This window comes from Vibrio sp. PNB23_22_6 (genome assembly GCF_052877535.1).
In genome coordinates, this window is sequence record NZ_JBNFXP010000003.1 from 114,663 (window position 1) to 230,005 (window position 115,343).

Below are 115,343 nucleotides of genomic sequence, written 5' to 3' on the forward strand. Positions count from 1 at the left end.
GAAGTGGAAATTGAACAACACACTGAGACAGAAACAGAACTGGAAACCGAAGCGGGTGCACAGTTACCCAATACTTGGAAAAGTACGCAGCGAAGCGCTGACTTTCAAGTGCTGTACTTTGATGTGAATGGCGTTACATTTGCCGTTCCATTGGATGAGTTGGGTGGTATTCACAATATTACAGAGCTGAACCACTTGATTGGTCGCCCTGCTTGGTACTTAGGTTTACAAACCAGTCGCGAGCAGCAGTTTGATGTTGTTGATACTGCAAAGTGGGTGATGGCTGATAAGCTTCGCAATGACGAATACAAAGATAAATATCAATATGTTGTTATGCTTGGCGATAGCATGTGGGGGCTAGCAAGTAACCAGTTAATGGGCACTGAAACTCTCAATGCTGATAAAGTCCGCTGGCGAGAACAGGCCGCCAAACGCCCGTGGCTCGCTGGAATGGTGAAAGAAAAAATGTGTGCTTTAATTCATGTCCAAGCACTTATAGGCATGCTAAACGACGGTTTAGATGTAAAATCAATGAATTAGATTTGGTCGGGAACGACATTAATGAGGATTAATTATGTCTCAAGCTTTTGAAGTTGAAGTGAAGAAAGATACATCGAATGACGAAGTTCTTCAGTGGGTGACGTTCCAATTAGAAGAAGAGACGTATGGCATCAACGTGATGCAAGTTCGTGAAGTCCTTCGCTATACAGAAATCGCTCCAGTCCCAGGCGCGCCAGATTACGTGTTAGGTATTATCAACCTACGTGGTAACGTTGTTACGGTTATTGATACACGCTCTCGTTTTGGCTTGATGGAAGGCGAAGTAACGGACAACACTCGCATAATCGTAATCGAGTCTGAACGTCAAGTGATCGGTATTCTTGTCGACAGTGTGGCGGAAGTGGTTTACTTACGTTCTTCTGAAATTGATACAACACCGTCTGTTGGTACCGATGAGAGTGCGAAGTTCATCCAAGGCGTAAGCAATCGTGACGGTAAACTGCTTATCCTTGTGGATTTGAACAAGTTACTTTCCGATGATGAATGGGATGAGATGGCTTACCTGTAACTGGTTGAAGAATCATGGCTGAAGAAACCTTTTTATCTTTGCCACTCTTAGTCGGTGGTGCGGCTTTTGTTATCCTAGCTTTGCTTTTGGTGCCGTTACGTATACGTGCAGGCTTAAGCAAGCAAATGGATCACCAGCGTGCGCAAGCTCGAAATGCCGAAAAAGAACGACAAAAGTTAAATAAGCAATTATTGGAAGTTCGCTCGGTGGTTGTTGGCTTAGGTCAGAAAGTCACTGAGCAAGAAGATGTTATTCGACATTTAAATGAGCGTGTTCGTGAGCTTGAACATGCTGATACAGACGGTCGCATGTACAGTCGCGCTTCAAAAATGGTTCAACTTGGTGCTGATATTAATGAGCTGATTGAAGAGTGTGAATTGCCAAAAGCTGAAGCAGAATTAATGCTTTCTTTGCAGAAAAAACTGGCTGGCAAAGAGAAGATCCCACCGTTGAGTAGTCAACCCTCTGATGAGCCGAGCTATCCACCGTTTGGAAGGCATCGATAAATGTATAAAAAAAGAAGCTACGGCTTCTTTTTTTATTTTTAAAATAAAAGCTTATAACCAAATATGATTAATTTCATTAAAGTGTGACTACAAGTTAACAAAAACTCACGAACTTACATACATCATCGCTTTCTTATCCTGTTTTGTCATATCTAAGCTGTGGTAATATAGCGACTCATTCATAATTTAGTTGAAGCTCTATGTTAGAAGTCTCTAACCTAACAGCGATCCGTGATGAGAGGATCCTGTTTGAAAACCTGCAGTTTGAAATTAAGCCTGGTGAATTAGTTCAAATAGAAGGGCGCAATGGTACAGGCAAAACGACATTGTTGCGTATTGTGACTGGGTTAGGCGACAGAGAAGAAGGTATCATCAAATGGAAAGGCGAGGTGATTGAGAAGTCTCGTGATCTTTTCCACCAAGATTTGCTTTTTTTAGGGCACCAAACTGGCGTGAAGAGAGAACTCACCGCGCTAGAGAACCTACGTTTTTATCAGTCTATTCATAATAATCGTTCCTCCGATGAAGAAATCTTTGCTGCTTTGACTCAAGTGGGCCTGGCTGGCAGAGAAGATGTGCCTGTAGCACAGCTTTCTGCGGGGCAGCAACGCCGAGTTGCGTTAGCAAGACTTTGGTTGAGTAACCAAATTTTATGGATTTTGGATGAGCCTTTAACAGCCATTGATAAACAAGGTATTAAAGTGCTTGAGTCACTGTTTGCGCGCCATACAGAGAATGGTGGCATTGTGATGTTAACCACACACCAAGATATGTTTGCAGATAGCACGAAACTTAGAAAAATTAAGTTGGGTGATTGAGATGATCTCTTCAATGACAACCATTATCCGTCGTGAGCTATTGATCGCATTTCGTCGTCAGGCCGATATTTTAAACCCACTGTGGTTCTTTATTATTGTAATCACTTTGTTCCCGTTGAGTATTGGACCTGAGCCAAATTTGTTAGCACGTATTGCTGCAGGCATTGTTTGGGTTGCTGCATTACTCTCTGCGTTATTATCATTGGAACGTCTATTTCGTGATGATTTTCAAGACGGTGCACTTGAGCAAATGATGCTAATGCCGATTCCTTTGCAACTTGTTGTTCTTTCAAAGGTGATGGCTCATTGGTTGTTAACGGGGTTACCTCTGATTTTGATCAGCCCACTGTTGGCCGTTTTGCTTTCTCTCGATTTTAACACCTGGTTGTCTGTGGTTCTGACACTGGTTATCGGTACGCCAGCGCTTAGCTTTATTGGTGCAATTGGCGTGGCATTAACCGTTGGGTTGCAAAAGGGTGGCGTACTTTTGAGTTTGCTGATTCTTCCGCTCTATATTCCAATTTTGATTTTTGCGACATCTGCAATTGATGCCGCTGCACTTGGTATGGCGTATAACGGTCAGTTGGCAATTTTAGGCGCGATGTTGATGGGGGCAATGACGTTAACCCCATTTGCGATAAGTGCGGCATTAAGAGTTAGTGTTAATTAACTCAATAAAGAGCGTCCTACTCGACGTTTGATCAAAGAATTATTTTTAAAGCACTGCTACGGTCTCGGCCCTCTGGATAGTGTCCCTGAAGTAAGAGCGAGAATTAAACATGTGGAAATGGCTCCATCCTTATGCCAAGCCAGAAACAGCTTATCATCTGAGTGGTAAGTTTCTCCCTTGGTTTTCTGTATTGGCCTTAGTCTGCTTATCGGTAGGTACGATTTGGGGGCTTGCGTTTGCTCCATCGGATTACCAACAAGGTGACAGTTTCCGAATTATTTATATTCACGTCCCTTCCGCCATTTGGTCGATGGGCGTTTATATGTCGATGGCGATTGCTGCATTTATTGGTCTAGTATGGCAGGTTCGGCTTTCTAACATGGCTGCTTTGGCAATGGCGCCGATTGGGGCGGTGTTTACCTTTATTGCCTTATTAACAGGAGCAGTCTGGGGAAAACCAATGTGGGGCACTTGGTGGGTGTGGGATGCACGCTTAACGTCTGAACTGATTCTTCTATTTTTATACCTGGGTGTGATTGCGCTTTACCACGCCTTTGATGATCAAAAAACAGCGGCAAAAGCGGCGGGTATTTTGGCGATCGTTGGTGTGGTTAATCTTCCTATTATTCACTTCTCTGTGGAGTGGTGGAACACGCTTCACCAAGGGGCAACGATTACAAAATTTGAAAAACCATCTATTTCGGCAAATATGCTTTGGCCGTTGCTATTGAATATTTTTGGCTTTGCGTTTTTCTTCGGTGCAGTGACGATGGTGCGTTTTAGAAACGAAATTATCAGCAAAGAGAGTCACCGACCTTGGGTGCGCAAGCTTGCTGCTGACAAAGCGCAGTGAGGGAATTGAATTATGCATTTTGAAACTCTAAGCGATTTATTTGCCATGGGTGGCTACGCGGCATACGTGTGGAGCGCATTTGGTATTACCTTTTTATCTATGATCATTTTGTTGGTTTCAAGTCTTCGTCGAGGGGATGCGTTATTGAAAGAAGTACAGGCAAAAATTGATCGTCAAACGCGCGTTGACGCGGCGAAAAATATGGAGAACACCTTATGAACCCGAGACGTAAAAAGAGGCTAGGCATTATTTTAGCCATTTTTATCGGTATCAGTGCCACGGTTGGTTTGATGCTTTATGCACTCAACCAAAACATGGATCTCTTCTATACGCCGACAGAGCTAGTTAACGGTAAGCCTGATGGCAGTAAGCCAGAGGTGGGTCAGCGTCTACGTATTGGCGGTATGGTTGTAGAGGGGTCTGTTCGTCGTGATCCTGAGTCTTTAAAAGTGAGTTTTGATCTGCACGATGTCGGCCCAAAAGTGACCATCGTTTACGAAGGTATTCTTCCGGACTTGTTCCGTGAAGGGCAGGGCATTGTTGCTCAAGGTATTCTAGAGAATGCAACAACAGTAAAAGCGTTCGAAGTTCTTGCGAAACACGACGAAGAGTACATGCCTCCAGAGATCGCGGAAGCCATGAAGAAAACGCATGAACCTTTGCAATATACTACCGAACAGAAACAAGGAAGCGGCCAATGATTGCTGAAATCGGTCACTTTGCTCTCATTCTATCGCTTGCGATGGCGGTGCTGTTAAGCATTCTGCCATTATGGGGCGCATCAAACAACAACACTATGCTGATGAATACAGCACGGCCGTTATCATGGTCGATGTTCATCATGCTGTTTTTCTCATTTATTATCTTGTGTTGGGGTTTTTATACTAACGACTTCACGCTGCAATATGTTGCGAGCAATTCAAACAGCCAACTTCCTTGGTACTACCGTTTAACTGCGGTTTGGGGCGCGCACGAAGGTTCACTATTGCTTTGGGTTCTGATTCAAGCAGCGTGGACGGTGGCGGTTGCAACCTTCAGCCGTGGTATGCCACAAGAATCGGTTGCTCGTGTACTTACTGTAATGGGTATGATCTCAGTGGGTTTCCTACTGTTCATTATTCTGACGTCAAACCCATTCCTACGTACGTTGCCATTCTTCCCGGTAGACGGTCGTGACTTGAACCCATTGCTGCAAGACCCGGGTTTGATCGTTCACCCACCAATGCTCTACATGGGTTATGTTGGCTTCTCGGTTGCTTTCTCGTTTGCGATTGCGTCTCTAATGACAGGCCGTCTTGATACGGCTTGGGCCCGTTGGTCTCGTCCTTGGACAACAGCAGCATGGGTATTCTTAACACTGGGTATCGCACTAGGTTCTTGGTGGGCTTACTACGAACTTGGCTGGGGTGGTTGGTGGTTCTGGGATCCAGTAGAAAACGCATCATTCATGCCTTGGCTAGCGGGTACGGCACTCATGCACTCTCTAGCAGTAACGGAAAAACGTGGCACGTTTAAAGCGTGGACAGTACTACTGGCGATCTCTGCATTCTCACTGAGCCTACTTGGTACTTTCTTGGTGCGCTCTGGTATTTTGGTATCAGTGCATGCGTTTGCGTCTGATCCATCCCGCGGTATGTTCATCCTAGGCTTTCTAGTGTTTGTCATCGGCGGTTCGCTATTACTGTTTGCTGTAAAAGGCGCTGCCGTCCGTGTTCGCGGCAACTTTGATTTGGTATCGCGTGAAAACGCACTACTATCAAATAACATCATTATTATAGCTGCGCTTGTGGTTGTGCTTGTCGGTACACTACTGCCATTGGTTCATAAGCAAATTGGCCTTGGTTCGGTTTCTATTGGTGCGCCATTCTTTGACATGTTGTTTGCTTGGCTGATGATGCCATTCTCGTTCTTGCTAGGCATTGGTCCACTGATCCGTTGGAAGCGTGACAATTTATCTAAGCTTGTTAAGCCAATGATTATCTCTGGCATCTTGTCTTTCGGCCTAGCCGCTGTGTGTGTTTACTTGTTTGCAGATTTCTTCTCAGTCATGGCTTACATTGGTTGGGTAATGGCAATCTGGATCATCTCGATGCACGGTTTTGAGCTATATGAACGCGCAACGCACCGTCATAGCTTTGTTGAGGGCGTACGTAAACTACAACGCAGCCACTGGGCGATGATGCTAGGCCATATTGGCCTTGCTGTTACCATTATCGGTATTGCGATGGTGCAAAACTACAGCATCGAGCGTGATGTTCGCTTGGCCCCTGGTGAGCACTTCAAGATTTATGGTTACGATTTTTACTTCTCTGGTTTGCGTGATAAAGATGGTCCGAACTATGACGGCTACATCGCAGACTTTGAAATCACTAACGATGGTAAATATGTTAATACGCTGCATGCGGAGAAGCGTTTTTACCGTACTGCGAAGTCAATGATGACAGAAGCGGCAATCGACCGAGGCATCACTCGCGACTTATACATTGCGATGGGTGAGCGTTTAGATGACAACCGTTCTTGGGCTGTACGTATTTACTACAAACCATTCGTTCGTTGGATTTGGGCTGGTTCTTTGATCATGTCTTTAGGTGGTATGTTAGCGATCTCTGATAGACGTTACCGCTTTCGTAAAACAACGAAGAAAGACGGGCAATCCAAGCTAGCGGAGAAGGAGGCATAATATGAATAAGAAAGTCTTATTTATCCCGTTGATTGCTTTCATGATTTTAGCGGGTATCTTTGCCACTCAGTTGGTGCGTAACCAAGGTGGCGATGATCCAACCAAGCTTGAGTCTGTATTGGTTGGTAAACCAGTACCTAAGTTTGATTTAGAGGACTTGGCGGAACCAGGCAAGCAATACGACCAGTCGATTTTTAAGGGTGAACCTTTGCTACTCAATGTTTGGGCAACGTGGTGCCCAACTTGTTACGCAGAGCACAAATACCTGAACGAATTGGCGGGCAAGGGCGTTAAGATCATCGGTATGAACTATAAAGATGATCGTAATAAAGCCATTGGTTGGTTGAACGACCTTGGCAACCCTTACCTCATTAGTCTATTTGATGGTAGTGGCATGCTAGGGTTAGATCTTGGCGTATACGGTGCACCAGAAACGTTTATTATTGATGCAAATGGTGTGATTCGTTACCGCCACGTTGGTGATGTGAACCCACGAAACTGGGCAGATACGCTAGAGCCGCTGTACAACAAGTTAGTTGAGGAGGCGAAGCAATGAAAAAGTTTATCTTAGCCGCTTTCGCCGCAATGACATTTTCGATTGCCGCTCATGCTGCGATCGAGGTGTATGAGTTCGACAACCTACAGCAAGAGCAGCAGTTCAAAGAGCTTGGGCACACCTTGCGCTGTCCTAAATGCCAGAACAACACCATTTCAGACTCTAACGCTGAACTCGCGCAAGACTTACGTAATAAGGTTTATGAAATGACCAAAGAGGGTAAGTCTAAAGACGAGATTGTCGATTACATGATTGCTCGCTACGGCAACTTTGTGACTTACAATCCTCCGTTTACTATGGCGACTGCCATTTTGTGGCTTGGGCCATTTGTGGTTGTTTTAGGTGGCTTTGGCTTGATCGTACTGCGTAGCCGAAAGTCCAAAACGCAGGCTGCACAAGATAGTGAAGAAGAATGGGACGCAGAAAAAGAAGCACGCCTAAAATCACTACTTGAAGAAGAGAATAACGGAGATAAAAAGTAATGACTCTATTTTGGATTGCTACCGTTGTTCTTACACTTGTCGCATGTGCACTGATTGCATTCCCGATCCTCAAGCAAAAAGCCAACAACGATGAAGTATTGCGTGATGAGCTAAACAAAGCGTTTTATAAAGACCGTCTTTCAGAGCTTGAAGAAGAAACCGACGAAGGTTTGGTTGAGAGCCAAGAGGATCTTATTTCTGATCTAAAGCAATCGCTATTGGACGACATTCCGGGTGAGAGTTCGCATAAAGAGACAACAGTTTCTCCGATGGCGGTTTTGATACCATCCGTGATTCTTACCGTGGTGATGAGCTATGGTCTGTACTACAAGTTTGGTGCATCTCAGGATGTGGTGCAGTGGCAGGAGGTGACATCAAACTTACCAGAACTCTCTAAGAAGCTGATGTCTGCATCATCGGAACCACTTAGTGAAGATGAAATGGCGGATCTCACGCTTGCATTGCGCACACGCCTGCATTACCAGCCAGAAGATTCCACGGGGTGGTTATTGCTAGGTCGTATTGCACTCGCAAATCGTGATGTGACAACAGCCATTGATGCAATGGAAAAGTCCTACAAGTTAGAACCGAAAAATCCAGATGTTCAGCTTGGCTATGCACAAGCATTGATGCTATCTCAGGATGATATGGAGCAAGCAACAGCACGTTCACTTCTCGGCAAATTGATGCAACAAGATTACGTCGATCTACGTGTGTTTTCTTTGCTTGCATTTGATGCTTTTGAGCGCCAGGATTTCCCGGCAGCAATTAAATACTGGGGCATCATGCAGCAGATGATTGGTCCAGAAGACAGCCGTTATGAAATGCTTGATCGAAGTATTGAAAGTGCTCGTAAACAAATGGGCGAGGCCGTTTCACCAGATAAGAGCGTTGCGGTAACCATTAATGTTGCGCCAGAGGTTCAACTTGATCCGAATGCGGTAGTGATTGTTTCAATCCACCGTGCTGATGGCTCTCCAATGCCAGTAGCCGCTGCTCGTTACCCTCTGGGGACTTTCCCTCGCACGGTAGTTCTAGATGACGGTAATGCGATGATGGAAGGCCAAAAACTGTCTTCTCTAGAGAAGTTGATCGTTCGTGTTCGCATTGACTCTGATGGCAACGTCGCAACACGTGACCAAGACTGGCACGGTGAGAGTGAAGTAGTGACATTTGGTCAGCCAGTGGAAGTCCTTATTGATAAACAGTATCAATAATACACAAGCGCTTCTGATATATGATACTCTGTGATTATCAAGGCAGATTTGTGGTATGACTACAAATGTTCGAGTAGAATGACGGAGGCCAGCATTAGCTGGCCTTTATTTTAATCGTCGTAATGGAACGCAGAATGTATAACAAGGGTAAATCTATCTTCTTGTTGCTGTTTGCAGTTGGACTGGTTGGTTGTTCAACGGCACCTGAACACGCAGTCACTGAAGAAAATGAAACGAATCAAACGACTTCTGATGTTTACGATCCGTTAGAAGGTTTTAACCGCGCGATGTGGGAAATCAATTACGAATACCTTGATCCGTATTTGGTTCGCCCAATTTCTCTTGCATATGTAGACTATACTCCTGTCCCTATTCGTTCCGGGATCGCTAACTTTTTGGCCAACTTAGACGAGCCAGCAAGCGTGGTCAATAACCTGATTATGGGGAACGGCACCAAAGCGGTGGATCACTTTAACCGCTTTTGGATTAACTCTACCTTCGGTGTTTTAGGGGTGTTCGATATTGCTACCGCCGCCGGTATCACCAAGTACGACAACAAAGCATTTAGCGACGCGGTTGGTCATTATGGTGTAGGTAATGGCCCATACTTTATGGTTCCGGGCTATGGCCCTTATACCCTGCGCGAAGTGACGGATACCGTTGATGGTATGTATGTGCCTTTGTCATACCTTAACTTTTGGGCTGGCCTCGGTAAGTGGGCACTAGAAGGGATGGAAAAACGCGCTTTGGTCGTTCCACAAGAAGCCCAACTTGAAGCATCGCCAGATCCATATGTGTTAACCCGTGATGTTTATCTGCAGCGCCAAGATTTTAAAGCGGAAATCACTACCACCGATGAAGTGGACGAAGACGAAGAAGCGTACTTGGATGAGTATCTAGAAGAAGATTTCTAAATGATTAACGCAGACAAACAAAAAAGGCTTAGCAAATGCTAAGCCTTTCTTTTATTGGTTGAAAATGTTCGAATTAGAACTTGTAGTTCGCTTGAACACCGATTAGCCATACGTTACCAGTTACTTCACCTTCAAATTTACCGCCGAATGCAGCGGCTTCTTTATCAGATTCATCGCGAGGCTCGCTGATTGGGGCATCTTTAGCAAAAATGTAAGTAAAACCAGCGTCTAGAGTTAGGTTATTAGACCATTCGTAGCCTGCGCCAACACTTAGCCATACGCGGTCCGTCTCTGGAATCGTTGTAGTACGGTATTTATCATCAACGGCTGACATATCGTAAGCAACACCTGAGCGCAGCGTCCATTTTTGGTCAAGTTGGTAGGTTGAACCAACAGCAAAACGGTAGTTGTCTTTCCAGTTTTCAGTTTTGATTAGGTTTGATTCTTCGCCAGGGAAGTCGGCAACAAGCTCTTTAAAGCTGCTCCAATTAGTCCAGTTGATGCTTGTATGAACAGCTAGTTGATCATTTAGTTGGTGGAAGCTTGCTAGCTCGGCGGTTGCAGGAAGTGTTAGGTCCATTGAGCCTGCTTTTTTCGCATAAGGTTTCGCAGGGTTGAATGCCATGCCATTTGCATGACCTTGAAGCGTCAGATCGACCGCTGATTTATATGCAAAACCAATGCGGTTGTTATCATTGATTTGCCATGCAGTACCCACTTGCCAACCCCAAGCTGTATCATCACCTTCCATGTATTTAAGTGGAAGACCTGCTAACTGGTTCATCTGTGGAGGCATAATCGCGCCAATGCTGCCGTCCGCCATGATGTAGCGGATTCCGCCACCAATGCTTAGCTGTTCGTTCAGTTTGTAGGCTGCATTTAGGTTTGCTTCCATCGAGAACACGCTCGCTTGGTTACCAAAGTTTGCTGCAGCAAAATCTTTACCTAGGTTAGCTTCCATGCCGTAGTTGGTGCCAAGTGCAAAACCAACTGCTAGCTTGTCATTGTATTGGTGAGAAAGGTAAAAGTTTGGAATGATGGCATCATGAGCAAAATCATGAGAGCTCGCGTTGTGTAGGCCATCGATGTAAGTCGATGTACCATCCACATCAATATTTGGGTTTACATAAATCGCACCAACAGACACCTGTGTACCTTCTAGGTAAGTCAGCATTGCCGGGTTGCGCCATTGTGAGCTTGCATTATCTGCCATTGCTGCTTCACCTGCGTACGCGCGGCCTAGACCTGTAGCAGAATATTCTGCAAGTTGGAAACCCGCCGCATTGGCGATGCCAGAGGTACTAAATAGGCTGAATGCCACTGCTGTTGATAGGAGAGTCTTGTTGGTTTTCATTGTAATGTTCGCTGAGTTATTGATAACGTGGGGCGAAAGTTTACGCCTAGAGTGTTTACTTTAAAAATGAGATTCCGTAAATGGTTGTTTTTCGAAATATAAAACCATAAAAACTTAATTAACTAAGATATAAAACCAATAGTGAAGGGTGTGTGAATAAACTTCAGCGAACAGTTGTGAGGCATAAAGGTGGTTTTTGATTACACCTGTACGCTTAAATTGAGTGAATAGAAAGTGATAGATATGAAAAAAAGACTGGAATTCCAGCCTTTTATATAGAGAGTGCTAATATTAGCTATCAGCGCTGTGCTTAGAAACTGCGGCTGTATTGTAAGCCGAATAGAATCGCGTCAGCGTGAGTCGTTGCAGAAATACTACTTACTGCGATACCAGCAACGTTAGTATCTTCATTTACTGACACGTCATCACCCATTAGGTAGGTGAAACCAAAGTCAACGTTAGATTTAGTGTCGATATGGTAAGTAAAGCCCGCTGATAGCCATTGACGATCTGAGTCAGGTACAGAAATTGACGTCACTTGATCCTGTGCACTGGTGTCGTACATGTAACCCGCACGCAGCGTCCAATCGTTGTTTAGGTAGTAAGTACCGCCGATCGCGTAGTGCCAGCCGTCTTGCCATTGGTAATCTTTGTTATAACTACCTGTAAGAAGTGAGTCTTTAAGGTTTTTAAACTCGATTTGGTCAAATGCACCCCAACCAATGTATTGGATCGAGTAGTGAACTGCGAATTTGGTGTCTTCAATTTTGTGGTAACCAGAGAACTCCGCCATATCTGGCAGAGGCAGAACGATTTTTTGACCTTTATCGTCTTTCGCTTCAAATTCAGGGCTGTAGCGGTAAGACAAACCAAAACGGTTATTTTCGTTTAGCTCGAATACAGTTCCCACATTAAAGCCAACAGCAAAACCGTCTGCTTTATCGACGTTTAATAACGTTGCCCCAGGTTTAACGCCCATTTCCGGAAGTGAGGGGAAACCCTGACCAGCGATGCGTTTCATTGTGCCTTGACCATAGATTAGATCTAACCCAGCGCCGAAGCTCCATTGCTCGTTTAGGCGGTATGAACCAGCAACACCAAAGTTAAAGCTCTTAACGTCTGTTAGACCACCATATTCAGATGCCACATAGCTGTCAGAGAATTCGGTTTTTGTACCAAAGTTGGAATACGCATTGACACCCCAAGCAAACTTGTCATTAACAGGAACAATGAGGTGAATGTTTGGTGCGATTGATGTCCCGCCTACGTCATCAGTGTTAGCGATATCTTGAGGAGGGAACATATTTGGAGCGACTTGGCAACCAACTCCACAGTATTTAGCATCTTTAACTTCTATCATTGAAGTAATGCTTTCAAAACCAAGAGATAGCTCCATTTTATCAAATAGCGCCATTGCTGCAGGGTTACGTGCCATTACCGCTGCATTGTCTGCGATTACCGCATCACCGGCGAATGCACGACCGACACCAGTCGCTGATTGTGCGTTTAGCTGGAAACCAGCCGCCATTGCTTGACTTGATGCCATTGCAACCGTCACTGCTAGGAGAGTCTTTTTAAACAGACGCGTATTCTGAGTCATTTTTTATTCCTTATAAGTTTCGTCTCTTTGGACGATAAGTTGAGCTTTTGCTCAGTGGCGCAGATAGTAGTATTAAGAGTGGACCATACAAATCCGACCATTGGATGAATTTGAATAAAAATTGCAGAAATGATGTCTAAATGTCGGGAAATTGCACCTAAAGTTCATAATTTAGAGTTATAACTCTAGGCTTGAGCTGTGTTGTGAATAGCGAGGTGGTAACTAATAATCAAAATGCCGCTAAATTTGTTGATTTAGCGGCATTTGCATGGGTATTGGTGCTTTATCGTCGAAGTTACTATATAGGTTGGAACCGTGGGGCAAGTTGGTTGGCAATAGCCTCGATGTCTTCACCCTTTTCACCGACGAGTATCATGCTTGCTTTACCAACCGGTTTCACAACGCCACTCATACCATCTTGATTAAAGTCCGTTGACTGTTCACTAGCAATGCCAGTAACAAATAAGGTGACTTTGCCGATTGCACCTTGGAATACCATGTGTAACGCATTGGATTCACCAAAACCACAGTGATTTAAGTAGTAGACGTGGTATGGGAACCCATCAGTAAACTGATAGTCAAATGGAGACATTTTGGCGTTAATTTGTGAGTTCGGGACATTTTCATTCAAGTGACGTATGAATGCCTCTTCGTGAGCCACGTGTTTCATGGCTGTCTCGGCCAAACTTGCTTGCGCGGGGGGGGCAATGATGTTGCCCCAGTTGAGCTGACCAATCAATAAGCCCGCAGTAAACGCGACAGAGGCCGCTAATGCCAAGGCTTTGCGTGCTAAGGTAGGCCTTATAACATTTTCATTACCAAGTGCGGTTGACGTTTGGCTAAACAAAATTTTGTCAGCCAAATCTTCTGGCACGTTGACATTCATTGCCTGTTTAATTTTTAGGTCGAGATCCAAAACGTCATCAACAAACTTACTGTTAGCATCATTCCTAGCTAAAGTTTGCAGAATCTCTTCATCTTTGTGTTTTGGATCCGACAAAATACGACGACGGAATTCTAAATCATCCATTTTTTTGCCCTCTTTGAGTATCTTGAGAATCCAACATCTCTTTAAGTTGATTGCGTGCGCGGAACAGTCGAGTCATCACCGTGTTCTTGTTGAGTTCTAGGATGTCACCGATCTCTTCGCCGCTGAAGCCACCAACAACCTGAAGGAACAGGGGTTCCCGATACTCGACATCCAGCTTCATGATTTGAGCTTGTAACCATTCCTGCTGATGATGAGGCTCATCGCTGACTTTGGCATCGTTGCCGTAGTCGTCGATATTCACTAAATCAAACTGTTTGCGCTCAAAGCGGCGCGCATTCTCTCGTCTTAATATCGTTATGAGCCAAGATTTAGCTGCCTTTTCATCTTGAAGACTATCGAGTGACTTCCACGCACGCAAACAGGTTTCTTGAACCAAATCTTCTGCAATCGCCTTATCTCTGCACAACCAGTAAGCGTAGCGGTACAAGTCCCTGTGATAGCCCCGAACAAGAGCTTCGTATTTTCTTTGTCTGTCCATATCAGAGTTGACCGGACTGTCGGAATTTTTCTTCCGGAATATTTTAAAAAGTGCCACAGGAGCCTCCATTTTGCTCTGTGAGGTCTAAAACACTGACTGTGACATGGATACACTGTCATTATCATTAGGTCCCTTGACCTTGACGGTTTGATAGTTTTGAAAATGGCATAATCGCTATAAAATTGATCTACTTCAAAATCTCACACAGCGAAGGCGCTATAGTACATCTTGTCATCTCGTTAGTCTTTGACGGCTAACATGTTGAGCAAGATGACACTTCCTTTTGAAGGCTGACTTTACTTTCTCCTAATCAGGAAACTGATTAATTTTACAATTGGCGTAGGTTAATTGTTTTATAGATATTCCGACCACACAACTTTGTGTGGTTTTTTTTTGCCTCAATTTCACGATTGTCCTCCCTCCTAGCCATCGCTTATCTATTTCAAATACGGAGGTGTTGGTGGTCATGCCCAAGCCCAAGCCACATCGCCCTTTGAGCGTTGGTATATACAAATAACGTCAAGTCGCAGAAGAATAGAACTACTTGCTTCACGTTTATTTAAACGTACGTTTGATAATTTTAACAACCTGATTACAATGATTCAGGTCAGACCTCTTGTATTTAAGGAGAAACAATGGGCAAGCAGGAAGTGAAAACACGCCATGGTGAACGTGTTGCTATTGTCGCAGGGCTTCGAACCCCTTTTGCTCGTCAAAGCACGGATTTTGGCCAGGTACCAGCGGTCGATCTAGGCAAAATGGTAGTGAGCGAAATGCTTGCTCGAACCGATATCGATCCAAAGCTAATTGAACAAGTTGTATTTGGCCAGGTGGTTCAAATGCCTGAAGCACCAAACATTGCACGTGAAATCGTTTTAGGGACTGGTATGCATGTCCATACCGATGCGTACAGTGTGACCCGCGCGTGCGCGACCAGTTTCCAAGCAGCGGTAAACGTTGCAGAAAGCATTATGGCTGGCAGCATTGATGTTGGTATTGCTGGTGGTGCGGACTCTTCTTCTGTTCTACCCATTGGCGTCTCAAAGAAACTTGCCGCTAACTTACTTGCGTTAAGTAAAACCAAAACGCTGGGTCAAAAATTCAACATTCTTAAAACGCTGAGTTTGAAAGATTTAATGCCGGTTCCTCCTGCGGTTGCGGAATACTCGACTGGTTTGTCGATGGGGCAAACCGCAGAGCAAATGGCCAAATCGCACGGCATCACACGTGCAGAACAAGATGCATTGGCACACCGTTCTCACTCATTAGCGTCTCAAGCATGGAAAGAAGGCAAGATTCAAGATGAGGTGATGACCGCTTTCCCAGAACCGTACAAAAAGTGGATCTCTGAAGATAACAATATTCGCCATGACTCTACTCTCGAAGGTTACGCGAAACTGCGTCCGGCTTTCGATCGCCAATATGGTAGCGTAACTGCAGCAAACAGTACGCCTCTAACCGATGGCGGTGCCGCTGTGATGCTCATGCGTGAAGGCAAAGCAAAAGAGCTTGGTATGGAGATTCTTGGCTATATTCGAGGTTATGCGTTTTCTGCTATCGGGGTCGAGATGGATATGCTGATGGGGCCATCTTATGCGACCGCTAAAGTGCTCGAAAACACGGGATTAGAACTTTCTGACCTCACACTCATTGATATGCATGAAGCATTTGCCGCTCAAGCGTTGGCCAACGTAAAAATGTTTGCTTCTGATAAGTTTGCTCAAGAAAACCTCGGACGTTCAAAAGCGATTGGTGAAATCGATATGGATAAGTTCAATGTGCTTGGTGGATCGATTGCGTATGGTCACCCATTTGCCGCAACAGGAGCGCGCATGATGACTCAAACTCTGCGTGAATTGAAACGTCGCGGTGGTGGGTTAGCATTGAATACGGCTTGTGCTGCTGGTGGTCTTGGCGCAGCAATGATTTTGGAGGTTGAGTAATGAGCGAGCAAAAAGCATTTAGTCTAAAGATTGATGAGCAGAACGTTGCTTGGTTAGCCATCGATGTTCCAAATGAAAAAATGAATACGCTTCAAGCCGCTTTCGCTGATGAAATGAAGGAAATCTTTGCCGAGTTAAAAGATACTAGCGGCATTAAAGGGATGATTGTTCATTCTCTTAAACCAGATAACTTCGTTGCGGGTGCAGATGTACGTATGCTGGAAGCATGTACCACCGCAGGAGAAGCGGAAGCGTTAGCAAAACAAGGTCAAGACTTATTCCAGCAGCTGTCTGATTTGCCTTATCCTGTCGTTGCTGCGATACATGGCCCTTGTTTAGGTGGCGGACTGGAACTGGCACTGGCGTGTGATTATCGAGTTTGTACTGATTCAAATGTAACCAAATTAGGTCTGCCAGAAGTTCAGTTAGGTTTATTGCCTGGCTCCGGTGGTACTCAGCGTCTTCCTCGCCTTATTGGTTTGTTGCCATCACTGGATTTGATTCTTACGGGTAAACAGCTACGTGCCAAGAAAGCGAAAAAACTGGGTGTGGTCGATGCATGTGTGCCGGAGACGATTTTGCTTGATGTAGCGAAGCAATTGCTCGAAAAAGGCAAAGTTAAGGGCAATAAAAAACAGTCAATCAAAGAGAAATTGGTGTCTGGCAGTGGATTAGGCCGTAAGTTTGTCTTTGAACAAGCCGCTAAGAAGGCCAACGAAAAAACGCGTGGTAACTACCCTGCGATGACCGCGATCCTTGAGGTCATTCAACATGGTTTAGAAAAAGACTTTGCTCAAGGTCAAGAGCTGGAAGCGAAGCGTTTTGGTGAGCTTGTGATGAGCTCCGAGTCTAAAGCCTTACGTTCGATCTTCTTCGCAACGACGGAGATGAAGAAAGAAAATGGCACCGATGCCGAGCCAGCGCAGGTGAAAAAAGTTGGCGTTCTCGGTGGCGGCCTAATGGGGGCAGGTATTAGCCATGTCACGGTGACAAAAGCAAAAACGCCAGTGCGTATCAAAGATGTTAGCAATGATGGCGTACTGAATGCTTTGAACTACAACTACAAATTGTTTGAAAAGCAGCGAAAACGCCGCATTCTAAGCAAAGCGGGTCTGCAAGCGAAAATGCTGCAACTTTCAGGCGGTATCGATTTTACGAGTTACAACCGTATTGACGTGGTCATTGAGGCGGTATTTGAAGATCTCGACTTGAAGCAAAAAATGGTGGCGGATATTGAAACCAACGCCAAACCAAGCACCATTTTTGCTACCAATACCTCGTCTCTGCCAATTCATAAAATTGCAGAAAAAGCACAGCGTCCAGAAAACATTGTTGGCTTGCATTACTTCAGTCCAGTTGAAAAAATGCCTTTAGTGGAAGTCATTCCGCATGAAACCACGTCAGATGAAACGATTTCAACGGTGGTAGCGCTGGCTAAGAAGCAAGGAAAAACGCCAATCGTGGTCAAAGACAAAGCGGGCTTTTATGTAAACCGCATTCTTGCACCTTACATGAATGAAGCGGCACACATCCTGTTGGAAAATGAACCCATTGAGCAGTTAGACGGTGCTTTGCTTAATTTCGGTTTCCCTGTGGGTCCAATCACGCTGCTTGATGAAGTAGGCGTAGACATTGGCGCGAAGATCATGCCGATCTTGGTTAATGAGTTAGGTGAGCGATTCAAAGGTCCAGACGTATTCGACACATTACTGAACGACGGCCGCAAAGGTCGTAAGAGTGGTAAAGGCTTTTATACCTATAAAGATAAGAAGAAAGAAGTCGATAAGTCGGTTTACAAGCTACTTAAGCTAACCCCAGAATCGAAACTGAGCGATAAAGACATTGCTTTGCGTTGTTTATTGCCAATGCTCAATGAAGCGGTACGTTGTCTTGATGAAGGCATCATTCGTTCGCCGCGCGACGGTGATATTGGGGCACTCTTCGGCATTGGTTTCCCTCCATTCTTGGGTGGGCCATTCCGTTACATGGATCAATTTGGTTTGAAGGAACTGGTTGAGAAGATGAACGAATTTGCAGCGAAATATGGCGATCGTTACGCACCTTGTGATGGTCTTCTGACTCGCGCTGGTGAAGGAAAAACGTTTTACTAGCAAAGATTGCCACCATTAATAAAAAGGCTTGCGTGATGCAAGCCTTTCTTTTTTCTTTCTCTTTTAAATGCGCCTTTCGGCAAACTAGCGTTTATTTCTTTTTGTCTTTCTTGCTTTTGTCATGGCCTTTGCCTGGATTGTCATCGCCATGAATGCTTGAGTTGCCTTTGTCACCCTTATTGCCTTTATTATTCTTGCCTGATGAACAGTCGTCTGACTTAATCGATACATTGTCACCATTAAGGCGCAAGCAATCTTCGCTTAATTCAAAATCATCGCCTTTGATGGTGATGTTTGCGTAAGCTGGGGCAAGTGGCATTAAAACAGCAGTAAGTAATAGTAGCTTTGTCATATTGTCCTCATGTATGAGTATGTATTTTTGAACAAGGTAATTGCAACATAAACGTCATTGCGATGTTTACCGTTTTGCACTACTTGGGCTATCCGAGACCACAATCCTTAGGGCGTAGCTGAAACTCTTCAATGGAACCAATTTCTTTTCCAAGATGAATATGTGGCGCATCAGCATGAGCTTTGCCCTGAGAATGCATCACTAATCGGTTTGCTGTGCGCGGCTTCAACTCATTGATAACAAAACGAATCATGTCGGTTCGCGTTAAGCCTTTTAATTCTTGTAACACTTTTTCACGCTGGTTGAACTCAGCGTCTTTATTGCCTATGGCAACCCATAGACGCTGCGCACGACCACGTAACGTGGTATCCGGTGCTGCTATCTGATTCCATAGCCCCCGCTTACTGCTGTGCCATTGATACTCGTTAAGCTCTAACAGCACCATATAAAAGGCATTCAAAAACTCATCTATTGAAGTGACAAGCTCTGCAGGCGCGGCGTGCGGAGATTGCACATACAGCACAATCCCCGGATGACGATTGAGTGGCATGTTACCCGTTCCAACCATATAGCCAAGTTGTTGCTTAGTGCGAATTTCATGGAAGAACGTCGCTGACATCAGATGGTTGGCCAAAGAATAGAGTGCGATACTACGAGCTGTGGTATCTGTACATTGGTGGTATATCACGACCGCTGAATCTTGCTGATTACAGTACACTTCACGCTGAAAACTACCGCGGCCTCCCAACATGACCAATGGACGAAGTGCCTCTTCGTAGCGTTGTTCCTTCACACGTAACGCATTTTTTAGGGTGGTTGCCATGTCATGAGCTTGTTGACGTTGCCAATCGCCGTAAACGAACATTTCAACGTGCAATTCGGAAAGAATCGATTCAACGAATACTGAAAGCTCGTCGACCTCAATCTCTTCTAATGCTTCGACCAAGGTGGCATAAGGGGGATTGTTTGGCTGAAGCAAACCAGTTAATGCATTGAAGAGCTGTGAAATTGGACGATCTTGAGACGAATTTCGCCAATTACGTAATAGTTGTTGTTTAATGGTTTCGAAGCGAATCGGATTGAAATCTCGTGCGGCGAAACGGAGTAGGATCATCTCTAACAGTTGTGGCAGTTTTTGGCTAAAGCCCGATAGCGTAAGTGTCACGCCGCCTTGGTGTGCATACATGTTGTAGCCCATGCCAGCGATCTCAGCTTGATAGGTTTCTTGAGCCAGAGAGTCGAGGAACATTTCCACACATAAACGGGTTTTGACAATATTTTTGGGAGATGCAACCGCATGAGAGCTATCTATCGCAACATAGACCACTCCCTTGGGAACTCGAAACTCATCATCTTGAAGATGCCAAAGTCGGAAACCCTCTAAATCTTCAACCAATTCTGGCAACGATCCGCCATTTTCAAATGGGCGAGGATCCAACTCATAACAAATGTATGGGTTCTTTTCGGGTAAGACGAATTGCCAGCTTGGATCGATTTGATGGTAGAAGCGACGCTGCTCATCACGGAATTTTGTGACAGAGTAAGGGGTAAAATACCATTCGGCCGTGCGGTTGTACTCTAACCCTTTTGCGATCAATGTGATACGGACATTATCTATAACGAGATATTGTAGTAGAGATAGTTGTAACTGCTCATCATAGCCAGACATTTTATAATCACCATAGATGATATCTTCTGGCTGATAGTGCTGCATGTTGATGACGAGATGGCTGACGAGATCGAGTGGACGAGATGGCTCTTGAAAACGGAAAGCCGACTCTAGTACGGCTTGTTTCTCAAGGTAGCGCCATTCGTCCATGCCATCTTGTTTGATCATTGATAAGTACTGGAATACCGCTTGAACGATGTTATCAATATGGTTCACCCCGTCAGGAGTCAGTGTGCAACTTACGGTGAAGTCTCGGTAGTTACTGCCACTTGCTCCTCCGCCTGCAGAAAGAGAGGTTATCCAACCTCGGCTTTTGAGTTCCAGCATTAAGCTTCCTTCACCTTCATAACCTAGCAAGTGGGCAAGGTAGGAGAGGGGTTTCACGGTGTAGTATTGATCCATGCCGGGCATTGGGAAGGTGAGTATCAACTTGCGAAATTCTTTAATAGGTTCTACCTGAACCAAAATACCCGTGCTGTCTTCACCGCTAATTGGTACATCAATAGACTTGCCGACCAGTTGGTGATTTGGGATATCGGCAAACATGGTTTCGACCCATGCCTGTTGCTCGTCAAGCGATTGCGGACCAAACAAGGTTAATGTCATTAGATCTGCGGAGTATTCGGAGTGGTGGAAGAGGACGATTTCATCACGAATCGACTTTCCGTTTCTGTCGCCTAACGTTTCTAAGTTACCGACTGAGAATTTTGAAAAAGGATGCTCGGGATTAATGATCTCTTTATTCACTTGATACAGACGACGTGAATCATCATTGAGTTTGAGCTTATACTCTGATTCGACCGCTTGACGTTCTTTATCTAGTGCTTCTTCATTAAACAATGGCGCAGTAAAAAATTGACTGAATCGGTCGAGTGCGGTTTCGAATGCATTCGGGTTCACATCAAAGAAGAAACACGAGTGTTCGGTGCCGGTCCATGCGTTATTCGTTCCGCCATGTTGACTAATATAGCTTTGAAATTCGCCTACTTTAGGGTATTTTTCTGTACCCAAAAAAAGCATGTGCTCCAAGTAGTGCGCGAGACCTTGACGATCGTCAGGATCATCAAAGTGTCCAACGTTCACTGCCAGTGCTGCTGCTGACTGTTGAGCCGTGTCAGAATGAATCAGCAACACGCGCAGTGCATTACCTAATGTAATGTAGCGGTATTGATTTGAATCGTTTGGACTTAAGTGCACGATGCGTCTCCAGATTTCGCATGACAGTCATTGGGAGCCCTAGGATGGGGCTGCGCAAACCTTGCGCGTCGACAAATGCTGTTTGCTGCGTTTTGTCTTTGGTTAGAATACTGCATAAGCCCAATAGCCAATGCTATCGAGTTCGAGCTATTTGAACCAATGTACTGAGTTCATGGCATCCTCGTATAATGTGATGAACTGAGTATATTCTTTTTAATAGATTGTTAAGAAAGTCGCTATCTTTAGCAAGCGAATTGATATAATGAACCAACAATTATATCAGTGTTTTTGTTTTGATATGACTAAAGTTAGCCCGATATCCTTATTAAAGATAGCAGTCAACCTTTTGGTAGTGATAGCTATCCCTAGGAAATAACATGAAAATTTTTATCTTGCGTCATGGTGAAGCTGAACACTTCGCGGATTCTGACGCCGAAAGACAACTGACCCAAAGAGGCAGATCAGAGTCGGAAGCCGTAGCCCGAGCTTGTAAAGACCAAGGTTTCGCCCAATTTGATAAAGTTTTGGTGAGCCCGTACATTCGAGCCCAACAGACTTGGCAAGAAATCAGCACGCATTTCTCTGCAGCGAGCATTGATACGTGTGAGGATATTACGCCTTATGGTCAGTCTGAGCAGGTCTTTGATTTCGCCAATGCACTGATCGAAGTGGAGAAGTTGGAATCGCTATTGTTTGTGTCTCACTTACCTTTGGTTGGTTATCTGACTTCTGAGTTTGTGAAAGACATGTCGCCGCCGATGTTTCCGACATCTGGATTGGTGTGTGTTGAATATGATCCACAAACACATTCAGGCGAATTGTTATGGCATATCACCCCATAGGTTAGGTGCATAACGAAAGTGAAATAAAAAGGCAGGGGTATCCTGCCTTTGTTTTCCTTACAGAGAAGGTGTTTATTTCTCTGGAATAGAGAGAAGAACGAGTAGCGCACCATCGCCACCGAACTCAAGAGGTGCTTGGTGGAATGCCATCACGTCAGGATGTTGAGCCAACCAAAGTGGCGCTTTCTGTTTTAATATGTGCTTACCGATGCCGTGTTGCACACACGCACAGTGGATCTCGTTTTTCACGCAGTAAGCGATCATCGCACCGAGCTCACGCTTGGCCTCTTGCTGTGTCATGCCATGCATGTCCAAGAAGACGTCAGGGACGTATACACCACGACGAAGACGTTTCACTTCATAAGTGGACACATCGTCGCGCGCATAACGAGTGGGACCTTCTTCATTAAGAAGCGGAACAAACTCATCAGAAAAGTAAAATTCAGCGTCACTCGCTTCACGGTTTGAGCGCTTGATTTCTTTTTGCTTAGTATTTTTTTTTGGTTGCTGGATTATGGTATCCTGTCGCAACTTTTTTACGCCCTGTACTGCATCCTTAAACAAGGCGAAATCGTCATCATGTTCGGTGTCTTTTTTGCTCATTAGGTAAACAATTTCATTTTTACAATTTATGGCAGTATTGTAGCGCTTTTCGGAGGCAATTTTGGATAAGATTTTTGTAGAAGAGGCGGTATCGGAACTGCATACCCTTCAAGATATGATTCGTTGGACGGTAAGCCGCTTTAATGCCGCTAACTTGTTTTACGGTCATGGCACTGATAATGCGTGGGATGAAGCGGTTCAGCTTATCCTGCCAACATTATACTTGCCAATTGATGTGCCTCCACATGTATTGAACTCTCGCCTTACGACAAGCGAGCGTCTGCGTATTGTTGAGCGCGTAGTAAAACGCATCAACGAGCGTACACCAACGGCATACCTAACCAACAAAGCATGGTTCTGCGGTCTTGAATTCTTCGTTGACGAGCGTGTACTTGTGCCACGTTCTCCAATCGGTGAATTGATTCAAGCGGAATTCCAACCTTGGTTGGTGGAAGAGCCAACGCGCATTATGGATCTATGTACTGGTTCTGGTTGTATCGCGATTGCTTGTGCTCACGCATTCCCTGATGCAGAAGTTGACGCGATTGATATCTCTACTGATGCGCTGCAAGTGGCTGAGCAAAACGTGCAAGACCACGGCATGGAGCAACAAGTGTTCCCAATCCGTTCTGATTTGTTCCGCGACCTACCAAAAGAGAAATACAACCTGATCGTGTCTAACCCACCGTATGTGGACGAAGAAGACATGAACAGCTTACCGGAAGAGTTCACGCACGAGCCTGAGCTAGGCTTAGCAGCGGGTACTGACGGTTTGAAATTGGTTCGCCGCATTCTTGCCAACGCACCTGATTACCTAACAGACAACGGTATTCTTATTTGTGAAGTGGGTAACTCAATGGTTCACATGATGGAACAGTACCCACAGATCCCATTCACTTGGATTGAATTTGAAAACGGCGGTCACGGCGTGTTCATGCTAACGCGTGAGCAACTAGTTGAGTGTGCAGAAGAGTTTAAACTGTACATCGATTAATTGATCGTGAAATGATGATACGAAATGCCGAGCTCTGTGCTCGGCATTTTTTTATCCGCTTTGCACCGGATCGGGAAAATTAAGGCTGTGTTGTTTTTCCACTAAATCGGGCTTTACATCAAAACGTAATAACGCCACTATGATTTCACGAAGAATTGAAAGGATAGCTGCGACGAACTGAAATGTTGGCGTGGCTGACAATAATTTGAGGAAGCAATGGCAGGAAATAGCATCGGACAACATTTCCGAGTGATGACATTCGGGGAAAGTCACGGTATCGCACTAGGATGTATCGTAGACGGATGTCCTCCAGGTCTAGAAATCACGGAAGCAGATCTGCAAACGGATCTCGATCGTCGCCGCCCTGGCACATCACGCTACACCACACAACGTCGTGAACCGGACGAAGTAAAAATTCTTTCTGGCGTATTTGAAGGTAAAACCACAGGTACTTCAATTGGCCTGTTGATCGAAAACACCGATCAACGTTCTAAAGATTATTCAGATATCAAAGATAAGTTCCGACCAGGACACGCAGACTACACATACCATCAAAAATATGGTATCCGCGATTATCGTGGCGGCGGCCGTTCTTCTGCTCGTGAAACGGCAATGCGTGTGGCAGCAGGTGCGATAGCGAAAAAATATCTAAAAGATGAATTTGGCGTAGAAATTCGAGCTTACTTGTCACAAATGGGTGACGTTTCAATCGATAAAGTGGATTGGAATGAAATTGAAAATAATGCGTTCTTCTGCCCAGATGCAGGCAAAATAGACGCGTTTGACCAACTTATCCGTGATCTGAAAAAAGAAGGTGACTCAATAGGCGCTAAAATTCAGGTTGTAGCAACCAATGTACCAGTAGGTCTTGGTGAACCTGTATTCGACCGCTTAGATGCAGATATTGCCCACGCGCTAATGAGCATCAACGCAGTGAAAGGAGTGGAGATTGGTGACGGTTTTGATGTAGTTAATCAAAAAGGCAGCGAGCATCGCGATACGCTTTCTCCAGGCGGATTTGGTAGCAACCACGCGGGCGGTATTCTTGGTGGCATTTCAACTGGTCAAGACATCGTCGCGAACATTGCACTTAAGCCAACCTCAAGTATCACAGTCCCAGGTGAGACTATTACAAAAGAAGGTGAGCCAACTCAGTTGATCACTAAAGGTCGTCACGATCCATGTGTGGGTATTCGTGCCGTGCCTATCGCAGAAGCGATGCTGGCGATTGTCGTGATGGATCATGTGTTGCGTCATCGTGGTCAAAACTATGGCGTGACTACGGAAACGCCAAAGATTTAAGGTTGAATCTTATCTCGATAGACAAACAAAAGGCTGCTTAATGAGCAGCCTTGTTTAATTTTGATACAGTTAGATTCGAATGCGACTTTGGTGCCGATGATGCTAAATACGATAAGCCCTAGCGCATCCAAACGAATGAACAGGCCTTTAAGTTTGATCACCCATTTTGACAAACCAGTAGTCAGTACATCTGCGACACAGGTAATCGCTAAGAATTCAGGGGGGGGAGTTACCCATCCGAGTGGGTAGTGACCGAGTAGGATATCGCGTGCGGTTCCACCGCCAATAGCCGTTGCACTGGCTACCAACATCACGCCAAACCAATCCATTTTTCTTCAACCGGCACTCAATGCACCAGTCATGGCTTCAGCTGTTATACCAATGATATACAACACACTTAGCAGCATAGAGGACATCCAACAAAAAAGTCACTTTCAGATAAATTCAGCTAATATCCAAACTTGTTGTGTGGCTTTACGCGCTAGATAAAAACGGCGACAATACGCTCCGCATATCAATTTGAAGTACAGAATCGATGATGAACCACGAATATCAAGACCTTATCGCTATCTTCAACGACACGTTTCTTGAATCATTTAACACCAAGTTAGAGCTCGGTGGTGATGAGCCAATTTACTTACCGGCAGACCAAGAGCATCCGCATCATCGGATTATTTTTGCTCGTGGCTTTTACGCGTCTGCGCTGCACGAGATTGCTCATTGGTGTGTGGCAGGACCAGAGCGTCGTTTGCTGGAAGATTTTGGCTATTGGTACGAGCCAGATGGTCGCACAGCAGAGGTTCAAGCCGAGTTCGAAAAAGTGGAAATTCGCCCTCAAGCGTATGAGTGGATTTTAGCAAAAAGTGCTGACTTCCCTTTTAACGTCAGTTGTGACAATCTACACGGCGATTTTGAACCAGATCGTCTTGGTTTTATGCACAAAGTGCATCGCGAAGTCATGGGGATCTTTGAAATGGGTCTTCCTCCTCGCGTAAAAATGCTATCGGATGCGATGCGTGCTTTTTATGACGTCCAACCTTTGGAAAAGTCAGATTTTATTGTTAAATAACCCAGAGAAACGCCATGATTATTGAATTTGAAGAAAACCTACTAGAGCTGATCGATGCTCGAATTGAGACAGCATCGGATGATGAGTTATTTGCTGGTGGTTATTTACGTGGTCACATTTCTCTGTCGGCAGCATCTTGTGAAGATGAAGGCATTAACGACGTGACAGAGCTTAAGTCTCGTATCGAAAACAGCCTAGAAGAAGCACGCTCAGAGTTGACGCCAGCGGATCGCATTATCGTTAACGATCTATGGCAAGAGCTTCAAGCGCAAGCTTAAGCCTCGGCTCGTTCTGTAAGCTTCTCGTTAAAACAAAAAGAGTTGGAATAAACTCTTTCGAAAATTTCGAACCTCTCCTTAAAATTTTTGTGGTTGTTGACCTCAGGTTTCGGTTTATTCTTATTAGATAATAATGTAAACAAGGAACAGCAGCCATGAAAATTATCGCTTTCGGTGCTTCTACCAGCTCTACCTCCATCAATAAAACCCTAGCGACCTATGCAGCAAACTTAGTCGAAGGTGCACAAGTGCGAGTGTTGGATCTCAATAGTTACGAAGTCCCGCTGTTTAGTGAAGATAAAGAGAAAGAAATCGGTCAGGCTGAAGGTGCAAAGGCGTTTCTGAATGATATTGCAGCTGCTGACGCGATTGTGGTTTCATTCGCGGAACATAACGGCTCTTACGCAGCGGCATATAAAAACTTGTTTGATTGGTCGACTCGTATCGAGCGTAACGTATTCCAAAATAAACCGGCAGTTTATCTTGCAACCTCACCTGGCCCTAGTGGCGCACAAACGGTTTTGGCAGCAGCAACGGGGTCGGCGCCGTATTTTGGTGCGGAAGTAAAAGCGTCTCTTTCTGTACCAAGCTTTTATGACAATTTTGATTTAGAGACCGGTGAGTTTCGTAATGAAGAGATCGCCGCGCAAGTGAAATCTGCGGTGGCGACATTGGGCTAAGTATTGGCTCCTCCCCCCTCTCGAAAAGAGGGGGGAGGGCAAGACGGATTACAATTCTGTAATTGCCTTACCTTTACGCAGTTTTCTTACCCACATTCGACTTGGGTGCAGTTCAGTCAGCACATCAACAGGCAGTGGCAGTGGATCGCCACAGATTTGCGACGCTAATACTTCTGCCATCAATGGTGCTGAGCTCAAACCGCGAGAACCTAAACCTAAGAAACAGAATAGGTTAGGGAACTGGTGAATGGCTTCCACTTCCTCTTCTTTTTGAAGTTGTAGATCAGCGTATTGCGTTTTGATGGTTTCAAAGTCACCTACATTACCCACAAACGGCAGGTGATCGCGGCTAACACAACGAATGCCTTGGCGTGACATATTACCTGAGGTATCAACCTCTTTCGTCCAAGTTTGATTCGGTAGGCACTTCACCAATTTCTCCGCGTTATCCTTTTGTGCGTCTTCGTCAAACTCGTAATCTAGGTGACTGCGGTCATAGCTTGCGCCGATGCACAAGTGTTGATTATTCGGGTTAACAGGCGTCATGTAACCGTCGTAGCACAGTATCGTTTTCAGCTTAGATAGCGTTTTTGTTGCAGGTGCATGGCTGACTTGACCTTTGACTTGGCCCAATGGCAGATTAGCCGTTTGGGTTAGCGTTTGGAATTCACTGCCGTTGGCAACAACAACAGTCGAGTGCTCGAAGGTTTGACCGTTGGCCGTCAACGTCCAAAGTTGGCGTGTTTCATCCCATTCTAGCGATTCCACTTGGTGTTCGAACTTCGTTTCAAAAAGCGCTGTTTTTTCTAGTTGAGCAATCAAACCTCGGGTTAGTTCAGCAGGGCATAGCCAACCACCCAGAGGGTAGTGAACGGATGCCATGTCGATCGGTAAGCCAATTTTCTCTGCCGTCTCTTCGGCTGAAAGCTTGTGAATCAACTCTGGAGTGAAGTGACCAGCGAGCATCTTTTCCAACTTGTCTGCGGATTTGTCATCCCACATTAGTTGAGTGACACCACACCAATCGTGATCAAACTGAATGTCTTGCGCTGCTTGGTCGACAAACTGACGCGCGAACAAAAAGCCCGGGGCGAACACGCGAGACACGCCTGTGTGTGGACCATTTAGTAGCGGGTACACTGCACCTTGACGATTACCCGAAGCGCCTTCTGCTGGTTGAGCATCTTTACAGTAAAGCGTGACATTCATACCGCGACGAATGAGCGTTTTAGCCAGTGCAGCACTGGCAATGCCGCCACCAATAATGGCAATTGAATCATGCTTTGTTGCAGCGGTACGGTTGAACCAAGGCTTGTAGTTTGAATGTGCTTCGCGTTGCACCATAGAGCCTGCGATCATCTCTCGCTTAGTGCCAAAACCTTTGACTTTTTTCATCACAAAACCAGCTTCGTTTAAACCACGACGCACAAAACCCGCTGCCGTAAAGGTAGCGACACTACAGTCTTGCTTCGCTAATTTTGCCATGTTGTTGAACAGGTTTTGGTTCCACATCTCAGGGTTTTTGCTTGGTGCAAAACCGTCTAAGAACCAAGCGTCCACTAAGCCTTGTTCACTATATGGGACTTGCGGCATGCAGTCTTTAATATCACCGAACCAAAGGTCGAGCGTGATCGCGCCATCTTCTAAAACTATGCGGTGACACTCAGGGACGGCTGCTGGGTAGTGTTGTTGTAGCTTCTCAGCAAATTCTGCCAATTCAGGCCAAGATTGATGTGCTTTTTCTAAGTCAGCTTTGCTCAGTGGGTACTTCTCAAAGCTAACAAAATGCAGCTCTTTTAGTGCAGCCTCTGGATAGGCGCGACGAAATTCAGTAAACCATTGCCACACGGCTAAGAAGTTCAACCCTGTGCCAAATCCGGTTTCACCAACAACAAAACGCCTTTGGTCAAATTCCTGCCATCTTTCTGGTAGATGATTTTGTTTGAGGAACACGTAGCGTGTCTCTTCGAGACCGTTTACGTTGGAGAAATAAACATCATCAAATTGGTCAGAAACTGGAGTACCAGCTTCGTTCCAACCAAGTTCTGCGTTTTTAATCGAAGTCATAATGGTGCAAATATGTGATTTGGCGCGGTTAGAATACAGTGATTGTACGAATTTATGGGAAAGCTGACCACTTTTGTTGACTATCTTAGTTATCATCTAGCGGATTTTTGAATTATAGGAATGTCATAATGAAACGAGTCGTAATCACCGGTATGGGTATTGTTTCAAGTATCGGTAACAACGTCGAAGAAGTTCTAGCGTCTCTTAAAGCGGGTAAATCTGGCATCACTGCGTCTGAGCAGTTTAAAGAACACGGTCTGCGCTCGCAGGTTTGGGGTGATCTGAAAATCAACCCAGCAGAGCACATTGATCGTAAACAGATGCGCTTTATGGGTGATGCGGCTGCTTATGCATACCTATCAATGCAGCAGGCAATTGAAGACGCTGGTCTATCTGAAGAGCAAGTATCAAACGATCGCACAGGTATCGTTGCTGGTTCTGGTGGTGCTTCTGCATTCAACCAAACAGTTGCAACAGATACGATGCGTGCAAAAGGCGTAAAACGCGTTGGCCCTTATATGGTTCCACGTACAATGTCTTCAACCGTTTCTGCGTGTCTGGCAACACCATTTAAGATTCGTGGTGTGAACTACTCCATTAGCTCAGCATGTGCAACCTCAGCACACTGTATCGGCCATGCGATGGAGCTTATCCAACTAGGCAAACAAGACATCGTATTTGCTGGTGGTGGTGAAGAGCTAGATTGGTCACAAACCATGATGTTTGATGCGATGGGCGCACTATCAACTAAGTACAACGAGACGCCTGAAAAAGCTTCTCGTACTTACGATGCTGACCGTGATGGTTTTGTTATCTCTGGCGGTGGTGGCATGCTCGTTATCGAAGAGCTTGAACACGCACTAGCCCGTGGTGCGAAAATCTACGGTGAGATTGTAGGTTACGGCGCGACGTCTGATGGCTACGACATGGTAGCACCATCAGGTGAAGGCGCAGTTCGTTGTATGAAGATGGCAATGCAAGACGTAGATGGCATCGATTACATCAACACGCACGGCACTTCTACTCCGGTAGGTGACGTGAAAGAACTGGGTGCTATCCAAGAGCTATTTGGTGACAACAGCCCAGCAATTTCTGCAACAAAGGCGATGACTGGTCACGCACTAGGTGCTGCTGGTGTTCACGAAGCAATTTACTCAACGCTAATGCTAGACAACAATTTCATTGCGCCAAGTGTGAATATCTCTCACTTGGATGAAGCGGCACAAGGTCTAGACATCGTAACAGAAGCTCGCGAAGCTGAGTTGACGACCGTAATGTCAAATAGCTTTGGTTTTGGTGGTACAAACGCGACATTGGTAATCAAAAAGTACCAAGCGTAAGCGACCCAAAGCTAACTGAATTGGTTGGGTTTTTATTCTCAGTAATGTAAACCCTGACAAACCAGTTTCCAGACCTGACCAGCTTATCTGGTCGAACAGACGCAGACTCTGTCCCAAGGAGAGCGGGATAGGATCCTTTTGTTCTGGAACGTTGCCCGGCGATATGCCGGGCTTTTTCTTTTTTTTAATTTTGGGGCTGAACGTGCTATTTCTTGAGATTTTTTGGGAAAAGGGCACAATCACTATACTCAAGTGACCTCAAATCCTGATGTCGTTTGGGGATACCACTCTTAAAAATGGATCTTAAACGCTAGCGCTATGAAAATTCTTGTTGATGAAAACATGCCGTACGCTGAAGAGCTTTTCAGCCAACTCGGTGAAGTGATTTTAAAACCCGGTCGTACACTGACAGCCGATGATTTAGTGGATGTAGATGCACTGATGATTCGCTCGGTTACCAAAGTAAATGCGGCGCTGATCAGTAAAGCAAACAAGCTGAAGTTCGTGGGTACAGCGACGGCTGGCATGGATCATGTCGACCAAGCACTATTGCAAGAAAAAGGTATTTTCTTCACCGCTGCGCCAGGTTGCAACAAAGTTGGCGTTGCTGAGTACGCATTCAGCGTCATGATGGTGCTAGCGCAGCAGCAAGGTTTCTCTGTTTTCGACAAAACCGTTGGTATCATTGGTGCAGGTCAAGTCGGTAGTTATCTAGAGAAATGTTTGAACGGCATGGGCATTAAAGTGCTCCTCAATGATCCACTCAAGCAAGCTGAGGGGGATCCTCGCAATTTCACCCCATTAGAAGAACTGATTGAAACGTCAGACATCATCACGCTACACACACCAATCACCAAAGATGGCCCGTATCCGACGCACCACTTGATTGATGAAATCGTTTTGAATGGTCTACGTGCGGATCAAATTTTGATAAATGCAGCACGCGGCCCTGTGGTAGATAATCGAGCATTAAAGCAACGTTTGTTGAAAAATGATGGCTTCACTGCTGCATTAGATGTATTTGAGTTTGAACCAGAGGTTGATATGGAGCTTCTGCCTCTGCTAGCATTCGCCACCCCTCACGTTGCAGGCTATGGTCTGGAAGGGAAGGCTCGCGGTACGACAATGATTTTTAATAGCTACTGTGAGTTTCTAAATAACGAATTACGTGCGCATGCCAGCGATTTACTGCCAACCGCGCCTGTTCCGACTGTGGTTTTGGACAGAGCGTGGGATGAAGCAACGCTGCACAACATCACGCAGTTAATCTATGATGTGCGTAAAGATGACGCGCTTTTCCGTCGTGAAATCAGTAAGCCAGGTTCTTTTGATCTGATGCGTAAAAACTACTGGGATCGCCGTGAATACAGCGCTGTCACGCTAATGGGTAACGAAACATGCAATCTTGCTCCATTAGCAGAACTAGGTTTTCAGGTTGAGGTAAGTCAATGAGCCAGCAATACAATGTTGCCGTTTTAGGTGCGACCGGTGCGGTCGGTGAAACAATTTTGGAAGTGCTTCAAGAGCGCAAATTCCCAGTAGGCGAAATCTTCCTGCTAGCGAGTGAGCGCAGCGAAGGCAAGACTTACCGCTTCAATGGTAAAACAATTCGCGTACAAAACGTGGAAGAGTTTGATTGGTCTCAAGCGCACATCGCGCTGTTCTCAGCTGGCGGTGAACTGTCTGCTAAATGGGCGCCAATTGCCGCTGACGAAGGCGTTATCGTGATCGACAACACCTCTCACTTCCGCTACGAGTTAGACATCCCACTTGTTGTTCCTGAAGTTAACCCAGAAGCGATTGCAGAGTTCCGTAACCGTAACATCATTGCGAACCCTAACTGCTCCACCATCCAAATGTTGGTGGCATTGAAGCCTATCCACGATGCTGTGGGTATTGAACGTATCAACGTATCCACTTACCAATCCGTCTCTGGCGCAGGTAAAGCCGGTATCGATGAATTAGCTGGTCAAACGGCGAAGCTACTCAACGGCCTCCCAGCGGATAAGAAGCAATTCTCTCAGCAGATTGCGTTTAACTGTATTCCACAAATCGACCAGATGATGGAAAACGGCTACACCAAAGAAGAAATGAAAATGGTGTGGGAAACGCAAAAAATCTTTAACGATCCATCAATCACAGTAAACCCAACTTGTGTGCGCGTTCCAGTCTTCTATGGCCATGCAGAAGCGGTTCACGTTGAGACTCGTTCGCCGATTGATGCACAAGAAGTGATTAACCTTCTTGAGCAAACCGAAGGTGTAGAAGTATTCCACGGTGAAGACTTCCCGACACAAGTTCGTGATGCGGGTGGCAAAGACCACGTAATGGTAGGCCGTATTCGTAACGATATTAGCCATCACAGCGGTGTAAATCTTTGGGTTGTTGCGGATAACGTACGTAAAGGCGCAGCGACAAACGCAGTACAAATCGCGGAAGTTTTGATTCGCGATTACTACTAATTACGCTCACAATTGATTTCAAAGCCTCGCACACAGCGAGGCTTTTTTGTTCGAACGAAGTAAATTAGTGTGAGATTAGTACGAATATGGTGAGATCCACACATTTTTTTCCCTTAAAGCTATAGTTTTGCGTGTGTTATCCGATATATTTAACCGATCACCATTTCAAATCTTTACTAGCACCAAACTGAGCCTTCTATGCGTCAAAATTATAAGTGTTTGTTAGCCGCCCTTGTGTTGATGAGCACGACTCAGACATCGTCAGTGGTTCAAGCCGAAGGAATTCGTCTTGTGGGTCCTTCTGGCGAAGTGCAAGCCTCTCCGAGTTACGCTGGGGAGATTGAACGAGCGTTACCCGCTAATACTCAACCTTCGCGCTTTTTTGGCCCCACCGGTCAAAATGAAACGCTATGGTCGATTGCTTCTCAATTGCGACCTTCTCGTAATGTTTCTGTCCAACAGACGCTGCTTGCCATTTACCGAATCAACCCTCAAGCGTTTGACAATCAGAATATACATGAGTTGATCCCTGGTAGTCGTCTTCGTATTCCTTCATTAGAGCAAGTCCAAAGTGCAACCACAGCACAAGCTGTGGCGATTATGAAAGCCCATGAAGCGAGATCGAATCAGCCTAAACCACCTAAACCAGCACCGGCTAAATCTATCGTCGAGCAGCCAAAGCCAGTAGCAGAAACCACCAAGCCTAAAGTTACGTCGGAAACGGTTAAACCAGAAATGGCCAAACCTAAGCCGGTTAAATCGGTTGAGCTAACCCCATTGGTTCCTACCGTAACCACTTCTCCAGAAGGTGAGAAGCAGGTAAGTGTGCTTAAAGATAAACTTCAGATTTCTCAAGGTGAGCTTGAGTCGCTTGAAGAAAAGAATCATCGTCTTCGCTTAATGCTTTCTGATGTGCAAAACGAAGTAGAAACGCTAAAAACGGAGCTTAATGACGAAGCGCGTATCCGCACGGAAGTAGAAAAGTTACTGGCAGAAGAACGCAAGCGTCTTGATGAGCAGCAACGCATGCAACCAAGTACAATGGATAAGATTCTATCCAATGGCTGGTTAGTGGGACTTGCTGCGCTAATTCCAGGCGCATTGATCGCTTTACTTGTGGTCACGTTGTTGGGTCGCCGTGCGAAATCGGAAGAGGAACAGGCTGCGGCACAGGAGCCCCAAAGTATCGATCCATTAGCGGCGCCACTTGGATTAGCGGCCGCGGAGGAGTTAGAAGAAGAGTTAAGCTTGGATGATGACCTATTTGGTGATGATGAGAGCGCAAACCTATTCGATCAAGAAGAGAAGCCAGAAGAGGATGATGTCTTTGGCAATCTTGATGACGATGATCTCGACTTCAACCTAGAAGGTGATGACGAAGAAGACCCATTTGCAAGCATTGGTGACGATGGTGACTTAGATGTTGGTTTCTATGAGTTTGATTCTTCCAACAATGGCATCAAAGTAAACGGTGAAGAGAAGGCCCTTGGGCTAGAAGAGATGGAGCGTGCACTTGATGAGGCTTCTCCAGAGCTAGAGATCGCAGATGATGAGCAAGTAGACTTTGATCTCTCAGATGAAGAAAGTGCCAATGACCCATTTGCAGACTTACTAGCGGGTGATGAGCCGACAGAAGATCTACAAAGTGACAGCATTGATCAGGCACTGCTGGATGATTTATTTGCTGATTTTGGTAGTGATGATCTTAACCTTGATGTAGAAGACGATAAGTCATCCTCTGCGGTTTCAGAGCTGGGCTTTTCTGTCGGTGAAGCCACTGAGGATGAAATCGACAAGTTACTGGCACAATACGATCAGCCAACAACAAATAGTGTCGAAGATCTAAGCAAAGAAAGTGATGAAGCGACACCGGATGAACTTGACCCGTTGGATGAGTTAGAAAATATTGCCGGATTGAGTGATGATCCGTCGATCGAAGAAGATAGTACTGAGCTTCTGGATGAGTTGATTGGTCTTGATGATGAAGACGCTTCAGATGACTTTGACCCGCTAAATGAGCTTGAAAAATTATCGGGCTTTGACGGCATAGAAGATCTTGACGAAGATAGCGTAGATCTACTGGATGAGTTACTTGATGATAACAATACGGATGAAGAGCTAGATGAAGACAGTAAAGAGCTTGACCCATTTGATGACTTGATTCGTGAAGATGATGAGCCAACGAATTCTGATTCCTTAAGTGATGATGATTTATTAGCATCACTCGGTTTTGGTCGTTTAGAGCCAGAGGTGACAGAGGGCATTCAATCACAGCCTCAGTCAGTCGTTGAATCAAGTGAAAAGTTAGATGATGAACAGGTACTTGGTCTTGAATCTGGGCTCGATATTGATGCGTTATTGAGTGACAACCAGCCAGAAAGGGAAGTTGAATCCGAGCTTCAAACCGAACCGCTGCGCCAAGAAGCCGATCTGGAGCCAGCGCGAGAGGAACCTGTTAATACCTTTGAAGGTAATGACACTTCTGATGACCTAGATTCAATACTTAATGACGAACCACAAGTCTCTAATGAACAAGATGTGCCTTTTGAGGCTGAAACAGCCCTTGATACGCAACATGAATTGGCTGAGGAACGTACTCATTCAGAGTCAGGTGAAGATGCATCAGAGCTTCTCAATAACTATGCTAACGCTTTAGCACAACAGTCTGAGAGCGAAGTAGACGAAGCTCCTGTATTTACACCAACACCCGATACCGTTGAGAACGAATTTGGCATTCCGCAAGAGGAAGATTGGTTAGTTGATGATATTGAGTCAGAAACGAAGCTAGAACAGGAGCCTATAGCTGCACGTTCGACAGAGACGGATATTGAAGATGAAGAATCTAACTTCGATGCTCTAGAGCTACCAGAATTCAACGAAGACGATGCGCTTGCTTCTATGGCGGATGAACCTGCGTTGCCTGAATCAGAAAAGGTTGCACCAGAAGCGGCGGTAACGGAGACGGCAGAGGAAGAAGCGTTCAACTTTGACGACTTCGATCTTCCAGAATTCAACGAAGACGATGCGCTTGCTTCTATGGCGGATGAACCTGCGCAGCCTGAATCAGAAAAGGTTGCACCAGAAGCGGTGGTAACGGAGGCGGTAGAGGAAGAAGCGTTCAACCTTGACGACTTCGATCTTCCAGAATTCAACGAAGATGATGCGCTTGCATCTATGGCAGATGAACCAACCTTGTCAGAATCTGAAACGGCGGAGCTAAGCTCATCTGCGGAAATGGCAGAAGACAATGCAATGAGTTTCGATGATTTGGATCTGCCTGAGTTCGATGAAGAAGATGCATTAATGTCAATGACGGATAATGCAGAAGCTCATCAGCCAGTATTGCAGTCAGATAACGATCATGACGCACTATTTGAAGTATTCGCGCAACCAGGTGCTTTCATTGCTGATTTTGAATCAGAGAAGAATGAGGTTGAAACTGAGCTAAATGACTTCGAAGAAGCCGCAATGGCAAATTTGCTTGCGGAAAACGTTGATTCACAAGTATTTGATGGCAACTTAGACAGCGATACCGTTGCTAGCGCAGGCATGGACTTTGAAACCATGTTGGGCGTGGGTGATGATTGGAATGGTTTTAAGCTTTCCACCGAATGTACCTCTACGACAGCAGAGGTGCCAGAAGATCAGCGTGAAGTATGGGGCTCAGCAGCCGCATTGGCACAACCTGAAATCGCACCGGAGAATTGGGCGGAGCAGGATGACCTCGCAGACTTTGATCCTAAGAAGCATCAATTCATGACCATTGATGAATTAATGGCTCAAGTGGATAAAGACGGCGGTGAGTTTGAGGAGCAAGAACTAAAGCTGGATGTTGGCTTAAATGAATTCCCTGATGTAATTGGTGATATTGGCGACGTTGACGTTGATAGTAATGCAGAAGCTGCAGGTAAACTTGATTTAGCAAAAATCTATTTGGAAATGAATGATCCTCAAGGCGCGGTTAAGTTATTGGAAGAGGCCATCGTCTACGGTGAAGACGATATTCGCCGAGAGGCCAAGCATCTTATCGACGATATTCATGGTCGATAAATAAAAAGAGGCAGCAAGCGCTGCCTCTTTTTGTATCTGGAAGGCGTTGAGTATATACTTCCCGCCCCATTTTAGAGTTCGAAGGTTAAAATGAGAATCGCATTAGGTATCGAGTATAACGGTACAAACTACTTTGGTTGGCAACGCCAAAGAGAAGTGAAAAGTGTCCAAGAAGAGCTAGAAAAGTCACTATCGATTGTTGCGAATCACCCTGTGGAAGTGCAGTGCGCTGGTCGTACTGATGCCGGCGTGCATGGTACTGGTCAGGTGGTTCACTTCGACACCAACGTAAGCCGTAAAATGGTTGCTTGGACCATGGGGGCGAACGCAAACATGCCTAGTGATATTGCTGTCCGTTGGGCGGCAGAAGTTTCTGATGACTTCCATGCGCGATTCTCAGCAACAGCGCGTCGTTACCGCTATATCATCTTTAATCATGCATTGCGTCCAGGTATCTTGAGCTCAGGTGTGAGTCATTACCACGGTGATTTGGATGAAAAGAAAATGCATGAAGCGGGGCAGTACCTGTTGGGAGAAAATGATTTTACGTCATTCCGTGCAACGCACTGCCAGTCTCGCAGTCCGTTTCGTAACTTAATGCACCTTAACGTGACGCGCCATGGTGATTACGTTGTGATTGACATTAAAGCGAATGCCTTTGTTCACCACATGGTGCGGAACATCACTGGCAGCCTGATAAAAGTGGGGCGTGGTGAAGAAAAACCAGAATGGATCAAGTGGTTGTTAGAAGCAAAAGATCGCAAATTAGCCGGGGCAACTGCGAAAGCGGAAGGCTTGTATTTGGTGGATGTGGATTATCCTGAAGAGTTTGGATTACCACAAGTGCCGATCGGCCCGCTATTTTTGCCAGATAATTTGAACTAAACTGCGAACTTGTTTCAAAAAATCGGTATTTTAGGCTGGATAAACACGAAAATTGTGCGTTATTAATGATAGCAAAAATAGGTACAACCAGTTTTTTATCTACAGTCGCGGTAAGATATGTTTTAATCCATCTGTAATATTTCGAATTTATATCTTTCGCAATGACGCGGAAGAATTGAGAGAAAAGGTCTTCCATGAGTTGGCTTGAAAAGATTTTAGAAAAAAGCAACCTTGTAAGTTCACGCAAAGCTTCTATCCCAGAAGGTGTGTGGACGAAATGTACCTCTTGTGAGCAGGTTCTATACCATGCAGAGCTTGAGCGTAATTTAGAAGTTTGTCCTAAGTGTAACCACCATATGCGCATGAGAGCGCGTCGTCGTTTGGAATCGTTCTTAGACGAAGGCATCCGTGTTGAGCTTGGCACCGAGCTAGAGCCACAAGACAAACTGAAATTTAAAGATTCTAAACGTTACAAAGAGCGTATCTCTGCTGCACAAAAGAGCAGTGGTGAGAAAGACGCCTTGGTGGTTATGCAGGGTGAACTGCTAGGCATGCCACTGGTAGCGTGTGCATTTGAATTCTCCTTTATGGGGGGATCAATGGGTTCTGTGGTAGGTGCTCGCTTTGTAAAAGCGGTCGACGCTGCGATTGAAAACAACTGTGCACTTATTTGCTTTTCTGCAAGTGGCGGTGCGCGTATGCAAGAGGCATTGATGTCTCTAATGCAAATGGCGAAAACCAGTGCCGCACTTGAGCGTCTATCTGAAAAAGGCCTGCCATTCATTTCAGTGCTGACTGACCCAACAATGGGCGGAGTATCGGCGAGCTTGGCGATGCTAGGGGACATTAATATTGGTGAGCCTAAAGCACTGATTGGTTTTGCTGGTCGTCGCGTCATCGAGCAGACCGTACGTGAAGATCTCCCTGAAGGTTTCCAGCGTAGTGAGTTCCTGCTAGAACACGGTGCAATTGATATGATTGTTGACCGCCGTGAAATGCGTCAACGTGTGGGTGGGTTGATTGCCAAGCTGACTAACCACAAGTCTCCTTTGGTGGTTTCGGTTAACGAATCTCCAAATGAAGAGCCATATTCTGTACCAGAAGCGGACGAAAAAGGGTAAAGTATCACTAACACAAAAACCAAAGAAATTAATGGTTAAAGTTAGATGACCCAAAACTCTATTCCTCAAGCCACATCCTCCCTGACGGTGTGGCTTGATTATTTAACAAAACTCCATACATCAGCAATCGACCTTGGCTTAGACCGCGTTCAAGCGGTAGCGCAAAAAGCCAACCTCATTAAACCAGCTCCTACTGTGATCACCGTTGCCGGCACCAATGGCAAAGGCTCGACGTGTGCATTGATGGAAGCGATTCTACTGGACGCAGGCTACTCGGTGGGCGTTTACAGCTCTCCGCACCTGATCCGTTATAATGAACGCGTTCGTATCAACGGCGTAGATGCATCAGACAGAAAACACGGTGAAGCGTTTGACTATATTGAGAAGCAGCGCGGCGAGATCAGTCTAAGCTTGTTCGAATTCGGCACGTTAGCCGCACTTCGTATTTTCCAAGTTGAGAAAGTCGACGTTGTTCTGTTAGAAGTTGGTCTTGGCGGCCGTTTAGATGCAACCAACGTGGTTGACCACGATGTCTCGGTTATTACCAGTTTAGCAATTGACCATGTGGATTGGTTAGGTGATGACATCAATGTCATTGGCTTTGAAAAAGCAGGTATTTACCGTTCCGGAAAGCCTGCTATTTGTGGCCAACCAACCCCACCGGCTACTGTCGCGGCTCATGCTGACGATATCGGTGCAGAATTTTTCCAAGTGGGCATTCAATTCGACTACCAACTAACAGCTAAGGGCTGGAAGTGGAGTAGCGGTGCTTTTGCGCTTGAAGACCTTCCTGTTCCATCTTTACCTCTCCCTAATGCTGCAACTGCGTTAATGGCGCTTGGCGCGTCAGAATTGCAAATCACTGACATTAATATTGTTAATGGCTTGAATAATGCTCGGCTTGCTGGTCGCATGCAGGTTCTACAAACAGAGCCAGAAGTTGTTCTTGATGTGGCACATAACCCTCACTCAGCAGAGTATTTGGTTGAGAAGGTAAAAAGCCGATACAAAGGTAAGAATATCCACGTCGTTATCGCAATGCTGCATGATAAAGACATCAAAGCGACAATTGAAGCGCTAACGGTAATTGCAACACAATGGTATCCAGCATCGTTGACTGGGCCTCGTGCGGCGACAGCAGATGAATTGTGCCAATACTTGCCTGAGGGGCAGGCCCAGTTCCAAACCCCAGTAGACGCGTTTGAGAGTGCGAAAAGCAGCGTCGCAGACGATGATGTGATTCTGGTTGTTGGATCATTCCATACGGTGGGCGAAGTATTGGAACATTGGCAATCAAATAATGGGTAATCAAAGGTAATTTGATGGCAAGTAAATTCCAAAGTCGTTTAGTCGGCACCATTGTTTTAGTCGCGGTTGGGGTCATTGTGCTCCCTGACGTGTTAGATGGTAAGAAACTGCACTACAAAGAAGAATTTGCCAGTATCCCTATCAAACCTGAACTTGATAGTGATGTGGAAAACTTCGAAATTTTAGAGCCAGTAGAGGATGTTATCTCTCTGCCAGAATCGCCTGTTACTGCGACAATCAGTCAGTCAGAGGGATCCCAAGGCAGCGTTTCTGAGTCTGACGTTGTTCCTCAACCAGAAGTCGAAAAACAACCTGAGTCGGTTGAAGTGGTAGTTCGTCCAGTTGAAGAAAAAAATCAATATCAAGACTCGGCTTGGATCATTCAGTTGATGGCACTGAAGAATCATGACAATGCCGTCGCGCTTGTCGATGATTTACAGAAGCGAGGTTATCAAGCTCATGTGAAGAAAGAAAATAACTTTACCAGAGTGATTGTTGGTCCTGACGTGTCAAAAAGTAAACTTGAACGACAGGTCAAGGAATTACAAAAAATAACAGGCTCAAAAGGTCAATTGCTTAAATTTAAGCCATTAAATCCATAAGAAAACGTTTGCGTCAGCATTTTTTCTGTTAAAATGCGCGCCAACTTAAGATGAAGAAAACATGAATTGGTTAGATTTTGTCATTTTAGGTGTGATCGGATTTTCAGCTCTGATCAGTTTAGTTCGCGGTTTTGCTAAAGAAGCTTTGTCTTTGGTGATTTGGTTCGGAGCGTTTTTTATCTCCAGTAACTATTACACTAAATTAGCGGTGTACTTCACCAATATTGAAGATGAAATGTTTCGAAACGGAGCCGCAATTGCGGCGCTATTTGTCGCGACTTTAGTTGTTGGTGCGGTGGTGAATTACGTCATTGGCCAACTGGTACAAAAAACAGGACTGTCAGGTACTGACCGACTTCTCGGTGTGGTGTTTGGTGGTTTACGTGGAGTATTGATTGTTTCTGCGGTGCTGTTTTTTATGGATGCGTTTACAGCATTCCCAAGCTCGGATTGGTGGAAAGAGTCACAGTTGGTCCCAGAGTTCAGCCGTATCATCGCCCCATTTTTCGAGCACTTACAAGCAACATCAAGTTTTTTGTCTGGCACTATCTAGTAGTGCCAGCTACTGTCGCAAATCGAGGATTAGGACATGTGTGGTATTGTTGGAATCGTGGGCACAACGCCTGTAAACCAGTCTATTTATGACGCGTTAACGGTGTTACAGCATCGTGGCCAAGATGCCGCTGGTATTTGTACCATAGAAAGCAATCGTTTTCGTCTGCGCAAGGCGAACGGTTTAGTGAAGGATGTGTTTGAAGCAAAACACATGCAACGCTTGCAGGGTAATGTTGGAATCGGTCACGTACGTTACCCAACCGCTGGCAGTTCAAGTGCCTCAGAAGCGCAGCCTTTCTATGTAAACTCTCCTTTTGGTATTACACTCGCTCATAACGGCAATTTGACTAACGCTCATGAAGTTCGTCAAAAGCTGTTTGAAAAAGATCGTCGCCATATCAACACCACATCAGACTCAGAAGTGCTGCTTAACGTTCTCGCTCACGAAATTGATACCGTGAAGGGCAATGTAACGGCAGATGACGTGTTCCGAGCGGTGACGAATGTACACCGAACGATTCGTGGTGCATACGCGGTTGCAGCCATGATCATCGGCCACGGTATGATTGCATTTCGTGACCCCCATGGTATTCGTCCGCTTTGTCTTGGTAAGCGCGAAGAAAATGGGAAAATGGAATACATGGTAGCATCGGAGTCTGTTGCACTTGATGCTGTTGGTTTTGACTTTGTACGTGATGTAGCACCGGGTGAGGCGATTTACGCAACGTTTGATGGTGAGCTATTCACTAAGCAGTGCGGAGATAATCCAAAACTTAATCCATGTATTTTTGAGTTCGTTTACTTTGCTCGTCCAGATTCATTTATCGATAAGATTTCTGTGTACAGTGCCCGTGTAGAAATGGGCAAGAAGTTAGGTGACCGTATTCGTGAAGATTACGCAGATCTCGATATCGATGTGGTTATCCCAATACCAGAAACCTCCTGCGACATTGCACTGCAAATTGCTCAAGCGATTGATAAGCCATATCGCCAGGGCTTTGTGAAAAACCGTTACGTTGGTCGCACGTTTATTATGCCAGGTCAGCAGCAACGTAAGAAATCGGTACGGCGTAAGTTGAATGCCATCCGCTCTGAGTTTAAAGACAAGAATGTACTGCTTGTGGATGATTCTATCGTTCGGGGCACAACGTCTGAACAGATCATTGAGATGGCCCGCGATTCAGGCGCAAACAAGGTGTTCATGGTTTCAGCTGCGCCGGAAGTTCGTTTCCCGAATGTTTACGGTATCGATATGCCAAGTGCGACGGAGTTAATTGCTCATGGTCGTGATAATGACAGCATTTGTCAGCAGATCGGTGCTGATGCGCTGATTTATCAGCGATTGGAAGACTTGGTTGAAGCTGTTGCTTTAGGTAATCAAGACATCGCCCAGTTTGATACTTCAGTATTCAACGGTGAATACGTGACGGGTGACATTGACCAGCAGTATTTGGATTTCCTAGATGGTTTACGTAATGATGATGCGAAGGCCGAGCGCGAAATTCAGCAGGATATTGCAAATCTAGAGTTGTATAACGAAGGCGCATAATGCTGTCTTTTTAATATAAAAAACCAGAGTCTAGGCTCTGGTTTTTGTATCAGATTTCTGCGGCTATTAGTGAATGTGGTAAGCAATCACATAATCGATGAAAAGGCGTACTTTTTCTGGCAGGTGATCTTTGTGGTTGTAAAGCATGTAGATGTCACGAGGGTTTGCGCTCCAGTTTGGCAGAACGCGTACTAGATCACCGCTAGCAATAAACTCTTTGATCATCACGTCTGGCATTAGCGTAATGCGAGCCCTTCCGAACAAGAGCTGCGTACCACATTTAGCGCATCTCTTCAGCTGTTGATGTGAGTCGCTGTAATAAAGGAGAGCACTCATGATAAAAACGCTCGCCTGCTTCAGTAAGAGAAAGTTTACGCGCGTGGCGATTTAGAAGCCTCAGGTTAACAGAATCTTCAAGTGCTTGAATGCGACAGGTGATAGTAGCTACCGGAATCATGGTTTTTCGTGACGTTGCAGTGTAGCTCCCATTTTCGACAACCAATCGAAACAGGTTTAGATCATCTAGTTTTATACTTCCCAGGCACGCTACATTACAATTTAGGGTTAATGTATAAATAACTTAGAGATCAAAGTTTGCGTTAAGTCAATATTTTGCACAATTTGCACACACCAGACCTTAACGAATAAAGACCGGTTTGGCATAGAATATTTGTGCAAATGGGGTTTACAAGCTACCTTTTAATCAAGGTGGAAGGGCCTGATATCTTGCTGCATGGTGTTCTGGACGGTCTTAATATAAAGATAATAATGTATAATTTGTTTTTTGACTAAGCTTTGTGAGGTAAAAGGTATGTTTAAGACTCACAGTCAAACGGCAAAGGTCTCGGCGCAGGAAGTGGTTAATCACAAACTGATTATGTTGGTTGACGATGATCCTATATTTCGTGGAGTCACTAGTGCCTATTTGGATTGCCAAGGTTATAGGGTGATAGAAGCCGGGAATGGCTTAGAAGCGCTCAAAATGTTGAGACAGTGCCAGCCAGATCTTGTTTTGTGCGATTTGTCTATGCCTGTTCTAGATGGCATAGAATTTGTAGAAGAAGTAAGTCTTGAATATCCTTCTATGCCAATGATCGTCGTTTCTGCTACCGATGAAATGTCCGATGTTGCCAAGGCATTGCGCTTTGGAATAAAGGATTTCTTATCAAAACCGATCGCAAATTATCGATATTTATCTCAAGCAATTGATAATACGCTTGAAGATTGTGATCGCCACTTTTCCGAGCAGCGCGATTTTGCGAGTCAATGGTTTAGGGTCGATGATGGTGGCGAAATATCAGAAGAGCAAGAGCTACACTGGCATTTAGAATACTTACAGCAAAACCCCAACGCTGCACGAAACTTACTCCATGCGCTGTTGCCAGAAAAAGATACATCTCAGGGAGATTGGAAGTGTTCATATCGGTTGTTGCAATCGACGGATGTTATGCCTCTCGTTTTTGACTACCGTTGGTTGATAAATGGGCAGTTTGCTTTCTATCTTGTGGATTCAGCATCATCTGAAGATGGCGGCGTTGCGACGACATTGTTGGTTCGAGCTCTTTTTGATGATTATGTACGTAACTTAAGTAGCTTTAGCGCTGACCTTAAGGATATCGCAGAGGTTATTGAGAAAGGCATTCTCTGCTCTGAAGGGACAGGGGTTGTTAACGCAGTATTCGGAATTGCTGATCTTGCGTCTGCAACGGTATCTATTTTGCCTGCTGGCTTGGATAGCCAATGGTCAGATGGGGTCGCCAATCAACACATCGCTGCAAGTAATCGCTTGGGGGATGGCTGCATGAAAAACTTTATTACAAGTGACTTGCCAATTGACAGTAACGGGCAGTTATCGATTGGGTGTCTAGGCACTTCGAGCTTTGGTTTAAATATTACTAGACTTAATCAACGGGTTTGATTCGCTTATGAATGAATAGCAGCACGTTTGTATTGCTTTTTACTATAAGCCCGTTCGGTTTCATCTTTTGTTGCGCATATAACCTTACTCTTTGTCGGTGTTTAACGTTGGTTTATTAGGGTATATTTAACTAATGAAACAATAAGTGCTCACTTGTGTAACGTTTACTTAACGGTGTGCAATGAGAGAAGTAAACATAACTAATGAGAAGATACATCATGGCAGACAACGACGTTAAAGAGCCTTACAATATTTTTTACTTTTTAGGTTTTGTTGCAGTTCTTTTAATCCCAACGCTACCAGCAACGCTGACCTGGATTCGCGTAATGAACGGTTACGCTACTTTTTGATCGAGTAATTGTTTATTGGAGTTCACCATTCGTATTAAGCGCTATCTTTTAAATATAGTTGGTGGACTCTCTGTTTTGCTTGGCATTGCTGGGGTTGCCCTTCCTCTTTTACCTACTACGCCTTTTATGCTCCTCGCTAGTGCTTGCTTCTTACGTAGCAGTCCGCTATTTCATCAGTGGTTACACAAACACAAAACGTTCGGCCCTCTATTGACGAACTGGGATAAAAATAGAGCCGTAACCCGAGAAGTCAAAGCTCGAGGCGTAATTTTTATAGTGTTGAGTTTTGCTATTTCTATCGTTGTAGTGCCTTACATTTGGCTAAAGTTTGTACTTTTAGTGATGCTAATCGTTTTACTAGGCTGGTTTATACGACTCCCTGTGATTGAGTTGGTTGCTGACAGAGAAGAAAATCACTAAGATTGTAGGGAATAGTGTGCCCGCTCTTCGAGTGGGCGTTTGTATTTTCAACACCTGTGACTTTGTGAATATAAGCACATAGTGGTGAAAGCCTATTGTTTATTGCCCTCGTAATATTGCGATAAGAACGGCGGGTAATGAGCCAATCTAAGTAAATCGGTATTATGACTACAGAAACAATTTCTCTGATCAAATCTAGCATTAAAAGCATCGAAGATTACCCTAAGCCAGGCATCCTTTTTCGCGATGTAACGAGCCTTCTTGAAGATGCACAAGCATACCAAGCGACGATTCATCTAATGGTAGAACGTTACAAAGATATGGGCTTTACCAAAGTAGTTGGTACGGAAGCGCGCGGATTCTTATTTGGGGCACCGCTGGCGCTTGAGTTGGGTGTTGGTTTTGTTCCAGTGCGTAAGCCAGGTAAGCTACCTCGTCCTACTATTGCTCAGTCTTACGAACTGGAATATGGCGTAGATACACTAGAAATCCATGTTGACGCAATTGTAGAAGGCGACAAAGTATTGGTTGTCGATGATCTGCTTGCGACCGGTGGCACGATTGAAGCGACAACAAAACTTATCCGTCAGCTAGGCGGTGAAGTGAACCACGCTGCATTTGTTATCAATCTACCAGAAATTGGTGGTGATAAGCGCCTAGAAGGACTGGGCCTTGACGTATACAGCATTTGCGATTTTGAAGGGCACTGATACATTCAATGAGTTATTTAGCTTTAGCGCGAAAATGGCGTCCTAATAAGTTTGATCAAGTGGTAGGACAGAGTCATGTTCTTACTGCTTTAGAAAACGCATTGGCGCAAAATCGCTTACACCATGCGTACTTGTTTAGTGGTACTCGAGGCGTTGGTAAAACGTCGATTGGCCGACTGTTTGCTAAGGGCTTGAACTGTGAAACAGGTATTACTGCTAACCCATGCGGTCAGTGTGATACTTGTCGTGAGATCGATGAAGGCCGCTTTGTTGATTTATTGGAGATCGACGCCGCTTCTCGTACTAAAGTTGAAGACACTCGTGAGCTATTAGACAACGTTCAATATAAGCCTGCTCGCGGACGCTTTAAAGTGTACCTTATTGATGAGGTACACATGCTCTCGCGTCACTCTTTCAATGCGTTGCTAAAAACGTTGGAAGAGCCGCCTGAGTATGTGAAGTTCCTATTGGCAACGACGGATCCTCAGAAGCTGCCAGTGACGATTTTATCACGTTGCTTGCAGTTCCATCTAAAGCCAATCAGCGTTGATGACATTCATCAGCAACTTGATCACATTTTAGAAAAAGAGCAAGTTTCAGCAGAGGCAAGGGCTCTTGGTATGATTTCCCATGCTGCAGACGGCAGTATGCGAGATGCACTGAGCTTAACGGATCAAGCCATTGCGCTAGGAAACGGCGTTATTCAAACTGAAATCGTGAGCCATATGCTTGGTACGATTGATGCCGACCAAGCCATTCATTTACTGGAATCAATCAGTAGTAAACAACCCCAGCAAGCAATGGATAAAATCCAACAACTTGCATCAAACGGTGTAGAGTGGGATGGCTTGTTACAACAATTGGCATCGCAGTTACATCGTGTCGCTATGTATCAAGCATTGCCATCGACGTTGGATCTGGCACAACCTGATGCAGAGAAAATTGATTTATTGAGTAAAGCGCTGACGCCACAAGACGTACAGTTATACTATCAAATTGCCTTAAAAGGTCGTGAAGACCTGTCGTTGTCACCAAACGGCCGTGTGGGCATGGAAATGATAGTATTGCGCATGATGGCGTTTCGCCCATCAATAAGCAGCGGTGCTAATGTCATTACAACGACGGTACAAGCTCAAGCGGTTCCGGTACAAGCGGTGAGTCAGTCGAGAGTAGATGAAACACTGCAAGCGCCAATGAATACTCCGGTACAACCAGCACCGCAAGAGCCAGCGCAGTCTGAAGCTCAGGCAGTCGCACATACGGGTGATGCTCCTGAATATCCGCCAGAGCATCAAACCGGTGGATATGGCATGCCACCACCACAATATGATATCGCGCCACGAATGGATGAGTCTTCTGCATCACAACAACAGGCGCAAAAAGCAACTCAACCAGCACAGGAGAGCGCACCTGCACGCCCAGGCTTGGGTGGTTTACGTCATCAGCTACGTTCACAGCGCCAAGGTCAGCAACAGGCAGCCTCTAATAACGGTGGCTCAAAAAAGCCTAAGGCGACATCTGCACAAAAAGAGTCGGTCATTGACCGTCTAGCGCAATTGCATGGCAATTCCGCGCAGGTGTCGCCCGCATCTTCACCGCAAGCGGAATCGTCTACAGTTGAAGATGAAGCGTATCGCTGGCGCCCAACCAAACAGGTTGAGAAAAAAGTGAATACGCAGTTGACACCGACGCAGCTTAAGCAGGCGCTTGAGCATGAAAAAACACCAGAGATGGTGCAAAAACTGGTTGATGAATCGTTAGAGAAAAATGAGTGGGCGAAGTTAATCAGCCTAATGAATACGCCAAAATTGGTGGAACAATTGGCATTAAATTCGAACTATTACAAAGAAGGCTCAACGGTTTCGCTACAATTAAGAGGCAGTCAAGCACATCTAAATACTGACAGAGCACAAAGCGAGCTATTAAATGCGCTGAATGCTGTGTTGGGGGAGGAGTGTCATCTAAGCATCGTTATTGGCGAAAGTGGTGAGACTCCTCTAGAGCTGCGAGACCGGCTCTATCAGGAAAAATTACAGCAAGCTCTGAACAGTTTGGAAAACGATCCGTATGTTCAGTTCATCGAGCGTCGATTTGCCGCAGAGCTTGATAGAGATAGTGTTCGCCCTATCTAAAAATTGAACACAGTGGGGTTGAAATCGTAAACTGACAGCCCCATTTACTGATGCAACACCTAATTAAACCAGAGAGATAAACATGTTTGGTAAAGGCGGTATGGGCAACCTAATGAAGCAAGCCCAGCAAATGCAAGAGCGCATGCAAAAGCTTCAAGAAGAAATCGCGAATATGGAAGTAACCGGCGAGTCTGGTGCTGGTCTAGTTAAAGTGACAATCACTGGCAGTCACAGTGTACGTCGTGTTGACATCGATGAAAGTCTGATGGAAGACGATAAAGAGATGCTAGAAGATTTGATCGCTGCCGCGTTTAACGACGCAGCGCGCCGCGTTGAAGAAACTCAAAAAGAGAAAATGGCTTCTGTAACTGGTGGTATGCAACTACCACCAGGTATGAAAATGCCATTCTAATCTGCTGACATTTAATTAAGCGGATTTTCAATGCGTACCAGCCATATGCTGGAGCAATTGATGGAGGCCTTACGTTGTCTACCTGGGGTTGGCCCCAAGTCGGCGCAGCGTATGGCCTTTCATTTGTTACAGCGTGATAGAAAAGGCGGTCTGCAGCTCGCAGATGCGCTAAGTCAGTCAATGACAGAAATCGGTCATTGCACCGAGTGCCGAACGTTCACTGAAGAAGATATTTGCCACATTTGTACCAATCCCAAGCGCCAGGAAAACGGTCAGCTTTGTGTAGTAGAAAGCCCGGCAGACATCGCTGCAGTAGAAGCCACTGGCCAATACTCGGGTCGATACTTTGTACTGATGGGGCATTTATCACCGCTCGATGGTATTGGTCCAAGTGATATCGGTCTTGATGTGTTGGACTATCGTCTGCGCCGAGGTGATATCTCTGAGGTGATTCTTGCCACCAACCCAACGGTTGAAGGGGAAGCAACAGCACATTACATCGCTGAACTGTGTAAAGAACACCAAGTGGATGCAAGTCGAATCGCGCATGGTGTCCCAGTGGGTGGTGAGCTTGAGCTTGTTGACGGAACGACCTTGTCCCATTCGTTACTGGGTCGACACAAGATTTAATAAATAAAAAGCCGCTGAACTCAGCGGCTTTTTTATAAATCGAGAGCGAATCAGTCGTTTGACTCAGTGCCCAGAATATTTTTGTAGATAAGTGCGCCCAGAATACCACCGACAATAGGTGCGACCCAGAATAGCCATAGTTGAGATACCGCCCAGTCACCAAAAAATACCGCTACACCAGTACTGCGAGCTGGATTTACAGAAGTGTTTGTTACAGGGATACTGATTAGGTGGATCAGCGTCAAACATAGGCCAATAGCGATAGGCGCAAAACCTTGAGGGGCACGTTTGTCTGTTGCGCCCATGATCACGATTAGAAACATCATGGTCATCACAACTTCAGTGACGAGCGCAGCCATAAGAGAGTATTGACCTGGAGAGTGTTCGCCATAACCATTTGCTGCAAAGCCGGAACTGACAATGTCAAAGCCTGCTTGGCCCGTAGCGATGATATAGAGTATGCCACCAGCGATCACACCACCAATTACCTGTGCAATGATGTATGGCACAACGTCTTTAGTCTCAAAACGACCACCCGCCCACAAACTGACAGTTATCGCGGGGTTTAAGTGGCAACCTGAAATATGGCCAATCGCGAACGCCATGGTAAGAACAGTCAAGCCAAATGCCAGTGCAACACCGACAAACCCAATGCCTAGCTCAGGGTAGCCTGCGGCTAAAACTGCACTACCACAGCCACCAAGCACTAACCAAAACGTGCCAAATAACTCTGCCATATACTTATTCATGTTGTTTCCTATTTCGGATTTAAATTACTCGTAGAACATAGTAGACACTAGTCAGTAACTGTGAGCGGCATCTGAAAAATTGGCCTAACAGGCAGCTAAAGATAAAGATGTCTCAACTTTGAAACGGAATGTTCAGTGATCGAATTAAATGAACGCTAGGAAAGTACGTGACATAAAGGCGATGGTTCAATTAGGGAGACTTGGTTGGTGATTAAGTCAGTTGTTCTAGTTCCGTAATATTTTTGATCGCGTCTTGATTGGTATTACCACACACGACAGGACACGGCTTAAAGTCATGGCAAACTTTAGGGCGCTCAGGTTTGCCAAAAAGCTTACATAGGTTGTCTTCATTCAATTGAATACAACGTTCTCCTGCTGCTTTGCCCTTTGGCATGCCAGGAATAGGGGAAGAGATACTTGGTGCGATACAGCACGCTCCACAACCCAATCGACAATCCATCTTAACGCCCTCATAAAAATCAGGGGGCAATTATGGACATTTTCAGTCAGATTGGAAGGGGAGGATGGAAATTCACTAGCCTAAATGAGAAACCGTTCGTTCGGTAAACTTGAACTTTTATTGCCAGAGGGGTATAAAACGCATCCTATCCCAATTCGTAATAAGTAGTAAGCGTAATGAACACACCATTTTGGCAAAGCAAATCGTTAGAACACATGACAGAAGAGGAATGGGAATCTCTCTGTGACGGTTGCGGTAAATGCTGTCTACATAAGCTGATGGATGAAGATACGGATGAAATTTACTACACCAACGTGGCGTGTAGCTGGTTGAACAGCAAAACGTGCTCGTGTAAAGATTATCCGAACCGTTTTACTTCAGGTGAAGAGTGCACCAAGTTGACACGTGAAGATATCGATGATTTCACTTGGCTACCACATACCTGTGCATATCGTCTACTTGCAGAGGATCAGCCACTACCAGAGTGGCATCCGCTTATTACGGGGTCTAAATCAGCAATGCATGCTGCAGGTGAAAGCGTGCGAAATAAAGTGGTGTATGAAATTGAAGTGGTGAACTGGGAAGACCACATCTTAAATCACCCAAACCGACAATAATTGAATAAAAAAGCCTTTCACTATTGAGTGCAAGGCTTTTTTATTTTAACAGCATAATTTTTCTTGCAACCATGAAGGTGCTATGTCGAGCGTCACCCTCTTATAAAACGGTGGTATACAAACAAAAGCACAAAAGCGCCTACAGTGGCGGTAATGATGCTGCCGATATTAATACCATCTGCACCGCCTAATCCGAAGAAACTGCCAAGAAAGCCGCCAACAAAAGCCCCCGCAATACCAAGTACCATAGTGGCAATCCAACCCCCACCATCGTTACCAGGCATCAACCACTTTGCGAGAGCACCAGCAATCAGACCAAGAATGATCCAAGATAGAATACCCATAAATTCTCCTTAATCGTTATTTCAATCGATATTACTACGCTTAAATCATAGCTCATCTTTTATAACTCGCATTAAACGAGTTACTGTATGAATCCACCACTTTCAATTTGTGCTCAACATACTTCGAGTATTTGTCATGGGAGAGCAAGAATATAAAAATGATTTTCTATCAGTTACATATGGGAATCGTCTTAAAATGTCACAACTAAAAACTAACAGGAATATTGGTGTAAAATTGACGGGCACTTACTAAATTATGCCCAGCCTCTTACTTAGTGTAGTAAGCTTAAGGTGTTTGATTTCAAAGTATTATACTGTAGTTTTTAGTCGCTCTTATCCAATATCGTCTCTTGCGAGGTAAACATGACGTTTCGATTTCCTTTTGAAGTGCGCTTTCGCTTAAACGCAGTATTCGTTCTGCTTTCTGCGTTATTCTTGTTAATGGGATCCTTTCTTGTTAATGCGACAGAAAGTAGTGAAGTGAAGGAAATTTCGGCCGCAGAAACGTCTATTGATAATATCAATCAAGACATCCGTGATTTATCAGTGAGCTTAAAACAAGCCAGTGGCGATGAACGAGATGCGTTGCAACTTCAGCTGTTTCAAAAAAATGAAGAGCTCAGAAAGCGTCTAGCAAGTGCAATCAATAATCAGTCTATTCCGAACGACAAATTGATTGAGTTAGTTAAAACTCAAGAAAAATACGCGAAAGGGACTTTTGCTTACTTGGCTGATAAAGTTCACGCGCTCAATGAAGAGATCAATACAGCGAAAGATCAAGATAAGCTTCCTTTGATTAATACTTATCGTGAATTACAGCATTATTTGGATGTAAGTTTTGATGCCCGTTGGCAGAATCTAGCATGGCTTGCGCAACTTGGTGTACCAGACGAGCGTGCTGAAACGTTGTTTAAAGACAGCGTGGATAACCGAATGCGGTTATTGTCGGCATCGGTTGAATATTTGAATCAGCAAAAACAGTTTATAGGCGCGCAAATTTCATCTAGCCCAGAATCTGAAAAAGCGACCTTGCAACTAAGCCAGCTGATCATTAAGCAAAGGTTGGATATCGCTACGGACAGTTTGCGTTCACTACTTTCCATTGGAGACAAAGTCGGTTTAGAAACATCAGAATACAAACGCCAGGTACTTGAAGTCACGGGTAGCGTCACCCATGATTTGCTCAATGTAAAAGTGCTGTTATCGATTCTTAGTCATTGGACTAGTTCTGCAGGCGACTGGTTTGTAGATAACGCACCGCAACATCTTTTTCAGTTGTTTGTCTTTGCGCTGATCTTAGTCATTGCTCGCTCACTAGCTAAACTTACGCGTAAGGTTGTGAGTAAAGCCGTTGCTTCGCAGAACCTGAAACTTTCCCAATTAATGCAGGACTTTTTTATTTCGATGTCCGGTAAAGCAGTATGGCTCATCGGTATCATGGTCGGGTTGTCGCAGATTGGCTTAAATTTAGCCCCAATTCTTACCGGTTTCGGTATTGCTGGTGTGATCATTGGTTTTGCGCTGCAAGATACTCTATCTAATTTTGCAGCAGGTATGATGCTGTTGATTTATCGCCCATTCGATGTGGGTGATTTTGTGTACGCTGGGGGCGTAGACGGTAAAGTGAGTCACATGAGTTTAGTCAATACCACCATTCGTACCTTTGATAACCAGATTATTATTGTGCCAAACAGCAAGATATGGGGAGATGTGATAAAGAACGTTACCCATGAGCGTATTCGCCGTGTCGACATGGTTTTTGGTATTGGTTACGCCGATGATTTACTCAAAGCAGAATCTGTACTGGCCGACATTGTGACCTCTCACCCTGCAGTGCTACGTACTCCTGAGCCAATGATTAAAGTGCATACCTTGAATACGTCTTCTGTCGACTTCATTGTTCGCCCATGGGTAAAAACAGATGACTACTGGGATGTGTATTGGGATGTGACCAAAGAAGTGAAATTGCGTTTTGATCGTGAAGGTATTTCGATTCCTTTTCCTCAACAAGATGTGCACTTACATATGGTGAAGGAAAATAGAAAAGAAGCATAAACTTAGAATGACGGTGATCAGGCTCTGCAAATCGCTGTAGTGCTGCGAAACCAATTCATTCTCACTCAACCCAACATGTTGATGTTTTTTACAATATAAATAAAAAGGAAAGTAAAGTGGCCGAGTTTAAATATAAAAATCTAAGCCAAGAAGAGCAAGACAAGTTAGATGCAGCGACGTTCCGTCGTCTTCTGGCTCATTTAGATGCAAACAAAGATGTGCAAAATATCGATCTTATGATCCTTGCGGGTTTCTGTCGTAACTGTTTCAGTAAATGGTACAAAGCAGAGGCAGAGGCGTTAGGTGCTGACATCAATATCGATGACGCTCGCGAGCGTGTTTACGGGATGACCTACGACGAGTGGAAACAAAACCACCAGCCAAAAGCGACACCAGAACAGATGGCTGCTTTTGAAGCTCGCCAGAAGAAGTAATTGGCGAGTACGTTAAGCCGATATAAAACAGCCCGCTGACTCAGCGGGCTTTTTTTCTATTGGCAATATGATTCTTACTCAGTGATTGGGCCGCAACATGCTGGCTCAACACAGCCTTTTGCTTGGATGATTTCAAGCTGCGCTAGGTAAGGTTGAATATCACCGATGTGCTCTTTTACCCACTCCATATTGTAGTAAGTATCTAGATAACGTTCACCAGAATCACAAAGTAGTGTCACTATCGAACCATTCTCACCACGTTGTTTCATCTCGCAAGCTAATTGTAATACACCGTATAGGTTGGTACCGGTTGATGCACCCACTTTTCGGCCTATTAAGCCTGATAGCCAATGTGCGGTTGCCACGCTTGCTGCATCTGGGATTTTGCGCATTTCGTCAACAACACCAGCAATGAAGCTTGGCTCAACGCGTGGTCGGCCAATGCCTTCGATCTTACTGCCGTTTTCGCCTCGGATGTCCGTATTGCCTGATTGGAAGTAGTCAAAGAATACTGAATTCTCCGGGTCAACCACGCATAGTTTAGTGTCGTATTTTTGGTAACGAATAAAGCGTCCGATGGTTGCTGATGTGCCACCAGTACCAGGACTCATTACTACCCAGCTTGGGATAGGATGATCTTCTAGCTTCATTTGGCTGAAGATAGAGTTGGCGATGTTGTTGTTGCCGCGCCAGTCTGTTGCACGCTCTGCATAGGTAAATTGGTCCATGTAGTGACCGTTTAGTTCTTCCGCTAGGCGGCGAGATTCATCATAAATCTGGTCTGAACGGTCAACAAGATGTGCTTTACCGCCGTAGAATTCGATTTGTTCAATTTTCTTGCGCGCAGTGGTCTTTGGCATCACAGCAATAAATGGCAAGCCTAGCAGACGGGCGAAGTAGGCTTCAGAGACCGCTGTACTGCCTGACGATGCTTCAATAACCGTCGTTTCTGGACCGACCCAGCCGTTGCATATTGCATATAGGAATAGCGAACGAGCTAAACGATGCTTCAGTGAGCCTGTTGGGTGCGTACTTTCATCTTTCAAGTAAATGTCGATACCATCTAGAAAGGGTAGGTCAAGTTTGAATAGGTGAGTATCCGCAGAGCGTTGGAAGTCTGCTTCAATTTTTCGAACGGCATTGTTGATCCAGTTGTGGTCAGTACACATAACGTGTCTCCTCGAAAATTTGTAGGGTTTTTGTTTTTATCTGTAGGGATAATCTACCTATTAATAAAGAGAAAAACTTTGCTATTATTGTTTGTATAATCACCATGGATAGAAAAAATTTCTCTTTATTGAGGCTTTTGTAGAAATGAGTTTAGATAGAATTGATAGGCAGTTGCTTTCTTTACTGCAAAGCGATGGCACGTTGTCATTGAATGACTTGGCAGAGCGAGTCAGCCTGACGAGCACACCATGCTGGAAGCGGCTCAAAAAGCTTGAAGATGAAGGATATATTGAAAAGCGAGTGGCACTTTTGAGCGCAGAGAAACTTGATCTCTCTTTTATCGCTTTTGTACAACTAAAAACCAGCGACCACTCCGAAGCTTGGTATCATCATTTTGTGACCACAGTGAGTGACTTTCCAGAAGTGATGGAGTTTTATCGTATGGCTGGGGAGTACGATTATATGATGAAGGTATTGGTAAAAGACATGAAGCGTTTTGATGAATTTTACAAGCGCTTAGTAAACAGCGTGAAAGGATTATCGAACGTCACCTCGACCTTTGCAATGGAACCGATTAAGTATAAGACGGAATTGCCGATTAGTGGCATATAACGAGTAGGGATTAGCAGTTTAGAATGATAAAAAGGAGTGTTTGAGCACTCCTTTTGTTCCACAGAACTAAAGATTAACACTGACTTGAGTTAAGGTTACTTAGTAAAACGCATGACGCCTTCTTGAACAGCAGTTGCCACTAGGTGACCTTGTTGGTTGTATATCTCGCCACGCACTAATCCTCGAGTGTTGCTTGCGGTTGGACTTTCAATCGCGTACAACAACCATTCATCCATCTTAAACGGGCGGTGGAACCAGATAGAATGGTCGATGGTCGCAACCTGTAAATTTGGCGTCATTAAAGACACTTCGTGTGGGAAAAGTGCCGTGACCAAGAACCCCCAGTCAGAAGCATAACCTAATAAGTACTGATGGATAAGTTGATTCTCTGGCATTTCTCCATTTGCGCGGATCCATAGATATTGCTTCGCTTCTGCTTTTTTAGGGTTTAGAGGGTTTATGATATTGACAGGGCGCGTTTCGATCGGCTTTTCACCGCAGACGGTTTTTCGTAATTTTTCAGGTAGAAACTCAGCAATGTGGCTCGCGAGTTCTGTTTCTGAAGGGAAGTGCTCTGGTCCGGGGATATTTGGCATGGTGTTTTGGTGATCAAAGCCAGGAGCTTCGCCATGATAAGACGCGGTGAGGTAGAAGATCGGACGACCATTTTGAATCGCTTTAACACGGCGTGTACTGAAACTACGGCCATCGCGCAGATTTTCTACATCATAAATGATGGGTTTTTCTGGATCGCCAGGATATAGGAAGTAACTGTGGAATGAATGCACGGTACGAGCCTCGTCGACGGTGTAACGTGCCGCTGATAGCGCTTGTCCAATTACCTGACCGCCGTAAACCTGAGGTAAACCTAAGTTCTCGCTTTGGCCGCGGAACAAGCCTTCTTCTAGCTTTTCGAGTTGCAGTAGGCTAAGCAATTCTCGTAGTGGTTTACTCATGATGTCTCCTCACCGTTATTTTTGTTGTTGCTTCAATTATGAAACAAAATCAATTATTTGATAATTTCTAACTTAGTTAAACTATTGTCAAATGACAGAATTAAACGCAGACAGTGTAATAATCTCCCTTTATACTTAGCGCGAATTGATACACACGCAGAGGCATGTATGAAAAAAACACTACTACTTGTTACTTCTTTACTATTCGGTGCTGCACTAGTGGGTTGCCAATCTTCTCAAACAACACTAACGGAATCAGCCGAGGCATCTATGAAGATCATTACAGGTACAGTGGCTTACCGTGAGCGTATTGCATTACCTCCACACGCGGTGGTGACCGTCGCGCTTGAAGACGTATCTCTTGCGGATGCACCGGCAAAAGTTCTTGCAAAACAAACGTTCGAGACAGAAGGAAAACAAGTCCCATTTGCTTTTGAACTAAGCTATGACAGCAATGATATCAAACCAAATCACCGTTACAGCCTACGTGCTCGTATTGAAGTAGACGGCAAACTTCGCTTCATTAACGACACGAGCATTCCAGTGATTACGGATGCAGAGCAAACTCATCAAGCTAACATCCGTCTGGTGGGTACACGCTAATTTTTGCATTAAAGACTCATTAATGGCAGCTTATGGCTGCCATTTGTATTTTTTCAGTGACACTCTTCCAATTTCAGACACCTCAATCCCTTCTGATTCCAGTTTTTCTTTCTGTCTATCGAGATCTCGACCTTTCAATGATATTTTTCCTTGACTGTTAATTACACGAAACCAAGGAAGTTTACTGCCTTCAGGTAAATTCCCAAGCGCTTTTCCGACATGTCTTGCATAGCCGGGATAACCAGCCATTTTTGCTATATCACCGTAAGTTGAAACATTTCCTTTTGGAATTTGGTGAATTACAGCAAAGATTTGGATTAAAAATTGGTCCATACTTATAGTGTCCGCTGTTGTTTGCCAAGGAATGGTAATATACAAGACTTGTATTTCGCTATTCGTTCTTGCTCCTTAACATCATTTGCTGCTCTTCGTTTCTTAGTGTCCGTTGCTATCTCTTTTTTGAGCAGTGTCTTGATTCCAAAGAGTAAGTTTAAAATACAAACAAGGAATTCAAGCTTAGCTTGAACCAAGATTCACTCAACGACCTTTATCCCATTTTGATATGCCGTTGAGTAACCAACTCCGTTGGGGAAGCTAGGAGGCGCTATGATTTTTTCGACACTTCAATTTCTCATTACGACTTTACTTGCTGTGGTATGCACTCGTGCAATCAGTTTAAGTGAAGGCGATATTCCTTTTATTGCTTTGATGATCCCTGCCTTATGGATGTTGCCGCAAGGTGGTCTTGCTGGTCTCGTTCTGTTAGGTGCGATGACGGTTTATGGTGTTACTTTGTCCATGCAGCCAATCGCGTTGTCCGTTGGTGTGCTTGTTCTTTTTCCTCTGCTTATGGTGGTGTTCTCTCGTCGTAGTTCTTTAGGCGTGCTGCTTACAGCGGGCTTGATTGTTGTCACGTTACAAGTTGGCATTATGGTGACACAACAGTCTGACAAGCTCGGCGGTTCGGCATGGCTTACTGTCGTACAAACGCTCGCCGTGATCGTGATGTGGTGGTCGGCAAGGCACTGGAAGCCTTCGGAAAAACACAGCTGGTGGGCGCTATTGTTATTATTGCCGTTATGGCTTGCTGATTTACCTTATGCAGTACTTGTTGCTCTTAGTATCACGGGCATTCTGGCCTCGATGGAAGCTCTGACTAAGATCAAAAACTCTATGCGTTGGGGTAAACTACTTTGTTGGACTTTACCAACAGTGGGCTTTGCGGTGTTGGTGGTGAGCCCAAACATTGAAGTGCCGAACTCTGTCTTTGTTGTTTGGATGTGTTTACTTGGTACGGCGTGGATGACTGACTACATTTTACGCAGTAATGATGAGCAAACGGAGTTATAGAACGAGGGTATTGCTTTAATTAAATAGTGACCCGTACGACAAACTGTTGATATGTTTATGAAATCATTGGCAAAGTGTTATATGTTTTTGCTTTCATAATTTTTGCGTTTATAAAAATAAGAATTTAAACCTAACTATATGATAAATAGTTAATTATTAGAAACGTTGGTCATGGTAAAAGTTGTTCAAAGGTTGCTGTTTTTGGCTTGTTGTTTATTGAGCTTGAGTCTTAAATCCGAGCCCGTTAATCCTTCTCATTATCAAGTGGCGACAAAAGCAGATGATGTCGTCACTCGGGTACTGTTTGATGCAATAGCTGCAAAGTTTAATGTGTCGATTCAGTATGTTAATTATTCTAGTTTCGGTGCTGCTCTTGATTCTGTTGCTCACGGAGAGAGTGACTTCGCCGCCAATATTACTTATACCGAAGCTCGAGCACAGCACTTTAGTTACTCGCGTCCGACCAATATCGAATATACTTACCTTTACGCTTTGCACGATGCCACGTTAGATGAAGTTGCGATCGTTGGGGTGCCCCAAGGCACTATTTATGCGGAGCTGATCAAGCAAAATTACCCAGAGTTACGACAAGTGCCCTACCAGGGCCATGAAGAAGCGGTGGAATTACTCCGATCTGGGCGCGTAGATGGCGTTGTTGATGCCATCAATCAACTTAAACCTATGTTGATTGAAGGGTTCGCTGCCAAAATGCTTAATGATTATATTTCGATTAAGCCTGTCTCTATCGTTAGCAAAAGGGGCACCTACCTAGAAGAACTCGATAAATTTGCTCGTTTTATTCATAGCGAAGAGGTGCAAAAGTTATTACGTGAACAAATTGCCCTATACCAATTTGAGTTGCGCCAAGCAGCACTGAGAAAGTCAATAAAACAGCTTCCAATCGACTTAAACCAACCTATTCGAATTAAATTTGAGTCTCTTTTTCCTTATGTCATCTATCAAGATGATGGTTCGGTAAAGGGGTTGACGGCAGATGCGGTCCTGCAAAGTTGTCGTATTTTGGCATTGAACTGTGAGGTTGTTAGTCAGCCGAATGAGAGCTGGGGAACCATGTATCAACAGTTCATTCAAGGTGAGTTTGATATATTGGCACCTTTGATTATCAGTCGAGAACGACGTGAGTTTAGTCATTTCCCACAACCACACTATTGGCCAACATCAGTGATGGTGAAACGCCTTGGTTATAAGACCAACGTTTACTCTGATGTCTCACAGCTTATTTCTGAACGTATTGGAGTCGTTAAAGATGACTTCTTCGATATAATGCTGACGCAAAGGCTACCACTTAAAGATCTGATACGCTATCAAACCCAAGAGGACCTTGTAGAGGCATTGCTTGCCCACGAGGTTGATTATATCGCCATGGATACCGCGATGTTGAATCACTTTTTGCGCCAGAGTGAGCTGATTCCCATTGAGAAAGACAACGCGATTGGAGAGTTTTACCAATCTCAGCTTTCAATTGGTCTTGCGAAAAATGAGCGTGGAGAGCTACTTACACCATTTTTCAGTCTGGCGATTTCGATGTTGGATTTGGGAAAAATCGTTGCAACCTATGACCTTAGACCGGATTGGCGTACCGCGTTAGAGTATGAGGTTCGCTTAGCAACACAAACTCGATTTCTGTTTTTCTTGCTGCTTATCGTGGCGATGGGGGTCTCATTGTACCTATATAGGCAGTCTAATACCGATAACCTAACAGGCCTTAGAAACCGTCGCTCGCTGCAAGTGACGTATCGTAAAGGTGTCCAAAAGGATTTAACGATTCTTTATTTAGATATCAACAAATTCAAGCAAATTAACGATACTCATGGTCACCGAGCTGGCGATGAGGTTCTAAAATTGTTGTCGTTAAAAATACGTCGAGTGTGGGAAGGGCGCGCTTACCGTATAGGGGGAGATGAATTTATTCTTATCGGTTATCCCCCTAAGGAGCAGTTGGCGAGAGTTATACACGAGCTTAGCTTGCTTAATTTAGAATATGCACAGTTTGGTGAGCTTAGCCAAGTGACTATCTCTGTTGGGGTCTCCGAAAAACGCAGCCGGGTTGTCAGTTTGGAGCAAGCGCTACATTTAGCCGACGAAGATATGTATTTCAGTAAACAAGCATCACGCGATTATTCACTATCACATGAGTTAGCAGCACAAGCTTAACACCTTGAATTGTTCGAGTTTTGTTCAAACGGGTGTGAAAAAAGTAAATTCATCACATTAGCTCTTGCAATCTGAGAGGTGATACTGAATAATCCTCACATCATTTGAGACCAGCTCTCAAAACAGAATTATGGGGCTCTGGTCCTCTCGCAACAATAGCTCGTGAACTCGGTCAGGTCCGGAAGGAAGCAGCCGCAGCGTGTGACTTGTGTGCCGGGATGTGGCTGGGGTCCCACCCTTTATGAAGCCTGCAATATATGTTGTTGCAAGCATCACCTTTAAAAGCCTCGCTTATACAGCGAGGCTTTTTTCGTTTTCGACGTCTCTTTTGGTTCATTTTACTTTATTCTATAATTTGGCTCTCAAGTACATACCATTTTCTCCTGGGATATTTCATGATTTCAAAAAACCAACTAAAACTGCTTCGTGCTTTGGGTCAAAAGAAGCAGCGTAAAGCGCACAGCTTATTTCTGGTTCAAGGTGAAAAAAACGTGCTGGAATTAGCAAACAGTGCACTAAACGTAAAGCATATCTTTGCGACGGCAGAGTTTCTTGAACAACATCGTCAAGAGCTAAATGGTTTTGATTGCATCGAAGCATCGCTAGATGATCTTACTAAAGCAAGTACACTAGTGAGTAACAATTCGGCAATCGCTGTGGTGGAAATTCCAAATGTAAAAATACCTCCGGCGAAAGGTTTGATGATTGCACTGGATGGTGTCTCTGATCCGGGCAACTTAGGTACGATCATTCGCGTAGCAGATTGGTATGGCATTAAGCATATTATTGCGAGCACAGATTGTGCGGACCCTTATAATCCGAAAACCATCAGCGCGACCATGGGCAGTTTCGGCCGCGTACAAGTGAGCCTTGTGGACTTACCAAACTACTTAGAAGACGCAAACTTGCCAGTGTATGGCGCTTTCCTTGAAGGCGACAGCGTGCATAAGACGGAATTCTCAGCAGAAGGTATTTTGTTGATGGGCAGTGAGTCTCACGGTGTACGTGAAGCCGCATCTAAGTACGTGACGGACAAAATTACCATTCCGGCGTTTGGTGGTGCCGAGTCACTGAACGTCGCTATGGCAACGGGTATCATTTTAGACAACATGCGTCGTCAACACAGCTAATTGAGTTAACGAACCAGATACAAAAAAAGCGTAACGATTTCGGTCATTACGCTTTTTTCGCTTTAATGCGCTTACTTTTCTAGCATGTCCAACTTGTTTGGTACACCGTTCCACTTTTCCGCGTCATCCATCGCAGGCTTCACTTCCGTTTGTACCGGCCAGATTTCTGCGAGCTCAGCGTTCAGCTCTTTATAGATTTCTTGACCGTCCGGCAGTTCATCTTCTTGGAAGATTGCCGCTGCTGCACACTCGTCAACACATAAGCCACAGTCGATACATTCAATCGGGTTGATTACCATAAAGTTTGGACCTTCGTGGAAGGCATCTGCAGGGCATACCGCGACACAGTCAGTGTACTTACATTGGATACAGTTATCGGTTACGACAAACGCCATGATAATCCGCTCTTAAGTTAGTCAAAATTGAAGAATGGGGATGATACTCATCCCAAGGCAAAATTCAACATTCACTATGTTAAATCCGACTCTCCACTTGGATTTAGTATGACAGACAAACCAATTTCTCGTAAAATGCGCGCCATTGTGAGCTGACCACTATTACGTTCCTCAAATTTAACGAGGGAAATGGGGGTTGGCTAAGACACCGACAACAACGAGACATCAGTATGATTCGTATTAATGAAATTAAACTTCCTCTGGATCATGAAGAAGGCGCGCTACTCGACGCGATTACTAACAAACTTGGCATTGATGCTGAGAAAGTTATCTCTTTTAACGTCTTTAGACGCGGCTATGATGCTCGTAAGAAAACCAATATTCATCTTATTTACACGCTAGACATCATCATTGAAGGTGATGAATCTACACTGTTAGCTAAGTTCGAAAAAGATCCACACGTTCGTCAAACGCCAGATATGGAATACAAGTTCGTGGCGAAAGCACCTGAGAACCTAACAGAGCGCCCAGTGGTGATTGGTTTTGGTCCCTGTGGTCTGTTTGCGGGTTTGGTTCTCGCGCAAATGGGCTTCAACCCAATCATTGTTGAACGTGGTAAAGAAGTACGTGAACGTACAAAAGACACGTTCGGCTTCTGGCGCAAGCGCACACTAAACCCTGAATCAAACGTACAGTTTGGTGAAGGCGGTGCTGGTACGTTCTCGGACGGTAAACTATACAGCCAAGTAAAAGATCCAAACTTCTACGGTCGTAAAGTGATCACAGAGTTTGTGGCAGCAGGCGCGCCAGAAGAAATCCTATACGTAAGTAAGCCACATATCGGTACCTTTAAACTGGTTACGATGATCGAGAAGATGCGTGCGAAAATCATCGAACTAGGTGGTGAAATCCGTTTTAGTACGCGTGTAGATGATCTGCATATGGAAGATGGTCAAATCACTGGTGTGGCATTATCAAACGGTGAGGTGATTAAATCTCGTCACGTTGTGTTAGCGGTTGGTCACAGTGCACGTGATACGTTTGAAATGTTGTACGATCGCGGTGTTTACATGGAAGCAAAACCGTTTTCGGTGGGCTTTCGTATCGAGCACAAACAAGCGATGATCGATGAAGCACGTTTTGGTAAAAATGCGGGGCACCCTATTCTTGGAGCTGCAGACTACAAACTGGTTCACCATTGTAAGAACGGCCGTACGGTTTACAGTTTCTGTATGTGTCCGGGTGGTACAGTAGTTGCGGCAACCTCTGAAGAAGGTCGTGTGGTAACGAACGGTATGAGCCAATACTCACGTGCAGAGCGCAACGCAAACAGTGCAATCGTTGTTGGTATCTCACCAGAAGTGGATTACCCAGGTGATCCGCTAGCTGGTATCCGTTTTCAGCGTGAACTCGAATCAGGAGCTTACAAACTTGGTGGTGAGAACTACGACGCACCAGCACAGAAAATCGGTGATTTCCTAAAAGGTCGCGATCCAAGTGCACTAGGTGATGTCGAACCGTCATTCACTCCGGGTATCAAGTTGACTGATCTCTCAAAAGCACTACCTGCGTTTGCAATCGAAGCTATTCGTGAAGCCATTCCAGCATTCGATCGTAAGATCAAAGGATTTGCGTCTGAAGATGGTCTCCTAACTGGCGTGGAGACACGTACGTCATCTCCAGTTTGTATCAAACGTGGTAAGGATTTCCAAAGCGTGAACGTAAAAGGATTCTTCCCAGCAGGTGAAGGTGCAGGTTACGCCGGTGGTATTCTATCTGCAGGTATCGATGGTATTAAAGTGGCCGAAGCGGTTGCTCGTGATATCGTAGAAGCGATGCAAAACGCATAATTTAATCGCCTGTTAAGACGTCTAAAGCCAGCCTAATTTGAGACTGGCTTTTTTATTTCATTCTGCATAGCTAATTGTTTATGGTGCGCATTTTTATTCTGATGCAGCTCTGACTCGACTTGCGCTCAAGCTTTATACACTCTTCGATTTCCCCCCTAACTTGGTTTGCCTTTTACATTATATAAATATTCAGCGGTGTATTAATTGCTCCGTCTTATGTATCAATTCAGATAAAGAACAATAGACTAAGCCTATAAATAAAATTGCTAATTTCCATTTAGTAAAATCAAGAAATTAGACGACACTTATCTTAAGGCAGCAATAACGTGCCGATAAGGAGATTAAGAATGCACTCACTAAAAGTAAAAGATTACATGACGTTACAAGCAGTGTCCTTCACCGCAGGTATGTCGCTTACGGCGGCGCTTAATAAGGTGATGCAAAGTGTTACTCTTGGTGGTCCTGTTATCGACGAGCATGAAAAAGTCATTGGATTCCTCTCAGAGCAGGATCTTTTGGATGAACTGATTAAAACCAGTTACCACTGTCAGGATACGCATACGGTTCAAGAATGCATGCACAAAGATGTGTTGTCCGTCTCTCCAGAAATGTCGATCATTGAGTTGGCCGATATGATGAAGGTGGGGAAACCTAAAATGTATCCAGTGGTGGATGATACAGAGAAGCTTGTTGGCATGATCACTCGACGTGATGTGTTGAGGGCCATCGGAAAGTCGCTAGATGAATGCTTCCAACATCCCGTTTAGAAGCAAAACAATGTAGAGATAAGATAGAAAGGCGCCTCGGCGTCTTTTTGTCGTAAAGGAAGGATATGTCCACACAAGATGCCAAGTTTGTTCAAGGCTCTACCATGCGCCATATCTTGGTGATGTCCGGCGCTGGCTCGGTGGGGTTGATGGCACTGTTTGTTGTTGATTTACTCGATATGCTGTTCATCAGTATGCTAGGACAAGTGGAACTTGCTGCTGCGGTTGGTTTTGCTGGAACGTTAATTTTTTTCTCTACCTCAGCCTCTATTGGCACTTCTATTGCGATGGGGGCACTCGTTTCTAAAGCCATTGGTGCGAGAGATCTTGACCGTGCGAGGTTAATGAGCGGTAGTATCATGCTGACCGCTTTTATGATCAGCGTGGTCATCACCATTGGCATGTTTATTCACATTCCAGAGTTATTAGCCGCTATCGGTGCAAAGGGAGTGACTGCTGAGCGTGCACAAGCTTACCTCCACATTCTTTTGCCAAGCGCACCAATACTCGCACTCGGTATGTCTGCGGGTGCGGGACTTCGTGCTGCTGGCGATGCAAAGCGATCCATGTGGGCGACGTTATCGGGTGGCATCATCAATGCGATTCTTGATCCGTTATTTATCTTTGTTTTTAAATGGAACGTCGAAGGTGCTGCTGCTGCGTCGGTGATTGCACGCTTTACCGTATTCGCCGTTTCCTTCTACCCTTTGGTGAAAGTGCATCAATTGGTTGCTTTTCCTCGTTTTAATTTTGTTAGAAGTCACCTCAAAACTATCTTGGCGATCGCTATCCCTGCCATTATCACTAACACCGCCACACCGATTGGCAACGCGATAGTAACCACCTACATCGCTCAATTTGGTGAAGGCTTTGTTGCAGGATTTGCGGTGATAGGTCGTCTAACCCCCGTCTGTTTTGCTGTAATTTTTGCGTTGTCAGGTGCCGTTGGGCCCATCATTGGTCAGAATTTTGGTGCAGACCGCATAGATAGGGTTAAGAAAACGCTCACCGATTCGTTGTTTGTCACAACGGTGTACACTCTGGCGGTATGTCTCTTGCTTTATCTGTTGCAAGATTACATTGTTACGATGTTCAGCCTTACTGGTGATGCAGCGATCATCGTCGCCGCTTTCTGTACTTACGTAGCGATTAGTTTTGTTTTCAACGGAACCTTATTTGTGGCGAATACCTCGTTTAACAATTTGGGTCGGCCGTTGTACTCAACCGCATTGAATTTGGGGAAAGCAACGCTTGGCACGCTGCCTTTTGTTTACTTCGGCGCACAGTGGTATGGCGCACTTGGCGTGCTTTATGGACAAGCTGTGGGTACCGTTATATTCGGTGTTTTGGCTTTGGTTGTGTTGAACAAGCACATTAAAGATTTGATGCAGAATTTTGGCGAAGAGTTGGTGGAAGATGATCCGGCGATGACCTGCGTAATTACTTCTCCATTCTGTTCCCATGATGCGATGTTGATTGAAGAAATTGCAGCGGCGGTTGAAGAAAAAAACGATAATTAGTTTGCTATATTCATGTAATTGATGCTTGACCTTAGACCTAACTCTAAGGTTTATCCTTATCTGTAGGTAAAGTGTTATTACTAATAAGGAAAGCGAACTATGTGTACTAAACATCAAGGTTGCCAATCAGGCAAAATCAAAACAGCGGTGCCAATTAGTGCAGCTGACTCTTGCTGCTCACCTGCAAAACCTACGTTGACAATTTCTCAAGCAAGCGTGACTGCCTCTGGGGATTCTTGTTGCAGCGGTGGCGGCAGTTGCAGTACCGATCCCGCTGATGAAGAAGGCTCTGCCGAACCCGTCAAATCGTCAGTTCGCAATAGTTGGCTAGTCTCTGGTATGGACTGCCCATCGTGCGCACGAAAACTTGAAAAAGCGGTCGCTTCTGTCGAAGGCGTCGTCCATGTCAAAGTACTATTTGCTACGGAAAAGCTGGTTGTTGATTTTGACAATCATGCTCTTGCATCGGCGATAGAACAGACTGCCCTACAAACTGGTTTTCCACTGAGTTCGACTGATGCCCCTAAACAAAAAATGGAAAATAAAGGTTGGTTTGGCATCATTAAAGACAATATTCAGATTCTCTCTATAGCAGGTGCAATGGCATTTGCAGGCATTATTTCAGATTTTGAACCGCAGTTAAGTACATGGATCTTTACGTTGACCTGTTTACTTGGTTTGTATCCCGTTGCGCTGAAGGCGGTTAAACTGGCTCGTAGCGGAACCCCGTTTACCATTGAGACGTTAATGAGTGTTGCTGCACTTGGTGCGCTGTATCTTGGTGAAACCGCAGAAGCGGCGATGGTGTTATTGCTTTTCCTTATTGGTGAAAAGTTAGAAGCGTACGCATCCTCTCGCGCTCGAAGTGGTGTACAGGCTCTGATGGATCTGGTGCCAGAAAACACCACGCTGGTGGTTGGAGGACAGCGCAAAGAAGTGCCAGCCTCACAACTTCAACCCGGTGACGTGATTGAAGTGGCCCCCGGTGGTCGTATGCCTGCTGATGGCCTACTGCTGACTCTTGCTGCAAGTTTTGATGAAAGTGCGCTAACCGGAGAATCGGTTCCTGTTGAACATGGTGCCGGCGGTAAAATCATGGCTGGCGCAGTGGTCGTTGACAAAGTGGTTCAAGTTCAAGTCACTTCACGCCACGGCGAAAATGCCATTGATCGTATCTTACATCTGATTGAAGAAGCGGAATCGCGTAAAGCACCTCTTGAACGTTTTTTAGACAAATTTAGCCGCTGGTATACGCCTTTAATGATGCTGGTATCACTGCTCGTCATCATCACTCCTCCTTTGCTGTTTGCGCAGCCATGGGAAACCTGGGTATATCGAGGATTAGCATTGTTATTGATTGCATGTCCATGTGCTTTGGTGATCTCAACGCCAGCGGCGATCACCTCTGGTTTGGCGGCTGCCGCAAAGCGTGGCGCATTGATCAAAGGCGGGGCTGCACTCGAATTACTTGGTCGAGTTGAGTCGGTAGCATTCGATAAAACCGGAACGTTGACACAAGGTAAACCACAAGTCACGGATGTCGTCGCATTGGGTGTGAGTGAAGATCATCTATTAAGTCTCACGGCTGCAATTGAAATCGGTTCTAGTCACCCATTGGCGGTTGCGCTTGTAAACAAAGCGCAAGAGCAAGGTATTACTATCCCTGAAGCAACAGACAAAACCGCACAGGTGGGCTCTGGTGTTACCGGTATGGTAGGGGGCAAACTGGTGCAAGTGATCTCACCTTCAAAGGCGGATTTTCCATTATCGCAGGAGATCGAGCAGCGAGTGGCCAAACTGGAAGAACAGGGTAAAACCGTCGTTATTGCACGTTATGATCATGATGTGTTGGGTGTGATTGCTTGGCAAGATACATTACGCGAAGATGCGGAGCAAGCCGTCGCAGCGCTGAAGAAACTGGGTATCTCTTCCATCATGCTAACGGGTGACAATCCTCGAAGTGCCGAGTCTATTGCGGATCAAATAGGTCTGGATTACAAAGCAAGTTTGCTGCCTGCAGATAAAGTCCATTATGTCGAGCAGCTCTCTGGTCGCCACACCGTTGCAATGGTCGGTGATGGTATCAACGATGCTCCAGCGATGAAGGCCTCGAGTATTGGTATTGCAATGGGCGGTGGTACTGACGTTGCGTTAGAAACCGCAGACGCAGCGCTCACCCACAACCGCTTGGTCGAACTTCCGGTAATGATCGAACTTTCACGAGCTACTTTAAACAACATTCATCAGAACGTCGCATTAGCGCTTGGTCTGAAAGGCGTGTTCTTGGTGACTAGTTTGTTAGGTATCACAGGGTTGTGGGTAGCGGTATTGGCTGATAGTGGCGCAACTGCGCTAGTTACATTGAATGCATTAAGACTGCTTCGCTTTAAATCTAAGCAAGTTCAATAACTTAAATATTAGCCCGAGGTGCTCATTGTCTTGGTTTTTTATTGGTTACGAAACACACTGGACTCTTGGATGATTGAATTTAAAGGGCGTCATTTTCTATGCAACAAATTGGGTGCAACAAAATGACGTCCCTGCTCACAAAGTGTGACTTGATCCGATTTTATTTGAAAGTTTAAGTTTATTACATTGTTTCATTGTGACTGTGATCACTCAACATTAACAAAAGGTTCGCTACAGTGCTTCTGTACCCAACAACTTATTAATGAGCTTATTGTTTACAAAATAAGCCAAAAAGGAGCGACTTATGTCTCAAGCTGTCTTCCACTTAGGTGTTACTGAAGCCGATCTTAATGGTGCGACTCTTGCTATCATCCCTGGTGATCCGGCACGCGTTCAAAAAATCGCAGAACAAATGGACAACCCAGTATTCCTAGCAAGTCAACGAGAATACACACTATACCGTGCAGAGTTAGATGGTAAGCCTGTGGTGGTTTGTTCTACAGGTATTGGTGGCCCATCGACTTCTATCGCGGTTGAAGAGTTAGCGCAGCTTGGCGTTCGCACTTTCCTACGAGTTGGCACGACAGGTGCTATTCAACCAAACGTAAATGTAGGCGATATGATTGTAACGACCGGATCCGTTCGTCTAGATGGCGCGAGCCTACATTTTGCTCCAATGGAGTTCCCAGCAGTAGCAGACTTCGAAATTGCAGCAGCGATGAAAGCAGCAGTTGAAGAGTCTGGTGCTACCGTTCATATGGGGGTGACAGCTTCAAGTGATACTTTTTACCCAGGCCAAGAGCGTTACGACACTTTCTCTGGTCGTGTGGTTAAGCGCTTCCAAGGCTCTATGCAAGAGTGGCAAGACATGGGCGTTTTGAACTTCGAAATGGAGTCTGCAACGTTGCTAACTATGTGTGCAAGCTCAGGTTTGAAAGCAGGTTGTGTGGCGGGGGTCATTATCAACCGTACACAAAAAGAGATTCCAGATCATTCAACGCTGAAAGAAACGGAAGCTCGCTCAATTAAAGTTGTAGTAGAAGCGGCTCGTAAGATGCTTTAAGTACAACTTAATTGGCATTTAATCAAACGGGAAAAAACCAGAGGCTCGCCTCTGGTTTTTTCTATCTGCAGAATCTTATTTTGCCTGATTACGTGCAATAAAAAAGCAGCGAGAACGCTGCTTTTTTATTTGAACTCAAATGGTTAGATTTCGTCAGAGCCGCCTGCGGCTTTGAACCACGCACTCAGATGCGTTTTGAGATCTTTCAGTTCATCCGGGCCAATCAATGCTAAGCCCAAATCTTCTGCACGTGTAATATCATTATGACGTAACGGGCGGAAGCTCACGAGCATTGCTCGAGCTTGTAGGCCGCCTAATAGATCACGCAGTGATTCTAGCTTGTACAACGTATCATCGCCGTCGTCACGCATGCCTTTGGTTTTACATTCAATGATGTGCAGTTTGTTGTTAACGACGGTCGCAACATCAAGTTCATTACGAACTTCGCTTTCTCCGAGTTTGCGATAAACCTGCACATTCAAAGAACGGTCTTGAATCGTTGGCATGGTGTCTTGAATTTGCTTAACCGTGCTGTGAACTAGCGTCTCTAACCATTCACCATTCGAGAAACGGCGTGCATCTTCATCAGAAAAGGTGAGTACCCCGTTTTCGTAGGTCGCTATTTGCGCTTCGACCAAATCGGTCAGCAGCATGTTCAACTCGCGGTAGCCTTGTTGCTTCTCAGAAAGTTCAACATCCAACTTTTGCTCTTTGCGACAAGTGGTTGCTAGATAGTTCAGCGTCGCAAGGCCTGGGCCAAGCTCTAACGCGTTCGATGCCCAACGCTCCCCAAGCTCGTACAGTTTTTGGTCTAGCTGAGGAGGAAGGTCGATGTGGTGGAATTCGCCACGCGCACCAAAAATAGTCAGGTAATCGGAGATGGTAATGTGATCTTCTACTTGCGTATCGTCTTTGCCATCAGGGTATAGCCAGCAAAGTTTGTCGCTATTTGGTTCCACAACAAAGATTGGCCAATGGTAAGTACGGAACACCTCGTACACAGAAAGAAGTCGATGTCGCAGACCGCAGCTTGCGTTGAGTTTGACTTCTAACCCTCGGTTATGTAAATCCTGTGCCAGTGCTTGAATGGACTGTTTAATAAGAGAGGTATTGACCACAGAAGGAATCTCAAAAAACTCAGAGGTGATTTCTCGCTGTTCTAGTACCGTACTCAGTCGGTGATATACGCCTTCTTGGCTTTTGTCGCCAATAAACACGATATGGGTACTGATAGTACGATTATCTAATAGAGGAGTGATCAATCTCACGGGATCTTGATCAATAATACCAACATGAACAGCCATAGGTTTTCCTTCTTATTTGGCTTGCTCCAGCAGAGTAAGTTAATGGATGAGCAGGCCATAATTACCATATGTAGACAAGGCCGTAAAAAAACAAGGGTGACTCTATAAAAAGTCACCCTTCAACAGTCGGTTGGCAGAAATAGCCTAATTAACCATAGTTATACTAAAGCTTAAATTGATGGACCAATTCATTTTGTTGATGTGCAAGCTGAGTCAGTGACTCGTTGGTTTGTGCGATGCTCGTCATGGCTTGGTAGCTTTCATCTGCGATGTGATTGATATCTTCAATATTACGAGCGATATCGGCAGATGTGGCACTTTGCTCAGCAGCCGCATGGGTAATGTGGGTACTCATTTGACTGATTTCCATAATCAGTGCTTGGATATCTTCCATTGAACTATTGGCTTTTGATGCTTGCTCGACAGACATCTCCATGTCATTCATACAACTCTGAATCACTTGATTTGCAGATAACGACCTTGCTTGTAGGTTGCTAATCATCGACTCAATCTCAGTCGTGGATTGGGTGGTCTTGGATGCAAGTACGCGAACCTCATCTGCCACAACAGCAAACCCACGTCCTTGTTCTCCAGCACGCGCGGCTTCAATCGCAGCATTGAGGGCAAGCAAGTTGGTTTGCTCCGCGATATTTCGGATTACATCGAGAATTGACCCAATTTGACCGCTCATTTTTTGGAGTTCAGAAACGGCGGAGACGGATTCATTCAGGCGGGCTTCAAGCTGGTTAATGGTAGAGATATTGCTGCTCATGACATTTCTGCCTTGGTCAGAAGCGGATTCTACACGTTGAACCATCTCTAATGAGCCTTGCGCACTTTGAGCAACTTCTTGGACCGAGTTGGACATTTCTGTCATTGCTGCAGCAACACTTGCTGTCTGAGCTCGCTGCGCATTAAGCTTGGACTGCGCTTGAGATGAAGTTGATTCATTGCTAGTGGCTGTCGAGGCGAGATTCTCAGACGCATCATTAAGCTTCACTAGAATATTATGCAGATTGTCGGCAAGCGTGTTGATGTGACCACTGACGCGGCTGAATTCGTTGTTGTAACGAATGTCGATACGCTGTGTCATGTCACCTTTAGCAAGACTTTCGAGCACTGTTAGAATGCGTGTAAGTGGTTCTCGAACACTGTGAGCGATATGGTAACCAATTGCGGTAGCAAGCAGTACCACCACCACGCCAATCACGATGGCTTTCGTCACACCTTGTGAGTAAATATTTCCTGCATCTGCGAGTGATTCATTCAATTGCTCTGTTGCTGTAGTAGTAAAATGCTCCAGTATTGACATACTAGAGTCGACTTTAGCGGCGAGGTTGGCAATGTTATTGTAAAGTGCTGCTCGTGCAGATAGGTAGTTGTTGTGTTGGTCTAACACACCACCACGCATACCCACGTCACGGGTAAATTGGTCGACAGACTCACCGAACACATCTTTAAGTTCAGGCAACTGAGCCACCAAGCCGTTGAATGCGTAATTCAGATGAGTTACCGCCTTACGGTTTTTTGCTACGGCTTGCGTTACAAACTCTGGATTTGAGCTCGCTAACGCATCTGACGTAATGACTTCTGCATCTTTTAGCTTAATAAAATAGCTTTTTGCCATCACTTTAACAGAGATTCTGGATTGATCGGCCACGAACTCTTTCAGACCAACCGAAAGCTCTGTGTTCAGTTGTTGGAAGCGACGAGAAGACTTTTGCACTTCTTCTTGTGCAACAAACATCGCTTCGTAGTTGTCCATGGCTTCCTTGGCTTCGGAAAAGTAGCTTTGCTCAAGTTCTTTAAGCTGAGAAAAAGGTTCGGCTAGGGAAGGATAGGTTTGGCTAGCAACCTCGAGTTGACTCAGAGTGGCTTTAAATTGTTGTTCAGATTTGACAAAACCCTGACGCATTTCATCCATACGTTGTTTATTTTCGGTCGTTAGAAAGTCCTTAAATGACTTGTCGGCAGAAAGAAGCTCGACGCTGGTTTGGTTAGATAAAGAGACTAGCGGCAGGGATGATGTGGAGACATTCTCAAATTTTCCATGAATATCGTTCATGCCTCCCATCATAATAGCAATCGTAATAGCAAATAGGATGATGATCAGCGTGAAGCCTGCATACATCCGTTTAATAACTGAACCTCGCATAAATGAGCGTCCTCTCCCAAAAAATGGCAAAATAAATAAGAATTTTCTTAAAAGTAACAAAAGTCTTTGGATTTTATGGAATTGTAGGCGCACGTTTTATGACGCACTCGACAAAAAAAGCTTCTCCATAAGTATATATATTGATAACGTTATGTGAACACTGTTTTTTATTGAGCTCATTTTGGGCTTAACGCATACTAAATAAGTTACACACCTTATGAAATGGAGTACCCATGGCGGAAGAAACCATCTTTAGCAAAATTATCCGTAAAGAAATTCCAGCAGAATTACTGTATCAAGACGATCTTGTTACCGCGTTTCGTGATATCAACCCACGTGCGCCAAGCCATATTCTTATCATTCCTAACAAGCTGATTCCAACAGCAAATGATGTGGAAGCAGAAGATGAAGCGATGATGGGACGCTTGTTTACCGTTGCAAGAAAACTGGCGAAAGAAGAGGGCATTGATGAGGATGGCTACCGCTTGATCGTTAATTGTAACTCCCATGGTGGGCAGGAGGTTTATCATATTCATATGCATTTATTGGGCGGCCGCCCTTTAGGCCCAATGGTATTAAGTTAATTATTAAGAGGTGGATGAAGCCTCTTCATCCACTTTTTCATTCCGGTCAGATTACACATTTGTGGAGATAAATGTGAAATATGGTGTGAAGCTATTTGGATTGATTAGCTGGTCCCTACTTACTACTGGGTGCGCGAATTTTTCCGCAGGCAACTTGTTCAGTCATTACAGCGATCAAAATAAAGAAATCTATCAGGCTGTCGTTGCTGGCGAATATGCCAAAGCTGAGCAACTTCAATCGAGTGATGCCGGAGGCGACATACTTGGCAACTTTGAGCACGGCAGAGTCTCTTTTCTTGCTCAAGATTACCCCACCAGCTTAAGCGCATTAGAAGTCAGTGAACGTGCCGTGCGTAAGCAACAAGAACGCGCCACTATTTCAGCAACCGAAACGGTCACCAGTATTGGTTCGCTTGCCGTTAACGACAATTTAAATGAATATCAACCCGCCGATTATGAACTCGGCTTTTTGCATTTATACCTCGGTCTAAATTATTTACAGAAGAATGATCTTGAAGGGGCTTTAGTCGAAGTGCGTCGTGCCAACCTAGTTCAGGAAGAGGCGAGAAAAGCACGTGAGAAGCAACTTAAGCAGGCAGAAAAAGACCTTAAAAACCAAGGTGTTTTGACTGACTTAGGGAGCGTGCTTGCCAACTACCCGGATGCAGGCAAAACGCTGAGTGCGGTACAAAACGGCTACTTATTCTATCTTTCAGGTTTACTCTACGAAGCATCACGAGATTTGAATAGTGCGTATGTTGACTATCGACGAGCTTTAGCGGTTATGCCCGATAACAAGCAGGTCATTGAAAGTACGATGTATGCAGCAAAGAAATTGGGTATGCGACAAGACCTACGTTTGCTAGAAAAACGCTATGGTAGGGCACCATCCGCTTTGAGCAAATCTCAAGGCAGAGTGATCATTATTGATGAACAAGGTGTGGTAGAGGCATTGCAGGGATGGAGAATTGACTTACCGATTTACGATAGTCGCGGTGATGGGGCGATTTACTCTTTAGCGTTACCTTATTACCCCAAAAGTGGATTGCAAACATTTACAGCTATGACGCTTAACGGAAAGCCTTTGCCTGCCAATACGCTGGTGGATGTTAATGCGATGGCACAGAACGATTTGCAAGAGCGTTTAGCCAGTATTGTCATTCGTCAAGCGATGCGCGTTTGGGCCAAAGATCGCATCAGGAAAGAAGCGGCACAGGGGGATGACGTTGGTAATCTGTTGTTTAACGTTTGGAATACATTAACAGAGCAGCCAGATACGAGAAGTTGGCAGACGCTACCTGCGCAGGTAAAAACTGCCTCTCAAGTCGTTAAGCCAGGAAAGCAGCGCCTAGATATTGGCGATAAGGTATATCAGTTTGAAGTGCCAATGCAGCAAACAACCTTGGTTTGGGTTTCTCGTCAGGGAACGCATTCGACGGTGTGGCACAAGCAATTAGGGAGATTGTAATGAAAGCGTGGTTTATTAGCTTGGCAGTGATTATCGGTTTAATCGGATGTGCAGATAATACGGCCGGTATTCGAATCGACGGGCAAACACAAAATGTATTTTTTAATAACAATGTGTTGGGCAGCCGTTTGTTGGTCGACAACATAATCACAACCTATGTGGATGACCGTCCAAGAGGTATAGTGCAGTTGAGTAGCAACTACAAAGCGGACCAACATATTCTTTATCGCTTCTATTGGTACGACAACAATGGTCTGGAAGTAAACACCAACTCTGGCCCTTGGCGCAAGATGATCGTACGTGGATATGAACAAGTGACACTTTCTGAGGTGACGGTGAATCCAAACGGCACTCAATTCCGAGTTCAAATCAGAGAAGCTCAAGATAATTAAAATTTCGGCGGCGATGCTGCGAAAATACAACTAAGGAACTTTCATGAAAAAAAGTATTATTGCTCTTTTGGGTCTCGCCGTAATTTTGGGAGGGTGTTCAAACAAAGTCTCTTACGGCGATGCGCAGGCGACAGAAACCACCACCATCGATTTTGGTTCGACGGATCTACAAAAAATTGCTGGAGATATGGTCGACAGCATGATGATGTCAGGTTCTGTCGCGGCTATTACTCGTGACCAGCGTCCTATTGTTTTTGTTGAACGTATAAAGAACAAGACAAGTGAGCATATTGATACCGAATCGATTACCGATACGATTTCTACCAAAATGCTTAACTCTGGTAAGTTCCGTTTTGTTGATATGGCTCGCGTCGAGTCCGTTCGTGAGCAGCTTAACTTTCAAAACAATGATGAACTCGTAAATCAAAGTACGGCCATTCAGTTTGGTAAAATGGTTGGCGCGCAGTACATGCTTTACGGTAATTTGTCGAGTATCGTGAAAAACGCGGGTAGTAATAAAGACGTTTACTACAAGATGACTATGCGCTTGATGGATCTAGAAACAGGTTTAATTGAGTGGGCAGACGAAACTGAAATTAGAAAAGAACAGTCTAAAAGTTTATTTGGCCTCTAATTAGGTCGTATGGCGCAACGTGGAGGAGTGGTTGATGGCGTGGTTTTCTTGGCAACAAGCGAAACAGTTGGATCCGAGCCTTAATGCGCTCGATGGCTTCTTCACGGTACCTCCAGTGAAAGTACAGATTGTCACTGGAGGGTTAACCAATCGTTGTTGGCGATTGGAGTGCTCACAAGGTTTTGCTTATGTTTGGCGGCCAACCAGTCATGTGTGCAAAGCCTTTGCTATTTCTCGTCATAATGAACATCAAGTTCTTAATGCTATCTCACCATTAAATCTTGGCCCTAAGCCAGCATTTTTGCATGAACAAGGCTTGTTGGTTGAATGGCTTGATGGAGAGACTATCACTAAGCCAGGCATTGAGTTGGATGAGTTACTGCCGATCGCAGTGGCCATTCATCAATATCCGTGTCAGACAATCCCTCTCGTCCCTTTCTCTTACCTATCTCGGGTTGATCATTATTGGCTTGAGCTTTGTGGGAGGTATACGGGGACAGTGTTTGAAGCGCTGTATCACAAATGGCGAACCGAGCCGAGTATAGAGCCCATTCCATTGGCACTTTGTCATTTTGATCTTGGTTGTTACAACCTTGTCCGAGGCGATAATGGTGTTAAGGTCATTGATTGGGAATACGCAGGGCTTGCCGACCCAAGACTTGACCTTGCGCTTATTTTGCAATTAGCAGAGGTGCCTATCGAGCAAGGTGTGGCACAGTATTGTCAAACTCGCCAATTAAAAAATGTTTCTATTTGGTTGAAAGGTGTTCAAGCATGGCGTCCTAGAACGATGGTCATGGCAATGTTATGGTATTTACTCGCCTACAAATTGTGGAATGATGAACAATACTTGAACAGTGCACATGAGTTTAAAGACTTATTATGTTTGGAAGATCACTGTTTTGAGAACTGATGGCGTTTTCTCCTTTAACCATGAGGAAATAGTGGTAGTTTAACGTTAAGTGCCAGCATACAGGGAGAGGTACACATGATTATTTACTTGCACGGCTTTGATAGCACAAGCCCAGGTAACCACGAAAAAGTGCTTCAATTGCAATTTATTGATGATGACGTTCGTTTCATTAACTACAGTACACTTCACCCGAAGCACGACATGCAGCACTTATTGAAAGAAGTGTCGAAAGTGATTGAGCAGTCAGATGACCCAAATCCACTCATTTGTGGCGTAGGCCTAGGTGGCTATTGGTCTGAACGAGTTGGGTTTCTATGCGGTATTAAGCAGGTGATTTTTAACCCCAATTTACACCCAGAGAACAATATGGCTAGCCGCATTGACCGTCCTGAAGAATATGAAGACATTGCAACTAAGTGTGTTGAGCAGTTCCGTACGAAGAACAAAGAGCGTTGTTTAGTGATACTGTCAAAAGAGGACGAAGTCCACGATAATTCACAAACAGCGGCGGAGTTGGAGGCGTATTACCGGATCATTTGGGATGATACTCAGACACATAAGTTTAAGAAAATTTCTCACCACCTTCAAACGATGAAGGCATTTAAAGACGCATAACGCCTTCAAGCGACATAGCGGCAATCTTCTAACAGCACTTTTCGAGGTGCTGTTTTTGTATCTGCGTTTCTCCTCCAGTTATGTATGTGCCTATCAAACGCATTACATTTGTTGCAAATGATAACTCTGAATTATGATTTATTGCTTTTGTAGCACGGCAACACTACATCAAAGTAGACGAAAATTGGTCAATCCGCATCAAGAGTAAGGATTTTTTGTTGCCATGAAGGGATTGCTCTATATAATGAAGATGGTAAAAATAATTTGATAAATATCAAAAAAAATTGAGAGCAAGTAATAAACTTGCCTATTTGTTGTCTGAGGTCGTGTTTTTCAGACACGCAAGTCGATGCTAATCATACAAATAACAAGAATAAGTCAATATAAGATGGTATCGGTGTTAATCCAAAGTGAACTTGCCTCTAAACAGAATTCATCGGTTGGGTGCGTTGCGGCAGCATGTCTGTCAGCAAGCATCGGACTGAACCCATATATTCATTTTTTGTAGAGGATAATCATTGTGACACGCATTATCGTTGTAGGCGGCGGTGCTGGTGGTCTTGAGTTGGCGACCAAACTGGGTCGCACTCTTGGTCGTAAAAACCGAGCGCAAATTACATTAGTAGACCGTAAAGCCAGTCATTTGTGGAAACCGTTGTTGCATGAAGTTGCAACGGGTTCATTGGACGAAGGTGTGGACGCATTGAGTTACCGTGCTCACGCGAAGAACCATCACTTCGATTTCCAGATGGGCAGTCTTCAAGATATTGACCGTGAGCGTAAGGTGATCATTTTAAGTGAACTTACAGACGGCCATGGCGAACTTTTGATGCCAAGTCGCGAGCTAGAGTATGACATTTTGGTAATGGCAATCGGCTCAACATCCAACGACTTCAATACACCAGGCGTTCGTGAGCACTGTATTTTCCTCGACAGCCCCGAACAAGCGCATCGTTTCCGCAGTGAGATGAACAACGAGTTCTTAAAACTGCATGCAAAAAGTGGCAACGGCACGGTGGATATCGCTATCGTGGGCGCGGGTGCAACAGGAGTCGAGCTTTCAGCAGAACTTCACAATGCAGTGAAAGAGCTGCGTACTTACGGTTTTGGTGATTTAGACTCTAGCAAGTTAAATGTAAGTCTGGTTGAAGCGGGTGAGCGTATTCTTCCTGCACTTCCACCGCGTATTTCTTCTGCCGCACATCAAGAGTTGGTTAAACTTGGCGTTAACGTACGTACTGCGACAATGGTAACGCAAGCCGAGAAGGGCGGTTTGACGACGAAAGATGGGGAGAAAATTCCAGCACAAATCATGGTATGGGCTGCTGGTATCAAAGCGCCTGATTTCATCAAAGATATCGCTGGGCTAGAGACCAACCGCATCAATCAACTGGTAGTCAAAGGTACGCTGCAAACGACTCGTGACGATGATATTTTTGTCATTGGTGACTTGGCGCAATGCACTCAGCCTGATGGTTCATTTGTACCGCCTCGTGCCCAGGCAGCACACCAGATGTCGAGCCAAGCGTTCAGCAATATCGTGGCGAAGTTAAATGGACGCGAGATGAAGGATTATGTTTACAAAGATCATGGTTCTTTGGTTTCTCTAAGTCGTTTCTCGACGGTTGGTAGCCTGATGGGTAATTTAACAAAAGGCTCAATGATGGTTGAAGGTCGTATCGCTCGTGTAGTGTACATCTCACTCTACCGAATGCATCAAATGGCATTGCATGGTGTGATCAAGACGGGGTTGATGATGCTGGTTGGTCGCATCAATCGTGTCCTTCGTCCAAATCTGAAGCTGCACTAATAGGTAACCCCAGCTAGAGCCAATGCAGATTCCAAGTATAAGCCATCGTATGTCGGTGGCTTTTTTATTTTAAATCACTTGGTAACAGTGAATACACCACACCATCTCTCGGTTTTCCATGAAAGATAAAGCGGTCTCTCGCGATAGTTTCTTTCACTGCGCCAACGGATTCGATCAAAGATTGGCTCGCAGTATTATCTGGATCGCAGACGATTTCGATTCTGGTTAAACTCAGAGTGTCGAAACAGAATTCTGCCAGTGCACTGACCGCTTCTTGAGCGTAACCATTACGTTGGTAGCGATCCGCCACCCAGTAACCAATACTTGCCATATTGAACGTATGATAAAGCTCGTTCACCGCCGCCATTCCAAGTAAATTATTGTGCTCGCGATTGTAGATTCCAAACCCAAGAGCGTCAGTTTTAACCCAGTTCAAGCGGGTGGCTAATAGAAAGTCTTGTGCTTCTTTTAGAGTGATGTGTTTATCAGTCCAATCTAGCCATTTATGTAGGGAAGGGGAATTGGCCAATAAGCTTTGCAGTGAGTGCTCATCTTCTGAAGGGATAAGTCGCAGGGTCAAGCGAGGAGTAATGATTTCGAAATCTGGACTCATGAATGGATATTGCTCCTAGATACAATAAAGCGCAGCAAGCGCTGCGCTTTACTTTAATGTTGGTCGTTATTGAACGCGACGAACTTGGATGATCATCCCCACTAGTGGGTTGTCTAGGTAATGCGTTTCACCACTGCGCATGCGACGTTTTTGATCCAGTCGGTAGCTCTTAAGAAATGTTTCTTGTGTGACGGTTGGCGATATCTCTACTAGGTTACCGACTTGCACATTACCTTCTACTTCACCAAACTCGTCAGAGATTTGCTCTGCTGGTTGTGCTTCTACTCGGACTTCACGAACACTCGGTTCACGCAGGTCCAATGTGGTTTCGGCAAACAAATAGTGCTGAACATAGATTTGAATCTTACCGTCTAACTCGTAAAGTGGGCCGCTGATAACTTCTTCGCTGTAGCCATCGGTCATCAATGTTTGAGCATCGCCAGTGATTGGACTGCCATCCGCATAGTAAGAACCTGAGAAATCGCGACCACCAACGATTCGAAAAATTGGCGCGCTTGCTTTACCGCTGTCTCCTTGTCGCCATGCCACGTGCTTCAGTACTTTAAAGCCGGCATGATTGTTTAGCGCCGCTGCTTGAGCATTGAGTTGGAAAGATGAACGCGGCAACAGTGTTACACCTTTTGAGCTTCGGTAAGAGTCATTATCGAGGCTGCCGACATTACTCATTTCGATGGTTGGCAGTTGGTTTGGCCATGACTCACTGGTGCTTTCAGTGTCGATTGCTCGCTTGAAAATAATCACTTCAATATCAAATTGACGTTGCGCCCAGGATGGCATGGAGACACAAAGAAGCAATAACGGGATCAGTATTCTCATTCGACTATTAGCTCGTTGGTAATAAATTTTGTTTAAAATCATTCAGCAAGTCTTGTACGAACTGAATGCGTTTTCGTCGGTCTGTTAATGGTACGCTAAACTTGAACTTAGTTGGACCTTCCATTGCAAATTTTTGCGGCTGTGATTGCAGCAGTGTAACTAAATACGCTGGATTAATGTCAGCATCCGGGTAAAACTCAATAAATCCCCCCTTATCATGGGCTTCCAGCTTTTTAGCTTTGATCGTTCCCGCTCCAATTTTCAGCTCAGAGACTGTTAGGAGGTTCTTAGTTGCGTCAGGTAATAAACCAAAGCGATCAATCAGTTCGACTTTAAGCTCGGAAAGACCTTCACCGTCCGTTACGCTCGCAATACGCTTGTACATTGACAGGCGAGTGTTTACGTCAGGGATGTAATCGTCCGGCAGTAACGCAGGAATGCGTATCTCGACTTCTGTTTGTTCGCGAAGCAGTTCATCTAGCGATGGCTCTTTACCTTCTTTCAATGCTTCAACTGCTTGCTCAAGCATTTCCATATACAGTGTAAAGCCAACTGATTGAATTTGACCACTTTGCTCATCACCTAATAATTCACCCGCGCCACGAATTTCTAAATCATGAGTCGCCAGTGTGAAGCCTGCACCAAGATCTTCGAGTGAGGCGATGGCATCTAAGCGTTTAATCGCATCCTTAGTCATGGCTTTTGGATGCGGTGTCAGTAGGTATGCGTAGGCTTGGTGATGAGAGCGACCTACACGGCCACGTAGTTGATGAAGCTGCGCTAAACCAAGGTTGTCAGCACGATCCATAATAATCGTGTTTGCGGTTGGCACGTCAATACCCGTTTCAATAATGGTGGTACACACGAGCAAGTTGAATCTTTGATGGTAAAAGTCGTTCATGATGCGTTCGAGTTCTCGTTCGCGCATCTGACCATGGGCTACAGTGACACGAGCCTCTGGAACGAGTTTCTGCAAATCTTCAGCAGCTTTCTCAATGGTCTCTACTTGATTGTGTAGGAAATATACCTGACCGCCACGCATGATCTCACGCAGCACCGCTTCACGAACGACAGACTCTTCACGTTGACGAACAAACGTTTTGATCGCCAGGCGTCGAGCAGGAGGCGTGGCAATGATCGACAAGTCACGCATTCCACTCATCGCCATATTTAAAGTTCGTGGTATTGGCGTTGCAGTGAGTGTTAGGATGTCGACATCCGCACGCATCGCTTTTACTTTCTCTTTTTGGCGTACACCAAAACGGTGTTCTTCATCGACAATCAGAAGACCAAGATCTTGGAATTTTATATCACTCGACAGCAACTTGTGTGTACCTACAACAATATCGACTTTGCCATCGGCGACATCTTGAAGAATGACTTTTTGCTCTTTGGCTGATTTAAAGCGCGATAATACTTCTACCCGGATCGGCAAGTTAGCAAAACGATCACGGAAGTTTTCAAAGTGCTGCTGTGCCAAAAGGGTGGTTGGTACCAGTACCGCGACCTGTTTATTGTTATCGGTAGCGACGAATGCCGCACGCATTGCGACTTCTGTTTTACCAAAGCCAACGTCACCACAAACAAGACGATCCATGGCTTTTGCTTGGCACATGTCGGATAGTACGGCATTGATTGCCATTGCTTGGTCGTCGGTTTCTTCAAACGGGAACGTTGCTTTGAACGTGGCGTACTGGCCGCGATCCAGCTGGAATTTGTAGCCAGGTTTAAGCTCACGTTTTGCGTAAACGTCCAGCAGCTCTGCCGCAACGTCACGCACTTTTTCTGCCGCTTTACGACGCGCTTTTACCCAGGCTTCACCCCCAAGCTTGTGCAGTGGTGCACTTTCTTCTGCGCCACCCGAGTAACGGCTGATGAGATTGAGCGATGACACTGGTACGTATAACTTGGCATCATTTTGATATTCCAGCGTTACGTACTCGGTTTTCATGCCGCCCGCTTCAAGGGTTTGTAGACCAATGTACCGGCCGATACCATGGTCTATGTGAACGACTGGTTGTCCCGGCTTTAGCTCTGCCAAATGGCGGATTACGGTATCGCTGTTGACCGCTTTTTTGTCTTTTCGGCGACGCTGAATGACGCGATCGCCAAGCAAATCACTTTCACAAATCAGAGCGAAATTGAGCTCATTATGAATAAAGCCGTGTTCCGCCGCCCCTAGCGTCAGGCTGAATCGGTCATTAGAGTCGAGAGCTTGGTATAGCGAACCATGAACAACAGGTCGCACTTTAATACCTTGTAGTAGTTCTGTGAGTGCTTCGCGACGGCCTTCTGATTCGACCGAGAAGACGATCTTGCCAGTGAACTGTTCACTGAATTGACGTAGACGCGCAAGGGGTTCTTTGTTTTGTTGCTGTACCCCAAGTTCGACAAGTGATTGTACCGCAAGATTCTGGCGACCACCGCGGCTTGCCACTTTATCAAGGCTTAATTGAGCTTGTGGCAACAGTTTAAAGTGGCTAAATAGTTCTTCTTTCTTTAACCACAACTCGTGTGGAGCAAGCAGTGGGCGTAACGGATCAATTTTCTTTTGGTCGTAGCGATACGCGACATCATTTAAGAAGGTGTCTACTGCCGCTTCTATATCACCAAAAATGATCAGTTGAGAATCTTGTGGCAAATAGTCGAACAGTGTTTCGGTATGATCGAAAAATAGTGGTTGCCAATACTCAATGCCTGCCGGCCAAGTGCCTTTGGTGACCTGCATGTAAATCGACTCTGGTTCGCGTCGCGCCTCAAACTGAGTACGCCAACGGGTGCGGAAATCTTCAATCGCAATTTTGGTCGTCGGAAATTCATGTGCAGGCAGCAGTTGGATCTGCTGGATGTCCTCGATGGAACGTTGATTCTCGGGATCGAAGGTTCGGATGGTATCGATTTCGTCATCAAAAAAGTCAATGCGGTATGGATCTGAACTTCCCATTGGAAATAGATCGATGATCGACCCACGGCTTGCATATTCACCCGGCCCGAATACTTGATCGACATGACGGTAACCAGAATTTTCCAGTTGAACACGCAGTTTGTCTAGTGAGAACTGATCGCCAGTTTTGACCATTAGGGTATGTTTCAGCAAGAAGTCTCGAGGGGACTGACGCTGCAAAACGGTGCTGACAGGGACAATCGTTACCCCGCCACGTTGATGTGGCAGTTGGTACAGACGGGCGATGCGGTCAGAGATGATCTCCTGGTGTGGAGAAAAGTTATCATAAGGCAGTGTTTCCCAATCAGGAAAGAGACTCACTGGTTGGTCAGTAAATTGTTCGATTTCTGCTTGTAGTTTTAGCGCGATTTGTGGATCGGGCACCACAAGTAGCGAGTGACTTGAATGTTGTTTCGCTAGCTCCGCAATCGCCATCGGCAATGCTGCTCCGGGTAGATTACCGAGCTGTTTTTTGTCGCCACGTTCGGAAGGATTGGTGACGGAGAGAATCGTTGCTTTTGTCATGGTAATTATTTGTTATCTCGCTCTAATGAACGCTGACGTAGTAGTTTTTGTTGTTGGTATAGCGCGGCTTTGATCAGTAAATCTTGGTCGGTTTCTCTGAGCAACTTGTATCTAAGCGTGATGACAAAGCCTTGTTCTGAAGGTTCGCACTCTACTACCTGAGCGTAGCAGTAAATGGCTGCTGCCGGATGGTCTAAAAAGAGTTTTACGCGCACGACTTGTTCTACATCTATCTCAATATCCGATCGATAACTCAGTTGACTCGCTCCAAACTGAGTGGTTTGGAATCGCACCATTGCCTCATCTTGCTGCGAGAGCATAAAACTGAGCAGTAGGTTGAGTTTAGCATTTTGTGTGTCAAGCAGGTTGATGACGTGTTTTAGCTCTTTGTTTTGTAGTTCAAGACGCGCCTTGTCTGCCAGCATATCTAATTGGCTGAACTCGCTTGCCACGATAAAAGGGGCAGGGATTTCTGAGACAAACGTGTTTTCGTCTGGCAGAGCAAAGTCAGACCCTAACGCTTCCACGTTGATCGTCAGGTTATGATGTACGGTGAAGTATTCTTGCTCTGTCATAAATCGGTCCTTTTCTGCCAACGAGCACGCTAACTTAGAGATAGGGCTCTGATTATCGCTAATCAGGATAAGTTATCAAGCTTACCTGTTTTTCTGCTGGAACTTTTTGTTCTAAATGCAGACTTATTGCATGTCGTTGACAAATTTAGCGATTATCTTGTCATCTTCATAGATAGAGTAAGGTAAGATACTCGCTAGTGTACTATCTAAACAATCGGTTGATTTGTCCTATATGTATCATCCTATCTCACTGTTTATTGGTTTAAGGTATCTTCGGGGCCGCTCCGGAGATCGGTTTAGCCGTTTTGTTTCTTATATGTCGACTGCGGGCATCACGATTGGTGTGATGGCGTTAGTAACGGTGCTTTCGGTGATGAATGGCTTCGAAGCGCAATTAAAAGATCGCATTCTAGGTGTGCTTCCTCATGCTGTTATCTCGCAGCAGGATGGCAAAACACCACTGACTGATACCTCACCGGAGTTTATCCAACAAATGTCCTCCATTGCTGAGCCTGAACCTATCGTCCGAGGGGAAGCGGTAATACAAAGCGCTGCGCAACTAACGGCGGGTTATTTGATTGGCATTGAGCCAAAGCGAGGCGATCCGATTTCGTATCATCTTATTGCCGGTCGGTTATCTTCACTGCAAGCGGGCGAATACAATGTATTTTTAGGTCATAGCTTGGCTCGCTCGCTAAAAGTATCTATGGGCGATAAAGTACGATTGATGGTCACCGACGCAACGCAATTTACCCCTTTCGGCCGAATCCCCAGTCAACGTAACTTCACGGTTGCTGGTATTTTCAATACAGGCTCAGACGTTGATGGCCAACTTATGATCGTTAACATGACCGATGCGGCTAAGTTGATGCGTTTTCCCCAAGATACGGTTTCCGGCTGGCGCGTATTTTTCTCTGACCCATTTATGGTGACTGACTTTGCCGATACACCAATGCCGGAAGGTTGGCAATGGAGTGATTGGCGAGCACAGCGCGGTGAGCTTTTCCAAGCGGTGAAAATGGAAAAGAACATGATGGGCTTAATGCTGGGGCTAATTGTTGGTGTCGCGGCGTTTAACATCATTTCTGCGTTGATTATGGTGGTGATGGAGAAGCAATCCGAAGTCGCGATTTTAAAAACACAAGGGATGACACAATCTCAAGTGATGGCAATTTTCATGGTACAGGGCGCGAGTAGTGGTGTGATTGGTGCGATTGTTGGCGGTGCTGTCGGCGTTGCTTTATCGCTCAACCTAAATGCGATTCTGGAAGCGGCAGGCGTTGCCTTGTTTAGCTTTGGTGGCCATTTGCCAATCGTGATTGATTCATTCCAAATTTTATTAGTGGTAGTGCTAGCGATTGCTCTGAGCTTAGCTGCCACTATTTACCCGTCTTACCGAGCATCTTCTGTTAAACCTGCTGAGGCACTTCGCTATGAATAAGCTATTAGAATGTCGTGATATTCGCAAAATCTACCGAGAGGGTTCGCTAGATACTGAAGTGCTGAAAGGGGTCAGTTTTGATATCGAGAAAGGCGAATTGGTTTCAATTGTTGGTTCATCAGGTTCGGGTAAAAGTACGTTGCTTCATATTCTTGGTGCTTTGGACGATGCGACACAAGGCGAAGTGGACTTTTTAGGGCAGAACCTTTCAACACTGAGTTCGAACAAACAAGCGGCAGTGCGTAATAAGCATCTAGGCTTTGTTTATCAATTTCATCACTTGCTGGCGGACTTTACCGCAGTTGAGAACGTGGCAATGCCGCTTCTAATTGGTGGTACTAAGGTCGATAAAGCGAAAGAAGCAGCCCAAGCTTTGCTAGAGAAAGTGGGGTTGGGACATCGCATGGACCATCGCCCGTCGGAGCTGTCTGGCGGTGAGCGTCAGCGTGTAGCCATTGCGCGTGCATTGGTGAATAAGCCGGATCTTGTCTTAGCCGATGAGCCAACGGGAAATTTGGATCATACTACTGCGCTAGCGATTTATGACTTAATGCGTGAATTAAACCAAGAATCAAATATTGCTTTTCTCGTGGTCACGCATGACAACGAGCTAGCAGCAAAGATGGACCGTCAAATGCATATGCAAGATGGTCTTTTGGTGGATCGTTTTACCACCGAACCTGCGTCTGTGGAGGGGTAGTTTTGTTTTCATCTTTAGCCTTGATGATTGGCGGTCGATTTAGTCGCGCGAAAAAGCGTAACAAGATGGTGTCGTTTATCTCTCTATCTTCAACGATTGGTATCGCCGTTGGTGTGGCGGTGATCATCATTGGTTTGTCAGCGATGAATGGCTTTGAGCGTGAACTGCAATCACGAGTGCTGTCTGTCATTCCACATGGTGAATTGGAGGGGGTCAATGGTCCACTGCACAATTACACTAGAACAATGAACCAAGCCATGACCCATGAGCATGTCGTGGCCGCCGCCCCTTACGTTCGATTCACGGGGTTAGCAGAAAAGGGCAGCAAGCTAAAAGCGATTGAAGTGCGTGGTGTGGATCCTGCTTTTGAACAAGCGGTTTCAAGTATGTCGGATTTTATTGATCCAAAAGCATGGCAAAATTTCTATGCGGGCCAGCAGCTAGTGATTTTGGGCCGTGGTGTTGCGAATGAGCTAAAGGTTGATGTGGGTGACTATGTCACTTTGATGGTCCCTCAGACTGGCAGCACCAATAAAGTCCAAGCGCCAAAACGTGTGCGGGTTAAAGTCGCGGGTTTTCTAACGTTGAATGGGCAAATCGACCACTCATTAGCGCTGGTCCCATTGGCTGATGCACAGCAATACGCGCGTTTGGGGGATGGGGTAACGGGCATTTCACTTAAGACCGATGATGTACTTAATGCGCCCTCTATTGTCCGAGAAGTGGGTAACTTAATTGACGTATACGTGTATCTAAAGAGTTGGCAGCAGCAGTTTGGTTTCTTATATCGTGATATTCAATTAGTTCGCACCATCATGTACTTGGTAATGGTATTGGTGATAGGTGTTGCGTGCTTCAACATTGTATCGACCCTCATGATGGCGGTAAAAGACCGTGCGGCTGAAATTGCGATTTTACGTACGATGGGGGCGAAAGATGGCCTGATTAAGCGCATCTTTGTTTGGCAAGGTGTGTTTTCTGGTGTGTTTGGCAGTCTTGTAGGCAGTATTACTGGTGTCTTGGTTGCGTTGAACCTTACCCCATTTATTAAAGGGATAGAAAGCTTGATTGGTCATCAATTCTTGTCGGGGGATATTTACTTTGTGGACTTCTTGCCATCACAGTTGCATTGGCCTGATGTCGCGCTAGTGGCGATGACTGCAATGTTGCTCAGCTTGTTGGCAACGTGGTATCCGGCTTCTCGTGCGGCTAAGCTCAATCCAGCGGCGGTGCTAAGTTCAAAATAAGTAGGCGAGGCTCATTCAAGCTTGAACAGCCGTTAAAGGTTATAAAGCAAAAAGGACCGATATTCGGTCCTTTTCTCTATTATTCAGTTTGCTCAGTGTATTTCATACTCGAGTGACATCAAATTTCATTTCGGACGTTAATCGTCTCTCACTTCGAGCTCTGTAACCTGCGATTTGTATTATAACGTCTTATCTTATTTTACGTTTTTGCCAACTGCGAACGACGGAATAGCGCCATAGGCCTCGAATACCAAAGTAACCGACAATTGCAGAGGTAACCCCACAAATTGCACAGCCCAGTAGGAATGGAGGACCAATAGTGTTCATCTGCTGCATGATGAATTCCCACGATAGTTCGAAATTAAACGGTTGTGGCGGCACATGCATGACGAGCGCCCCAAGCTTGTAAGCGAAATAAAATAGCACGGGCATAGTGATTGGATTGCTGATCCAAACCAAAGCAACGGAAAGAGGCAAATTTACACCTAGCACAATGGCAAGACCTGCCGCCATGATCATTTGGCTCGGCAGCGGTACAAACGCCATAAACAGGCCAACAGCAAAAGCACCGGACGCGGAGCGACGGTTTAAACACCATAGATTCGGGTTGTACAGCACGTTGCCGAAGACCTTTAGTGCTTTTTGGCGTTTGATCAGTTCATGATCTGGCATGAAGCGTTTTATCAGCTTTCTAGGCATAGGACGACATGACTCTCTCAGAAAAAAGTTGGACCTTGGCGTTATTTGTAGCGAGCGTAATTTCGTCTAGCTGGTGGCCGACGATGCCAGATTGGCGTTGGTTGCTGCCGGGAATCATTGCCACTGGCTTAATAATCAAATTACATCGCGGCATTATTAGCATAGGCGTAATTTGGGGTATTTTGGTTGTCGTTGTCCATGGCAATATTATGGAGTATCAAAGACAAGCCCTGTTTCAAGCAGAGGGGAATATTACCATAATTGGTCGAGTTGGCAGCCCTTTTAAGCAAATAAGTCACGGATACGAAGGAATTGCGGAGATAAGTCGGGTGAACTCTCAAAGCCTGTTACCTTTTTTTAAACCGAAAATCCGTTTGATAACCCCTTTCCCACTCCCAGTTAACAGCCGCTTTACGACTCAAGCAACCTTAAAGCCAGTATTTGGGTTAAGAAATGAAGCGGGATTTGATGCCGAAAAACATGCAATGAGTCAGGGCATTATTGCTAGATCAACGGTGTCATCTCAAGCCAAATGGATTGTCCGTACCACACCTTCACTTCGTCAACATGTCATCAAATCAGTTACGGATGATATTTCCCAGCTTCAACATCTCGCCTGGATTCAGGCTTTGGCATTTAGTGAACGCTCACAGCTTACTGAGCAAGATTGGCGTCAGTTGCGCGACAGTGGTCTGCTGCACTTGGTATCAATATCGGGTTTGCATATCGGAATGGCGTTTAGCTTAGGTATGGGATTAGGTTTCGTCGTTCGTTACGGCTTTCCTAACCATATTTTGTTGCCTGCCTTTTTTGGTGTGGCCGTTGCGGTGGGTTATGCATGGTTGGCTGACTTTTCACTGCCTACAAGTCGAGCGACCGCTGTTTGCGTGGTTTACGTGATGTTAAAGCTTTTCTTAGTGCATTGGAGTCCTTGGCGAGTTCTATTACTTGCCGTAGCATTACAGTTATTTTGGGAGCCTTTTGCGACGCTCAGCATAAGCTTTTGGTTGTCTTATTTATCGGTGGTGGCGGTACTGTTTGCGGTCAATGTGATTGAACAGAAAAGAGGAAGTTTGTTTTCCAAGCTCAAAGTGCTATTTAGCGTTCAGTTAGTACTTACTTTTTTGATAGTGCCTATTAGTGGTTATTTCTTTTCGGGGACGAGTCTATCAGCGATTATCTATAACCTCATTTTTATTCCTTGGTTTGGCTTTATTGTCGTGCCTTTAATGTTTTTAGCTCTTGCCTGCTCTTTACTGTCTCAGTCTTTATCTGCTTTCTTGTGGCAGTTACTAGACTGGGCGCTTTGGCCGCTGAGTTGGTCAATACAGTTTGCTGTGGGAAGTTGGCAGTTTCTAAGCGCTGAGGCGACGTGGTTGATGGTGGCTTTATGCCTGTTTGTGCTGTTTAACCGTTTTCTCGTAAAGCAAGCTTTGTTTGTTGTCGTTTTGGTCGTGATGAGTGTGGCAGTGTTTGATGAAAGAGAAAACGGTCGTTGGAGAATTGACGTACTAGATGTTGGCCATGGCTTAGCGGTAATTATAGAAAAGGATGGCGAAGTTATTCTATATGACACAGGTAAATCTTGGCATTCAGGAAGCATTGCAGAGCAGGTCATCGAGCCCATATTACATCGAAGGGGATATGATTCGATTGATACTTTCGTCATCAGCCATGCAGACTCAGACCATGCTGGTGGACGCTTAGTGATTGAAACACAGTTTTCTCCGATCCATAAGTTGAGTAGTCAGAATTACACTAACTTTCAGCCTTGCGTTGCTGGTGAGAATTGGCAATGGCAGGGGTTAAAGGTTGAGGTGCTTTGGCCTCCCAAAAGGGTGACGCGGGCTTACAACCCTCATTCATGCGTTATTCGTTTTACTGATCCGCGAACTCACTTTCGACTGTTGTTGACGGGCGACATAGAAGCCATTAGTGAATGGATCTTAATTCGGCAGCCTGAACTGGTCGCTAGTGATGTCGTACTTGTGCCACATCACGGCAGTAAGAGTTCATCCACTTCTGAGTTCGTTAACGCCGTTAAGCCCAAATTGGCAATTGCCTCATTAGCGAAAAACAATCAGTGGGGAATGCCAGCAAAAAGTGTTAAAGCGGCGTATCAGGAAGCCAACGCTCATTGGCTTGATACGGGAGATAAAGGGCAAGTGAGCGTGTTTATTAGTCAAAACAATTGGTATTTTGAAACCAAACGTGGTGATACATTTGAGCCTTGGTATAGGCAGATGCTGCGTAAGGGGGTAGAATAAGAGTCTTAATGTAAGAAAATAAAGCACTTCTATGTCGATAAATACTGATGAAACGACCTGGGCGACGTTTAAGCGTCTTTGGCAATTTATTCGCCTTTACAAATCAGGTCTGATCGTTGCCATCATAGCATTAGTGATTAATGCTATTTCAGATACCTATATGATTTCACTTCTAAAACCGCTTCTTGATGAAGGTTTTGGTAATGCGGAATCAGACTTTTTGCGTACGCTTCCTCTGATCGTTTTCGCCATGATGTTTATTCGTGGTGTGAGTGGTTTTGTCTCTACCTACTGTTTGAGTTGGGTATCCGGCAATGTGGTTATGCTGGTTCGTCGAATGGTGTTTAACCATTTCATGCACATGCCAGTTTCCTACTTTGATAAGGAAAAAACAGGTAATTTGCTGTCCCGTATTACTTATGACTCTGAGCAAGTGTCTGCAGCGACCAGCCAGGCGCTAGTGAGCATTGTCCGCGAAGGTGCAAGTATTATCGGCCTATTGGTACTGATGTTTTATAATAGCTGGCAATTATCGTTAGTTCTATTTGCAGTCGCGCCTTTGGTCGCTTGGGGGATTGGTGTTGTTTCGAAGCGATTCAGAAAGATCTCCAAGAATATGCAAACCATGATGGGTAATGTGACGGCATCGGCAGAGCAAATGCTGAAAGGTCACAAAGTTGTATTGAGTTACGGTGGTCAGGATATCGAAGGCAAACGTTTCGAGAAAGTGAGCAACCAAATGCGTCAGCAAAGCATGAAGTTGGTGACCGCTCAGGCTGCAGCTAACCCTATCATTCAGATGATTGCATCTATCGCGATTGTGGTTGTTTTGTACCTAGCAAGCATCGATTCGATTAAAGAACAATTGACGCCAGGTACTTTCACGGTGGTGTTCTCGGCAATGTTTGGCTTGATGCGCCCGCTTAAAGCACTAACTAGCGTCACGTCACAGTTCCAACGTGGTATGGCCGCAAGCCAAACTTTATTTGCGTTAGTCGATCTAGAGCCAGAGAAGAACGAAGGTAAATTTACCGTTGAGCGCGCGAAAGGTGACGTATCGGTAAAAAACGTAAGCTTTACCTATGTGGGTGCGGAAAAACCTGCGCTTGAGAACATCAGCTTTGATATTCCTCGTGGAAAAACCGTCGCGTTAGTTGGTCGTTCAGGCTCAGGTAAGAGTACCATTGCGAACCTGTTCAACCGATTCTACGATGTGAGTGATGGATCTATTACTCTTGATGGTCATGATATTCGGGATTACGAGCTGAAGAACCTGCGTGAGCAATTTGCATTGGTTTCTCAGAATGTTCATTTGTTTAACGATACGATTGCCAATAACATCGCTTACGCAACAGAAGCTAAGTATACAACTGAAGACATTGAAAGGGCGGCTACCTTAGCCCACTCAATGGAATTTATCAGTAAAATGGAAAAGGGTCTCGACACCATGATTGGTGAAAATGGTGCCAGTCTTTCTGGTGGTCAGCGCCAACGTGTGGCGATCGCTCGAGCGCTGTTGCGTGATGCACCAGTTCTCATCCTTGATGAGGCCACTTCGGCACTGGATACGGAATCTGAACGTGCAATTCAATCCGCATTAGATGAGCTGCAAAAAGATAAGACGGTTCTCGTTATTGCCCACCGTCTGTCGACCATTGAAAAAGCAGATGAAATTTTGGTTGTGGATGAGGGTGCTATTGTTGAGCGCGGTACACACGCTGATTTGATTGCAAAAGATGGTGCCTATGCGCAGCTTCACCGCATTCAGTTTGGTGGTTAAGCACTGTGATTGAGAAAATCTGGTTTGAAAACCACCCTTTCAAATACCTTTTTTGGCCACTTTTGTGGCCACTAAGTCTGTTGTTTGGCGCGATCAGCAAATTCAAACGCCGGCAATATCAATCAGGTAAAAAACAAGCTTATAAAGCGCCAGTACCTATTGTGGTGGTGGGTAACATTACAGCAGGTGGCAATGGTAAAACACCAGTTGTAGTATGGCTGGTGGAACAACTGAAAAAACTTGGCTACAAGCCAGGCGTGGTGTCTCGTGGTTATGGCGCAAAAGCTTTGCAATACCCACTCATTTTAGATGCGAATACGCCAGCCCAGCATTGTGGTGATGAACCAAAGCTTATTTATCGCAGAACGGGGGCGCAAGTGGCTGTTGACCCCGTACGTGCGAATGCCGTAAAGGCTTTGCTTGATACCGGGGTTGATATCATCATCACAGATGACGGTCTTCAGCATTATGCGCTAGAGCGTGACATTGAGCTTGTGATTGTCGATGGCAACCGACGCTTTGGAAACGAAAGTTTGATTCCGCTAGGCCCGTTGCGAGAAGGGGTGGAGCGGCTTGAAAGCGTGGATTTCATCATTACGAATGGTGGTCATGCGCAGCATGGTGAAATTGCGATGTCTCTTGCGCCATCGAACGCCATCAATCTAAAGACCAAACAGCAAGTGGATGTTACAAAGTTGAAAGATATAGTGGCGTTTGCCGGCATTGGGCACCCACCACGATTTTTTCATACACTTAACGTTATGAATGCGGATGTCAAAGTCACCAAGGGGTTTGCTGATCACCAGGACTTTGATCAACAAGAATTAGAAACATTGGCCCAACAAGGGGCGAATGTGATTATGACAGAAAAAGATGCCGTTAAATGCGAGAGTTATGCGCAAGACAATTGGTGGTATCTGCCTGTTTCTGCTCAGTTCGAACCAACGGATGCAGAGCGAATTTTAAAACGAATAAAAGAGGTTAAAGCGACTTATGGATCACCGTCTGCTTGAGATTGTAGCTTGCCCTGTGTGCAAAGGTAAGCTGACGTACGATAAAGATAATCAAGAGTTGATCTGCAAATTGGATCGCCTTGCTTACCCAATCAAAGAGGGTATTCCTGTTCTGCTTGAGCCTGAAGCAAGAACCATGAGCATGGACGAGGGACGTTAATGTCTTTTACGGTTGTTATTCCAGCGCGTTACTCATCTAGCCGTTTACCTGGCAAACCATTGGCAGACATTGGTGGTAAGCCAATGATTCAGTGGGTTTACGAGCAATCATTGCAAGCAGGTGCAGCTGATGTGATTATCGCCACTGACGATGAGCGTGTATCTGCAGCGGCAGAACAGTTTGGTGGCAAGGTTTGCATGACATCACCAAACCACGAGTCTGGCACGGAACGTTTAGCGGAAGTGGTAGAAAAGATGGCGATCCCTGAGGATCACATCATAGTTAACGTTCAGGGTGATGAGCCATTAATCCCGCCATCTATTATTCGTCAAGTGGCGGATAATTTAGCAGGCTGTGATGCTCCGATGGCTACATTAGCGGTTGAAATTGAGTCAGAAGATGAAGTTTTCAATCCAAACGCCGTTAAAGTGGTGGCTGATGAACGTGGCTACGCGATGTACTTCAGTCGTGCGACCATCCCTTGGGATCGCGATAACTTCGCCAAGCAAGAGAAGACGATTGCTAATCCTCTGATGCGTCATATCGGCATCTATGCGTATCGAGCAGGTTTCATTAATACCTACGTAAATTGGGCGCCAAGTGCCATTGAACAAATCGAGTGTTTAGAGCAACTTCGAGTGCTTTGGTATGGTCAGAAAATTCACGTTGCGGTAGCAAAAGATGCGCCAGCAGCCGGTGTAGATACTCAAGAAGATCTCGACACCGTAAGGGCCATCGTGGCTAAGCAAGCGCAATAGCTATTGATAAAATGCTAACGATAAAAGGCTCCTATGTTATTAGGAGCCTTTTGTTTTTTAGTGTCATCTTCTAAGTTGGTTTTAGGATCAAGCGTATCGGTTTGTGCGAAAGCCCTTTAGATATTTGTTTCGTACTGATTTCGTTTAGGACAGGTAGAAAGGATTTCTCTATGTCCTGTATCCTTGATCTCCTCTAAAATAACGTCAAAGCCCCACAATCGATAAACGTGCTTCAATACCTCTTCATAGCTTTTCGCTAGAGGGATGCGGTTATGGGGTACATATTGAAGAGTCAATGAACGGTCACCACGGACGTCGACATTAAATACCTGAATGTTCGGCTCTAAGTTTGCCAAATTGTACTGCGCAGCCAGTGTTTCTCTGATGCGTTTGTAACCCATTTCATCATGAATGGCAGCAACTTCAATGTAGTTCTTACGGTCATCGTCGTTGATAGCAAACAGTTTGAAATCGCGCATCAATTTTGGCGATAGGTACTGACTGATGAAGCTTTCATCTTTGAAGTTGTGCATTGCAAAGTGCAGGGCGTCTAACCAGTCAGAACCTGCAAGGTCGGGGAACCACTCTTTATCCTCGTCCGTCGGCTCTTCACAAATGCGTTTAATGTCTCGGAACATCGCAAAACCGAGCGCATAAGGGTTGATGCCGTTGAAATAAGGGCTGTTGTATGGTGGTTGTGCTACCACGCTCGTGTGGCTATGCAGAAACTCCAAAATGAACTTTTCTGAAACGATGCCTTCATCATAGAGGTGATTCAGAATGGTGTAGTGCCAGAATGTTGCCCAGCCTTCATTCATCACTTGAGTCTGTTTCTGAGGGTAGAAGTACTGACTCACTTTTCTAACGATACGGACGATCTCTCGTTGCCAAGGTTCAAGTAGGGGCGCATGCTTTTCGAAGAAATAGAGCAAATTCTCCTGAGGCTCAGTAGGAAAGCGAACCTTAATATCTTCGTCTTTTGTTTTTGCTTGCGGTACCGTTCGCCACAAATCGTTAACTTGAGACTGTAGATAGGCTTCACGTTCTTCCTGACGTGCTTTTTCTTCGTTAATAGAAATCTTTTCCGGGCGTTTATAACGGTCTACACCAAAGTTCATTAACGCATGACAGGAATCAAGCAGCTGCTCTACTTCTTTGACGCCATAACGCTCTTCACACTCTGCAATATACTTCTTCGCAAACAGCAAATAATCGATAATTGAGCTTGCATCCGTCCAAGTTTGGAACAAGTAGTTGCCCTTGAAAAAAGAGTTATGTCCATAACAAGCGTGAGCAATAACCAAGGCTTGCATAGTGATGGTATTCTCTTCCATCAGATAGGCGATACATGGGTTGGAATTGATCACGATTTCATACGCTAGCCCCATTTGCCCATGCTTATAGTTCTGTTCTGTTTGAATGAATTTTTTACCAAATGACCAGTGGTTATAGTTAATAGGCATACCGATACTGGAATAGGCATCCATCATCTGTTCTGAAGTGATGACCTCAATTTGGTTAGGGTAAGTGTCGAGACGGTAAAACTCAGCAACACGTTTGATTTCTTTGTGGTAACGCTCCAGAAGGGCGAACGTCCAATCTGGCCCATCTGGTAGCATGTTGTCTCTTCGCTTATTTGCGGCCTCCCTCGAGAGGTTGTTCGTTGCGGTATTCATCGCTAGCCTCCTTACGCCGTTTCTTTTTGGAATAGTTCACGGAAGACTGGGAAGATATCCTCCACAGAGCGAATGTTTTTCATGGCGAAGTTTGGAAATGCTTCTGTCAGCTTTTCATATTCATGCCATAGTGTTTGGTGTGATCGTCGAGTGATTTCGATATACGAATAATATTGGCAATTGGGTAATAAGCGATTGACCAATAAATCACGACACCTTGGGGAATCGTCAGCCCAGTTATCGCCATCGGATGCTTGCGCGGCATAGATATTCCACTGACCAACTGGGTAGCGGTCTTTGACAATTTCATCCATCAGTTTGAGTGCGCTAGATACAATGGTACCCCCGGTTTCTTGTGAGTAAAAAAACTCATGCTCATCGACTTCTTTCGCTTGAGTATGGTGGCGAATATACACCACCTCAACGTTCTCATAAGTTCTGGTTAAGAATAGGTATAGAAGTACATAAAAACGCTTAGCGATGTCTTTCGTCGCTTGATCCATGGAGCCTGAAACGTCCATTAAACAGAACATCACGGCCTGACTTGATGGAACCGGGCGTTTTTCGTAGTTCTTAAAACGTAAGTCGAATGTATCGATGAATGGCACATTATCTATTTTTTTACGAAGCTCTGCGATTTCTTTTCTTAACCGATTCTCTTCGAGCTTTTGAGCTGGCTCGATATGTTCGATACGAGTGAGCTCCACTTCAAGCTCATGCAAAAGGCGTTTTTTGCCCGCAGTCATTGCGGTTCGTCGCGCCAGTGATTGCTGTAGTGAACGGATAATGGCGATATTCGATGGAATCCCCGCAGTTTGGAAGCCTGCTCGATGTGTTTTCCATTCGGTAATTTTGGCAATCTGATTTTTCTCTAAGTTTGGCAGTTCAAGATCCTCAAACAAGATGTCGAGATATTCATCTTTCGATATTTGGAATACGAACTCGTCTTGGCCTTCACCGTCAGGACTAGCATTGCCTTCACCAGCCCCGCCGCCCTGACCACCGCCTTTCGGACGCTCGATCTTGTCACCAGTGGTAAATTGGTCGTTGCCCGGATGCACACGCTCACGCATCCCACCTTTACCCTGATGGAACATGGGTTCGTTAATGTCTTTGTGTGGTATTGAGACGTCTTCGCCCGTTTCCGTATTCGTAATCGAGCGTCGATTCACTGCGTCTGCTACCGACTCTTTGATCTGCTCTTTATGGCGTTTCAAGAAGCGCTGTCGATTAACAGCGCTCTTATTCTTACCATTGAGCCTGCGGTCTATAAATTGCGCCATGAAATAGCCCTCTTCATGTTTCACAAGCGACCTAACTCATTCGCTGGGTTAGGATGACTTACGTACTCGTAGGTACCACTCAGAAAGTAGGCGAACCTGTTTCTCGGTATAGCCTTTTTCCATCATGCGAGCGACAAAGTCGTCGTGTTTCTTCTGATCTTCAGAAGAGGTTTTCGCATTAAATGAGATAACCGGAAGTAGTTCTTCTGTATTGGAGAACATTTTCTTCTCAATCACTGTGCGCAGTTTTTCGTAGCTGGTCCAAACAGGATTTTGACCATTATTATTCGCTTTCGCACGAAGCACAAAGTTGACGATTTCGTTTCGGAAATCTTTTGGATTTGAAATGCCAGCGGTCTTTTCGATTTTTTCTAACTCGGAATTAAGAGATCCGCGGTCAAACAGTTGGCCAGTTTCTGGATCTCGATACTCTTGGTCTTGAATCCAAAAATCTGCGTAACTTACATAGCGGTCAAAGATGTTTTGACCATATTCAGAGTACGACTCTAAATAAGCCGTTTGAATTTCTTTGCCAATAAATTCTACATAGCGAGGTACTAGGTAACCTTTCAAGAATTCGAGGTACTTTTCTGCGAGTTCAGATGGGAATTGTTCACGCTCTACCTGTTGTTCAATAACGTAGAAGAGGTGAACCGGGTTCGCCGCGACTTCTGTTTGATCGAAGTTAAACACGCGAGATAATATCTTAAACGCGAAACGCGTTGATAGACCCTTCATGCCTTCGTCGACACCTGCGTAGTCGCGGTACTCTTGGTAGCTCTTCGCTTTTGGATCGGTATCTTTTAGTGTTTCCCCATCATAGACCCGCATTTTTGAGAAAATCGAAGAGTTTTCAGGCTCTTTAAGTCGTGAAAGAATACTGAACTGAGCTAAAGTCTCGAGTGTGCTTGGTGAACAAGGTGCTTTAGAAAGCTCACTGTTTTCAAGCAGTTTTTGATAGATTTTCACTTCTTCAGATACGCGTAGACAGTAAGGTACTTTTACAATGTAGACACGGTCGAGGAACGCTTCATTGTTTTTGTTGTTGCGGAACGTTTGCCACTCAGACTCGTTTGAGTGAGCCAGAATCATACCGTCGAATGGAATCGCGGATAGCCCTTCAGTGCCATTGAAGTTACCTTCCTGCGTTGCCGTCAAAAGAGGATGAAGCACTTTGATTGGGGCTTTAAACATCTCCACGAATTCCATCAAGCCCTGGTTCGCCTTACAAAGCGCGCCAGAGTAGCTGTACGCGTCTGGATCATCTTGGGAGAAATGTTCTAGCTGGCGGATGTCAACTTTACCAACCAATGATGAGATGTCCTGATTGTTCTCATCACCTGGCTCAGTTTTGGCGATACCAACTTGATCTAGGATGGATGGGCGTACTTTCAATACTTTGAACTTAGTGATATCTCCACCAAATTCATGTAAGCGTTTCGCTGCCCATGGTGACATGATCGAGCGTAGGTAACGCTTTTCGATGCCATATTCTTTTTTAAGAATTTCACCGTCTTCTATTGCATTGAATAGGCAGAATGGATGGTCATTAACGGGACTACGCTCGCCATTTGCACTTAGTACATAGATCGGCATCTTTTCCATTAAAGCCTTGAGTTTTTCAGCTAACGACGACTTACCACCGCCCACTGGACCAAGGAGGTATAGAATCTGTTTACGTTCTTCTAAGCCTTGTGCAGCATGTTTTAAATAAGAGACGATTTGTTCTATGGCATCTTCCATACCATAGAAATCTTTAAATGTTTCATAACGTGATATGACTCGATTCGAGAAAATGCGACTCAGCCTAGGATCGAGAGCTGTATCAATGACTTTGGGCTCCCCAATTGCCATCAGCAATCGTTCTGCCGCGTTGGCATATGCGCTTTTGTCGTCTTTACACAGGGATAAGAAATCCTGCAACGACATCTCTTCATCTTTTGAAGCTTCATATCTTGATTGATAGTGGTCGAAAATACTCATGTCGCTTTCCCCTTTAATAGTCAGTCTACCGACGAACGTTGAAGCAGGTTTCTCTGCCATTACATTTGGCCTTCGTTGTACACAGTAATACGCCCGGTTATCTCGTTTAGTTTGTGCTAACAGCATGATAGACAACATCAAAGATTTTGCTTTATGGGTAATTATCACTGCAACGAAGTGTGATGAATAGAGACCTTTCAATCACTCCCTTTCTATCTCTAAGCCTAGTCGGGGATTTGCAATTTTGCTTAACAATTATGAATTTATTGCTGAAGTGGGTTGTGAGTCAGGCTGTGATAGCAGGAGGAATTTATCCTGTGAATGAGTTGCAGCTAAATCAATAATTTGCCGTGAGAGTTCGACTTAGGTTGATTGTGAGTAGATGGCAGTATGGGGAAAGAGGAATATGGGGGAGGGGGGGAGACGCTTAGCAAATAAAAGGAGAGCTAATGCTCCCCTTATCCGTTGCTTGGGCAATTATGCGCTAAAAATTTGCGCCATTTCATTTGCACAAAGGTGATATTGGCGAGGGCAGTTGCGCCATGTTCTCAGCATTCGGCGGTATTTTTCTAACATCGGCATCTGGCTATTGAAGTGGTGGTCTGCTTTATCAAATTGAGGGTACAGACCTTCTGAATCGACAAGGAAGCGTGTGTAATGCACTTGTTGAGCTTCGGTTGCAATGTCAAAACCTAAGAACTGTAAGCGACGCTGATCAACCTTGCCTTGCTCTTCATCATCAAGCATCTTATTTGATTCTTGCATTGCATGATACATTTCCATGATGTCGATGATTTCACGACATTCTGTTTCTGTAATACAGCCAAAATTTTTGTTCAACTCACGCATTTGTAGCTCATAACCTCGCTCGACGATAGTCTGTAGGCGCTTGTATTTAGGAGCGTTATGTGGATCCAGTTGAGACATTAGGTTGTACTGGTTTGATAGGATCAAACGTTGAGCGTTTGACATTTCCATGGTGACCTCACTAAATAATCTAATACATTTTTAATGTGCTTAGGTTAACGCTTCATACATTGATGAAACATGATCTCAATACATATTTAATATGAAAAAAGGCAATAATTGTCGAATTTGATTCATTTAAAGTAACTTGTTAACAGGTTTGACGAGATCACACTCAGATGGGGAAGCTTAGACATTGCGTCGGGTAACAAGTGATTTACTTGTGGTAGTGATTGTAAATATAGTCTCTGTCGGAGAAAGCCCTTAACCATTCAGGTTTGAAAACGCTCAGTACCGCTAATGCCATGCCGTTAAGCATCCCTTCAGGGAAGGCAAGTAGAGGAACAAAAGCAAAGTAGTTATCTAAGATAGTTTGCCAGTCGTAGTGGCCGATATAGAGGTGGTAAAAGGCGTTGCCTAGCAAATGTAAGCTACCTGTAATTGCCCCATTGAAGAAGCCAGCGACAAAAATGAAAACGAATATATTTCTTGGTAGGAATTGATAGCTGAGAATGAAAACAAGCTGGCTAATCAATATGGGAATGAGGGCAGACAATACAAGCGAAGTTGGCAGCATAAGCAATGGAGTATCATGCAGCAGATGATTAGCAAGCATTGCTAGAATACACAGCAAGAAAGCCATGCGCCAGCCATACATCATGGTCAGCGTTGTGATTGCGAGAAAGTGAATTTGCAAACCTTCTTTTACGCTAGCTTGCGCAGACCACAGAACAATTAACAAGAATAAGGTAGTAAAGACTAAGTGCTGAAAAGGCTTCTCTTGTACCATTTTGGGCCAAACGACTTTGCGAAAATCGGACACACAAAACGCCGTAACGACCCAAATGACAACGATAGTTGAAACTAAATTAAACCAATCCATGTCTCATTTTCCCTACTTAAGATACTAGAGCGCTCTGCTTACCATAGAAAAATACCAGCGACTGCGCTGGTATTGATGCTTTTATTTGCCTAATTTGAATTAGTACTTCACGTTCGAGTGATATTGAGAAAGAATCGATTGAATTTCATCCATCGTCTCTTTTGGCGGTGGATTTACCCCTTCTAACGGGTATTCAAGCCCCAGAGCTTCCCATTTGTGTGCGCCTAACTTGTGGTAAGGCAACAGCTCAACCTTCTCGATGTTATCCATGTCTTTGATAAACTCACCAAGCATGTGCGCCGCTTCAGGCTCATCAGTGTAACCAGGAACAACGACGTAACGAATCCAAGTTTTTTGGCCGCGCTTATGTAGATAGCGAGCAAAATCCAAAACACGACGGTTAGACACACCTATAAAGTCCTGATGAATCTCATCTTTCATGTGCTTTAGGTCAAGCATAACCAGATCGGTCGCATCCAGAACTTCATCCACAACGTCAGTGTGCTTGCGGATATAGCCGTTTGTGTCTAGGCAAGTGTGAATGCCTTCGGCTTGTGCCGCGCGGAAGAAATCTCGAACAAATTCAGGTTGAAGCATCGCTTCACCGCCAGAACAAGTGATGCCGCCACCGGACGCATTCATGAAGTGACGGTAGGTTTTTGCTTCGGCAATAATTTCTTCAACCGTGACATCTTTTCCGTCATGTGTATCCCAAGTATCACGATTGTGGCAGTACTTACAACGCATTAAACAACCTTGCAAGAAGACGATAAAGCGAATACCAGGTCCATCTACGGTACCACATGACTCAAATGAGTGAATACGACCAGTTGTTGACATCTTTTGCTCTCATTTCTAATAGATTATGCCTGTCATTTTATTACAAATTGCAGGGTTAAAACAGTCTTAGAGAGTTTTGGTTGCTTAGATCGTGAGTCCAGAAAGCGGCGAATGAGAGCTCACACACCGGGCTATCTGGATAGATAGGTACTCAACTAAAAGAAAGCGAATAATGAGAAAGAACCAGTGCCATAAACATCCGTTTGCGCTTGTTTATAATCAGGTGTTTTGATAGTGAAAGTTAAGCTTGCACCAAAGTGTTGGTTGTACCAAGCGGCGCCCGTAACGGCACTGGCTTGCCAGTTTTGCAGTGTGACGTCATAAGGCTCGGTTGGCTCAGGGATACCTGAACGGTCACCCTCGATAGTGATGTCGTTGAATCGATAGCGTCCTTCAAAGCCCGTATACAGAAACCAGCTCGACGTGCTTTTGGCTAACATACTGGCTGAAAATGGGCTTTCAACACTGATGTTGGCAGCCCCTAGGCTATTGGCTAAGTTGCTCCCCCAACGGAACATGACACCTTGCGAGATGTCGCTACGAAAGTTACCGACATTGAAGTCATTCACATTGGTGATTTCCCACTGAATATCTTTGCCTTCACTGCGCATTAATTTGTTAAATGCACGGTAGCCAACACTAAACGCGATTTCGTCATCAATTTGATACTCCCAACCTTGCGGGTCGGTTGAGCCTGTTATTCCATGGACAATATCTTGGGCTTTGCCGGAAAGAGAGCTTTCACCTGTTGCACCAATGGTGAAGTTATAACGAACGGCTTGATCTGCTGTGAGGGAAATATAGTTGATTTCTGTATGGAGATAGCCGGCGTAGGGGCGATCATCAGCAAGAGGGTAGTCGGCTTCAATATCACTAGGGGTCCACATTTTGTGGCCTAATACCAATTCTACTTTGTCAACGTTAGGCTGGCTATTAAGGGTGAACCACTTCCATTCGCTATCTTGCGCGAGTTGTGCGGTGGTATAAGAAAGAAAAACACCGTTAGTGTAGTCCTGATCAACACCAAAGATGCCATCGTTATCTAAAACAAAAGAGACTGTGGATTTCGTAGAGGCAATCGCAGTTGGTGAAAGCAAGGCGAGGGCAATTAATTTATTGAGCTTCATATACTTCATTTGCTAGCTTTTTTCGCATAATACGGAAGATTGCGAACAAAATCCTAAGCAATGTCACAACTCGAGAGGTGTATACAAAAAAAGGCCGATGCTTTCCAGCATCGGCCTTTGTTGTATTAATTAACGTGTTAATTCAACCGGTCTTATAGAGACTCAGTGAATGTACGTGCGATTACGTCAGCTTGTTGCTCTGCAGTTAGAGAGTTAAAGCGAACAGCGTAACCAGATACACGGATTGTTAGCTGAGGGTATTTCTCAGGGTGCTTAACTGCGTCTTCTAGCGTTGCGCGGTTAAGAACGTTCACGTTAAGGTGTTGACCACCTTCGATACCCGCTTCGTGGTGGAAGTAACCATCCATTAGACCAGCAAGGTTAGAACGTTGTGCATTTTCATCCTTACCTAGTGCGTTTGGCACGATAGAGAAGGTGTAAGAGATACCATCTTGAGCGTCAGCAAACGGTAGTTTACCTACAGAAGTTAGTGATGCTACGGCACCTTTCTCATCACGACCGTGCATTGGGTTTGCACCAGGAGCGAAAGGAGCACCAGCACGACGACCGTCTGGAGTGTTACCTGTTTTCTTACCGTACACAACGTTTGAAGTGATAGTAAGGATAGACTGAGTTGGGATTGCATCACGGTACATCTTAAGTTTACGGATTTTGCCCATAAACGTAGAAACAAGTTCACATGCGATGTCATCAACGCGTGCGTCGTTGTTACCGAATTTAGGGTAATCGCCTTCGATTTCGAAGTCGATTGCAATGCCATCTTCGTCGCGGATTGGTTTAACTGTTGCGAATTTGATTGCTGATAGTGAGTCAGCTGCAACAGATAGACCTGCGATACCACATGCCATAGTACGACGAACGTCACGGTCATGAAGAGCCATTAGAGACGCTTCGTAGCTGTATTTGTCGTGCATGTAGTGGATGCTGTTTAGCGCAGTCACGTATTGCTTCGCTAGCCAATCCATGAATGTGTCTAGGCGAGCCATCACGTCGTCGTAGTTTAGAACTTCGTCAGTGATTGCTTCAGACTTAGGACCAACCTGCATTTTTAGCTTCTCATCAACGCCGCCGTTGATTGCGTAAAGCATCGTTTTAGCAAGGTTAGCACGCGCACCAAAGAACTGCATTTGCTTACCAACGATCATTGGAGATACACAACATGCAATTGCGTAGTCGTCAGATTGTAGGTCAGGACGCATTAGATCATCGTTTTCGTACTGGATAGAAGAAGTATCGATAGACACTTTCGCACAGAAACGTTTGAAGCCTTCAGGTAGCTGCTCAGACCAAAGTACAGTGATGTTTGGCTCTGGAGAAGGACCCATAGTGTATAGAGAGTTTAGGAAACGGAAGTTTGTACGTGTCACTAGTGTACGACCGTCGATACCCATACCACCCATTGATTCTGTAGCCCAGATTGGGTCGCCAGAGAATAGCTCATCGTACTCAGGAGTACGTAGGAAACGAACCATACGTAGCTTCATTACGAAGTGGTCGATCATTTCTTGAGCTTGTTCTTCAGTGATCTTGCCAGCAGCGATATCACGCTCGATGAAGATGTCTAGGAAAGTCGAAGTACGACCTAGAGACATTGCAGCACCGTTTTGTGATTTAACAGCAGCTAGGTAGCCGAAGTAAGTCCACTGGATAGCTTCTTGAGCAGTTTGAGCTGGCTCAGAAATATCAAAGCCGTACTTAGCAGCCATTTGCTTGATTTGACCTAGAGCACGGTGTTGCTCTGCAATTTCTTCACGAAGTTGCATCGTTGCAGTTAGATCTTCGCCGTTCTCAAAACGCTCTTGAAGAGATTTGAATTGAGCTAGCTTGTCCTTCATTAGGAAGTCGATACCGTATAGTGCAACACGACGGTAGTCACCGATGATACGACCACGACCGTACGCATCTGGAAGACCAGTCAGTACACCAGATTTACGACAAGCTAGGATATCAGGAGTGTAGATATCGAAAACACCAGCGTTGTGAGTTTTACGGTATTCTGAGTAGATTTTTGAAATCATAGGGTCAAGAGTTTCACCGTATGCTTTGCAAGAACCTTCAACCATGCGTACACCACCGTTAGGGATGATTGCACGCTTAAGTGGTTTTTCTGTTTGTAGACCAACGATAATTTCTAGATCTTTTTCGATGTAGCCTGCATCGTGAGCAGTGATGGTAGAGATAACGTCAGTATCGAAATCAAGTGGTGCTTTAGTCGCGTTCTCAATTTTGATGCCTTCCATTACTTTAGCCCAAAGCGTGTTGGTTGCTTCAGTACCTTCAGAAACTAGGAAAGATTCGTCGCCTTCATATGGGGCGTAGTTCTTTTGGATGAAATCACGAACGTTAACTTCGTTTTGCCACTCACCCGCAACAAAACCTTCCCAAGCTTTAGCAAATTGCTCTGCCATGACATACCTACCTTTTTAGTAGAAAAAACACGTACTGGTTTCGCCGTTGAGCCAGCTATCTCCAACGTTACCTGGAGAACAGTACACTCTTAATGAATAACAATATTTATAGTCTTAAATAAGATAGTTTGGGTCATAAAACTATAAATATTGTCACTGCATTTAATGTGGGTTCTATCATACAACAATTTCAGACTATACTAAACTTTTTTTGCAAACCTTAAACTAAATCAATAAACACTAAAAATAATCGATAAAAATTGGGTAGCGACAAGCGCTACCCATATCAAAGTTGAGCAATAAGCTTACAATAGAGCAGGAATGCCGAACTGAGCTTCCAGCATGCCAACCGCAAGCATCGCGACCAAACAGATAGCTAGAACGCCAACAGGGATAACAATCTTATCGACAAACGATAGACGTGAAGCACGCTCTTTGTCACCAATTAGACCGTTGTTATCAAGAAGCATCGTTAGTGCCCAAGCCAGTACAGGGTTAACAACCGCTGAACCGAAGATACAGATGCCCGCTGCTTGTGAATCTTTCGAATCTTTAACCATCTGCATACCCGCTTCAAGAAGAGGTAGAGATACACCGACTAGCAGAGCGACGCGCATTACTGGTGGCCATACCGCAACGTCCATTGGGAAGCCAAGGATAGCAACAACCATAACGATCAAGCCTAGTAGGATTGAACCTGCAGGGATTGGGCGTTTAGCAATAGCTGCAGGGATCATGTACGTCCCCCAAGATGAGGTGATATTACCGCCACCTACCGCAGTACCAACCATTTGACGGATAGAACACATCGTCATCGTGTCATCTACGTCCATCAGTACTTTTTCAGTCTTTTTAGGGTAGTTAAGTTCTTGGAAGATACGGTGACCTAGGAAGTCTGGTGACCACATTGCTACCGCAAGGATTGCAAATGGTAGCGACGCGATGAAGTGTTCGACGTTAGGCAAACCTAGCATCCAACCTTCTTCAGTGCTGCCCCACCAGTAAACTGGGTTTAGGTTAGGTAGACCGGTTTCAGTGACGAATTTAATGTCAAAACCGGCACCTAGAACGAGCGCAATTGATAGACCGGTGAACGCACACACAGGGATTGCAAGCCAACGCTTGTTTACTTTTGCAAGGTAAGCGTACAGTACGATCGTTACCGCAAGAACGATAAGACCAACGTAACCCATGCTACCTGCAGCTACCGTGTCAGATTGAAGGCCAACAGCCCACTCCTGAATTGAGGTGATTTGGCTCATCGTACCCGTTAAGCCTAAGAAGATAAGCAAGCCACCGGCGGTACCTTCAGAGGTGAGGTTCACCAGTTTGGAACCACCTTTTAGGAAACTCAGTAGAAGACCGAATACACCGATCAAGATTGCCAATGCAAGAGGGTGAGCACCCGCGAGAGCGATGGTGCCAATTAGAGGGATCATTGGACCGTGGTTACCGGCAAGGTTGGCTTTAGGGTTAATAAAACCAGAAGCAAGTACACAGAAAAGGAATGCAGGGATAAGCATTTCTACACGTGCAACTTCGATAGCAAACTCTTTGCCTAAGCTAACGTGATCCCATGCAGCGGTAAGACCTTCAGCCCAAGACATCATTACCGCAGAATACATCGCGATAATACCGATAGTACCAGCAAGTGCAGGAACAAGGTCTTCAAGCTCAAAACGGAAATCACGACCTGGCAAGTTCAATGCGTAGCGGCGTGGTTTCATGATTTGCAGTTCGTGATCTAGGTAGTCTGAACGGCTTGCGAACTCAGAAGATGGACGATGAAGCTCTTGATAGCTTTTCGTCTCAATATCTGAATCAGAGTGCGCTTTATTTACTGCGTCTGACATAGATTCCTCATATATTTTGAAAAATTATTAATTCTGAATTGAATATTAAAACCCGCGTCCTGCGGTACTTCCTATGCTAGCTATATATTAGTTTTTTTGTTGCACATATACCACGTGCCTAAGCATAGCTAATAACCTGTTGTGTTAAGGCACAAAAAATTCCTCATCATTAGGGCGGAGTTTAGCAAGATAGCCCTTTGGGGTGATTGATTTAGATCACTTTAAGAAAGGATGTGAAAGAAAACTACAGAAAGTGTCTGGCATGCGAACAACTTGGTGGTTTAGTGTGTAATTCGATTACACAAATTGCATAAAATTAGACTTTGTTTTGCGGAAATAATGCTCAATTGAACTTATTGATGCCATTCATAGATGGTGCGAAAAGCTGGCTTCATTCTTGCTTGATTTCGAGCAAAGACGATTTTTTGGCTAATCATTGCCGCTCAGTTTAGGAAGAATACATGAAACAGCTTAATGTGCTGCCGTTAGTGGCAATCATTTCAGGACTTATGGTCGGTTGCGGTGGTGGCAGTGGCAGTGGCGGTGGTGGCGGCGGCGGTGCACCGAGAACCGCGTTTACTTTTGATTTTGCCATACCAGCGACACTGACTGAAAGTGACGCTATCACGAAAGGTTGTACTGTGTATGACCGTAAAACTGTTCTAAATGGTGATAAAACGGTTTTAACCTACAGTGCTGCTTCTAAAGAGCAGGTCACTAACTATGTTATTGGTTACTACTCTGATGCTGATGGTAAAGTTTCTGGCGATATCATTAAACCGATTACGGATAGTTTTAAATTCTATCTTGAAGATATTCCTGATGGTGGTTTTGTAACATTTCAAGCGATAGAGTTTAATGGTAGAGAAGCTCGGGTAAATACGTTTTCAAAAGAGTTCTTACAAGACAAAAAACTACGTAATGTCACTTTTGCTCTTAACCGAGATTCTTTGAATAAATGTTTCACTGGCGGTAATTTAGTCAGCGATAAGTTCACTAACTTGGATTACCGAAATGCGGAATCAGGAGGTGGAGATTATAATTTTGTCTCTCAAACTGATACTTTCACATCTGCAAACCCAGATATGTTGCCTACGGATGAGTTGGAGGGGATACAAGGTGAACCTACTGCGTTGTTCCAGTATGAACCTGGCTCAAACAACAAGGCTCTTTACCAGTATGGAATTGGTTCATGGGGAACTGATGAAATCGCATTGGTAAGGGCAGATAATACGTCCAGTATTTACTCGTCTTCTAATTATACTTATGACTCACTCCACATCGGTTTTGTTGTCAATGGCTTTGTATACGATGCGTTAGAGTTAGACACAACGGCAAGAGATTACCAACGCCCTAGCTCAACTAATAAAGAAACGTGGGCTTATATGGCGTTCTCTGAGAACCAAGCAAATGGTTGGGAATCGCTACTTAACGAAACTATTTCTGAAGGATGGGATATTGATGCCGATCCGAGTTCTTACTTAAATATAGATAGCCTACCAAATGCTAAACCACGTGTATCGGCACAAGGAAGCGCAGAGTCGATGATTGATTTGGACATGGGGTTGACGTCTTCTACAGAAGGCTTTACTCGTGTAGCTTACTTTGCTGCTTCTAGCGATTATAAAATAACGCACCGAATTTTCACTAAGAGCGACAGTGATGCAGTCGTTGTTCCGGAGTTGCACTATTACAATTTTCCTACATCAGTTATAAATGGTTTGAAAGTTTCAGCTTCGAATAACTTCAACCGTACTGCAGTGGTGTTGAGAGAAGATAGCGATCTCGACTCTAAGATGTTCATGAGCTTCTTTTCTAACGGTGCTGCGTCAGAGTCCGAGCTAGATGCAGACTTGGATGGCATCATTACTACAGAAAAAGAAGGCTTGGAAAACGAGGTCGCCCTACGTACTTCAAACTCACTGGTAGTCAGCCGCTTTAATTAGCAATGGCTTAAAGTAAGTTTCAATTAACACTTTTGTATTTCTCTTAGCCCCTCACTTGAGGGGCTTTTTAACACCTACTATGCGCATAGAGAAGAATATTTAGCTAAATATTGAATATTAAAATGCAATTATCGCTTATCTATGCAATGATTTTAGGTTAATAATTTGTTGCAACTTTAGTTTAGTGGTGATAATTTGTTCCAATCAAAAGGGCGGAGCCCCTTAATGCAGTGATAACACAGGGAGTAAAGCGCATGAATGATGTACCCGCGCTAGATATAAAAGACCTGCACAAAACATTTGGACAGAACGAAGTTCTCAAAGGGATTTCACTGTCGGCCCACAAAGGAGACGTTATCTCCATCATTGGCTCTTCCGGTTCCGGTAAGAGTACCTTTCTAAGATGCATCAACCTTCTAGAAACGCCTACCGCAGGCGAAATTTGGGTAAACGGCGAGCTTATCCAAATGAAGAACAACCGCGCAGGGGAATCCGTTCCCGCTAATGAGAAACAAGTACAGCGTATTCGTTCTCGTTTAGCCATGGTATTCCAAGGGTTTAACCTTTGGTCCCACTTAACCGTTTTAGAAAACGTCATTGAAGCACCAGTCCATGTGCTCGGTGTGCCAAAAGCGCAAGCTATTGAGAATGCCGAAGCGCTGTTAAAGAAAGTGGGGCTATACGAGCGCAAAGACTACTACCCAGGGCATCTATCTGGCGGTCAGCAGCAGCGCGCCGCCATTGCTCGTGCTTTGGCGGTTGATCCTGAAGTTATGCTTTTTGATGAACCCACTTCGGCACTTGACCCGGAACTCGTTGGGGAAGTCTTAGGGGTAATGAGAGATTTGGCAGAAGAAGGGCGAACCATGTTGGTTGTGACCCATGAAATGGCGTTCGCGCGTGACGTATCGAATCATGTTATGTTTCTACATCAAGGTTTGGTTGAGGAGCAGGGAGACCCAGCGAAACTTTTTACTAACCCGGATTCACAACGATTACAGCAATTTATTTCATCCATTTATTAGGTAAGCAGCCCCTAATTTTTGTGGGCGGCATTCACTTGCCTCCCAAGCACGCACAACAAACAAAACCAAATAAAATAGCAATCACAGGAGTATGGAAATGAAAAAGTGGCTATTAGCAGCAACGCTTGCTGCAACGGCAGTGTCTGGTGTCGCTCAAGCGAAAGAATGGAAAACTGTTCGCTTTGGTATTGAAGGCGCTTACCCTCCATTTAGCTGGACCGAGACCGATGGTTCAATCAAAGGCTTCGACGTAGATATGGCGAACGCTCTTTGTGAAGAAATGAAGGTTAAGTGTCAAATCGTTGCTCAAGACTGGGATGGTATTATTCCTTCTCTGCTAGCACGTAAGTATGACGCGATCATTGCGGCAATGTCGATCACTGAAGAGCGCAAGAAGAAAGTGGATTTCACCGGAAAATACGCACAAATTCCAAACAAATTCATCGCTAAGAAAGGCGCAGGTTTAGACTTTGATAACCTGAAAGATGTCAAAATTGGTGTTCAACGTGCGACTACACACGACAAGTATTTGACTGACAATTACGGCGACGACGTAGAAATCGTTCGCTACGGTTCATTTGATGAAGCTTACCTAGATCTTGCGAATGGTCGTATCGCTGCGGTACTGGGTGATGCATCAGCGCTAGAAGAAGGTGTTATCAACAAAGCTGGTGGCGAAGCGTATGAATTTGTTGGTCCGTCTTTGACTGATCCTAAATGGTTTGGTGAAGGTATGGGTATTGCGGTTCGTAAACAGGACAAAGACCTAACGAAGAAACTGGATGCAGCTATCGTTGCACTACGTGAAAAAGGTGTTTATCAAGAAATCGCAGGTAAATACTTCAACTACGATGTATACGGCGATTAAGTCGTAATTAAGCGGCCGTTGGCTTGTTCCTAGAAGTCGCTAACGGCCGATTTTGAGTTTTAGGGATTAGGAACTCACCTATGCTGGATTTACAAGGATATGAAGCCTCGATCTTAAAAGGGGCGTTAGTAACCATCGAAGTCGCTGTACTTTCTCTGATTTTGGCTGTCGTTCTTGGCATGCTTGGCGCATTAGCAAAGCTTGCTCCTTACAAGTGGGCGAGAGCAATGGCGACGCTATACACCACCATTATTCGTGGCATCCCAGACTTGGTTCTGATGATGTTGATCTTCTTCGGTGGTCAAATTCTATTAAACAACAGTCTTTATTCTATCAATGAAACACTCAATGATTGGTTCACAGCAAGTGATCCTAATCATGAGTGGACCTCTTATTTACCTGATTATATTGATGTCAGCCCATTTATTGCGGGTGTACTAACCATCGGTTTTATCTTTGGTGCTTATATGGCAGAGACATTTCGCGGTGCGATTATGGCGGTAGATAAAGGCGAGTTAGAAGCGGCAAAAGCGTATGGAATGAGCTCGATCATGTCATTCAGAAGAATCCTCTTACCTCAAATGATCCGACATGCACTTCCTGGTTTTGGCAATAACTGGTTGGTATTACTAAAAACGACTGCACTCGTGTCGATCATTGGTCTTGAAGATATGGTGCGTATCAGCTCATTAGCCGCTGGTACAACAAAGATGCCATTTACCTTTTATATGGCAGTTGCAATTATCTTCTTGTTCTTTACTAGTGTCTCTACGGGCTTGCTTAAGCTTGTGGAACGTAAATTCAGCATTCACGCGAGGTAAACCATGGATTTTTCATTGATTGTTGAAAGCTTCCCGGTCTACCTAGATGGATTGTGGACGACAGTATGGTTGGTTTCTTTAGCACTTGTGATTGGTTTGGGCGTGTCGATTCCACTTGCGGTAGCACGTAACAGTACCAATTACGCATTAAGTCTTCCATCTTGGACGTTTATTTACTTTTTCCGTGGGACTCCTCTATTAGTGCAGCTGTACCTCATTTACTACGGTATGGACCAATTCTTCCCAGTAAAAGACACTCTTTGGGAGAATGCATGGTTTTGTGCGCTAGTGGCTTTCGTTCTTAATACTTCAGCTTACACAGCGGAAATTATTCGTGGTGCGATCAATGGCTTACCAAAAGGGGAAGTGGAAGCCGCGAAAGCTTATGGCATGAGCCCGTTTATGACTTATCGTCGTATCATCTTACCAAGCGCATTACGCCGTGCTTTACCTGCGTATTCGAATGAGGTGATCTTCATGCTACACGGTAGTGCGGTTGCCGGCATCATCACCATTATGGATTTGACTGGCGCTGCTCGCTTAGTAAACTCAAGATATTATGCGCCATTTGAGTCATTCTTGACGGCAGGTCTGTTCTACATGGCGTTGACGTTTATTATTCTGTGGTGCTTTAAAATGGCAGAGAAACGTTTCTTGGCGTATCTAAGACCATTAAGCTAAAAGTTTATCACTAGGTTGATACTAACGATAAAAAGAGCGCCAATGTGCGCTCTTTTTATCGTTGGTGAAAGGTCAGGGGCTATTTGAAGGTCGACCAGATAGGAGCATGGTCAGACGGCTTTTCGATTCCTCGTAGTTCGTAATCAACGTCTGACTCGATACATTTGTTAGCAAGAGATGGCGTTGCCAAAATCACGTCAATACGAAGACCACGGTTGTCATCAAAACCTCGAGAGCGGTAATCGAACCATGAGAAGCGATCATTGACTTCTGGGTGTAAAGTACGGAAAGTATCTTCAAAGCCCCAATCCAGAAGTGTTTGTAACCACTCGCGTTCTTCTGGCTGGAATGAACATTTGCCCGTTTTCAACCAACGTTTCCGGTTTGGTTCTCCGATACCGATATCGGCATCAATAGGGCTGATGTTGATGTCTCCCATTACGATCAGTTGTTCATCATTGGAGTGGTGACCGTTTAGGTAGCTCATCAGATCTTTGTAGAACTGGCGCTTGTATGGATATTTGGTTTCGTGAGCGATATTGTCACCTTGCGGGAAGTAACCGTTGAGTACTGTCACCTTCTCGCCGTTTTCATCTGCAAACGTTGCCATGATCATGCGTTTTTGATGTTCTTCATTGTCAGTAGGAAAGCCCTTCTGCACGCTGATTGGCTCTTGTTTACATAGCATCGCCACACCGTAGTGCGCTTTCTGGCCATGAAAGTAAACGTTGTACCCCATTGCTTCGACATCTTCGATAGGGAAGGCTTCGTCATGAACTTTGATTTCCTGCAGACCGATAACGTCAGGTTGATGCTTATCGATAATGGCTTGAAGCTGGTGAAGACGCGCGCGGAGTCCATTAATGTTAAAGCTGATTACTTTCATTATTTATCCTTCTCAAGGGGATGGTTTGGTCAGAGATTACCATTGAAAATTGGCCTAAGAATAAGAGCGCTGTTAGGTTGTCACTCTAAATAGTCAGTTCTACTTGTTTGAAACAAGCTTGTTTTCTAAGTCATTTTTTACGATTTCGAGCGCTTTAAGTGCGGTTGCAGGATCAATTTTGTTT

104 protein-coding genes, 1 other RNA gene and 2 pseudogenes (2 of these 107 cut by a window edge) are annotated in these 115,343 nt (G+C 44.9%); 72 read left to right on the forward strand and 35 right to left on the reverse strand.

The window, feature by feature from the left end:
* From ACVA54_RS03655 to ACVA54_RS03715, 13 genes are all read left to right on the forward strand, one after another.
* Window positions 1-540, forward strand: the 3' portion of a protein-coding gene (locus tag ACVA54_RS03655) for a chemotaxis protein CheW (RefSeq protein WP_099079789.1). 498 nt of this gene lie to the left of the window's left edge; 540 of the gene's 1,038 nt are visible here — the last part of the coding sequence; the start codon falls outside the window, past its left edge; the stop codon is at window positions 538-540.
* A 34-nt stretch (window positions 541-574) separates the two neighbouring features.
* The gene (locus ACVA54_RS03660) at window positions 575-1,069 is read left to right on the forward strand and encodes a chemotaxis protein CheW (RefSeq protein ID WP_099079790.1); all 495 of its coding nucleotides are present in this window, start codon (window positions 575-577) and stop codon (window positions 1,067-1,069) included.
* Between the two features lie 14 nt (window positions 1,070-1,083).
* Window positions 1,084-1,575, forward strand: a complete 492-nt coding sequence (locus tag ACVA54_RS03665) for a DUF2802 domain-containing protein (protein WP_099079791.1) — start codon at window positions 1,084-1,086, stop codon at window positions 1,573-1,575.
* Window positions 1,576-1,775: 200 nt separating this feature from the next.
* Entirely contained in the window at window positions 1,776-2,393 is a 618-nt protein-coding gene (gene ccmA / locus ACVA54_RS03670) for a cytochrome c biogenesis heme-transporting ATPase CcmA (protein ID WP_099079792.1), read from the forward strand.
* 1 nt (window position 2,394) lies between these two features.
* Complete coding sequence (ccmB, locus tag ACVA54_RS03675) at window positions 2,395-3,063, forward strand: heme exporter protein CcmB (RefSeq protein WP_099079793.1); 669 nt, start codon at window positions 2,395-2,397, stop codon at window positions 3,061-3,063.
* A 109-nt stretch (window positions 3,064-3,172) separates the two neighbouring features.
* Window positions 3,173-3,916 (forward strand): heme ABC transporter permease, encoded by a 744-nt coding sequence (locus tag ACVA54_RS03680; protein ID WP_099079794.1) that lies wholly within the window; start codon window positions 3,173-3,175, stop codon window positions 3,914-3,916.
* 12 nt (window positions 3,917-3,928) lie between these two features.
* Window positions 3,929-4,135 carry a heme exporter protein CcmD gene (gene ccmD / locus ACVA54_RS03685; protein ID WP_099079795.1) on the forward strand — a complete coding sequence of 69 codons (207 nt, stop codon included), beginning with the start codon at window positions 3,929-3,931 and terminating at the stop codon, window positions 4,133-4,135.
* Window positions 4,132-4,617, forward strand: a complete 486-nt coding sequence (gene ccmE, locus ACVA54_RS03690) for a cytochrome c maturation protein CcmE (RefSeq protein WP_099079796.1) — start codon at window positions 4,132-4,134, stop codon at window positions 4,615-4,617. The genes ccmD and ccmE overlap by 4 nt, the downstream gene beginning before the upstream one ends.
* Entirely contained in the window at window positions 4,614-6,596 is a 1,983-nt protein-coding gene (locus tag ACVA54_RS03695) for a heme lyase CcmF/NrfE family subunit (RefSeq protein WP_446649407.1), read from the forward strand. The genes ccmE and ACVA54_RS03695 overlap by 4 nt, the downstream gene beginning before the upstream one ends.
* Before the next feature lies 1 nt (window position 6,597).
* On the forward strand, window positions 6,598-7,152 hold the full coding sequence (locus tag ACVA54_RS03700) for a DsbE family thiol:disulfide interchange protein (RefSeq protein ID WP_099079798.1): 555 nt from the start codon (window positions 6,598-6,600) through the stop codon (window positions 7,150-7,152).
* Window positions 7,149-7,634, forward strand: a complete 486-nt coding sequence (locus ACVA54_RS03705; RefSeq protein WP_099079799.1) for a cytochrome c-type biogenesis protein — start codon at window positions 7,149-7,151, stop codon at window positions 7,632-7,634. The genes ACVA54_RS03700 and ACVA54_RS03705 overlap by 4 nt, the downstream gene beginning before the upstream one ends.
* A complete protein-coding gene (gene ccmI, locus ACVA54_RS03710) occupies window positions 7,634-8,851 on the forward strand; it encodes a c-type cytochrome biogenesis protein CcmI (RefSeq protein WP_099079800.1) in 1,218 nt (405 codons plus the stop codon). The genes ACVA54_RS03705 and ccmI overlap by 1 nt, the downstream gene beginning before the upstream one ends.
* A 134-nt stretch (window positions 8,852-8,985) precedes the next feature.
* Window positions 8,986-9,765 (forward strand): MlaA family lipoprotein, encoded by a 780-nt coding sequence (locus ACVA54_RS03715; protein ID WP_446579858.1) that lies wholly within the window; start codon window positions 8,986-8,988, stop codon window positions 9,763-9,765.
* A gap of 73 nt (window positions 9,766-9,838) precedes the next feature.
* On the opposite strand, the gene ACVA54_RS03720 is transcribed toward ACVA54_RS03715, so the two are convergent.
* The 4 genes from ACVA54_RS03720 to ACVA54_RS03735 form a co-directional block, all read right to left on the reverse strand.
* Entirely contained in the window at window positions 9,839-11,119 is a 1,281-nt protein-coding gene (locus tag ACVA54_RS03720; protein WP_446649408.1) for an outer membrane protein transport protein, read from the reverse strand.
* A 310-nt stretch (window positions 11,120-11,429) separates the two neighbouring features.
* Window positions 11,430-12,719 carry an outer membrane protein transport protein gene (locus ACVA54_RS03725; protein ID WP_446649409.1) on the reverse strand — a complete coding sequence of 430 codons (1,290 nt, stop codon included), beginning with the start codon at window positions 12,717-12,719 and terminating at the stop codon, window positions 11,430-11,432.
* 298 nt (window positions 12,720-13,017) lie between these two features.
* Window positions 13,018-13,749, reverse strand: coding sequence for a DUF3379 domain-containing protein (locus tag ACVA54_RS03730; protein WP_446649410.1), 732 nt, complete (start codon window positions 13,747-13,749; stop codon window positions 13,018-13,020).
* A complete protein-coding gene (locus tag ACVA54_RS03735; RefSeq protein ID WP_119463433.1) occupies window positions 13,742-14,317 on the reverse strand; it encodes a sigma-70 family RNA polymerase sigma factor in 576 nt (191 codons plus the stop codon). Before ACVA54_RS03735 ends, ACVA54_RS03730 begins: the two co-directional genes overlap by 8 nt.
* Before the next feature lie 566 nt (window positions 14,318-14,883).
* Here ACVA54_RS03735 and fadI point away from each other — a divergent pair.
* Window positions 14,884-16,191 (forward strand): acetyl-CoA C-acyltransferase FadI, encoded by a 1,308-nt coding sequence (fadI, locus tag ACVA54_RS03740; RefSeq protein ID WP_119463432.1) that lies wholly within the window; start codon window positions 14,884-14,886, stop codon window positions 16,189-16,191.
* Complete coding sequence (gene fadJ, locus ACVA54_RS03745) at window positions 16,191-18,302, forward strand: fatty acid oxidation complex subunit alpha FadJ (protein WP_099078516.1); 2,112 nt, start codon at window positions 16,191-16,193, stop codon at window positions 18,300-18,302. Before fadI ends, fadJ begins: the two co-directional genes overlap by 1 nt.
* A 91-nt stretch (window positions 18,303-18,393) precedes the next feature.
* Here fadJ and ACVA54_RS03750 read toward each other — a convergent pair whose 3' ends face one another.
* Both ACVA54_RS03750 and ACVA54_RS03755 read right to left on the reverse strand, forming a co-directional pair.
* The gene (locus ACVA54_RS03750; RefSeq protein ID WP_099078517.1) at window positions 18,394-18,654 is read right to left on the reverse strand and encodes a CG2 omega domain protein; all 261 of its coding nucleotides are present in this window, start codon (window positions 18,652-18,654) and stop codon (window positions 18,394-18,396) included.
* A gap of 88 nt (window positions 18,655-18,742) precedes the next feature.
* A complete protein-coding gene (locus ACVA54_RS03755; protein ID WP_446649411.1) occupies window positions 18,743-21,520 on the reverse strand; it encodes an insulinase family protein in 2,778 nt (925 codons plus the stop codon).
* Between the two features lie 377 nt (window positions 21,521-21,897).
* On the opposite strand from ACVA54_RS03755, the gene sixA reads away from it, so the two are divergent.
* Window positions 21,898-22,362, forward strand: a complete 465-nt coding sequence (gene sixA, locus ACVA54_RS03760; protein ID WP_099078519.1) for a phosphohistidine phosphatase SixA — start codon at window positions 21,898-21,900, stop codon at window positions 22,360-22,362.
* 72 nt (window positions 22,363-22,434) lie between these two features.
* Here the strand turns inward: sixA and smrB are convergent, their stop codons facing one another.
* A complete protein-coding gene (gene smrB / locus ACVA54_RS03765; RefSeq protein ID WP_099078520.1) occupies window positions 22,435-22,965 on the reverse strand; it encodes an endonuclease SmrB in 531 nt (176 codons plus the stop codon).
* A 61-nt stretch (window positions 22,966-23,026) separates the two neighbouring features.
* On the opposite strand from smrB, the gene prmB reads away from it, so the two are divergent.
* Both prmB and aroC read left to right on the forward strand, forming a co-directional pair.
* Window positions 23,027-23,959 carry a 50S ribosomal protein L3 N(5)-glutamine methyltransferase gene (gene prmB, locus ACVA54_RS03770; protein ID WP_099078521.1) on the forward strand — a complete coding sequence of 311 codons (933 nt, stop codon included), beginning with the start codon at window positions 23,027-23,029 and terminating at the stop codon, window positions 23,957-23,959.
* Between the two features lie 216 nt (window positions 23,960-24,175).
* Window positions 24,176-25,261, forward strand: coding sequence for a chorismate synthase (gene aroC / locus ACVA54_RS03775; protein WP_446649412.1), 1,086 nt, complete (start codon window positions 24,176-24,178; stop codon window positions 25,259-25,261).
* Window positions 25,262-25,341: 80 nt separating this feature from the next.
* Here aroC and ACVA54_RS03780 read toward each other — a convergent pair.
* Window positions 25,342-25,668, reverse strand: a pseudogene (locus ACVA54_RS03780) (trimeric intracellular cation channel family protein); the annotation flags it as partial.
* A 131-nt stretch (window positions 25,669-25,799) separates the two neighbouring features.
* Here ACVA54_RS03780 and ACVA54_RS03785 point away from each other — a divergent pair.
* The 3 genes from ACVA54_RS03785 to ACVA54_RS03795 all read left to right on the forward strand — a co-directional run bounded on the left by ACVA54_RS03785 (window position 25,800) and on the right by ACVA54_RS03795 (window position 27,288).
* A complete protein-coding gene (locus ACVA54_RS03785) occupies window positions 25,800-26,330 on the forward strand; it encodes an elongation factor P hydroxylase (RefSeq protein ID WP_099078523.1) in 531 nt (176 codons plus the stop codon).
* Between the two features lie 14 nt (window positions 26,331-26,344).
* Entirely contained in the window at window positions 26,345-26,608 is a 264-nt protein-coding gene (locus ACVA54_RS03790) for a YfcL family protein (protein WP_099078524.1), read from the forward strand.
* A gap of 155 nt (window positions 26,609-26,763) precedes the next feature.
* Window positions 26,764-27,288, forward strand: a complete 525-nt coding sequence (locus tag ACVA54_RS03795; protein ID WP_446649413.1) for an NADPH-dependent FMN reductase — start codon at window positions 26,764-26,766, stop codon at window positions 27,286-27,288.
* Window positions 27,289-27,336: 48 nt separating this feature from the next.
* Here the strand turns inward: ACVA54_RS03795 and mnmC are convergent, their stop codons facing one another.
* Window positions 27,337-29,355, reverse strand: a complete 2,019-nt coding sequence (mnmC, locus tag ACVA54_RS03800; RefSeq protein WP_446649414.1) for a bifunctional tRNA (5-methylaminomethyl-2-thiouridine)(34)-methyltransferase MnmD/FAD-dependent 5-carboxymethylaminomethyl-2-thiouridine(34) oxidoreductase MnmC — start codon at window positions 29,353-29,355, stop codon at window positions 27,337-27,339.
* Between the two features lie 128 nt (window positions 29,356-29,483).
* Between mnmC and fabB the strand changes: the two genes are divergently transcribed.
* The 10 genes from fabB (at window position 29,484) to purF (ending at window position 43,227) form a co-directional block, all read left to right on the forward strand.
* Complete coding sequence (gene fabB, locus ACVA54_RS03805) at window positions 29,484-30,695, forward strand: beta-ketoacyl-ACP synthase I (protein WP_099078527.1); 1,212 nt, start codon at window positions 29,484-29,486, stop codon at window positions 30,693-30,695.
* A 318-nt stretch (window positions 30,696-31,013) separates the two neighbouring features.
* Complete coding sequence (locus ACVA54_RS03810; protein ID WP_099078528.1) at window positions 31,014-32,147, forward strand: 4-phosphoerythronate dehydrogenase; 1,134 nt, start codon at window positions 31,014-31,016, stop codon at window positions 32,145-32,147.
* On the forward strand, window positions 32,144-33,157 hold the full coding sequence (locus tag ACVA54_RS03815) for an aspartate-semialdehyde dehydrogenase (protein WP_099078529.1): 1,014 nt from the start codon (window positions 32,144-32,146) through the stop codon (window positions 33,155-33,157). The genes ACVA54_RS03810 and ACVA54_RS03815 overlap by 4 nt, the downstream gene beginning before the upstream one ends.
* A 198-nt stretch (window positions 33,158-33,355) precedes the next feature.
* Complete coding sequence (locus ACVA54_RS03820) at window positions 33,356-37,207, forward strand: FimV/HubP family polar landmark protein (RefSeq protein WP_446649415.1); 3,852 nt, start codon at window positions 33,356-33,358, stop codon at window positions 37,205-37,207.
* A gap of 90 nt (window positions 37,208-37,297) precedes the next feature.
* Entirely contained in the window at window positions 37,298-38,092 is a 795-nt protein-coding gene (gene truA / locus ACVA54_RS03825) for a tRNA pseudouridine(38-40) synthase TruA (RefSeq protein WP_099078531.1), read from the forward strand.
* 194 nt (window positions 38,093-38,286) lie between these two features.
* Entirely contained in the window at window positions 38,287-39,213 is a 927-nt protein-coding gene (gene accD, locus ACVA54_RS03830; RefSeq protein WP_099078532.1) for an acetyl-CoA carboxylase, carboxyltransferase subunit beta, read from the forward strand.
* A gap of 45 nt (window positions 39,214-39,258) precedes the next feature.
* Entirely contained in the window at window positions 39,259-40,521 is a 1,263-nt protein-coding gene (folC, locus tag ACVA54_RS03835; protein WP_099078533.1) for a bifunctional tetrahydrofolate synthase/dihydrofolate synthase, read from the forward strand.
* A gap of 14 nt (window positions 40,522-40,535) precedes the next feature.
* Window positions 40,536-41,123: an SPOR domain-containing protein gene (locus tag ACVA54_RS03840; protein ID WP_099078534.1), complete on the forward strand. Its 588-nt coding sequence runs from the start codon at window positions 40,536-40,538 to the stop codon at window positions 41,121-41,123.
* Between the two features lie 61 nt (window positions 41,124-41,184).
* The gene (locus ACVA54_RS03845; RefSeq protein WP_099078535.1) at window positions 41,185-41,676 is read left to right on the forward strand and encodes a CvpA family protein; all 492 of its coding nucleotides are present in this window, start codon (window positions 41,185-41,187) and stop codon (window positions 41,674-41,676) included.
* A 36-nt stretch (window positions 41,677-41,712) separates the two neighbouring features.
* The gene (gene purF / locus ACVA54_RS03850) at window positions 41,713-43,227 is read left to right on the forward strand and encodes an amidophosphoribosyltransferase (protein WP_119463426.1); all 1,515 of its coding nucleotides are present in this window, start codon (window positions 41,713-41,715) and stop codon (window positions 43,225-43,227) included.
* A 66-nt stretch (window positions 43,228-43,293) separates the two neighbouring features.
* On the opposite strand, the pseudogene ACVA54_RS03855 reads toward purF, so the two are convergent.
* Window positions 43,294-43,759: pseudogene (locus tag ACVA54_RS03855) on the reverse strand (LysR family transcriptional regulator).
* Window positions 43,760-44,038: 279 nt separating this feature from the next.
* On the opposite strand from ACVA54_RS03855, the gene ACVA54_RS03860 reads away from it, so the two are divergent.
* From ACVA54_RS03860 to recR, 7 genes are all read left to right on the forward strand, one after another.
* Window positions 44,039-45,145 (forward strand): response regulator, encoded by a 1,107-nt coding sequence (locus tag ACVA54_RS03860; RefSeq protein WP_099078537.1) that lies wholly within the window; start codon window positions 44,039-44,041, stop codon window positions 45,143-45,145.
* A 218-nt stretch (window positions 45,146-45,363) separates the two neighbouring features.
* Window positions 45,364-45,495: a hypothetical protein gene (locus tag ACVA54_RS03865; protein WP_099078538.1), complete on the forward strand. Its 132-nt coding sequence runs from the start codon at window positions 45,364-45,366 to the stop codon at window positions 45,493-45,495.
* 15 nt (window positions 45,496-45,510) lie between these two features.
* Window positions 45,511-45,915, forward strand: a complete 405-nt coding sequence (locus tag ACVA54_RS03870) for a YbaN family protein (RefSeq protein ID WP_099078539.1) — start codon at window positions 45,511-45,513, stop codon at window positions 45,913-45,915.
* A 164-nt stretch (window positions 45,916-46,079) separates the two neighbouring features.
* Window positions 46,080-46,625 (forward strand): adenine phosphoribosyltransferase, encoded by a 546-nt coding sequence (gene apt, locus ACVA54_RS03875; protein WP_099078540.1) that lies wholly within the window; start codon window positions 46,080-46,082, stop codon window positions 46,623-46,625.
* Window positions 46,626-46,633: 8 nt separating this feature from the next.
* Entirely contained in the window at window positions 46,634-48,757 is a 2,124-nt protein-coding gene (gene dnaX, locus ACVA54_RS03880) for a DNA polymerase III subunit gamma/tau (RefSeq protein ID WP_446619413.1), read from the forward strand.
* An 82-nt stretch (window positions 48,758-48,839) separates the two neighbouring features.
* Entirely contained in the window at window positions 48,840-49,169 is a 330-nt protein-coding gene (locus tag ACVA54_RS03885; protein WP_005460082.1) for a YbaB/EbfC family nucleoid-associated protein, read from the forward strand.
* A gap of 30 nt (window positions 49,170-49,199) precedes the next feature.
* Window positions 49,200-49,799 carry a recombination mediator RecR gene (gene recR, locus ACVA54_RS03890; protein ID WP_099078542.1) on the forward strand — a complete coding sequence of 200 codons (600 nt, stop codon included), beginning with the start codon at window positions 49,200-49,202 and terminating at the stop codon, window positions 49,797-49,799.
* Window positions 49,800-49,849: 50 nt separating this feature from the next.
* Here the strand turns inward: recR and aqpZ are convergent, their stop codons facing one another.
* Both aqpZ and ACVA54_RS03900 read right to left on the reverse strand, forming a co-directional pair.
* Window positions 49,850-50,548 carry an aquaporin Z gene (gene aqpZ, locus ACVA54_RS03895; RefSeq protein ID WP_099078543.1) on the reverse strand — a complete coding sequence of 233 codons (699 nt, stop codon included), beginning with the start codon at window positions 50,546-50,548 and terminating at the stop codon, window positions 49,850-49,852.
* A 211-nt stretch (window positions 50,549-50,759) separates the two neighbouring features.
* Window positions 50,760-51,008, reverse strand: a complete 249-nt coding sequence (locus ACVA54_RS03900) for a YkgJ family cysteine cluster protein (protein WP_099078544.1) — start codon at window positions 51,006-51,008, stop codon at window positions 50,760-50,762.
* Window positions 51,009-51,184: 176 nt separating this feature from the next.
* Between ACVA54_RS03900 and ACVA54_RS03905 the strand changes: the two genes are divergently transcribed.
* Window positions 51,185-51,625, forward strand: a complete 441-nt coding sequence (locus ACVA54_RS03905) for a YcgN family cysteine cluster protein (protein ID WP_119463423.1) — start codon at window positions 51,185-51,187, stop codon at window positions 51,623-51,625.
* Between the two features lie 92 nt (window positions 51,626-51,717).
* Here ACVA54_RS03905 and ACVA54_RS03910 read toward each other — a convergent pair whose 3' ends face one another.
* Window positions 51,718-51,969, reverse strand: a complete 252-nt coding sequence (locus ACVA54_RS03910; RefSeq protein ID WP_099078546.1) for a GlsB/YeaQ/YmgE family stress response membrane protein — start codon at window positions 51,967-51,969, stop codon at window positions 51,718-51,720.
* A 363-nt stretch (window positions 51,970-52,332) separates the two neighbouring features.
* Between ACVA54_RS03910 and ACVA54_RS03915 the strand changes: the two genes are divergently transcribed.
* Both ACVA54_RS03915 and ACVA54_RS03920 read left to right on the forward strand, forming a co-directional pair.
* Entirely contained in the window at window positions 52,333-54,024 is a 1,692-nt protein-coding gene (locus tag ACVA54_RS03915) for a mechanosensitive ion channel domain-containing protein (RefSeq protein WP_446617023.1), read from the forward strand.
* 116 nt (window positions 54,025-54,140) lie between these two features.
* A complete protein-coding gene (locus ACVA54_RS03920; RefSeq protein WP_099078548.1) occupies window positions 54,141-54,458 on the forward strand; it encodes a DUF1244 domain-containing protein in 318 nt (105 codons plus the stop codon).
* A 74-nt stretch (window positions 54,459-54,532) separates the two neighbouring features.
* On the opposite strand, the gene ACVA54_RS03925 is transcribed toward ACVA54_RS03920, so the two are convergent.
* The gene (locus ACVA54_RS03925) at window positions 54,533-55,627 is read right to left on the reverse strand and encodes a PLP-dependent cysteine synthase family protein (RefSeq protein ID WP_446579828.1); all 1,095 of its coding nucleotides are present in this window, start codon (window positions 55,625-55,627) and stop codon (window positions 54,533-54,535) included.
* 145 nt (window positions 55,628-55,772) lie between these two features.
* On the opposite strand from ACVA54_RS03925, the gene ACVA54_RS03930 reads away from it, so the two are divergent.
* Window positions 55,773-56,240 (forward strand): Lrp/AsnC family transcriptional regulator, encoded by a 468-nt coding sequence (locus ACVA54_RS03930; protein ID WP_099078550.1) that lies wholly within the window; start codon window positions 55,773-55,775, stop codon window positions 56,238-56,240.
* A gap of 95 nt (window positions 56,241-56,335) precedes the next feature.
* On the opposite strand, the gene tesB is transcribed toward ACVA54_RS03930, so the two are convergent.
* Complete coding sequence (tesB, locus tag ACVA54_RS03935) at window positions 56,336-57,196, reverse strand: acyl-CoA thioesterase II (RefSeq protein ID WP_099078551.1); 861 nt, start codon at window positions 57,194-57,196, stop codon at window positions 56,336-56,338.
* Between the two features lie 168 nt (window positions 57,197-57,364).
* Between tesB and ACVA54_RS03940 the strand changes: the two genes are divergently transcribed.
* Window positions 57,365-57,799 (forward strand): YbaY family lipoprotein, encoded by a 435-nt coding sequence (locus ACVA54_RS03940; RefSeq protein WP_099078552.1) that lies wholly within the window; start codon window positions 57,365-57,367, stop codon window positions 57,797-57,799.
* A gap of 30 nt (window positions 57,800-57,829) precedes the next feature.
* Here ACVA54_RS03940 and ACVA54_RS03945 read toward each other — a convergent pair whose 3' ends face one another.
* Window positions 57,830-58,132: a DNA base-flipping protein gene (locus ACVA54_RS03945; protein WP_099078553.1), complete on the reverse strand. Its 303-nt coding sequence runs from the start codon at window positions 58,130-58,132 to the stop codon at window positions 57,830-57,832.
* Between the two features lie 273 nt (window positions 58,133-58,405).
* On the opposite strand from ACVA54_RS03945, the gene ACVA54_RS03950 reads away from it, so the two are divergent.
* The 4 genes from ACVA54_RS03950 (at window position 58,406) to ACVA54_RS03965 (ending at window position 62,454) form a co-directional block, all read left to right on the forward strand.
* Window positions 58,406-59,149: a hypothetical protein gene (locus ACVA54_RS03950; RefSeq protein ID WP_099078555.1), complete on the forward strand. Its 744-nt coding sequence runs from the start codon at window positions 58,406-58,408 to the stop codon at window positions 59,147-59,149.
* Between the two features lie 171 nt (window positions 59,150-59,320).
* Window positions 59,321-61,324 (forward strand): GGDEF domain-containing protein, encoded by a 2,004-nt coding sequence (locus ACVA54_RS03955; RefSeq protein WP_119463420.1) that lies wholly within the window; start codon window positions 59,321-59,323, stop codon window positions 61,322-61,324.
* Between the two features lie 136 nt (window positions 61,325-61,460).
* An RNA gene (ffs, locus tag ACVA54_RS03960) (signal recognition particle sRNA small type) lies at window positions 61,461-61,557 on the forward strand.
* Window positions 61,558-61,719: 162 nt separating this feature from the next.
* On the forward strand, window positions 61,720-62,454 hold the full coding sequence (locus ACVA54_RS03965) for an RNA methyltransferase (protein WP_099078557.1): 735 nt from the start codon (window positions 61,720-61,722) through the stop codon (window positions 62,452-62,454).
* A gap of 71 nt (window positions 62,455-62,525) precedes the next feature.
* Here ACVA54_RS03965 and fdxA read toward each other — a convergent pair whose 3' ends face one another.
* A complete protein-coding gene (gene fdxA / locus ACVA54_RS03970; RefSeq protein ID WP_099078558.1) occupies window positions 62,526-62,849 on the reverse strand; it encodes a ferredoxin FdxA in 324 nt (107 codons plus the stop codon).
* Between the two features lie 230 nt (window positions 62,850-63,079).
* Between fdxA and ACVA54_RS03975 the strand changes: the two genes are divergently transcribed.
* The 5 genes from ACVA54_RS03975 to udp all read left to right on the forward strand — a co-directional run bounded on the left by ACVA54_RS03975 (window position 63,080) and on the right by udp (window position 70,458).
* Entirely contained in the window at window positions 63,080-64,699 is a 1,620-nt protein-coding gene (locus ACVA54_RS03975) for an NAD(P)/FAD-dependent oxidoreductase (protein ID WP_099078559.1), read from the forward strand.
* A gap of 347 nt (window positions 64,700-65,046) precedes the next feature.
* Window positions 65,047-65,466, forward strand: coding sequence for a CBS domain-containing protein (locus tag ACVA54_RS03980; RefSeq protein WP_099078560.1), 420 nt, complete (start codon window positions 65,047-65,049; stop codon window positions 65,464-65,466).
* 65 nt (window positions 65,467-65,531) lie between these two features.
* Complete coding sequence (locus ACVA54_RS03985) at window positions 65,532-66,986, forward strand: MATE family efflux transporter (RefSeq protein WP_099078561.1); 1,455 nt, start codon at window positions 65,532-65,534, stop codon at window positions 66,984-66,986.
* Between the two features lie 99 nt (window positions 66,987-67,085).
* A complete protein-coding gene (locus ACVA54_RS03990; protein WP_446649416.1) occupies window positions 67,086-69,395 on the forward strand; it encodes a zinc/cadmium/mercury/lead-transporting ATPase in 2,310 nt (769 codons plus the stop codon).
* A 304-nt stretch (window positions 69,396-69,699) separates the two neighbouring features.
* Window positions 69,700-70,458 carry a uridine phosphorylase gene (gene udp, locus ACVA54_RS03995; RefSeq protein ID WP_099078563.1) on the forward strand — a complete coding sequence of 253 codons (759 nt, stop codon included), beginning with the start codon at window positions 69,700-69,702 and terminating at the stop codon, window positions 70,456-70,458.
* Between the two features lie 143 nt (window positions 70,459-70,601).
* Here the strand turns inward: udp and ACVA54_RS04000 are convergent, their stop codons facing one another.
* Together ACVA54_RS04000 and ACVA54_RS04005 are read right to left on the reverse strand one after the other, a co-directional pair.
* Window positions 70,602-71,762: a DUF1887 family protein gene (locus ACVA54_RS04000; protein ID WP_119463417.1), complete on the reverse strand. Its 1,161-nt coding sequence runs from the start codon at window positions 71,760-71,762 to the stop codon at window positions 70,602-70,604.
* Window positions 71,763-71,925: 163 nt separating this feature from the next.
* Entirely contained in the window at window positions 71,926-73,917 is a 1,992-nt protein-coding gene (locus ACVA54_RS04005) for a methyl-accepting chemotaxis protein (protein ID WP_099078565.1), read from the reverse strand.
* A 233-nt stretch (window positions 73,918-74,150) separates the two neighbouring features.
* On the opposite strand from ACVA54_RS04005, the gene hinT reads away from it, so the two are divergent.
* The 7 genes from hinT (at window position 74,151) to ACVA54_RS04040 (ending at window position 80,333) form a co-directional block, all read left to right on the forward strand.
* The gene (gene hinT, locus ACVA54_RS04010; RefSeq protein ID WP_099078566.1) at window positions 74,151-74,501 is read left to right on the forward strand and encodes a purine nucleoside phosphoramidase; all 351 of its coding nucleotides are present in this window, start codon (window positions 74,151-74,153) and stop codon (window positions 74,499-74,501) included.
* A gap of 73 nt (window positions 74,502-74,574) precedes the next feature.
* Window positions 74,575-75,969: a COG3014 family protein gene (locus ACVA54_RS04015; RefSeq protein WP_446579817.1), complete on the forward strand. Its 1,395-nt coding sequence runs from the start codon at window positions 74,575-74,577 to the stop codon at window positions 75,967-75,969.
* Window positions 75,969-76,361: a YcfL family protein gene (locus tag ACVA54_RS04020; protein WP_099078568.1), complete on the forward strand. Its 393-nt coding sequence runs from the start codon at window positions 75,969-75,971 to the stop codon at window positions 76,359-76,361. Before ACVA54_RS04015 ends, ACVA54_RS04020 begins: the two co-directional genes overlap by 1 nt.
* A 43-nt stretch (window positions 76,362-76,404) precedes the next feature.
* Window positions 76,405-76,995 (forward strand): penicillin-binding protein activator LpoB, encoded by a 591-nt coding sequence (gene lpoB, locus ACVA54_RS04025; RefSeq protein WP_099078569.1) that lies wholly within the window; start codon window positions 76,405-76,407, stop codon window positions 76,993-76,995.
* A gap of 34 nt (window positions 76,996-77,029) precedes the next feature.
* A complete protein-coding gene (gene thiK, locus ACVA54_RS04030) occupies window positions 77,030-77,908 on the forward strand; it encodes a thiamine kinase (protein WP_099078570.1) in 879 nt (292 codons plus the stop codon).
* A 75-nt stretch (window positions 77,909-77,983) separates the two neighbouring features.
* Window positions 77,984-78,523: an alpha/beta hydrolase YcfP gene (gene ycfP / locus ACVA54_RS04035; protein ID WP_099078571.1), complete on the forward strand. Its 540-nt coding sequence runs from the start codon at window positions 77,984-77,986 to the stop codon at window positions 78,521-78,523.
* 520 nt (window positions 78,524-79,043) lie between these two features.
* Window positions 79,044-80,333, forward strand: coding sequence for an NAD(P)/FAD-dependent oxidoreductase (locus ACVA54_RS04040; RefSeq protein WP_099078572.1), 1,290 nt, complete (start codon window positions 79,044-79,046; stop codon window positions 80,331-80,333).
* Between the two features lie 64 nt (window positions 80,334-80,397).
* Here ACVA54_RS04040 and ACVA54_RS04045 read toward each other — a convergent pair whose 3' ends face one another.
* The 4 genes from ACVA54_RS04045 to ACVA54_RS04060 all read right to left on the reverse strand — a co-directional run bounded on the left by ACVA54_RS04045 (window position 80,398) and on the right by ACVA54_RS04060 (window position 85,827).
* Window positions 80,398-80,946: a GNAT family N-acetyltransferase gene (locus tag ACVA54_RS04045; protein WP_099078573.1), complete on the reverse strand. Its 549-nt coding sequence runs from the start codon at window positions 80,944-80,946 to the stop codon at window positions 80,398-80,400.
* 66 nt (window positions 80,947-81,012) lie between these two features.
* Window positions 81,013-81,783, reverse strand: a complete 771-nt coding sequence (locus ACVA54_RS04050; protein WP_172438067.1) for a peptidoglycan binding protein CsiV — start codon at window positions 81,781-81,783, stop codon at window positions 81,013-81,015.
* Between the two features lie 7 nt (window positions 81,784-81,790).
* Entirely contained in the window at window positions 81,791-85,252 is a 3,462-nt protein-coding gene (gene mfd, locus ACVA54_RS04055; protein WP_446619724.1) for a transcription-repair coupling factor, read from the reverse strand.
* Between the two features lie 5 nt (window positions 85,253-85,257).
* Entirely contained in the window at window positions 85,258-85,827 is a 570-nt protein-coding gene (locus ACVA54_RS04060) for a PilZ domain-containing protein (protein ID WP_099078576.1), read from the reverse strand.
* 232 nt (window positions 85,828-86,059) lie between these two features.
* Here ACVA54_RS04060 and lolC point away from each other — a divergent pair, with 232 nt between their 5' ends.
* Genes lolC through lolE form a run of 3 tightly spaced genes read left to right on the forward strand, consistent with a single transcriptional unit; the run spans window position 86,060 to window position 89,215 of the window.
* On the forward strand, window positions 86,060-87,268 hold the full coding sequence (lolC, locus tag ACVA54_RS04065; RefSeq protein ID WP_182852556.1) for a lipoprotein-releasing ABC transporter permease subunit LolC: 1,209 nt from the start codon (window positions 86,060-86,062) through the stop codon (window positions 87,266-87,268).
* On the forward strand, window positions 87,261-87,968 hold the full coding sequence (gene lolD / locus ACVA54_RS04070) for a lipoprotein-releasing ABC transporter ATP-binding protein LolD (protein ID WP_099078578.1): 708 nt from the start codon (window positions 87,261-87,263) through the stop codon (window positions 87,966-87,968). The genes lolC and lolD overlap by 8 nt, the downstream gene beginning before the upstream one ends.
* Before the next feature lie 2 nt (window positions 87,969-87,970).
* Entirely contained in the window at window positions 87,971-89,215 is a 1,245-nt protein-coding gene (gene lolE / locus ACVA54_RS04075) for a lipoprotein-releasing ABC transporter permease subunit LolE (protein WP_099078579.1), read from the forward strand.
* Window positions 89,216-89,404: 189 nt separating this feature from the next.
* On the opposite strand, the gene ACVA54_RS04080 is transcribed toward lolE, so the two are convergent.
* A complete protein-coding gene (locus tag ACVA54_RS04080; protein ID WP_099078580.1) occupies window positions 89,405-89,914 on the reverse strand; it encodes a DUF2062 domain-containing protein in 510 nt (169 codons plus the stop codon).
* A gap of 8 nt (window positions 89,915-89,922) precedes the next feature.
* Between ACVA54_RS04080 and ACVA54_RS04085 the strand changes: the two genes are divergently transcribed.
* The 5 genes from ACVA54_RS04085 to kdsB are packed head-to-tail and all read left to right on the forward strand — an operon-like array spanning window position 89,923 to window position 95,892.
* A complete protein-coding gene (locus ACVA54_RS04085) occupies window positions 89,923-92,181 on the forward strand; it encodes a DNA internalization-related competence protein ComEC/Rec2 (RefSeq protein ID WP_446649417.1) in 2,259 nt (752 codons plus the stop codon).
* Between the two features lie 31 nt (window positions 92,182-92,212).
* On the forward strand, window positions 92,213-93,961 hold the full coding sequence (msbA, locus tag ACVA54_RS04090) for a lipid A ABC transporter ATP-binding protein/permease MsbA (RefSeq protein ID WP_099078582.1): 1,749 nt from the start codon (window positions 92,213-92,215) through the stop codon (window positions 93,959-93,961).
* Window positions 93,962-93,966: 5 nt separating this feature from the next.
* A complete protein-coding gene (lpxK, locus tag ACVA54_RS04095; protein WP_446608533.1) occupies window positions 93,967-94,974 on the forward strand; it encodes a tetraacyldisaccharide 4'-kinase in 1,008 nt (335 codons plus the stop codon).
* Window positions 94,955-95,134, forward strand: a complete 180-nt coding sequence (locus ACVA54_RS04100; RefSeq protein WP_005378451.1) for a Trm112 family protein — start codon at window positions 94,955-94,957, stop codon at window positions 95,132-95,134. Before lpxK ends, ACVA54_RS04100 begins: the two co-directional genes overlap by 20 nt.
* Entirely contained in the window at window positions 95,134-95,892 is a 759-nt protein-coding gene (gene kdsB, locus ACVA54_RS04105) for a 3-deoxy-manno-octulosonate cytidylyltransferase (RefSeq protein WP_119463408.1), read from the forward strand. The genes ACVA54_RS04100 and kdsB overlap by 1 nt, the downstream gene beginning before the upstream one ends.
* Window positions 95,893-96,008: 116 nt before the next feature.
* Here kdsB and ACVA54_RS04110 read toward each other — a convergent pair whose 3' ends face one another.
* The 9 genes from ACVA54_RS04110 to ACVA54_RS04150 all read right to left on the reverse strand — a co-directional run bounded on the left by ACVA54_RS04110 (window position 96,009) and on the right by ACVA54_RS04150 (window position 108,932).
* Entirely contained in the window at window positions 96,009-97,568 is a 1,560-nt protein-coding gene (locus tag ACVA54_RS04110; RefSeq protein WP_099078585.1) for a SpoVR family protein, read from the reverse strand.
* A gap of 11 nt (window positions 97,569-97,579) precedes the next feature.
* The gene (locus tag ACVA54_RS04115; RefSeq protein WP_099078671.1) at window positions 97,580-98,851 is read right to left on the reverse strand and encodes a YeaH/YhbH family protein; all 1,272 of its coding nucleotides are present in this window, start codon (window positions 98,849-98,851) and stop codon (window positions 97,580-97,582) included.
* 48 nt (window positions 98,852-98,899) lie between these two features.
* The gene (locus ACVA54_RS04120) at window positions 98,900-100,834 is read right to left on the reverse strand and encodes a PrkA family serine protein kinase (RefSeq protein ID WP_099078672.1); all 1,935 of its coding nucleotides are present in this window, start codon (window positions 100,832-100,834) and stop codon (window positions 98,900-98,902) included.
* 477 nt (window positions 100,835-101,311) lie between these two features.
* On the reverse strand, window positions 101,312-101,812 hold the full coding sequence (locus ACVA54_RS04125) for a YfbU family protein (protein ID WP_099078586.1): 501 nt from the start codon (window positions 101,810-101,812) through the stop codon (window positions 101,312-101,314).
* A gap of 205 nt (window positions 101,813-102,017) precedes the next feature.
* On the reverse strand, window positions 102,018-102,683 hold the full coding sequence (locus tag ACVA54_RS04130) for an energy-coupling factor ABC transporter permease (protein WP_099078587.1): 666 nt from the start codon (window positions 102,681-102,683) through the stop codon (window positions 102,018-102,020).
* A gap of 99 nt (window positions 102,684-102,782) precedes the next feature.
* The gene (pflA, locus tag ACVA54_RS04135) at window positions 102,783-103,523 is read right to left on the reverse strand and encodes a pyruvate formate lyase 1-activating protein (protein WP_099078588.1); all 741 of its coding nucleotides are present in this window, start codon (window positions 103,521-103,523) and stop codon (window positions 102,783-102,785) included.
* Window positions 103,524-103,678: 155 nt separating this feature from the next.
* Window positions 103,679-104,650: a lipid A deacylase LpxR family protein gene (locus ACVA54_RS04140; protein WP_172438069.1), complete on the reverse strand. Its 972-nt coding sequence runs from the start codon at window positions 104,648-104,650 to the stop codon at window positions 103,679-103,681.
* 152 nt (window positions 104,651-104,802) lie between these two features.
* Entirely contained in the window at window positions 104,803-107,079 is a 2,277-nt protein-coding gene (gene pflB, locus ACVA54_RS04145) for a formate C-acetyltransferase (RefSeq protein ID WP_099078590.1), read from the reverse strand.
* Between the two features lie 305 nt (window positions 107,080-107,384).
* Entirely contained in the window at window positions 107,385-108,932 is a 1,548-nt protein-coding gene (locus tag ACVA54_RS04150; protein ID WP_099078591.1) for a DUF3360 family protein, read from the reverse strand.
* Window positions 108,933-109,393: 461 nt separating this feature from the next.
* Here ACVA54_RS04150 and ACVA54_RS04155 point away from each other — a divergent pair, with 461 nt between their 5' ends.
* The 5 genes from ACVA54_RS04155 to ACVA54_RS04175 all read left to right on the forward strand — a co-directional run bounded on the left by ACVA54_RS04155 (window position 109,394) and on the right by ACVA54_RS04175 (window position 114,273).
* Window positions 109,394-110,878, forward strand: coding sequence for a 54K polar flagellar sheath protein A (locus tag ACVA54_RS04155; protein ID WP_446649418.1), 1,485 nt, complete (start codon window positions 109,394-109,396; stop codon window positions 110,876-110,878).
* 254 nt (window positions 110,879-111,132) lie between these two features.
* Window positions 111,133-111,903 carry an ABC transporter ATP-binding protein gene (locus ACVA54_RS04160; protein ID WP_446641984.1) on the forward strand — a complete coding sequence of 257 codons (771 nt, stop codon included), beginning with the start codon at window positions 111,133-111,135 and terminating at the stop codon, window positions 111,901-111,903.
* A 97-nt stretch (window positions 111,904-112,000) separates the two neighbouring features.
* Window positions 112,001-112,771 carry an ABC transporter substrate-binding protein gene (locus tag ACVA54_RS04165; protein WP_182852554.1) on the forward strand — a complete coding sequence of 257 codons (771 nt, stop codon included), beginning with the start codon at window positions 112,001-112,003 and terminating at the stop codon, window positions 112,769-112,771.
* 80 nt (window positions 112,772-112,851) lie between these two features.
* Window positions 112,852-113,592, forward strand: coding sequence for an ABC transporter permease (locus tag ACVA54_RS04170; RefSeq protein WP_099078595.1), 741 nt, complete (start codon window positions 112,852-112,854; stop codon window positions 113,590-113,592).
* A gap of 3 nt (window positions 113,593-113,595) precedes the next feature.
* Window positions 113,596-114,273, forward strand: coding sequence for an ABC transporter permease (locus ACVA54_RS04175; RefSeq protein WP_099078596.1), 678 nt, complete (start codon window positions 113,596-113,598; stop codon window positions 114,271-114,273).
* Between the two features lie 79 nt (window positions 114,274-114,352).
* On the opposite strand, the gene xthA is transcribed toward ACVA54_RS04175, so the two are convergent.
* Both xthA and rsmS read right to left on the reverse strand, forming a co-directional pair.
* On the reverse strand, window positions 114,353-115,159 hold the full coding sequence (xthA, locus tag ACVA54_RS04180) for an exodeoxyribonuclease III (protein WP_099078597.1): 807 nt from the start codon (window positions 115,157-115,159) through the stop codon (window positions 114,353-114,355).
* A gap of 99 nt (window positions 115,160-115,258) precedes the next feature.
* On the reverse strand, window positions 115,259-115,343 hold the 3' portion of the coding sequence (gene rsmS, locus ACVA54_RS04185) for a pleiotropic regulatory protein RsmS (protein WP_099078598.1). It continues 83 nt past the right edge of the window; the window shows 85 of its 168 coding nt (coding positions 84-168); the start codon falls outside the window, past its right edge — the gene reads right to left on this strand; its stop codon occupies window positions 115,259-115,261.

Coding starts and splice junctions, on each gene's coding strand:
- ACVA54_RS03660 (WP_099079790.1), top strand. CDS start 575: ATGTCTCAAGCTTTTGAAGTTGAAGTGAAGAAAGATACATCGAATGAC.
- ACVA54_RS03665 (WP_099079791.1), top strand. CDS start 1,084: ATGGCTGAAGAAACCTTTTTATCTTTGCCACTCTTAGTCGGTGGTGCG.
- ccmA (WP_099079792.1), top strand. CDS start 1,776: ATGTTAGAAGTCTCTAACCTAACAGCGATCCGTGATGAGAGGATCCTG.
- ccmB (WP_099079793.1), top strand. CDS start 2,395: ATGATCTCTTCAATGACAACCATTATCCGTCGTGAGCTATTGATCGCA.
- ACVA54_RS03680 (WP_099079794.1), top strand. CDS start 3,173: ATGTGGAAATGGCTCCATCCTTATGCCAAGCCAGAAACAGCTTATCAT.
- ccmD (WP_099079795.1), top strand. CDS start 3,929: ATGCATTTTGAAACTCTAAGCGATTTATTTGCCATGGGTGGCTACGCG.
- ccmE (WP_099079796.1), top strand. CDS start 4,132: ATGAACCCGAGACGTAAAAAGAGGCTAGGCATTATTTTAGCCATTTTT.
- ACVA54_RS03695 (WP_446649407.1), top strand. CDS start 4,614: ATGATTGCTGAAATCGGTCACTTTGCTCTCATTCTATCGCTTGCGATG.
- ACVA54_RS03700 (WP_099079798.1), top strand. CDS start 6,598: ATGAATAAGAAAGTCTTATTTATCCCGTTGATTGCTTTCATGATTTTA.
- ACVA54_RS03705 (WP_099079799.1), top strand. CDS start 7,149: ATGAAAAAGTTTATCTTAGCCGCTTTCGCCGCAATGACATTTTCGATT.
- ccmI (WP_099079800.1), top strand. CDS start 7,634: ATGACTCTATTTTGGATTGCTACCGTTGTTCTTACACTTGTCGCATGT.
- ACVA54_RS03715 (WP_446579858.1), top strand. CDS start 8,986: ATGTATAACAAGGGTAAATCTATCTTCTTGTTGCTGTTTGCAGTTGGA.
- ACVA54_RS03720 (WP_446649408.1), bottom strand. CDS start 11,119: ATGAAAACCAACAAGACTCTCCTATCAACAGCAGTGGCATTCAGCCTA.
- ACVA54_RS03725 (WP_446649409.1), bottom strand. CDS start 12,719: ATGACTCAGAATACGCGTCTGTTTAAAAAGACTCTCCTAGCAGTGACG.
- ACVA54_RS03730 (WP_446649410.1), bottom strand. CDS start 13,749: ATGGATGATTTAGAATTCCGTCGTCGTATTTTGTCGGATCCAAAACAC.
- ACVA54_RS03735 (WP_119463433.1), bottom strand. CDS start 14,317: ATGGAGGCTCCTGTGGCACTTTTTAAAATATTCCGGAAGAAAAATTCC.
- fadI (WP_119463432.1), top strand. CDS start 14,884: ATGGGCAAGCAGGAAGTGAAAACACGCCATGGTGAACGTGTTGCTATT.
- fadJ (WP_099078516.1), top strand. CDS start 16,191: ATGAGCGAGCAAAAAGCATTTAGTCTAAAGATTGATGAGCAGAACGTT.
- ACVA54_RS03750 (WP_099078517.1), bottom strand. CDS start 18,654: ATGACAAAGCTACTATTACTTACTGCTGTTTTAATGCCACTTGCCCCA.
- sixA (WP_099078519.1), top strand. CDS start 21,898: ATGAAAATTTTTATCTTGCGTCATGGTGAAGCTGAACACTTCGCGGAT.
- smrB (WP_099078520.1), bottom strand. CDS start 22,965: ATGAGCAAAAAAGACACCGAACATGATGACGATTTCGCCTTGTTTAAG.
- aroC (WP_446649412.1), top strand. CDS start 24,176: ATGGCAGGAAATAGCATCGGACAACATTTCCGAGTGATGACATTCGGG.
- ACVA54_RS03785 (WP_099078523.1), top strand. CDS start 25,800: ATGAACCACGAATATCAAGACCTTATCGCTATCTTCAACGACACGTTT.
- ACVA54_RS03790 (WP_099078524.1), top strand. CDS start 26,345: ATGATTATTGAATTTGAAGAAAACCTACTAGAGCTGATCGATGCTCGA.
- ACVA54_RS03795 (WP_446649413.1), top strand. CDS start 26,764: ATGAAAATTATCGCTTTCGGTGCTTCTACCAGCTCTACCTCCATCAAT.
- mnmC (WP_446649414.1), bottom strand. CDS start 29,355: ATGACTTCGATTAAAAACGCAGAACTTGGTTGGAACGAAGCTGGTACT.
- fabB (WP_099078527.1), top strand. CDS start 29,484: ATGAAACGAGTCGTAATCACCGGTATGGGTATTGTTTCAAGTATCGGT.
- ACVA54_RS03810 (WP_099078528.1), top strand. CDS start 31,014: ATGAAAATTCTTGTTGATGAAAACATGCCGTACGCTGAAGAGCTTTTC.
- ACVA54_RS03815 (WP_099078529.1), top strand. CDS start 32,144: ATGAGCCAGCAATACAATGTTGCCGTTTTAGGTGCGACCGGTGCGGTC.
- ACVA54_RS03820 (WP_446649415.1), top strand. CDS start 33,356: ATGCGTCAAAATTATAAGTGTTTGTTAGCCGCCCTTGTGTTGATGAGC.
- truA (WP_099078531.1), top strand. CDS start 37,298: ATGAGAATCGCATTAGGTATCGAGTATAACGGTACAAACTACTTTGGT.
- accD (WP_099078532.1), top strand. CDS start 38,287: ATGAGTTGGCTTGAAAAGATTTTAGAAAAAAGCAACCTTGTAAGTTCA.
- folC (WP_099078533.1), top strand. CDS start 39,259: ATGACCCAAAACTCTATTCCTCAAGCCACATCCTCCCTGACGGTGTGG.
- ACVA54_RS03840 (WP_099078534.1), top strand. CDS start 40,536: ATGGCAAGTAAATTCCAAAGTCGTTTAGTCGGCACCATTGTTTTAGTC.
- ACVA54_RS03845 (WP_099078535.1), top strand. CDS start 41,185: ATGAATTGGTTAGATTTTGTCATTTTAGGTGTGATCGGATTTTCAGCT.
- purF (WP_119463426.1), top strand. CDS start 41,713: ATGTGTGGTATTGTTGGAATCGTGGGCACAACGCCTGTAAACCAGTCT.
- ACVA54_RS03860 (WP_099078537.1), top strand. CDS start 44,039: ATGTTTAAGACTCACAGTCAAACGGCAAAGGTCTCGGCGCAGGAAGTG.
- ACVA54_RS03865 (WP_099078538.1), top strand. CDS start 45,364: ATGGCAGACAACGACGTTAAAGAGCCTTACAATATTTTTTACTTTTTA.
- apt (WP_099078540.1), top strand. CDS start 46,080: ATGACTACAGAAACAATTTCTCTGATCAAATCTAGCATTAAAAGCATC.
- dnaX (WP_446619413.1), top strand. CDS start 46,634: ATGAGTTATTTAGCTTTAGCGCGAAAATGGCGTCCTAATAAGTTTGAT.
- ACVA54_RS03885 (WP_005460082.1), top strand. CDS start 48,840: ATGTTTGGTAAAGGCGGTATGGGCAACCTAATGAAGCAAGCCCAGCAA.
- recR (WP_099078542.1), top strand. CDS start 49,200: ATGCGTACCAGCCATATGCTGGAGCAATTGATGGAGGCCTTACGTTGT.
- aqpZ (WP_099078543.1), bottom strand. CDS start 50,548: ATGAATAAGTATATGGCAGAGTTATTTGGCACGTTTTGGTTAGTGCTT.
- ACVA54_RS03900 (WP_099078544.1), bottom strand. CDS start 51,008: ATGGATTGTCGATTGGGTTGTGGAGCGTGCTGTATCGCACCAAGTATC.
- ACVA54_RS03905 (WP_119463423.1), top strand. CDS start 51,185: ATGAACACACCATTTTGGCAAAGCAAATCGTTAGAACACATGACAGAA.
- ACVA54_RS03910 (WP_099078546.1), bottom strand. CDS start 51,969: ATGGGTATTCTATCTTGGATCATTCTTGGTCTGATTGCTGGTGCTCTC.
- ACVA54_RS03915 (WP_446617023.1), top strand. CDS start 52,333: ATGACGTTTCGATTTCCTTTTGAAGTGCGCTTTCGCTTAAACGCAGTA.
- ACVA54_RS03925 (WP_446579828.1), bottom strand. CDS start 55,627: ATGTGTACTGACCACAACTGGATCAACAATGCCGTTCGAAAAATTGAA.
- ACVA54_RS03930 (WP_099078550.1), top strand. CDS start 55,773: ATGAGTTTAGATAGAATTGATAGGCAGTTGCTTTCTTTACTGCAAAGC.
- tesB (WP_099078551.1), bottom strand. CDS start 57,196: ATGAGTAAACCACTACGAGAATTGCTTAGCCTACTGCAACTCGAAAAG.
- ACVA54_RS03940 (WP_099078552.1), top strand. CDS start 57,365: ATGAAAAAAACACTACTACTTGTTACTTCTTTACTATTCGGTGCTGCA.
- ACVA54_RS03945 (WP_099078553.1), bottom strand. CDS start 58,132: ATGGACCAATTTTTAATCCAAATCTTTGCTGTAATTCACCAAATTCCA.
- ACVA54_RS03950 (WP_099078555.1), top strand. CDS start 58,406: ATGATTTTTTCGACACTTCAATTTCTCATTACGACTTTACTTGCTGTG.
- ACVA54_RS03955 (WP_119463420.1), top strand. CDS start 59,321: ATGGTAAAAGTTGTTCAAAGGTTGCTGTTTTTGGCTTGTTGTTTATTG.
- ACVA54_RS03965 (WP_099078557.1), top strand. CDS start 61,720: ATGATTTCAAAAAACCAACTAAAACTGCTTCGTGCTTTGGGTCAAAAG.
- fdxA (WP_099078558.1), bottom strand. CDS start 62,849: ATGGCGTTTGTCGTAACCGATAACTGTATCCAATGTAAGTACACTGAC.
- ACVA54_RS03975 (WP_099078559.1), top strand. CDS start 63,080: ATGATTCGTATTAATGAAATTAAACTTCCTCTGGATCATGAAGAAGGC.
- ACVA54_RS03980 (WP_099078560.1), top strand. CDS start 65,047: ATGCACTCACTAAAAGTAAAAGATTACATGACGTTACAAGCAGTGTCC.
- ACVA54_RS03985 (WP_099078561.1), top strand. CDS start 65,532: ATGTCCACACAAGATGCCAAGTTTGTTCAAGGCTCTACCATGCGCCAT.
- ACVA54_RS03990 (WP_446649416.1), top strand. CDS start 67,086: ATGTGTACTAAACATCAAGGTTGCCAATCAGGCAAAATCAAAACAGCG.
- udp (WP_099078563.1), top strand. CDS start 69,700: ATGTCTCAAGCTGTCTTCCACTTAGGTGTTACTGAAGCCGATCTTAAT.
- ACVA54_RS04000 (WP_119463417.1), bottom strand. CDS start 71,762: ATGGCTGTTCATGTTGGTATTATTGATCAAGATCCCGTGAGATTGATC.
- ACVA54_RS04005 (WP_099078565.1), bottom strand. CDS start 73,917: ATGCGAGGTTCAGTTATTAAACGGATGTATGCAGGCTTCACGCTGATC.
- hinT (WP_099078566.1), top strand. CDS start 74,151: ATGGCGGAAGAAACCATCTTTAGCAAAATTATCCGTAAAGAAATTCCA.
- ACVA54_RS04020 (WP_099078568.1), top strand. CDS start 75,969: ATGAAAGCGTGGTTTATTAGCTTGGCAGTGATTATCGGTTTAATCGGA.
- lpoB (WP_099078569.1), top strand. CDS start 76,405: ATGAAAAAAAGTATTATTGCTCTTTTGGGTCTCGCCGTAATTTTGGGA.
- thiK (WP_099078570.1), top strand. CDS start 77,030: ATGGCGTGGTTTTCTTGGCAACAAGCGAAACAGTTGGATCCGAGCCTT.
- ycfP (WP_099078571.1), top strand. CDS start 77,984: ATGATTATTTACTTGCACGGCTTTGATAGCACAAGCCCAGGTAACCAC.
- ACVA54_RS04045 (WP_099078573.1), bottom strand. CDS start 80,946: ATGAGTCCAGATTTCGAAATCATTACTCCTCGCTTGACCCTGCGACTT.
- ACVA54_RS04050 (WP_172438067.1), bottom strand. CDS start 81,783: ATGAGAATACTGATCCCGTTATTGCTTCTTTGTGTCTCCATGCCATCC.
- mfd (WP_446619724.1), bottom strand. CDS start 85,252: ATGACAAAAGCAACGATTCTCTCCGTCACCAATCCTTCCGAACGTGGC.
- ACVA54_RS04060 (WP_099078576.1), bottom strand. CDS start 85,827: ATGACAGAGCAAGAATACTTCACCGTACATCATAACCTGACGATCAAC.
- lolC (WP_182852556.1), top strand. CDS start 86,060: ATGTATCATCCTATCTCACTGTTTATTGGTTTAAGGTATCTTCGGGGC.
- lolD (WP_099078578.1), top strand. CDS start 87,261: ATGAATAAGCTATTAGAATGTCGTGATATTCGCAAAATCTACCGAGAG.
- ACVA54_RS04080 (WP_099078580.1), bottom strand. CDS start 89,914: ATGCCTAGAAAGCTGATAAAACGCTTCATGCCAGATCATGAACTGATC.
- ACVA54_RS04085 (WP_446649417.1), top strand. CDS start 89,923: ATGACTCTCTCAGAAAAAAGTTGGACCTTGGCGTTATTTGTAGCGAGC.
- msbA (WP_099078582.1), top strand. CDS start 92,213: ATGTCGATAAATACTGATGAAACGACCTGGGCGACGTTTAAGCGTCTT.
- ACVA54_RS04100 (WP_005378451.1), top strand. CDS start 94,955: ATGGATCACCGTCTGCTTGAGATTGTAGCTTGCCCTGTGTGCAAAGGT.
- kdsB (WP_119463408.1), top strand. CDS start 95,134: ATGTCTTTTACGGTTGTTATTCCAGCGCGTTACTCATCTAGCCGTTTA.
- ACVA54_RS04110 (WP_099078585.1), bottom strand. CDS start 97,568: ATGAATACCGCAACGAACAACCTCTCGAGGGAGGCCGCAAATAAGCGA.
- ACVA54_RS04115 (WP_099078671.1), bottom strand. CDS start 98,851: ATGGCGCAATTTATAGACCGCAGGCTCAATGGTAAGAATAAGAGCGCT.
- ACVA54_RS04120 (WP_099078672.1), bottom strand. CDS start 100,834: ATGAGTATTTTCGACCACTATCAATCAAGATATGAAGCTTCAAAAGAT.
- ACVA54_RS04125 (WP_099078586.1), bottom strand. CDS start 101,812: ATGGAAATGTCAAACGCTCAACGTTTGATCCTATCAAACCAGTACAAC.
- ACVA54_RS04130 (WP_099078587.1), bottom strand. CDS start 102,683: ATGGATTGGTTTAATTTAGTTTCAACTATCGTTGTCATTTGGGTCGTT.
- pflA (WP_099078588.1), bottom strand. CDS start 103,523: ATGTCAACAACTGGTCGTATTCACTCATTTGAGTCATGTGGTACCGTA.
- ACVA54_RS04140 (WP_172438069.1), bottom strand. CDS start 104,650: ATGAAGCTCAATAAATTAATTGCCCTCGCCTTGCTTTCACCAACTGCG.
- pflB (WP_099078590.1), bottom strand. CDS start 107,079: ATGGCAGAGCAATTTGCTAAAGCTTGGGAAGGTTTTGTTGCGGGTGAG.
- ACVA54_RS04150 (WP_099078591.1), bottom strand. CDS start 108,932: ATGTCAGACGCAGTAAATAAAGCGCACTCTGATTCAGATATTGAGACG.
- ACVA54_RS04155 (WP_446649418.1), top strand. CDS start 109,394: ATGAAACAGCTTAATGTGCTGCCGTTAGTGGCAATCATTTCAGGACTT.
- ACVA54_RS04160 (WP_446641984.1), top strand. CDS start 111,133: ATGAATGATGTACCCGCGCTAGATATAAAAGACCTGCACAAAACATTT.
- ACVA54_RS04165 (WP_182852554.1), top strand. CDS start 112,001: ATGAAAAAGTGGCTATTAGCAGCAACGCTTGCTGCAACGGCAGTGTCT.
- ACVA54_RS04170 (WP_099078595.1), top strand. CDS start 112,852: ATGCTGGATTTACAAGGATATGAAGCCTCGATCTTAAAAGGGGCGTTA.
- ACVA54_RS04175 (WP_099078596.1), top strand. CDS start 113,596: ATGGATTTTTCATTGATTGTTGAAAGCTTCCCGGTCTACCTAGATGGA.
- xthA (WP_099078597.1), bottom strand. CDS start 115,159: ATGAAAGTAATCAGCTTTAACATTAATGGACTCCGCGCGCGTCTTCAC.